The following is an 81,130-nucleotide window of genomic DNA, read 5'->3' on the forward strand; positions in this document are numbered from 1 at the left end:
TACTTTGGAAGTACTGAAGGTGTCACCAATTCCAGCAGATATCATAACGCTTGGAGCAGAAGGTTTAAGAAATATCTGGCATGATGCGAAACTAAGAGGACGCGGTTATAGCAGAGCCAATGATATCGTAAGTTATGCAAAAACAAGTGTGGGATTGACAGATGGAACAGCTGCCGGAAAGGAAGCCGTGAGGTGGTTTGCAGAGCAGATCATAAAACTGAATGAACAGCTTGCAGTGATTGAAACTGAGCTGCATAAGAAATGCATGGAAATACCATATGCAGAGAACATACTGGAAATCAATGGTGTGGGTGAGAATATCCTTGCAGGAATTCTCGCAGAAATGGGTGATATCAGCAGATTTGACGATGTGAAGGAAATTCAGAAATTAAGTGGAATGGGACTTGTAGCATGCAGTTCGGGCAAGCACAAGGGAAAGACCAAAATCAGTCACAGAGGACGAAAACGGCTGAGATACTGGTTGTTTCAGGCGGCAAAGTCGGCAGTGTCGCATGCACATGAATTTAAACAATTGCATGTGTATTATACAACCCGAGTCAATAATCCGCTAAAAAAGATGCAGTCGCTGATTGTAATAGCATGCAAGATACTGAGGGTGATTTATACGATTCTAAAGACAGGGACAACATATGATCCGAAAAAAATGTTGAAGGATATCAAACATCCGGTAAATGTAACATCAAAGGCAGCTGCATAGACATTGAATATAAGCAATAGATTCCAGAGCTCTGCCGAGGTTCTGATGATAGACAGCGGAGGCTGGGCAGGGTTCTGGAGCAGAAACCCGTAAACGATGGAGTATGAAACGGACTGCATCATTAAAAAGACCAACTGAAAAATATGGTGGTATAGCGTCCACTGAGTAAATCAGTACCATTGTAGATGAAAGCAGGTCGGTAACAATCAAATAAAAACAAGAGCTGTAGCTGGCATCGGTTTTTTTCGTGGGGCATGACCCCGTTTAGGAGCTTGGCTGGCACTCAGTGTATGGTAGATGGTACGAAGGAAGTTGGGACACGATCCCCTTAGACACGGAAGGTTCATCATCATAGTTGATCAGAGGGAAAATAGCCTTTATAAAGCAAACAAAAAGGGATGCTTTATAAACTATACCCATTTATCAGCTATTCGGTACTTGATACTACGACATCCATCACGATCGGCTCTGTTTTAGAGGTAAATAAAAAACGTCAAAGCCAGTAAAATCAATAGATTTAGGCTTGACAGAATAGGAAGGAACAAAATTATGGAAACGTTAAAAATCGGTATAATAGGTATAGGAGTAATCGCAACAACAAAGCATATCCCCAATTTACTGAAAAGAGAAGATGTAGAAGTCGCAGCATTATGCGATGTTGATACTGCAAAAGCAGAAAAAGCAAATACTGATTTCAACTTAAATGCACAGATCTATTCTGATTACAAAGAGTTGTGTGCAAGAGAGGATATCAAGGTTATTCATGTATGTACACCAAACCCATTACATTTTGAAATGACACTGGAAGCCCTGAATCATGGAAAACATGTCCATTGTGAGAAACCCATTGCCTGCAAATACGCAGAAGCTCAGAAGATGATTGAGACTGCAAAGAAAGTCGGTAAAAAACTGACTTCTGGTCTGCAGTGGAGATATAATGCTGCTCCGCTGAAAATGAAAGAAATGATAGAAAACGGAGAGCTTGGTGATATTTATTATATAAAATCCTCACAGCTTCGCCCAAGAAGACTTCCGGCATATGGCGCATATATGAGCAAAGAGCTTAATGGCGGCGGCGTTTTGATGGATGGAGGCCCTCATTCTATCGACCTTCCAATGTGGCTGACAAATAACTATGAAGTGGAAAGCGTACGTGGTGTTACGTTTGATAAGATGAAAAATTTTCCTGAAGGAAATGCTCTTGGATCATGGGATCCGGAAAACTTTGATGTAGAAGATACAGCAATGGCTATGATTACCATGAAAAATGGTATGATGATCTATATGGAAACAGCCTGGATTACGAATATGCAGCAGGAAGCTCCTGGCGTTATCGCATCCATTGCAGGAACAAAAGCGGGCGTAGATATGGTAGGACCGACTTTTGAGTGTTCTGTCCGCACTACGAAGATGGTAGACGGAGAATTGAAGACAGAGATTAATAATATTGATAAGCCGGTTGATATGAATGCATACGATATTAATCATTGGATTGATGCAATTCAGAATGATGGAGAACCTGCAATTCTTCCAGAACAGGCGGCTACTGTAACACGTGTTATTGAGGCTATTTATGAATCTGCAAAAACAGGTAAAACTATTTATTTTGACTAATGCGAGGCATCCATTGGTACCTCTTATTGGTACCTGACACCATAAACACCTCTTTATGGTACCTGACACCATAAACATCTCTTTATGGTACCTGACACCATAAAATAGAAGAGGCTGGTGGAAGGTCCGAATTCTTAAAATTATATAAAATCAGCACTCTCTTGTTGACATTGCTAACAATAGGTGTTATATAATAGATATAACAGTTGAAATGTGCAGTGCAGGGGGTGGCGTTATGTTATTTTTTAGAATTGATGGACACACTGTAAGGTGTGCGGTGCCCGAGGTGGAAATCAGCAAGATGGGATATGATCTGCAGGAACTTTTGGTGAATCAGAATACCGCATCCGGCTTTTTGAAAGAGGTTGTGGCCAGAGGGAAAGAAGCAGGCTTTTTCATGGATGAGAAGCTGCAGGTTGTCCAGACCGCCTTTTTTTCAAACCATTATCTTGTTCTGCATTTTTCAGATCTGAATCCTGATGAGCAAATCGACAGTACGATTCAGCGTATGCCGGGAAGGACCGAAGAAGTGGCGGAATCAGCAGCGGGAGAAGGAGCTGAACTGACAGCAGACGAAGCGGAACGTTCGCAGAAAAAATACCTTCTGTGGTTCAGGAACCTGTCGCTGACGGAGAATTTCTGCAAGACAGCAGTTCCGGTTCCTGGAAAGCTTTACAGGGAGAGAACGCGTTACTGCCTGCTTGCGGATTTGAGCGGACTGGAGCGGAATGCGGCTCAGGGATTCGTTTTCCGGGCACAGGAATTTGTAGAAGAGATCAGGGAAGACAGTTTATATACTGCATTTCTGGATGAGCATGCGGATGTTATCATTAAAGAGAACCCGATAGAGGTACTGAAGAATTTATAGATACCAAAAGAAAAAGGCAATTAATAGGAAAAAGGCGTCTGCCGTAGAGATTATTGATCTTTGCGGAAGAGGCCTTTTTTGCTGTAAAGAAAGCAGTTTTTTTGTAAAAGCCGTACAAAAACTGAACAGGAAAATTCCATTCGCCCCTATACTTGGCTGGTCGCGGATGATACAATTTATCTAAATCAGAAATATACATAATTGTATCAATCATTCATACTCATCATAGAAAGGAACCGTCATGTCATACAAAATCCTGATCCCTAAAGACATCAACCCATCGGGCAAGGACTACCTTCTTGCCAGAGGCTACGAAATCAAACTATTGACCGATTCATCACCTGAAAATATCTGCGCCAACATTGCAGACTGCGATGCTATCCTGGGCAGACTCGGGCAGTACCCGCGTTCCATCTTCGAAGCAGGGAAAAAACTGAAGATTTTGGCCAAGCACGGCGTAGGAGTTGACGATGTCGACCTGGATGCGGCCAGAGAACACGGCGTCATGGTGACCAATACGCCTGAAGCGAATGCCAATTCAGTGGCAGAGCATACAATCTGCATGATGCTTACCTGTGCGCAGAATCTGGTGCAGCAGGACAGGCGCACCCGCGGGGGTGAATTCCAGTCGGTGCGTATGGAACCTACGATGGAGGTGGCTGGGATGACGATGGGGCTGATCGGATTTGGCGCCATCGGCCGTGCGGTGGCGAAGAAGGCGGCTCTGGGACTGGATATGAAGGTCCTGGTCTATAACCACCGCATCATGACGGATTTGCCGGAATATGTGCAGCAGGTATCCTTTGAAACGCTGCTTGGCAGCAGCGACGTGGTGAGCCTGCACTGCCCCTGCAATGAGGAGACTCGCGACATGATTGATGAGAAGGCTCTGGCCATGATGAAGCCGACTGCAATCCTGCTGAATTTTGCCAGAGGCGGCATTGTGGATGAGGAGGCTCTTTACAAGGCTCTGGCTGAACATCGGATTTTCATGGCCGGCCTTGACTGCTTCCGCCAGGAACCGACAACCTCAGCAGAGCCACTGTTTGGGCTGGAGAATACCATCGTGCTGCCCCATTCCGGCGGAATGAGCGGAATTGCAACAGATAACATGAGCATGCATGCCGCAATGTGCATTGATGATTTCTTTTCAGGGCGCGAGCCGAGATGGATTATAAAATAACGGTACCAGGTACCAGTTACCCTGGTAACTGGTACCTGGTACCGAAAGATAGGAAGAATCCAATGAATATGCAAATAAAAAACTTAAGCGATAAGCTGACCCAGCGGAAAATCCACCATGTCCTGGTCAATGGAGCGGACGCAGGCAGCAAAACGGCAGACGCCGGTATCAGGGCAGCCAAGCTGCTGACTCCTGACCAGACCGGATTTGAATCTGGAATCATCTATATCGGCCGTGTCTCGGACCTGCCGGAAAAAACGGACGGCATCCAGGAGGCAGGCCTGATCTGCATCGACGATGTACCTTTGCCCCAGGCAGTACGCGAGAATCCGTCGCTGAATCTCATGCTGGTAGATGCAGAGGTCCCGCTGTATGACCTGTTTAACATGGTGCAGGACATCCTGCTGGACAGCTCCTATTTCATACAAAGCTCCGCGGCCCTTCTGAATTCCATTATCCGGGGAAAAGGCCTCCAGTACATCATTGAAATCGGCAGCGAACTACTGGGTAATCCGGTCATGCTCGGGGACAGCAACCACCGTGTCCTGGCCTATTCAAAATGCGATGACGTGACGGATGGCGCCTGGACAGAACTGAGGGATACCGGGTACAGCACCTATGAATATACGGTCAAGTATGATTTCAAGCGGTATATCGAAAATTCCGTGAAAAGCCGGAAGCCGGTAATCGGGGATCTTGGGAAAGTAAGCAGGATCAGGAGAATTTTTTCCACTGTGGTTGTGGACGGAGCTGTCGTGGGGCATCTTGCAGTTCTTGAGCACAACAAACCATTCACTGAGAAAGATCTTGAAATCACTACATTTATCTGCGATGTCCTGGCTTCGGAGATGCAGAAAAACAGCAACTACCGAAATTCGAGAAAAGTGATTCTGGAAAATCTGGTGAAAGGCCTACTGGACGGCAGCATAAAAAATGAGGAAGCGGTCACGGAACGGATCAAATATCTGAAGTGGAAGCCGAAGGACAAGCAGTATGTCCTGGCAGTCAGGTACGACCGGTATGAGGATTCCTTCGGTCTGATTTCCTACATGCGGGATACCCTTCGGGATCTGCTGGAGGAACAGGAGGCAGTCTTTTATGATAACCACATCATATTCATCATTGGCTGCAGCAGGGATACATATTTGCGGCGGGAGGATTTCGGGGATTTTATCCGGTTCATGGAAAAAAATCGTTTATGCGCCGGAATCAGCCAGGAATTCACCAGGATTACGGAACTGAAGAAATATTATGGGCAGGCCCTGGCAGGAATGGCGCAGGGACAGAAAATTGGAAAAGAAGACGTCTTTTTCATGTATGAGGAATATGCGGTCCACCATATTATCGATATCTGCTGCAGGCAGGAGGACATCACGGATTTCTGCCACCCTGCATTGCTGAAGCTGATCGCGTATGATGACAGGCATCATACGGATTATGCGAAAAGCCTTTTTGCCTATATCGTGAATATGAGAAATATGGGTTCAACGGCGGATGCCCTCCACATCCACAGGAACACCATGAGCTACCGGATGGGGAAAATCCAGGAGATCATCGGACTGGATCTGGATAACAATGACCTTAGCATGAACCTCTTTGTTTCCTATAAAATACTTGAATATGGTGGAAAGCTTTAACCAGATATTACCATTGTGCATAAATTACAAAGGTGCAGGGAATTTTCTAATTCCCTGCACGATGAACTATTCCGGGGATTATGATATGATGAGTATGTTAAAAAATAATCAATCAAACATTCCCCGCTTCCAACGGCCGTGGAACCGGAAAACTAAAAACAAATAGCAGAAAACCAAAAACTAAAAACAAATAGCAGAAAACCAAAAACTAAAAACAAATAGCAAAAAACCAAAAACAAATACAGGAAGCAAAAAAACGAATAACACGGAGGAATAGTCATGAACTACGAAAAACTTTTTACCCCTTTTCAAATCAAATCAATGACAATTAAAAACAGAATCGTAATGGCACCTATGGGCCTGAATTCAGGCCGTCCGGACGGAACCATCGACGATGACGAGATAGAATATTTTGAAGAACGTGCAAAAGGCGGCACTGGAATGATTATCATGGGATGCCAGTTCCTTACAAAAGATCTGGCTCAGGGATCCATGGAAGGCTACCTGGACAACGTTTATCCGATTCCACAGCTCACGAACCTCTGCGAATCCGTTCAGCGCCATGGAACAAAATTATGCGCCCAGCTGAGCTGTGGAACTGGAAAGAACGCCTTTGCAAATATGTACGGTGAGCCACCGGTTTCTGCTTCTGCAATCCCATCCATGTTCAATCCTGACCTGATCTGCCGCGCACTTACCGTGGAAGAAATCAAGACCATCATGAAACAGTTTGAATTTTCAGCAAAAATACTGAAGGATGCAGGCTTCGATGCCATTGAAGTCCATGCCCATGCGGGGTATTTGATCGATCAGTTCATGTCCGAAGTATGGAATAAGAGAGAAGATGAGTACGGCGGAAGCCCTGAAAACCGCATGCGTTTTGCAGTAGAAATCGTTCAGGCAATCCGTAAGGCAGTTGGACCGGACATGCCGATCCTGTTCAGAATCGCCTGCAAGCATCATTTTGAAGGCGGACGTACCCTGGAAGAGACCATGCCTCTGCTGAAAATCCTGGAAGATGCAGGAGTAGATGCCTTTGATGTCGACAGCGGCAGCTATGAAAGCATCGATTACATTTTCCCGCCTGCTTATTTAGGAGACGCATGCATGGAAGATGTCTGCGAAGCGGCAAGAAAAGCAGTCACTGTTCCAATCATGAATGCCGGAAACCACACGCCTGAGACCGGACTGAAACTGATCGAATCCGGAAATGCTGATTTTGTCATGATGGGAAGACCTCTCATCGCAGAACCTTATATGGCGAAAAAGCTTCTGGAAGAAAAGCGTGATGAAGTACGTCCTTGTATCCGCTGCAATGAAGACTGTATAGGAAGAATCCTTACAAGACTGACCAAAATCAGCTGTTCCGTAAATCCCTTAGCAGGATTTGAAAAGCGTTTTCCAGTCCAGAAGACAGACAGTCCGAAGAATGTTGTTGTAATCGGCGGCGGTCCTGGCGGAATGGAAGCGGCAAGAACTGCAGCCCTGAGAGGCCATAAAGTAGATCTGTATGAAATGGGAGACGGCCTTGGCGGACAGCTGAAAAGCGCTGCCACACCGGACTTCAAGAGCCAGCTTCGTGAACTGGTCACCTGGTATAAACGCCAGTTAGAGATTTACGGAGTGAATGTGCATCTGAATACGAAGATTACAGAAGATGCACCTGAGCTTGTGGCGGCGGATGCAATCATCGTGGCAGCCGGTGCGGTGCCTGTTACACCGAACATCAAAGGCATCGAGAACACAGTTGATATCTTATCCGCTCATTTGGATGAGACAAAGCTCAAGGGTGATCGAATCATCTACTGCGGCGGTGGTCTGTCCGCATGCGACAGCGCTCTGGAAACAGCAATGAAAGGCAAAAAAGTTGCCATCATCGAAATGCTGGACGAAGTAGCCGTGAACGACCACTTCATAAACAAAGCTTCCTTGATCCCGATGCTGGTGAAAAACGGCGTTGAGCTCTGTACCGGCCACAAAGTACTGGAAATCCAGGCAAATGGCGTGAAGGCGCAGAAGAAGGACGGAACGGAAGTCTTCATAGAAGGAGATACAGTAGTCGCTTCCTTCGGTATGATGAAGAACAATAAAATGGCTCAGGCAATCGACGCAAAATACCACAACAAGACCCAGATTATCGGGGATTGCTCCAAGGTTGGAAAAGTCGGCGGTGCCGTCAGAACAGGCATGTACGCAGCTATGAATATTTAGATAAAAAGGGTACCAGGTACCAGTTACCACAGTAACTGGTACCTGGTACCCTTTTATCTTGCAAGATGTATAACCGATTGGTATAATGTTTTTATAATCGAAATATGGTTGTTAGAAAAAGAAAATATCAGACAATAGCCAACTGCAGAGTTCGGATTCATGCAAAAAGGAGGTTCTATTTATGGGTAAAGCAATTCAGGATTTAAGAAAAGAGCATGATGCTATTCTTCATGTCTTGGAAATAGTGGATAAGATGCTAAAAGACAACACAAAAGATGATTCCGCCAAGCTTCCATCTTACAATGAGGTTGTTTACTTTTTGAAAATATTTGCTGATAAATGCCACCATGGAAAAGAAGAGAAATATCTGTTTAGGGAAATGGCCGACAGAGGCGTTTATGACGAAGACGGGTTGATGGAGGTGCTGCAGCAGGAGCATAACCAGGGCAGGGAGTTGATAGCGCAGATGGATAAGGCGCTTTCGGCGGGCGATTTTGCAGACTTTAAAACCAGCATGACCGGATACGGCTATCTGATCAGGAGCCACATAAGAAAAGAGAACGAAGCACTGTTTGCAAGGGCGGACGATTTTTTTGATTTTGCCGAGCAGGACAGGATGTTTGAGGCGTTTGAAAAATATGAGGAAAATGTCATCGGGCATGGGGTTCATGAAGAACTGCATGGGCTGATCCATAAATGGGATGAGGAATTCTAAAAAAGGTACCAGGTACTGTGAACGCGTGTTCACAGTACCTGGTACCTTTCTATCCCAAAGCTGATCATCAGATGTTCCAGTGTATTCACGTCCTTCAAATCAAGCCCGAACAGCTCTTCCATCCGGTTCAGCCTGTAGAGGAGGGTATTCCTGTGTACATGAAGCTGCTCAGAAGCCTCGTTCTTTTGGAACAGACACTGGCAGTAGCATTTCAGGGTCGGGAGAAATTCGGTTTCGTTGTCCCGGTCGTAAGCGCTGATCATTTTCAGGGCGGGATGGATGAAGCCAACGCATTCCGGCAGCTCGGAGAGGTACAGATACAGGGGCTCCGGCATTACCTTCTCATAGTAGGCCATTCCCTGCGGCATCAGCTTTGCGGTTAGCCGTCCCTGCAGATAATGGTCAGGCAGGAGATACAGGTTTTCAACAGGATAGACGGCGCCGCAGCGAACTTCATATTGGGATAGGAAGACAGCAATCTCTTCGGCAATTTTTTTGACGGAAGAGGTATGCTGCTTTTTTTTGTCGGTAATCAGGATTACCAGGTCATTGTTATAGATGGTCGGGATGGCGCTTGGGAATTTATGGAGGCAATAGTTGAGGGCTACATTGGCAAAAGCCTGCTGAGCCTTGTTCTGGTCGAGCAGGGCCACCAGCAGAATCCCGGGGAATTTCCTGGTCTGGGAGATGTTAGCCATGGATTTGTCCTTCAGCAGATTCGGGCTGTCCCTGTTCAGGAGGTCGTTCAGGTTTCTGGAGAGGGTGGGGGTAAAATGTCTGGTGAGGTTCAGCTTGATGCGAAGGGCGCTTGTGAGGGCTGCCGCTGCCTCGAGCTGCCAGGATTTTACTTTTGGTGAGTTGATGAAAATCGCTATATGGCCGAGGATTTTTTTGTCGTCATATACTTCAGCAAAGATGCGGGGCCGTTCTTTTACCAGGCCATCTTTTGCAAAGAAGGGCTCGTAACGGATTCCTGGATCTTTCAGATAAGCTTCCTGGAAGGCAGTGATGGTTTCGATCGGGAGGGAGCCGGTTTCAAAGAGCGTGTCATAGACCGGGTCGCCAATTTTGCTTGCAGGATACAGGGAGACCAGGCTGTAGTGCTCGTCCGTAAACAGGACCGGTGCATTGAATATTTTGTATGCACACTGTAGGAGCGGCAGAAATCCAGGTTTGTCCATGACTTCATGAAAGTCCTTGTATATAGTCAGCATATCCGGTGTCTGTGAGTTTTTTTGCATGTTTTTAATCTCCTTTTTTCAGTATTCGGTCAGGATGGGTTCTGTACTGGTGGTGATGGCGGCAAATTCTGCATGGGAAAAACAGCAGATGCAGGAATCAGGAGGATCCGAATCGTTCTGAAACCAACATAACATGGATTGTCAAAATGCACAATAGAACCCGGATTTTTAGTTATAACAAATATGGTAAAAAAATAACAATCAACTTATAATCCGATGTATAAGGTCTTTTGAAGCAGTGCGCATTCTGTATGCATATTGTCATAATGTATATAAGGGTTCCCCATGCGTGCCGACCGGCGCAGTTACTTTGAAACAGCTACAAGAAAAAGGAGAGAATGAATTATGAATTTTGAATCAACCTTCAAACCCATGTATATTGGAAAAATGTTAGTAAAGAACCGTCTGGTGGTTCCAGCTATGGATTCAGCTATGTGCGAGATGGACGGAAAGATTGAAAAAATGGCCTGCGATTATTACGGAGCAAGAGCTAAGGGCGGCTTCGGAATAGTAATCACAGAAATTGCAGCTGTAGACGATAAGGCAACTGGAATGCCGGGTGAGCCAAGGCTGTATTCTGACGAATATCTTCCGGGACTTACCAGACTGGCAAATGCCATCCATACAGGAGGCGCAAAAGCCATTGTCCAGCTTCATCATGCAGGACGTGAAACGGCATCAGCAATGATCGGGCAGACTGCAGTCGGACCATCCTCAATTCCATCGGTTGTTTACCGTGAGCCGGTAAATGAATATACGACAGAACAGGTATATGAACTGATCGATTCCTATATCGATTCCTCGGTCAGATGCAAAAAAGCTGGATTTGACGGCATTGAGTTCCATAGCGCCCACGGGTACATGGGACTTCAGTTTATGAGCCCGCGTACCAACAAGAGGATTGATGAATTTGGTGGCGGAGTTGAAGGCAGATCCTATTTCCATAAATTAATCATTGAAGGCATCAGAAAAGCATGCGGCGAAGAGTTTGCCATCATTGTAAGAATGGATTCGATTGAAGCCAGGGTCGGTGGAATTGAAGAAAATGAAGCAGTGGTGTTTGCAAGGTTGTTGGAAAGCTACGGAGCAGATGCCCTGAATATATCAGCAGGTACTTATGCTGCCTGGGATACCATCGTGCCGACGCCGGATATGCCGCAGGGATGGAACTGGCATGGAACAAGAAGAATACGCGAAGCCGTTAAAGTTCCGGTAATGGCAGCAGGAAGATATTCAGATCCTTTTGTAATTGAGCAGTCGATTGAACGCGGAGATACGGATTTTGTATGCCTGGGACGCCAGTCTATCGCAGATCCTGAATTTCCGAACAAGATGGCAGGAGGAGACCTTGCAGATATCGTTCCATGCATCGGATGTACCCAGAGGTGCATGAGCTTTAATGACCATGACTCCTTACAGGAAGGTGACTGGGGAGTTTCTTGCATGCTGAATCCTATGAGCAACAACCGTAAGGATGTCCAGTATGATATGGCGGAAGAATCCAAAAAAGTCATGATCATTGGCGCCGGCGTTGCAGGTATGGAAGCTGCATGGATCGCCGCAGAACGCGGTCATGACGTGACGATTTACGAAAAGAATGACGAGAGCAAAGTAGGAGGACAGTTCCTGATTGCAGCATATCCGCCTTTCAAGCAGGATCTGACACGCCCGATCCGTTACTATAAACATATGTGCAAGAAAAACGGCGTTAAGATGGTCTTTAATACGAATGTCGATACGGAATTCATCAAATCAGTAAAGCCGGATGTCCTTGTAGTGGCTACAGGCGCAACACCGTTCAAGCTTAACATTCCAGGAAGCGATGCTCCGAATGTATACCAGGCAAATGACGTACTGGTCGGAAAATCCATACTTGGAAACAGCGCCCTTGTAATCGGCGGCGGTATGGTTGGCGTTGAAACTGCGGAATTCTGCCAGGATTACTGCGCAAGAGTTGCGGTAGTCGAGATGAGAGACGATATTGCAATGGATCTGTACATGACTGTAAGGGACAGCCTTCTCAGAAGATTCAAACAGGAAGGAATTGAAATCTACAGGAAGACCTGCGTAAGCAGAATTGAAGGAAATACAGTTTATGCTGAACAGGATGGAAAGGAAATCGTGCTGGATGGCTTCGATAACATTATCTTTGCAGTGGGATCGAAACCGGAGGTGCAGTTTGAAGACGTGGAAAGCCTGGCTGATCAGGTATTCGTGATTGGCGATGCCAAGAAAGCAAGAAGTGCGGTAGAGGCCATTTACGAAGGCGCAAGAGTAGGTATGTCTATCTAGGGCATGTGTCAATTCAGCACTAAATCCTGACACAGAAGAAGTGAATAGTTAGATAATGAAGCAAGGCAGCCGGTTTGGATAACTGGCTGCCTTGCTTCGTTATACAACCGGATATGATTCATTCTAAGTTATTATCCTGGAGAGTGTATATTTGGATAGTTAACAGTTACCAGGGTGAAGAGCATTCACAGAGTCGGCAGGGATTGTAATGAGTTATGGAAGAAGCTATAATTATTGGTACCGGTCATATGTATGAAGAATGGAAAAGAACTATGTTTCTATATTAGGAATAGAGGGCTGTTAGAAGAGCTGATAAGATAAAATGAACAGAAAAATAGGAGGAAAAAATGGCAAAAATATGCGTAATAACAGGAGGAGCCTCTGGAATCGGAAGATGCCTCGTTGAGAAATTTGCAGAATCCGGCATGACGGTGATATTCGTGGACAAGGACAAAGAAGCCGTCGGGAAAACACAGAAAGCCATGAGGGAAAAAGTACTGCCTGTGGAAGGTTTTTGCGGGGATATTGCGGAGGAGGCGGTTCTGAAGGCCTTTTCTGACCATGTGATATCGGAATATGGAAAGGTAGACGTCCTGATCAACAATGCCTGCCTGAGCAGAAGAGGAATCCTGTCCGGCTGCTCTTACGAGGACTTCAATTATGTGCTGAAGGTGGGGGTCACGGCTCCCTACATGCTTGCAAGCCTGTTTCTGAATGCCTTCAGCGAGGGCGCATCCATCATCAACATTACCTCCACAAGGGCATTTATGTCCCAGCAGGATACGGAAAGCTATACAGCCGCAAAAGGCGGCATCACGGCACTGACTCATGCACTGGCGGTCAGCCTTGCAGGAAAGGTGCGTGTAAATTCCATAGCGCCGGGCTGGATCGATACATGGGAATACCATGACGATGTGGAAAAAACGGAGTATTCCAGAGGGGATCAGGAACAGCATCTGTCGAAGAGGGTTGGAACTCCCGAAGATATTGCAAATGCTGCTCTTTTTCTGTGCGATGAAAGGAATTCCTTCATCGATGGCCAGAATATAACAGTGGACGGCGGGATGACAAAGCAGATGATCTATCATGACGACCTGGGATGGAGTTATGGAGAGTAATAGAATGGCAGAATGACGGATAACGTACCGAGAATGCATCATATAGTATAAAAACTATAAGTTAATAGAAAATCATGTATTTTAAATTATAAAAAAGAAGGAATATAATCATACGTAAAGAGTGTTCAGAGGAGTCTGTCTGAATGCGGAAAATGAGGATTATTTTGTATGGATATGATGTTTCTTCTATTTAAACAGAACATGATTATGTTCGTCTACCTTCTCCTGGGATATTTTTTGTATCGGAAAAAGCTGGTAGGGAAACAGGGGAGCGGCGACATCGGGCGGATGCTTTTGTATGTGATCATGCCCGTTGCGATTGTGAAATCCTATTTGGCGGAGTTCTCTATGGAGATGCTTGAGGGACTTGTGGTTTCTTTTCTGGCGGCACTGAGTTCACTGGTGCTGTCGATTATCGTGAGCCGAATCGCATTCAAAAAAGAAGAAGCGGTGGAGCGGTTCGGGGCAGCATTCTCGAATGCCGGTTTTATCGGAATTCCTCTGGTACAGATGACATTGGGAGCAGAGGCGGTATTCTATGTATCTTCGTTTGTCGCACTTTTGAATATTCTGCAATGGACCTATGGGGTGCTCACAATTACCGGTGATCCCTCAGTAGTTTCTTTTCGGAAAATCAGGACGAATCCAATTGTTATCAGTTTTGTGGCTGGCTTATGTCTATTCTTTCTGCCGGTTTCCCTGCCGGATATGCTGCAAAGCATGATTGGAACAGTCGCTTCCATGAATGGCCCCTTAGCAATGATCGTGCTTGGAACCTATCTGGCACAGATTCCTTTGAAAACGATATTTACAGAAAAGATTGTATACCGGTGCACGGTGGTCCGCCTCATTGTGATACCGGTACTCACAATTCCGTTGCTGATGCTATTCCCGGCAAAATATCATTTGATTCAACTGACGGTTCTGATTGCGGCATCGGCTCCGGTCGGGTCAAATGTCGCGATTTTTGCCCAGCTGTATGATAAGGATTATACGAGAGCTGTAAAGGAAGTCTGTATGAGTACGCTGTTTTGCGTTGTTACCCTGCCGATTATACTTGGAATTGCGAATTATATTCTTTGAAATACCGGACCATGACCTCCTTGCATAACTGCATGGAAGGAGTCTGGTATCGTGCGGCATCCCAGGATAGCAGAATGTACCGTTCCATTGGAAGATCAGCAACTTTTCGCAAAGTAATGGTTTCAGATGCAAATCCCTGCCATGTGCGTTCTGGAATAAAGGCAATTCCCAGATTCAGCCGCAGCAGGTCGCGCATGATTGCGGGAGTGTCTACATAGGTTGTGATCGTTGGGTCAAAATTGCTTTTTTCGCAATAGAACTGAAGTATGCGGGCCAGGTCGCTGGACAGACTGAGACTTAGAAAGGATTCCTGCCTGAGGTCTTCCATCAGGAGTTCGGATTTTTCAGCAAGGGGATGACTTTTTGGCAGGGCAACAACCAGCGATTCCTTCATCAGTGCAATGCTATGCAGGGAATCCGGACATGTATGGGAAGAGGTCAGATATAGCGATGAAGTTTCAGCGCCTTGTGGTATCGGCTGCTGGAAGATCTGCAGGTGGATGTCTGGATCGGCCTTTTGAATCTGTTTGACCAGTCCGGGAAGCAGCATGGAAGCGGAGTGTATATGCAGGGAAACGGTTTTGCTTTCTGCATGGCGAACCGTCTCAAGTTCCAGGGCTGCATTGCTCAGAGAAGTGAAGATTTCATCCACGTATTTGAGAAAGATTTTTCCGGAAGCGTTCAGAACGATCCGCTTTCCGACCCGGTCAAACAGCGGGGTATGCAGTTCGGATTCCAGACGCTTCAGCGTCTGGCTGAGAGAAGGCTGGGCAATGTGCAGCTTTTCAGCGGTTTTGGATAAGTGCTCGGTTCTGGCAAGTTCCTGGAAATATTTTAATTGCAGAAGTTCCATATTGATACCTCTCAGTCTATTGAAAAATATGAATTAGTAGTGTTAATGGTATATAGTATATAGCATTTTATGTAAGCATGTAAAGAAAAGGAGATTAGAAAATGGATCAGATCATGGCGTTTATGAAAATGGATCAGCAGCAGAAAATTGATAAGTATCGCATTCTGAATGAAATGGCGATAAAAGGCCAGATTCTGTTTACAGGTTCATCATTGATGGAGCAGTTCCCGATCAATGAGCTGCTGGTGGATTTCGATATGGACTATGTCATCTACAACCGGGGCGTAGGAGGATTTAAGACAGACGACATGCTCGAACATATGGAAGAGCAGATATTTGGCACAGAGCCCTCCAGGATTTTTATCAATATAGGTACGAATGATATCAGTATGCCGGATTATACCCTGGAAAAACTGATGGAAAATTATAAAGCGATATTGACCAGGATTCAAGTGTGTCTGCCAGAGGCAGAGGTATATCTGATGGCGTACTATCCGGTAAATGAAGTGGATAAGGTGCCGGAGGGAGAATGGGGAAAGACCATGTTTACGACCCGGAACAATCAGAACATACAGATTGCCAATGCCGCAGTGGAACAGCTTGCGAAGGAGATGGGATATCGCTATATTGATGTAAATAAAGGGCTGAGTGATGAGCGCGGCATGCTGAAGAAGGAATATACCATTGAAGGCGTGCATATGTATGCCAATGGATACCGGGTGATATTGCAGAATTTGAAACAGTATTTGTAAAAAAGAAAGATTCAGAGCGGATGTCCTGCGAGGTGTTTCTATACGGATTTTCTATAAAAAAGAATACTGACGAGGTTTTCAACGGATACACATGCTGATATAATGGTAAAAGCATTGCCCGCATCTGTAAGGCGGGCATCCAAAGGAGGCGCTTATTATTTCTACTCGAAGGAACAACATCATTCTAATTGTTTTTTTATCCATTTTATCAGCTGGTATCTATTACACCCAGTATATGCTTTTCCATGATTCGGAAACCACGGCATTCTACTTCCTTCAGGATCTGGCCTTTGTTCCGGTTCAGATCGTGACGGTGACGATTATATTGAACAGATTCCTAAACATGATTGAGGACAAAAAGAAGGCGAAGAAGATCAATGTCATTATCAGCACCTTTTTCGTTGACGCGGGCATTTCCATACTGGCTGCGCTGGCAGCCTTCAATGAAAATAATGAGGAGCTGAGCCGGCTTTTTTCCCAGGACGGATTTGACAGGAGAAAGGCAGCCCATCTGAAGAAGCAGGTCAGGGAATTCGATTATGATATCCGGGTCACTTCCGAAAAGCTGATGCAGCTGGCGGAGACCATGGACCGGTACAGGGACTACACCCTGAATATGCTGGGCAACGACAACCTGCTGGAGCATGATTCCTTCACGGATATGCTCTGGGCGGCCTTCCACGTTGCGGATGAGCTGAAGACCAGGAGAAACACGGGCAGCCAGGAAGCCGAAGGGGTAAGTGCCAGAAGGAAGCTGGATAATCTGGGCGAGGACGATCTGGCACATCTGCAAAACGACATTCTGAGGGCCTATACAGCCATGACCGTAGAGTGGGTCAACTACATGGTTTATCTGCGGGAGGGATATCCATTCCTGTATGCGCTGGCGGTCGAGAAAAATCCCTACAAGAGTGGAGTGTCAAAAGCCCATTTACAAAATAGTACTCGTCAATTTGCACAAGTTTCGAGAATGAGGACGTGATGCAAAACATGTTCATTCGCAGCGCGCTCTCGCTTAGATGAAGACGTAGTGGTACGTAAGGCCGCAAAGTACGCGGCCTAAGTACCAACGTCTTCATAAAGCTGCTCATTGAATCATGTTTTGCATCACTGTGCAGCAGCGGATAACTGTGCAAATTGACGAGGCTGAACTTTACTAGAGGGCTTTTAACCCTCAAATCTATACAAATAAAAATAAGGAGTTATTGCTCTATGACTGACTCAGTCATTCTGCAATAGCTCCTTATAAGTTTGTATGAAGTTTCATGTGCCCACCAGTGAGATTAACGAGGATAATAACTATTTCCCATTAATACCAGTCCTTCTTTTGCATTTTCAATCATAATCTTCACAAGTTTCTTTAATAAATTTTTCATGATACGTCCTCCTTTTGGAATGTTTTCGTTTTGTGTTTCTTACTACAGTTGTAATGATAGCATCGAAACGAAAGCCCAATAAGGTGACAAACTTACGGAGTAAAAATGACCACACTGCAAGAGCTGTAAATGGCCACCCGGTGATCTCACATAAATGGCGCATGCCAATAGCCACTCAGCAATCGCACATAAATGGCCGATCTCCAAGGTCATATGGATTGTTAAAAATGCTCCTATCTGTTAGAATGAATGAAGTTTAACTGGGAGGAAAGTACTATGAAAAACGGAAAGCTGTCTGTGCTGCTGATTGGAAATTCGGACAAGGTCCATTCTTTGCTGCAGTCCATGCAGGACAAAAAGTCATACCAAATAGAGCTCGCATGTATGCCCATGAAGTCATCAGCGCTGTGGTGATGCCGTATGGAATCAGCGGAATCATTAATTTTTCCCATGAATTTCTGGGGGAAATCAATGAGCGGGATATCAGCAACCTGTATGAAAACATTCTTTCCTTACAGAAGGAATTTGGGGATTTCGATCTTGCCATCGGTGTCGGAACGGTCGTCCATTCCATGAAGGAGGTGAATCTTTCCCTGCAGGAATCTCTGCGGGCGGTGCAGTATAAAATGATCAGCCCCCAAAAGGAGATTTTCCGCGCCGCTGACCTTCCGGTAATAGCAACTGGTATGGATCAGATGATGTCAGAAGCCCAAAAGAAAAATCTGATGAGACTTCTGAAAAACATGGATTGTGAAGAACTGGATAGATGGTTCCAGGAGATGATTCGGAAAGCAGAGAACAATCTGGAAAATTATCCAGAGGGATATGGACAGATCAAAGAGGGGATTCTCGCATCAGCGAAAGAAGCATGGGGTGATGAAATGACGGCGGGGTACTTTGAAGATGCGAACTTTTCACTGCTTCAGCTTGCTCATATCTTCAACGGAAGAGAAATGCTGGAGCATCTGGCGGGAATCATCCTTTCCATATGCAGAAGACGGCAGCAGATCCAGATTTCTGCCATCACTGCACCGGTGCAGGAGGCCCTGGACTACATTAAGCTTCATTATGCAGAAGCTGTCACCCTGGAGGAGCTTGCGGACGTATGCGGATTGAGCCCGAATTATTTCAGCAGGATGTTCCGGGAACAGATTGGAGAAACCTATATTGACTATCTGACAGAATTCCGGCTGGAACAGGCAAAACAGCTTCTTTCTAATACAACGAAAACCATAAAGGATATCGCGAATGAGATTGGATATCTGGACGACAAGTATTTCCGGAAATTGTTTAAGAACAGATTCGGGGGGACTCCTTCTGCATATCGGAAGGGGATTGAATTGGCCTGAATTATTGTATTTTTTGTGTTTTCTGAATTGTCATTTCACGGACTCCGTGGTATGGTGAATTGTATGCACAAAAGGAGTGTCACCTCAAAAGCTCACAGATATATCTGATTAAAATCAATTTTTATATACTACAGCCGTTTTACATTTCTGGTTTGTTGTGTAAAAACATTCCGCTTACGGCTTGTAAAAAAAATAACAAACATGTAGAATGGTAAACAAAATAAGAAACAATTCAATAGTTGGAAATTGATCAAGGGGGATCAGCATGAATAATGTATTGGAATATCTGGAACATTCCGCAGCTCTTTATCCTGACAAGATGGCTTTTGCGGACGAGACCACCCGCTGCACTTACAGGGAGCTTCTGGAGCAGGCGAGAATAACGGGAAGCGGACTGGCAGGCCGGGTACAGCCCGGAAAGCCGGTGCCGGTGCTGATGGAAAAAAGCGTATCGGCAGTGACCCTGTTCATGGGCATCGTATATGCAGGATGCTTTTATGCCATGCTGGATGCAAAACAGCCGGCTGCAAGGCTGCAGCAGATTCTGAAAACGCTGGAATGCGATCTCATAGTCAGCAGCAGAAGCTACCTGGCGGAACTGGGGAAGCTGGATTTTCAGGGAGAGGCGGTCTTTTATGAGGATCTTGTCCAGGGAGTGGCAGATGAAACTCTGCTGGAGGGCATAAGGAGGCAGGCCCTCGATATCGATCCGCTATATGGCATCTTTACGTCAGGATCCACGGGTATTCCCAAGGGAGTGGTGGTGAGCCACAGGTCCGTCATCGATTTTATGGAACATTTTACGGACCTTTTCGGAATCACTGGGGAGGATGTGATCGGAAACCAGGCGCCTTTTGATTTTGATGTGTCTGTCAAGGATATCTATTCCACCCTGAAGACCGGGGCGACCATGCAGATCATACCGCGACGGATGTTCTCTTTTCCGACGCAGCTCCTGGACTATCTGTGCGAACGGGAAGTCACGACCCTGATATGGGCGGTATCGGCGCTGTGCATCATCACCACCCTGAACGGGTTTGACTACAAAATTCCGCCGAAGATCAGCAAAGTGCTTTTCAGCGGCGAAGTGATGCCCATCAGGCATCTCAACAAATGGCGGGAAATCTATCCGGAGGCCCTGTTCGTGAACCTTTACGGACCAACGGAGATTACCTGCAACTGCACCTATTATAAGGTGGACAGGGAGCTTCAGCCGGGCGGGATCCTGCCAATCGGACAGGCCTTTCCAAATGAGAAGGTCTTCCTCCTGGGAGAGGACAACCGCCTGATTACGGAACCGGGCGAAAAAGGGGAGCTGTGCGTATCGGGAACCTGCCTGTCCCTGGGATATTTCAACAACCGGGAGCAGACTGCAAAAGCCTTCGTACAGAATCCACTGAACCCGTACTACCAGGAGACCATCTATCTGACAGGCGACCTGGCATACTATAATGAAGACAGGGAACTCTGCTTTGCATCCAGGAAGGATTTCCAGATCAAGCATATGGGCCAGCGTATCGAGCTGGGCGAGGTGGAAGCCGGCATAGAAGCCCTGCAGGAAATCAGGAGAGTGTGCTGCATCTTCGACGAAGCAGCGGGTAAAATCACCGCCTTTTACGAAGGGGATATCGAAAAAAAGGAGATTGTAAGGCAGCTGAGGAAAACACTTCCGGCTTACATGATACCGGGAGCGTTCTTCAGGGTGGATGCCATGCCGCTGACGAAAAACGGGAAGATCGACAGAGCATGCCTGAAAAGCAGCATTGAAGGAGAACAGAATGGACGATAAGATATTAGAAAAAATAGCGGAAACCCAGGGGACGCCGGCCTATGTATTCAATCTGGACGAGCTGAGTGACAGGCTGGAAATGATCAGGAAGCACCTGAACGGCGCAGCAGAACTGTGCTATGCCATGAAGGCGAATCCGTTTCTGATCGGACATATGGGAGGTCTGGTCGAACGGTTCGAGGTGTGCTCACCTGGCGAATATGCGATCTGCGAGAGGGCAGGAATTCCTGCCTCGAAGATCGTGCTGTCCGGCGTCAACAAGGAGTACGGGGAAATCGAGGGCGTGGTCGAGACTGCCGGCGGCAGCACGGTCTACACCATCGAGTCGGAGCAGCATCTGCAGATACTGGCGGAGTGTTCCGGGAAAAAGAAGGAGATGCTCCCTGTCCTGATCCGCCTGACCAGCGGCAACCAGTTCGGTATAGATGAAAAGGCAGTCTGCAGCATGCTTGAACGTTGGGATACCTACCCTTATCTGGAATTCAGGGGCATACAGTTCTATTCAGGCACCCAGAAGAAAAATGCAGCGCTCATGGAAAAGGAGCTGAAGCATCTGGATGCATTCTGCGCTGAACTGAAGGAGCGGTTCCAGATTGAAATTCCGGAGCTGGAATACGGTCCCGGACTCTGCGTTTCTTATTTTGAAAAGGAAGAGGAGGATGCGGACCGGGAAATCCTGGAATCACTGGCCGGGATGCTGAAAGCCATGGAGTTCGCTGGAAAAATCACCCTGGAAATAGGGCGGTACATGGCGGCCCACTGCGGATATTATCTGACCAGCATCGTCGACACCAAGAGGAACCAGGACAGGAACTACTGCATCATAGACGGTGGCATCAACCATATCAGCTATCACGGGCAGATCATGGCTATGAAGGTGCCGCCGCACAGTCATATCCCACAGAAACCGGAGGGCGGAACCGAAAAATGGAATGTCTGCGGATCCCTGTGCACGGTGGCTGATGTGCTGGTAAAGGAATTGCCTCTAAGCGGGGCCGGGACAGGCGATCTGCTGATTTTTAAGAGGATCGGCGCCTATTCCGTGACAGAGGGTATCTATTTATTTTTAAGCAGGAATCTTCCGAAAGTGTTGTTTTACAGTAGGGAAGGCGGCGTCCTTGTTGCAAGGGATACGCAGCCTACTTATACGATAAATTCGAAGTCCTGACAGTTACAGTCAATCAAATAGTAACTGTTCAGCCCCCCGTCTCGCGAGGCGTTTTTATGCTGAATTTGCATAAAAATCCGAGACCTGCCTGCGCCAAATTGCTGATTTTGCAATTTGTGTGCATCATCTGTGACTATGAAGGACGTAATCCTGAATAGTTACATCAAATATAATATATGGGAAAAATAAGGGAGAAGAAAAATGGAAAAATTAATCGCAATATTAGAGGATATCAACCCGGATGTAGACTACGCAAACTGTACGACTTTAATTGATGACGGAATACTGGATTCATTTGCAATTTTATCGATTGTAAGCGAGCTGCATGATGAATTCGGCGTGTACGTGACGCCTGTCGACATCACCCCGGATAATTTCAATTCAGCACAGGCCTTATGGGATATGGTTCAGCGCCTGCAGGGCTGATCCGGGAGGTAGGGTATGTCTTTAACATCATTTGAATTTGTGATCTTTGTGGGGGCAGCAGTGGCAGGGTATTATCTGATCCCGAAACGGTTCCAGTGGGTCTGGCTGCTGGCCTTCAGCTATATATATTACGCAGCTGCCAGTCTGAAGATTTTATTCTTCCTTCTGTTTTCAACAGCCACCACCTACCTGGCGGGGCTGCTGATGGACAGAATAAAGGAAAAGCAGGCAGACAGGGAACAGCGTATAAAGCAGAAGCGCAGGGTCGTAGCAGCGGCCCTCGTGCTGAACTTTGGGATGCTGGCGGTTGTCAAATATACGAATTTTGCAATAGAAAACATAAATGCGCTCCTGGGGAGCCATCTATCCTTCCAGACGATTATCCTGCCACTGGGTATTTCATTCTATACCTTCCAGTCCATGGGATATCTTCTGGACGTCTACTGGGAAAAGGTCGAGGCGGAAAGGAATCCATTCCGGTTCGCTCTTTTTGTATCCTTTTTCCCGCAGATCCTTCAGGGGCCCATCGGCCGGTTCAACAGGCTGGCACACCAGCTTTATGAAAGCCACGATTTCGACTGGGGAAGGATGGAGAGGGCTTTTATCCTCATCCTCTGGGGCTTTTTCAAGAAGATGGTCATTGCAGACAATGCGGCCGGATTTGTGGATGAGGTATTTGGAAACTACGGCAGCTACGGTGGCGCCGCCATTGTGGTGGCAGTGCTTGGCTATTCGGTCCAGCTGTACGGAGATTTTTCCGGGGGCATGGACGTGGTCCGGGGAATTGCGGAGCTGTTTGGAATCAGCCTGGATGAGAACTTCAGGAGGCCGTATTTCGCCGTTTCCATCACGGATTTCTGGCATCGCTGGCACATTACACTGGGGACCTGGATGAAGGATTACGTATTCTATCCCCTGTCCCTTTCGAAAATGATGGGCCGGTTTTCAAAGGCTGCCAAGAAGCGGTTCGGCAAGAGTATCGGCCGTACGCTGCCCATCTGCCTGGCCAACATCATCGTATTCCTGCTGGTCGGCGTGTGGCACGGGGCAGACTGGAAATTCATCCTGTACGGCCTTTACAACGGCCTGATCATCGCTTTCAGCGGCCTGATGATGCAGAACTACAGAAAATGGAAGAACCTGTGCCATATCAACGAAAAAGCTCCCTTGTGGAAAGGCTTTCAGATTGCCAGAACCTTCCTGCTGGTCAACATCAGCTGGTATTTCGACCGTGCTGCCGGCGTGGGGGAGGCCTTTGATATGATGAGGATTACCCTGACAAGTTTCCGCCTGTCGGACTTCTGGAATGGAAGTCTGATGCTGGAGAGCGTGGATTTGGTGGCGCTTCGTTTCGTTATTGTCGGTTTTGGCTGCATCCTTCTGTTCCTGGTAAGTCTTCTGCAGGAAAGAGGCGTAAAGATCCGGGAAGCGATTACAGGCAGGCATGTACTTATAAAATATGCGGTATACCTGTTTCTGATTTTTGTACTGCCGGCACTGGGACAGCCGCCGTCAGCGGGAGGAGGGTTCATTTATGCGCAGTTTTAAGCGAATCATGAAAATCGTACTTTTCCTGAGCATATGCCTTGCAATCAACGGCGTCTTTGTATATATGCTGGTGCCAAACAGCTTTATCAGGATCAAGGTGCACAACATCGAGAATGAAAAGTATGACGATATTTTTGTCGGTTCATCTCATGGATTTGCGGCTGTGAATCCTGTCGTGGTGGACGGCGAAACTGGAAGAAAAAGCATTAATCTCTGCTACGGAGGCGAATACCTGAGGGATTCCTACTATCTGCTGAAGGATGCCTGCAGAACCCACATACCGGAACGTGTGATTTACGAGCTCGATCCCGGATACTGGGTAAACCCCGATACGGAAAATCCCACCTATGCAATGGCGTACAGCAACATGTCGCCATCCCTGGTGAAAGCGGAATACTGCTTCGCGAAGATAACGGATGCGGATTTCAGGTCGGCCCTGTTCCCCTGGTTCCATTACCGGAAGCAATATGGCATGATTCCACAGAACCTGAAGGACAAAAGGGAGGAGAGCTATCGGAATTTCGACGCGGCGCCTCTGGAAGAGCCGACCCAGGTCATGAGCGACGAGGGCTTCATGTACATTAAAAACAGCGAGGGCGAAAAGACGAAGGCGAACATGGTGCTGTGGGACGAGTCGAAAGTCCTTGAGGAAGTGCCCATGTATTTTCATAAATTGGTCAGATTCTGCAGGGAGAAGGAGATTGAGCTTGTAGTGATGACGACTCCTGTTCCGGAGGAGACCCTGGAGGAGCATTCCGGGAATTACAAGGAAGCAGACCGGTATTTTGCCGAACTGATGGAGGAGTACGGAATCCGGTATCTCAATTTCAATACGATGGAGACAGATGGATTCCAGCGGGGAGTTGAAGGGTTTTCCGATTATGAGGGGCATATGTTCGGAGGTAATGCCGAGAATTTCAGCAGGGTTCTGGCAGAATATCTGCGATAGGTCACTTAAACGGGTACCAGGTACTGTGAACGTGTGTTCACAGTACCTGGTACCTTTTTTTAATAGACAACCAGACCAGTGGACGATACAATGGATATAGGAAAGGTCATAGCTGCATGTTTTCTAACGCAATTTTTGGAAAGGGGTGGGCTGCCGTTTGAATATCATTGTTTCAAAATTGAAAGAAGTTGCATTTTCGGTACTGCCAATTACGCTGATGGTAATCGGATTGAACCTGACACTGACTCCGCTGGAAGGGACACTGATCGCGAGATTCCTTATCGGGACCGCGGTAATTATTCTGGGACTTTCACTTTTCCTGTTTGGTGTGGAAATCAGTATCACCCAGATTGGAAATGAAATGGGTTCCGCAATTGCGAAATCCAACCAGCTGCCGATTGTGGTCGGGGCGGGCCTTGTGTTAGGATTCTTTATCTCGGTCGCGGAACCGGATCTGCATATCCTGGCCGGGCAGGTAGAGGCAATCACGTCTGGAACAGTTGCAAAGTTCGGTCTTGTGGCAGTGGTATCGGTTGGGATTGCTCTCCTGATTGCAGGTGGTCTTGTCAGGATCGTGTATAATATCCCACTCTATAAGGTGCTTACAGTGCTGTATGGCATTATTTTTATTCTGGGTGTCTTCACGTCCCGCGAATTTCTGGCTATATCCTTTGATGCATCGGGAGCAACGACGGGAGCATTGACGGTCCCCTTTATTCTGGCGCTGGCAGCGGGTGCAGCCGAACTTAAGAAAGACAGCAAGGCTTCAGAAAAGGACAGTTTCGGACTGGTGGGCATTGCTTCGGTTGGAGCCATCATGGCTGTTATGGTCATGAGCCTTGCGTTTCGAAATGAAGAAATAACAGGAAAGCTGGAGTATGAGGAAGTTGTTACTAACTCTATTGCAGGGCATTACCTGCAAAAACTGCCGGTAATAGCTGGCGAGGTTTTGATCGCCCTGCTGCCAATACTGCTCATTTTTGCGGTATTTCAGATTGCTTCCCTCAAGCTTCCGGGCAAAATAATAAAAAGGATACTTTTTGGGATTCTTTTAACGTATGCGGGGCTTGTTCTCTTTCTGACCGGAGTCAATGCAGGCTTCATGGATGTGGGCACCATGGTCGGATACAGACTCGCATCCCTGGAAAATAAGGCTTATCTGGTGGTGGCAGGATTTCTGATGGGTTTCGTCACGATACTGGCAGAGCCGGCAGTGCATATACTGACGCGCCAGATCGAGGACGTCACCAGTGGATATATCCGTAAAAAAGCAGTTCTGTCAGCCCTTTCCATCGGAATCGGAAGTGCAATCGCGCTTTCCATGGTAAGGATTCTGATTCCGGGAGTACAGCTGGCCCATTTCCTTGTTCCGGGCTATATACTGGCAATTACATTGACGTTTCTGGCACCAAAGATTTTTGTGGGAATCGCCTTTGATGCAGGAGGAGTCGCCTCTGGTCCAATGACAGCTACATTCATCCTGGCCTTTGCACACGGGGCCGCCGATGCGACAGAAGGTGCGGATATTGTGGCAGATGGATTCGGACTGATTGCGATGGTTGCTCTGATGCCGCTGATAACCCTTCAGGTTCTGGGGCTGATTTTTAAAATGAAGTCGAAAAAAAGGGGGAATGGAAGATCATGAAGAATAATCCGGGAAAACCCGCATTTGAAATGATATACATCATAGCCGAAGACGGAAAGGCAAGCGAGATACTCCATAGCGCAAAAAGGCATGGAATTAAAGGGGGAACTGTCTTTTTGGGGCAGGGAACGGTTGACAGCCCGTTTTTAAGGCTGTTTTCGATATGCAGCATCAGGAAGGAAGTTATTTTGATGGGGACCGATGCGGAAACTGCCGGAAGTGCTTTAGAAGCGCTGAACAAGGAGTTTGGATTCGAACGGTCGGGAAAAGGAATTGCATTTACCATACCCGTGGGCAGCATATGGGGAGCCAGATGCTACAAATGTGAAGGAATAGGAAGAAGCGGAGGTGCGGATCAGACTATGTATCAGGCGATAACGGTGATTGTGGATAAGGGTAAGGCGGAGCAGGTAATTGAGGCCGCCGAAAAAGCTGGTTCTAATGGAGGGCTGATCTTAAATGCAAGAGGATCAGGAATTCATGAGACAAGCAGGATTTTCGCTATGGATATAGAGCCGGAGAAGGAGGTCGTGATGCTGCTTTCAGAGAATGAAAAAGCAGAAGCGATTGTGGAAAGCATCAGGAAGGACCTGAAACTGGATGAGCCCGGAACAGGAATCATATTTACCCAGAACGTGAACCGGATGTATGGGGTGTAAAAAAAGGAAAAAAGGTACCAGGTACTGTGAACTTGTGTTCACAGTACCTGGTACCTTTTTGGCGGTCGTTGGATGATATTTGCATAAATGAATTATGTAAATCAAAAAACCATACGAAACCCACAAACAGGACATATCAATTTTGATACAGACATTAAAAAATGAAACAAAAATGATAAAAAAAGCGTCAAATACGTTTGGGTTTTATGCAGAATGTGAAAAGAATGGAACCAGAATAGAATTGTGAAACATTATGGAAATCTGTAAAACACAGTAAAATCAACGGTTCATAGCCAGTATCATTTCTGATAACGTATATCAATTGTAATGATATACAATAAAATGGTTAAGAAATATAATTATTCCATACTAAATTATTTTAGTAATAACTAAACTAGTTATGGAGGAGAAGTAAAATGAAAAAGGGATCTAAAAAAAGAGCTTTTGCATGGCTTCTTGCTTTATCTTTATCAGCAGGAAATCTCACAGGTTATTCAATGCCGGTTTATGCGGAAGCTGGCGGTACGATCAATGATTATGCTGCATATGTATCTGATGAAACGGTAGCGGACTTCAGGTTCGGTACGGACATTACAAAAGCTTCTGTTTATGACAGTGCGAAAGGCTACGGATTCAGCGATGTTTCTTATCCGAATGCGGCTGAAGGCTGGATCAGCAACGTGTACAATCCAAGAAAAGCGGTGGTTACAGAATCTTCTTCAGGATTCGTATCTGATGCGGCCGGGGCGCTCGCAATCGGAAGCAAGGTGTGGACAGAAACCGAAAGCACCGGCTATGGCGTTTATACCTATGAAAATACATCGACTTTTGACATGGGTCTGAGCAATGCAGACTATGAGGTGACGGTTACGTTTGTAAATCCTACAAGCGCTGCCTATACAGCATATGTTGAGACAGAAGACATTACCAAGGCATCAGGAATCGTAGTGGCTCCGGGAGCATCGGTGGAATCCAAGGTGACGGCATGTCTGTTGGACGGAAAGCTGAATGTGAAATTCCTTGCAGCAGGATCCGCAACCTCAGAGAGCGCAGCAGCCATGGGGACCGTCTATGTAAGCGGTCTGAAGGTAGTGCGCAAGGCAACCAATGCAGCAGGCACAAAACCGACTGTATTTATTGCATCCGACTCGACGGTGCAGACCTATGATGCGTCCTATTATCCGCAGACAGGCTGGGGACAGACGCTTTACAACTTCTTCGGTGCGTTTACAGGCGAATCGGAATGTGAAGACTGCACCTACTCACAGGCACAGACCTATGAGACGGAAAATGTGATCATAGAAAACAGGGCTATCGGAGGAAGAAGCTCAAAATCGTTTATAGAGGAAGGAAAGCTGGATGACCTTTTAGAGGATGTGAAGCCGGGAGACTATCTTCTTGTTCAGTGGGGACATAACGATGCCACCTATTCAAGGCCTAACAGATATGTATCCTCTGCAGATTTTGCAACCTACATCCAGTACTATATAGACGGATGCAGGCAGAGAGGAGCAACCTGCGTGCTGGTGACTCCTGTTGCCAGATACAGCTATAATGCGGACGGCACCTTCAACAGCAATTTTGAAGCGTACCGCCAGGTCATGCTTTCCATGGGCGCTGCCCAGAATGTTCCTGTTCTGGATCTGACAGCAGCTTCCATAGAGCTTTGCGAATCTTTCGGCATAGAGGGAAGCAAGTCGCTGTTCCTTCAGCTGGCAGCCGGGGATTACACAGGATACTATGAAAAAGGCGTTGCGGATGCGACCCATCTCCAGTACTACGGCGCCTATAAATTTGCCCAGTGCGTTGCGCAGCTCATTAAGGATTATGCAGTGGATGCGCAGCTTGACGGGTTAAGGACAATGGTCGAGCTGAATGCACCGGCTTCTGCTCCGGCAAAAATCGCAGGACTGAATACGACAACGGTGGGAGCATCCAGCGTTTCCTTAAACTGGAACCCATCGGAAGGTGCGGAACTCTACTATATCTACAGGGCAGAGCTTGCAGCAGGCCAGACGGCTGCTGATGTTGATTTTTCGGCGGCAAATAAATATTCCGTCAGCTCCCTGGCAAAATATACGGATTCCAAATGTGAAAGCGGAAAAACGTACGTATATGCCATAAAGGGATTCAATGAATTCGGGCTTTCCGAGGAATCGGACAAGCTTGCAGTTACAACAAAATCATCCAAGTACAAATATGATTTCTGCCAGACGGCTTCCAATCCGACAATGCCAGGATGGAACCAGGTTACCTGCACACAGGCATATACGGCAGAGGCAGGTTACGGATGGCTGAAAGCGCCGGGAAACGGCAGGAGCCGTGCAGGCAATACAAATGCGGCATCCAGCTTAATGGCAGATGACTTCTGTTTGGGAGCGGGAACCTTTGCGGTAGACCTTCCTAACGGAGATTATGAAATTAAAATCTATGCGGGAGACCTGCTTGCGGGAACCAGCACGATCAAACCGTCCTATACGGCGGAAGGTGTTGCAATAGGAACCCTTTCCGTGAAGCAGTCCATAGCGACACTGACTGCCAAGGTGCGCGTAACGGACGGACAGCTTACCTTAGGTGTGGGCGGAACAAATGCCTATATCAATGGTATGGAAATCACGCCGTTGCTTCTGGCACCGTCAAACCTTTCCTATTCGGAGCTTGATTTTACGGATACGAATGCCACATTCCTGATTAATTTCAACGGAATTGACGAAGCGGTATCCTACAAGGTCTACCAGAAGGGAAGCACGGATACGGCCTATACGGCAGTCAAGACAATCGAAGCTGCAAAGGCTGACGAACTTGATTCCCGTGCCATGATCGCTGACATTGGCGAGACTTTCGAATATTATGTTACAGCAGTCACAGGAGACGGAACCGAATCTGCGAGCAGCAACATCGTCAAGGTGACGACCCTGGATGAAAATGCAGCGCCTCCTGCAGCGCCGGAAAACCTGCACTGCATCAGCGCGGCAGAAGCAGACATCCAGATCGGGTGGGATGCAGTAGACGGCGGAGCATACTACAACATCTACCGTTCTGCAAAGGCGGAAGGCGATAAGGCATTTACAGGTTTTGTAAAGGCAGGAACTGCAAAGGGTACTTCCTTTACGGACACTTACTGGGACCTTGACACCAATATCCATTACTATTACAAGGTGGAAGCGGTAGGCAAAGGCGGACCGGGAGAAAAAACGGCAGCTCTTGAGACGCCGGTAACAGAGACACTTTCAGCACAGAAAGCAGAAAGTCTTTCAGACAGGGCACTGGTAGCAGTCGACCTTGCAGGAGACAAAGGCGCTGAAATCAATGTAACAACAAAGGATGCAGAAGACAACGAGCTTACGAAAGGCGTTTATTTAAGCTGGAGGCTTTTTGAAAATGATCCTGAGGATGTTACATTCACCGTTTACAGGAATGACCAGGTAATCGCTTCAGATATGACTGTCACAAACTGCGTCGATGAAGGCGGAGCGGCAGGAGATGTCTATAAAGTGGTCGGAAGTTCCGATGCAGGCCTTGGCCTTTCGGTAACGGCTACAGAAACCTGGGAAAACTACTATGCAGAATTCCAGCTTGTAAAACCGGAAGATCAGACAATGCCGGATGCAAGCATCTGCACCTATACTGCAAACGACATGTCTGTGGGAGATCTGGACGGAGATGGAAAATACGAGCTTCTTGTAAAATGGATGCCGTCCAATTCACAGGACAATTCCAAGGGCGGATATACAGGAACAACCATAATTGACGCTTATGACATCAATGGGGCGACAGGAGCGGCAGAACTGCTGTGGAGAATCGACCTGGGAGTCAATATCCGTTCAGGCGCTCATTACACACAGTTCCAGGTATGGGATTTTGACGGCGACGGAAAAGCAGAACTGATGTGCAAGACTGCAGACGGCAGCACGACCTACCAGAACGCAGGAGGAAGCCTGACTGAAACAGGACATGTGGGAGCATGCAGCGCTTCGGCACTTCCGGTAAACGTGGTAAGTACTGCAAACGACTACAGGATTTCAACAGGATATGTATTATCGGGACCTGAATACCTGACGGTATTTGACGGCGAAACAGGAAAAATACTGGATACAGCAGCATATGTTCCAGAGCGCGGATCAGTTTCCGCATGGGGAGACGCATACGGAAACCGTGTGGACAGATTCCTTTCAGCAGTCGCTTATACGGACGGCGAAACGCCAAGCGCAGTATTCTGCAGAGGATACTACTCAAGAATGTGCCTGACTTCCTATAAATTCGTTGACACAAATGCCGACGGAAAAGGAGACAAGCTTCAGGTTGAATGGAAGTTTGATACAAACGACTATCCGGAAGAAGAATACGGACTGACAGAGGAACAGGGAAACCACGCAATCAACGTCCAGGATCTTGACGGGGATGGCAAGGATGAAATCATCTACGGCGGTGTCGTGGTTGACCATGACGGAGTCCTGAAATATACGACTGAACTCGGACACGGGGATGCGATGCATGTGTCAGACTGGATTCCATCAAATGACGGACTGGAAATCTTTTCAGTGCATGAGCATTCCAATGCGGCATACCAGGTAGAAGTCCATGATGCGGAAACCGGAAAGATCCTCGCAGGATACTTTACAGGCATAGATACAGGACGCGGTGTGATGGCGGACGTAAATCCATACTATGAAGGCGGAGAATTCTGGTCAAATGCAGCATGGAACGGAACTGACGGAGGCATGTACACGGGCCTTTCGACTCTGGACAATATGATGAAAATTTCCGACAGCACGCCAAGCATAAACTTCAGCCTTTTCTGGGACGGAGACCTGCTGAGCGAACTGCAGGATCATACATTTAACCAGGCAGCCTATGTGCCGGTCAGCACCAATATCACAAACTGGAACTTCGAGACAGGAGAATCAGAAATCCTGCTGGAGAGCACTGAAATCTTTACGAGCAACGGAACAAAAGGAAACATGGGACTTGTAGCAGATGTTTTAGGCGACTGGAGAGAAGAAATCATCGCAAGAACATCAGCAGATGCCAGCAAGATCAGAATCTATACTTCAACAATTGAAACAGACTACAGCATTCCGTGCCTGATGGAAGATCATGCATACAGATTAGGCGTGGCATGGCAGAATGTCGGATACAACCAGCCGACAAACTTAAGCTATCTCCTGTCGGAAGGACTTGTGACTGCAAAACTGTCTGTTGCAGCAACAGAAGGAAACCTTGTGGAACTCAGCTTCACCAAGGCATCGGACGGAACATACGGCAACGAAATCGAAGCATATGAGATCTACCGCGCGGAAGGCGACGGAGACTACAGCCTGATTGATAGTGTGGCAGTGGATGAACTGACGGAAGCGGAGGCCGGATATGTATACAGAGATATTACGGCAGAGCCTCTCACGGATTATTCTTACATGGTGGCGCCAGTAGTAGCCGGAAAGACCTCTTATGTGTCAAATGCAGTAAACGCATCAACAACGGAAGGAATCAAATCCGTGGGCGAAGCGGCAGATGCAGAAGATATTATTGAAGACACAGTGCTTGCGGAAGGAAAATCACTTGCAGACCTGTTCCAGAAGACTGTGGACATCGTGAATTCAGCAGATGAAACAGTGGCCATGGAGATCGACTGGAATACGGATACGATCAATTTGTCTGAACCAGGAACCTATGAAGTATGCGGATACATCGCCGGATATTATATCCCGGTAAAAGCATCCATAACCGTAAAGGCAAACGAGATTACGGGATACGAATTTGATGGATATGCGAAAGCAGACGGAGAAGGCGCAGAGTATACGGTAATCGTCGAGAAACCTTCGAAACTCCTTACACTTCCTGAAAAAGCGGTATTCAGCTTCCTGAACGGAAACAAAGAAGAAACTCAGGTTGTCTGGGATGCTTCGGCATTGAAGATCACGAAAAAAGGAACCTACACGATTACAGGCCAGACGGCAGCCCTTGCTGAGTCGGATGGAAAATTCGGCACACAGGCAGTCAGCATCCAGGTCATCGTCCAGAATGATGAACCAGGTAGTGCGGATGGCGGCAACAATAACAATAATAACAACAACGGTAGTGTAACCAGGGATGCTGTGCTTCAGATACTGGAAACAGCGAAGAAGGATGGGACGGCAGTGATTTCTACCGGCAACGCAGTCAAAATGACAGTGGAAGCCCTGAAAACTGCAGCTGCGAAAAACCTGGCAGTCATCATCGACACACCAGACTACACCTGGAAGTTCAGCAGCATCAAAAACACTGCTGATGAACTCACGACGACAGCCCTTGAGGTGTTCGGGGGTGAGGGAGACATCATCTCAAAACACCTTGGAAAAACATACAAGGGAATCCAGGTGAACTTCGCCTACTCGGGTAACCTTCCGGGAACTGCAGAGGTGACAATCAAGAATGCTGCAGGAAAACTTCCGGCTGGAACAAAATCCGTGTTTGTATACTACTACAATCCGGCTACGAAGCTGTTTGAACTTCTTGACACAAAAGGAACGGTAAATCAGAACGGAAGCGTTACCTTTCAGATTACCCACTGTTCAGAATACGTATTGTCTGCAGTACAGCTTGATGACTCGCTGGTTGCAGGAGCAGCAAACCCGGCAACGGGAGACCATGCGCCTATAGCTCCGTTTGCCGGAGCTGGAATCGCAGCACTGTGTGCGGCGGCCTTGATGGCGGTAAGAAAGAAATAGAACAAGAAATGGTACCAGGTACTGTGAACGAAGTTCACAGTACCTGGTACCATTTTTGTTACAAATTATCTTTTCTGTAATCCCTGGGCGACATCTCAAATACTTTTTTGAAAGCATCGCCGAAATAATTGCTGTTATTGAAGCCGCACCGGCTTGCAATGGCTGAAATGGACTCATCCGTCTCCAGCAGCAGGGTGCAGGCTTCCTTCAACCTCACATGATTCAGATATTCCTTGAATCCGAGTCCCGTAATTGCCTTGAATTTTTTGGAAAAATAGGTGGGTGTCAGATTCGCGATTCTGGCGGCATCTTCAAGTGATAAATCCTGATGTGAGTTTCGGGTAATATATTGTGCGGCAGCCTGAACTGCATTCTCTGTAGAACCGATGGGGATCGTATCTTCCGTAACGGCTGTGGAGTCACGGAATAAGGTCAGCAGGAGTTCCTGAAAATAAAAATGGATAAGCAATTCGGAAGTTTCGGTTTTTATCTTTGACTCGGTCAACATTCTGGACAGGATGTCTTCAAAAGAGTTCCGGCAATCGGGATGGATGGAAAACTTTTGGGATTTTGGAAACTTATTTCCGGAGCGGGAAATTGTATGAAGCACAGAGGGTTCGATGTTATCCGGTTTGAAATATACAATGGAACGCATATGAAACCCTTTCTTTTCATAAGTGCTTTTATGATAATCCATTGCAGCAATCAGCAATGCTTCACCCTGGGTAAGATGCATGATGATATCATTCAGGAAAAAACTGCATTCGCCTTCCTGCATATAGTACAATTCAAAGCAAGGATGAAAATGGTGGCAGACCTGTACATGAGATGAAGACCTCCTGCAACGGTCAATACTAAATGAATCATGAATCACGTCTCGCATAAAATACCTCCAATGGCTGAAGCTGATTACTTCTGATTACTATTTACCCATATAGTAACACAAAAAAACTGTAATTTGAATCATAAATAGACATATAATTGGTGGAAAGAACGGAATCGGACATGCTAAAATCAGTTCATAAGTTACAGAACAAATAAAAGAAACGCAAAGAAGATGGCAATAGTGCACAAATGATTTCATGAAAAAGGGAGAAGAAAATTATGAAAAAAATGAAACGATTCCTGGCGCTGGCATTATCCTGTACGATGATTTTTTCGTTAGCAGGCTGCGGCGGTACTGAAAAAGAAACAAAAACAGAAACAGAAGCAACAACAGAAGAAACGGAAGCAGACGACAAGCTGGTGAATGACGGAGAGTATGAGGAATGTACAATCAGACTTTCCTGGTGGGGAGGAGAAGCAAGACATGAAGTGACACAGGCTGCAGTTAACGCATTTATGGAAGCATACCCGGGAATCAAGGTGGAGACTGAATTTGCAGCATGGACAGGTTGGGAAGACAAGATGTCTACGGCTTTTTATGCAGGAACTGAACCGGATGTCAACCAGATTAACTGGAACTGGATTACTGCATACAGTTCAGACGGAAGCGTATTCTATGATTTGAACAAGGCGTCAGAAATAATCGACTTATCACAGTTCAGCGATGAATCACTGACTGAATGTACGGTGGCGGATAAACTGCAGGGCATTCCGGTAGCGATGACAGGAAGGATTTTCTACTGGAATCAGACTACTTTTGAAAAAGCAGGAATCAGTGTACCGACTACTATGGAAGAATTACTCAATGCAGGTCAGATTTTTAAGGAAAAATTAGGCGAGGATTATTATCCGCTGGTACTTAATGAGTATGACAGGATGATACTTATGGTTTACTATCTGGAAAGCGTTTATGGAAAGAACTGGGTTGAAGACGGCGAAGTGAATTATACGCAGGAAGAAATCGAAAAAGGACTTGAGTTCATAAAATTATTAGAAGAGAAGCATGTAACACCAACAGTGATGCAGATTATCGGAGATGGTGCTGAATCCCTGGATAAGAACCAGAAATGGATGAGCGGAAAGTATGCAGGCATCTTTGAGTGGGATTCTTCAGCAAATAAATTCAAAGGCGCATTAGAAGCAGGACAGACGTTTACAGTAGGCGATTATTTCAAGGATATGGGAGATTATCAGGGCGGCTTTGCAAAAGTATCGTTGGCATTTGCAATCTCTGAAAAAACAGAGCATCCAAAAGAAGCAGCTATGCTGATCAACTTTTTGATGAACGAAGAAGCAGGCGTAAAAGCAATGGGTTCGGAACGAGGAGTTCCTCTCAGCAAAAAGGCATTAGAATTATGTGAGACAAATGGTTTGCTGGATGCAACTGTTGCAGAGGCAAATGGGAAAGTGCTCGACTGGGCTTCCTTCACACTGGATCCTATGTTCGAAGATGCAGGATTAAAAGGCAATCCGGACGGTGTTTACTTTGATGTAATGAGCGGCCTGAGCTACGGCGATTATACGGTTGAAGATGCAGCAGCCGAACTCCTGGACGGAATCAACGGCGTATTATCAAAATAATGGTGACTATTCAGGAATGAGGAAGTTCTGAACAGTTACCAGATACTAAGAGTTTAGATAAGGCAGGCTTACAGTGTATTAAGGTTGTGATGCCTGCCTTATTTTCGCTCTAAAATCGGAAACATTCAAAATCAAGCAGAAAAGAAGGGAAAAAGATGTCAGCTATTACGAAATTTATTAATGAGTTTCTTTTTTCTTATGAAAGATATCAGACATATTGGAATTATGAAGACGGCTGCGTTCTCATGGGCTGTAAACAGCTCTATGAAGCAACGGGCGACAGGAAATATTATGAGTATATTTTAGATTATCTGAAAGAAGAAATTACAGACGATGGAACGATCGTGAATTTTAAAACAGATAAGTTCAATATTGACAGTATGAATTGCGGAAAAATATTATTTCTCGTATATGAAACGGAAAAGCAGGAAAAGTATAAAAAGGCAATTGATTTTCATATGGAAATTCTAAAGAAGCATCCGCGCTGCAGATGCGGCAGCTTCTGGCACAAAGAGATTTATCCGAATCAGATTTGGTTAGACGGACTATATATGGCGCAGCCATTTTACATGGAATATGAGACAAAGTACAACAACAGGCAGAATTACGATGACATATTGAATCAGTTTGAAAATGTTCAGAAATTTTTGTATGACAAAGAGAAAGGGCTGTATTATCACGGTTTTGATGAAGCCCGGATTCAGCCATGGGCCAATAAGGAAACCGGATGTTCACCCAATTTCTGGATCAGGGCCATGGGATGGTGGCTGATGTCGCTTGTTGATGTTATGGACGTCATGTCGATAGAAATGTTCGAATATTATAAACGGCTTGAAGAAATCTTCAGAGGAGCCGTCAAGGGGATTCTGCAGTATCAGGATCCGGATACGAAGCTTTTCTACCAGGTGATTGACCATCCTGAAGCACAAGGAAACTATATTGAAACATCCGGCAGTGCAATGGCTGCATATGCCATTATGAAGGCCTGCCGCATGGGGATCCTTTCAAAAGAAAAATATGGCACAACAGGTCTTGAAATGTTAGAATCATTAGCAGAACAGAAACTGGAAAAAACGGATGACAACTATCATCTGACGGGGATCTGCCATGTTGCCGGACTTGGTCCTGGAACTGACAGAGACGGAAGCATTGAATATTATCTGTCTGAGCCTGTCGTATCGGACGATGCAAAAGGCGTTGGACCATTCATGATGGCTTATGCACAGTATCTGATGCTGAAAAAGGAAGTAAACGAATAACATAGAAACCGGAAGGGAGAATTGGAAATGAAAAAATGGGTAAAGAGAAATACCGGACTGCTTTTTATTCTGCCATGGTTGTTTGGCTTTTGCGTATTTAAAGCATATCCGTTTTTGTCATCTTTGTATTACAGCTTCACTGATTTCAATCTATTCAAAGGGATCAGCGAATATGGATTTATGAATTACAAAGAGATTTTTACAGATAAAGATACCATATCCTCGCTGATTGTAACCTTTAAGTATGCATTTCTTACGGTGCCTTTAAAACTGGCAGCAGCTTTGTTTATTGCATATATTTTGAACTTCAAAATAAAAGGTGTCAATTTTTTCCGTACTGCATACTATATCCCCTCGATTTTAGGAGGTTCGGTAGCGATTGCAGTATTATGGAAGGCATTGTTCAGGGATGATGGAGTAATCAATTCCATGCTGGGCATGTTTGGGGTTGCGGGTCCGCAATGGCTGAGCGATCCTGATTATGCGCTGTTCATTATCTGCTTTTTAAGAGTATGGCAGTTCGGGGCGGCAATGGTCATTTTCCTTGCAGCATTGAAGGGAGTTCCGACAGAACTTTATGAATCGGCTTCCGTAGAAGGTGCCAGCAAGTGGAAACAGTTCTTTTCAATCACAATTCCGATGATTTCTCCGGTTATTTTTTACAATCTGGTCACACAGCTGTGCCAGGCTTTCCAGGAATTCAACGGCCCTTATATTATCACACAGGGCGGACCGAGAAAATCAACGATGTTAATTTCTCTTATGGTATATCGGAGCGCATTCCAGCAGAATGAAATGGGAATGGCAAGTGCACTGGCATGGGTTATGTTTATAGTGGTCATGGTACTTACGGTAATCTCTTTCCTGAGCCAGAAATACTGGGTATATTATTCGGATGAAGATGGAGGTAGATAAAATGTCATTAGGAAAGAAAAAAATAATATCTACAGTTCTTCGATATGCGGTACTGATTCTGGTAGGGCTGCCTATGGTCTATCCGCTGCTGTGGATGGTAAGTGCGACATTCAAATCCAATACGGAAATCTTTTCCGGAATGGGATTGATTCCAAAAACTTTTAATTTTGACGGATACAAAAATGCATTCAATGATTTCGGAGGCAATATCAACCTGTTAAAGGCAATGATCAACACGTATTCCTATGTAATCCCGAAGGTTGTCTTTACCATCATTTCAGCTACGGTGACTGCATATGGCTTCAGCAGATTCAAATTCAAAGGAAGAGACGTATTATTTGCTATCTTAATGTCGACTCTGTTTCTGCCACAGGTAGTGTTAAACGTACCTCAGTTCCTTTTGTTCAACAAATTGGGATGGGTCGATTCGGGGTTATACCTGCCGCTGATCGTGCCGACGCTGTTTGCGATTGATACCTATTTTGTATTTATGCTGATCCAGTTCCTGCGCGGGATTCCGGTGGAATTGGAGGAGGCAGCCCAGATTGACGGATGCAATGTAGTGCAGATCCTGGTGAAGATTATTGTCCCGATGTTAAAGCCGGCTCTGGTTTCCTGTGCCTTATTCCAGTTCATGTGGTCTTCCAATGACTTTATGGGACCGTTGCTGTATGTCAGCACCCCGGCAAATTATCCGGCAGCCATTTTCGTCAAGCTGTCAATGGATGCGGATACGGGATTTGAATGGAACAGAGTGCTGGCCGTATCGTTAATCTCTATAATACCATCCCTGGTCGTGTTTTTCCTGGCGCAGGACACATTTGTTGAAGGAATCACGGCAGGCGGAGTGAAAGGCTAAATTACGATGAAAGTATCATTACTAATGCATACAGGCAGAAGCGCAACAATAGAATTGAATGATGGCGGAATCTATTACACGAGGGAGAAATATGAAGTCTGGATAAACGGAAAATTTGTCATGACGTCAGGGACAGTCATTACGAATCTTTTCGGATTAAAGCCGGATACGGAATACAATCTGAGAGTAATCGGTTCCGAAAGCAGAATAGAAGCGGGACAGCTCTGGTTTCGTACAAAAAAGGAAAGCTTCACTCTGAATGTCAGGGAATTCGGCGCAAAGGGTGACGGGATATGGAATGATACCAGCTACATACAGGCGGCGATTCTGGCCTGCCCGGAAGATGGAAGAGTTCTGATCCCGAAAGGAACCTATCGGATTACAAGTCTGTTTTTGAAAAGCAGAATCAATCTTGAACTTGCAAAGGACGCAGTTTTATCGGCAGTAACAGAGAGGGAGCAATATCCCGTATTTCCGGGGATTGTGGAAAGCTATGACGAGCAGAGCGAGCTTTGCCTGGGGACCTGGGAAGGAAATCCGCTGAAGATGTTTGCCGGAATCCTGAATGGTATCGGTGTAAAAAATATAGTGGTTTACGGCGAAGGCGTCATAGACGGAAATGCATCCTTCGAGAACTGGTGGAAAGATGCGAAAGTCATGAAGACAGCCTTCCGCCCAAGACTGCTGTTTCTGTCGGGCTGCTCTGATGTCAGAGTACAGGGGCTGCTGTTTACGAACAGTCCATCCTGGACAATCCACCCGTATTTCAGCAAAAGGCTGACTTTTCTGGGCAGTCAGATTATAAATCCGCAGGACTCGCCGAATACGGACGGCATCGACCCGGAATCCTGCGAGAATGTTACGATTGCCGGCGTTCATTTTTCATTGGGAGACGACTGTATTGCTTTGAAATCCGGAAAAATATATATGGGATCAAAGTACAAAACACCTTCCAGCAAAATTCTGATCAGGCAGTGTCTGATGGAAAACGGTCATGGCGCAGTAACGGTCGGAAGCGAAATGGCTGCAGGCGTTAAAAATGTAAAAGTAAAGGAATGCATGTTTTTAAATACGGACCGCGGACTCAGGGTAAAGACAAGAAGAGGCAGAGGAAAAGATGCTGTTCTGGACAAGATCGTGTTTGAAGATATCAAAATGGATCATGTGAAGACACCGTTTGTCGTAAACGCCTTCTATTTCTGCGATCCTGACGGAAAGTCCTTTTATGTCCAGTCGAGGGAGGTACTGCCGGTCGATGAGAGGACTCCTCAGATTAAAAAGCTTGTTTTTTCGAATATCAGCTGCGATAATTGCCATATAGCAGGTGCACATATCCAGGGACTGCCTGAAAGGAAAATCGAGCACCTGGAAATGAGAAATATCCGCATGCGCTATGCCCCACAGGCGGTCAGCGGAATGCCGGCTATGGCAGACGGCATTGAGGCGGTCAGCAAAAAAGGAATTGTGATTAGCAATGTCGACAGGCTGATCTTGAAGAATATCGATATAGAAGGACAGGAAGGAGAACCATTTGAACTTGCGAATGTTCTCAATCTGGAAGGAGATATAAAGGAATGCAGATAGGAATCAGGGTGCATGACACAAAGGAACTTCCGCTGGAAGAAAGGCTGCAGGTTATAAAAGAACAGGGATTTACCTGTGGGCATCTGGCGCTGTCAAAAGTGATCAGCGGCCATTCAGTAAAGAATGCGGCATTGACGCCGGGGTTTGCAATGTATATAAAGCGGGCTTTCGCAAAAAACGAGCTGGATATCGCTGTGCTTGGCTGTTATCTGAATCTGGCAAATCCGAACAAAGAGCAGCTTGCAGAAATAATCGAAACCTACAAAGTGCACATCCGTTTTGCATCGATCCTTGGATGCGGCGTGGTCGGCACCGAGACCGGAGCACCGAACGAGGAATACCGGTTTGAAGCGGCATGCCATACGCAGGAAGCCCTGGATACCTTTATTGAAAATTTAAGGCCGATTGTTGCATATGCCGAAAACATGGGAGTGATCGTGGCGATCGAGCCGGTGTTCAGACATATCGTTTCGAATCCGGAACGGGCAAGAGAAGTACTGGACCGGATTCAGTCCCCCAATCTGCAGATCATTCTGGATCCTGTCAATTTACTGGATGTTTCAAACTATCAGGACCGCGAAAGCATTATCGCGGAAGCGGTTGCGCTTTTGGGAGATGCGGCAGCAGTGATCCATATTAAGGATTTTGTGGTAGAAAATGGGCAGCTGAAATCGCTTGCTGCCGGAAGCGGAATGATGAACTATGAAAGGATACTTTCATTTGTGAAAAAAGAAAAACCTTTTGTTCATGTGACGCTGGAGGACACGGTTCCGGAAAATGCGGTCCGTGCGAGGGAACTTATTCAGTCTGTATATAATGAGGTGAAATAATATGCTTGCTCGTTTGTTTGATTATGATAATCCGGTAATCCGTTTTTTGGGAAAGCTTGCAGATATTTGGATTCTGCATATTTTATGGCTGGTTTGCTGTGTTCCAATTGTTACAATCGGAGCATCCACAACGGCGGCATTTTATGCCGCAATGAAAATGGAAAGCAACCAGGGGTATGTGGCAAAGAATTTTTTTGAATCTTTCCGGACAAATTTCAGGCAGGCGACACGTATGTGGGGGATCCTGTCGGTGACAGGCATCCTCATACTATTTGATATCTATTTCTGGTATGTCATTCAGGAAAAGTCAAGTGTCGTGATGCTTGCCTTCAGCATCGGCCTGTTTGCAGCATACATGATTGAATTCGTATATGCGTTTGCAGGACTGGCCCGTTTTGAAAATACTACGAAAAATCTGATGAAAAATGGATTCTTGATGGCGATGCTTCACTTTCCCCAGACATTCGCTATTTTGATCGTACTCGGAGTGGCAGGATATTTAACGACGACTATTTTTCTGGCAACGTTTATACTGATCACGTTTGGATGCGGTTTTGTCATCTATCTTATATCCGTGCAGCTGAACAGGGTGTTTGCGGATTATATGCCAAAAGAGGAATAGGAAAAATGGTACCAGGTACTGTGAACGAAGTTCACAGTACCTGGTACCATTTTTGTGCGTCAAGCAAGGCACAATCTTAAGGGTTAAAGTGCTGTATTCTGAAAGTCTCCTAATCGATTCTGGTGTTTTTATAAAGCTTTCGACTCTGAGACGGCGTCATTCCGGTAATGGATTTATATACACGGTTAAAGTGGGTGATGTTGGAAAAACCAGTATCTTTGCTGATTTCAGTCACGTTTTTATCGGTTTCCATAAACATTCTCTGGGCATTCATCACACGGGTAATCTGAATGTACTGAATGATAGTGCTGTTCGTGGATTTCTTGAATTCTCTGCAAAGGTAGTACGGACTAATATAAAAATGCCGTGCAAGCCTTTCAAGGGTAATCTCCTCATTATAGTTCTGGTGAATGTAGCTTATGATATCGACGATCCGGTTCCTTTTCTCGGGGAGTGCCGGAAAATTTATTTCTCTCACAATCTTAACCAGCAGAAGATTTAGAATAGAGTGCATATAGCTTGCGCAGTAACGGCCAGGAGAATCCTGCTCCTCCTGCAGCTGCAGCAGCATTTGATGAATCGTTCTTTTTGCAGCTGAATCTGGTTTGTAAACGCCAGTTCCGTTTTCTAAGGATTCTAATAGTTCAGGAGAATCAATCTCTTCTTTTTTAAAATACAGCAGAAGTCTTTTGAATGGCACGTTTTCTTCGCCATAGGAATGATGCATTTTATAAGGGGAAAAGATAATAAATTCGCCTGGAGTAATGCTGTACAGTTCATCCTGAATCATATGGAAGCGAGTTCCTTTTTCAAGATAATACAATTCGAAATAATCGTGAAAATGAGATTTCGCCATATTGTCATTTACGCTCTGAATGCACTCGCAGGCAATTTTGCTGCCTTGAGCCATCATAATCCCTGCCTGGTCTATCAAAATAGTCCCTCCTGTTAAAGAATAATCAAAGTGCATGATGAAAATGCTTAAAAAAAGAAAAATATATAAGTGCATCTTAGCATTTTTTTAGAAGAAGTGCAAGATATGTATGAAATAAGGGGAATTACCGCAAGTTCTGTCTAGTTTGATGCAGCGTGTTTTGATAAAGTTGTGTATGAAAATCAAAACAATCAAGGAGGTAACATTCATGAAATTGTGTATGAATGTGAGTGCTGTAAAACAGCAGGATAATTATTATGCTGTTCTTACCAACAGCATTAAAATCAGAATTTATTTTCTGACAGATTCCATCATACGTATCCGTGCAGGCTTTGATGGAGATTTTGCGGAAGAATCCTATAGCCTGGTTATGACAGCATGGGAAGACCGTATGGACAGTTTTCTGAAGAATTGCAGAAAACGTACCCATACAGCGGATGCAGTGCTTACAGATAACGAACAGGAGGCAGTGATTCAGGGGAGGCTGCTGAAAGTGGTGGTTGAAAAAGATCCGTTCCGTGTCTGTGTTTATGATTCGGAAGGAACATTGCTTCATGCTGATGTCGTTGATCTTACTTACATGGAGGACAGCAACCACCGCCGCATTCATACTAGTGAGATTACCCCGGATGACTGTTTTTACGGGTTCGGCGAAAAAAGCGGTGAATTTAATAAGGCTCAGAAATTTATGAACATGAGCCCAAAGGATGCCATGGGGTATAATCCAAAAGAGACCGACTCCCTATACAAACATATTCCTTTTTATATTAAACTGAACCGCAGTAATCAAAAAGCAGTTGGATATTTTTACCATAATACCTACGAATGCGATTTTGATATGGGACGGGAAAAGAGCAATTACTGGAAAATGCACAGCCGTTACCGTACAGATGGAGGAGATATCGATTTATTTCTGATAACGGGACCGAAGGTTCGTGATGTGGTAGAGCGTTATACAGATCTGACCGGAAAATCGGCTATGCTCCCAAGGTATGCGTTGGGATATCTGGGATCTTCCATGTATTATCCAGAGCTGGAAGCAGACTGTGATGATGCAATCTGCGAGTTTATCGACACAACAAAGGAAGAACGGATTCCTGTCGATGGTTTCCAGCTTTCATCTGGATACTGTGCCATTGAGACAGAAGAAGGAATTAAGCGTTGCGTGTTTACCTGGAACCATAAGAGGTTCAAGAATCCAAAGGATTTCTTTGCCCAGATGAAAAAAAGAGGAATCGTCGTTTCTCCAAACGTAAAACCGGGTATGCTTTTAGTTCATCCAAAACTGGAAGAAATGAAAAAGAAAGGCATGTTCGTAAGAGCGAGTGATAGCGATCAGCCAGGAGTTGGAACCTGGTGGGGCGGAAAGGGACACTTTGTAGATTATACGAAGCCGTCAACCAGAGAGTACTGGAAAGAATATTTGAAAGAAAATGTTTTGGACTATGGGACCAGCTCTGTGTGGAATGATAACTGTGAATACGACAGCATGGTGGATAAAGACTGTGTCTGCGATTTTGAAGGTAAAGGCGGAACCATTGGCCAGCTGAAATCAGTTATGTCTAATATCATGTGCCAGATTACTGATGAAGCGATCCGCGATACTTTCGGCAATACCCGTCCGTACATCGTCTGCCGTTCCGGACACTCCGGAATTCAGCGTTATGCTCAGACATGGGCAGGAGACAATCTGACATGCTGGGATTCCCTGAAGTATAATATAGCTACGATACTGGGCATGAGCCTGTCGGGCGTGGCAAACCAGGGATGCGATATTGGAGGCTTTTTTGGACCTTCTCCAGAGGCGGAATTGCTGGTGCGCTGGATTCAGAACGGAATTTTCCAGCCCCGTTTTTCAATCCATTCCACAAACACGGACAATACTGTAACAGAACCATGGATGTACAGCGGCTGTACGGGCTTTATCAGAAAAGCAATTGAATTCCGATATCAGTTAAGTCCATACCTGTATTCTCTGTTAGCACGGGCACATGAAACAGGACTTCCGATTATGGAGCCGATGTGCAGTGCATTCCAGGAGGATACTAAGTGCTACGATGAGGGTATTGATTTTATGGTGGGCGATTCGCTTATGGTTGCCAATGTGGTTGAAAAGGGAGCAAAGACAAGAAGGGTGTATCTGCCGGAAGGACATGTTTTCTATGATTTCTATACAAGAGAAGCTTACCAGGGCGGACAGACTATCGAAATACCGGTAGATTTAGACAGTATCCCGATATTCATAAAAGATGGCGGAATCATTTCTCTGGCATCAAATCCGATTGATAATCTGAGCACGCAGAAGGCTATAGGAATAAAGCTGATCTGTGCAGCAGATAAAGACAGCCGGTTTGAACTGTACGAAGACGACGGCGAAAGTATGGATTATGAAAACGGCGGATATCTAAAGACCAGAATCATGATGAAAAGCGGCGAGCGCACTACATTGGATTTTGTTAAGGAAGGAAATTTCAAGACATCGGTAGAAACGATGTACCTGGATGTGATCAGAAGAGATAAAGCTCCTTACTGGGTATCTATAGACGGACAGGAAGTGCCTCATCTCCTGCACAGAAGAAAGTTTGAGGAAGCCGGTTATGGATGGTACTACAGCCAGAGCATGAAATCGGTTCAGATAAAATATAAAAATCCGGATAAGGATTATCAGGTGTTAATCTCATTTGAGCAGTTTGATATGATTGGAATGTAGGATAACAGAAGGAAGGGGTAACAGAATATGAAAAAATTAATTGCGGTAATATTGTCTCTTAGTCTTGCGGTTATGAGTCTTGCAGGCTGTGGTGCGGAAAGTGCAGAATCAAGTGCAGAGGCGACAAAGGAAAATCCAATGGTATTGACACTGGCCCATGGGTTAAGTGAAACCCATACGGTTCATATCGCTATGCTGGAGTTTGCTGAAAAAGTGGAGGAACGCACAGAAGGAAGAATCCAGGTAAAAATTTATCCGAATGGCCAGCTGGGATCTGAAACAGAAGCAATGGAACAGCTGATGGCTGGAGTTGTAGCTATGACAAAAGTTTCGGCACCTGGTCTTGCCACCTATAATGAGGCTTATCATAGCTTTGGTCTTCCGTATATTTTTGATGATACGAAAGATTTCTATCGTATCATGGATTCCAGTCAGATGCGTGACTTTTTCCTGTCGACAGGAGAGGACGGTTTTGTGACTTTAACCTACTATACGTCCGGAGCAAGATCATTTTATACTGTAGATAAGCCAATCAGAACACCGGAAGATCTGAAAGGATTAAAAATCCGCGTGCAGGATATGAAATCCCAGACAGATATGATTAAGGCAATGGGAGGGACGCCGGTAGCGATGTCCTATGGTGATGTCTATACTTCCCTTCAGACAGGGATTATAGATGGAACAGAGAATAATGAGACTGCACTGACGACAGGAAAGCATGGTGAAATCTGTAAGGTATACTCTACAGATCAGCATGCAATGATTCCTGATGTTATGGTCATGAGTGCAAAAGTGTGGAATGGAATCGCACCGGAAGACCAGAAGATTATTCTGGAGGCTGCCTATGAATCGACAGATAGCCATAAGATTGCATGGGACAGCGCAATCCAGGCGGCTGTAGAAGAAGCAAAAACACAAATGGGCGTAACGTTTGTAGATGACATTGATAAAGAGGCATTCAGGGAAGCGACGAGCGGTATGATCAGTGAATATTCATCAACGTATCCGAAAGTGGCTGAGCTGCTGGATATTATTGATTCTGTAGAATAGGGGGAAAAACAATGCAGGGAACTTTAACAACCATTAAGAAGGGCATGAATTTCATTTTATCCCGTATTGCAGCATTTTTGCTGCTGACTATGACTTTTTTGGTTTTGTATCAGGTCTTTACAAGATATGTCTTAAATGATCCGGCGGGCTTTACAGAGGAAATTGTACGTTATCTGCTCATGTGGACAGGATTCATAGGCGCAGCATATGCGTTCAGTACCAGGCAGCACATGGCCCTTGTCTTTTTAAGAGATAAACTGGAACCGGCGAAGAAAAAGGTTCTGGTGATTTTTATTGACGCCGTGATTCTGGCATTTGCACTTTTTATCATGACAGTTGGCGGCACCAGTCTTGCAGCAAGTGCATCCAAAGAATATTCTGCACTTTTAGGAATCCCGCGAACCCTGGTTTACAGCATGGCTCCGATTTCCGGCGTCTTTATTATAATTGCCCAGATTATCAATATCTGGGAAGATGTAACCGGAATTGCTATTGCTGATGAAGCTACAGATAAAGGAGGAAACGAATAATGAATATTGTCCTGACAACCGTAGTTCTTTTTGCAGTATTTGGCATCCTGCTGTTTTTGGGCTGCCCAATCTCTGTCAGCATCCTGATTTCTTCTATTGCAACTGCGTTATCTTCTCTTACCTGGGAGCAGGTATCGTTTATCACAATGCAGAAGATGAACAGTGGCGTTGAAAGCTTCTCTTTACTGGCAGTACCATTATTTATTCTGGCAGGAAACATCATGAATAATGGAGGGATTGCCCGCCGTCTGATTAATTTTGCAAACCTGTTCTGCGGCCGCATTCCAGGTTCCCTGGCACAGGCAAATGCGCTTGGAAATATGCTTTTTGGCGCATTATCAGGTTCTTCTGTTGCTGCAGCATCTGCCATGGGAAGTGCGATTTATCCAATCCAGAAGGAAGAGGGATATGATCCGGCATTTGCAACCTGTGTCAACATTGCATCTGCACCAACAGGGCTTCTTATACCGCCGACCAGTGCATTTATCGTATACTCGACAGTTGCAGGTGGCGTTTCCATCTCAGCATTATTTATGGCAGGCTATATACCGGGTCTTTTAATGGGGCTTGGAACTATGATTGTTGCATTCCTTTACGCAAAGAAGCACAAATATCCGGTATCAGGCAAAACGAACCTAAAAGAAGCAGTTAAGGTTACCCTTCAGGCAATTCCAAGTTTATTGCTGATTATCATTGTTATTGGCGGTATTGTAGGGGGAATCTTCACTGCAACGGAAGGCGCGGGAGTATGTGTCCTTTACTGCCTCATCTTATCAATCTGTTACAAAAGCATGGATATGAAGTCATTTATGGATATCTTATTGAAGAGTGCATGTACAAGCGGTATTATCTTATTCCTGATTTCAGCATCCTCAGCCATGTCGTGGGTAATGGCATATTCAGGAATCCCGGCAGCAATCAGCGATGGAATTCTGTCTGTATCAACGAATAAGTATGTGATTTTCTTCCTGATGAACATCATTCTTCTGGTTATCGGTACTTTCATGGATATAACACCGGCAATTTTAATTTTTACGCCAATATTCCTTCCTATTGCACAAAGCTTTGGAATGTCATCGGTTCAGTTCGGAGCGGTACTGATTTTCAATATGTGTATGGGCAATATGACGCCACCGGTTGGATCTGTACTGTTTGTCGCATGCGGCATCACGAATACGACAATCGAGCAGGTTGCTAAAATGCTGGTTCCATATCTGATTGTATTGCTGCTGCTGTTGTTGGCAGTTACCTATATTCCGGTCCTTTCTCTTGGACTGCCAGGTTTGATGGGATTAATTTGATAGGGGCCTGGAATCTGTATAGAAAAGATTAAAGGATTATAAAAAACGGAGTGAGATAGCAAATGCTATCACACTCCGTTTTTTTACATAATTCAGAACTCTTATCAGAATTGTTACATCACCTGACGATCAGCTTCGGCATCAGGCAGATATCCTGGACCTCGGCTTTATCCCCCGATTTCATGGAACTGCGCAGTACCTCCCAGGAACGGATCCCTAATTCATGGATGTCCTGGTCGATGCTGGATATCCGGATGCCGAACAGGAAGTCGGACAGGAGGTTGTCGTAGCTGACAATCATGTAATCTTCGGGAACGCGGATTCCGCATTCCATGAATTTCTTCAAAACGCCAATTGTCATCATGTCGTTGCTGACGAATATGGCGGTGCAGTCGGTCTTCAGGATCTGCTCTGCGGCCTCGTAGCCGCCTTCGATCCTGTAGTTTGCAGGAATGATGTATTCTTTCGGTATCTTGAAACCGTGCTCATCCATTGCTTTTTTATAGCCGTTGATACGGGAAAGGGAATTGTTCGAGATATAGGTATTGCAGATGCAGGATATCCTGCTGTGGCCCTGTTCAATCAGATATTTCGTTGCCAGATAGGCGCCCGTCACGTTGTCAAAATATACTTTGCTGCAGGGAACATCCATTACCCTGTCGATCATGACAAAGGGGATGCTCAGATGTGAAAGCTTTTCCTGCATTTCTGTCTGATGCTGATATGCCTCATTGGACATGACCAGAAAAAGCCCATCTACGCCTCTGGATACGAGGAGATCCATAAGGAGGAGGTCATCCCGGAAACTGTCGTTCGAATTTACGATAATTAACGTATATCCTTTCTTTCTTGCTTCCATCTCCAGTACTTTGGCAAGCTTGGAAAAAAAGAAGTTCTCGATATCGGGAATGATGAGCCCCAGTGTTTTTGTCCGCTTCGTCACAAGGCTGCGGGCCATCACATTGGGCGTATAATGCTCTTCCTCTGCTATTTTTTTAATTAAAGCCTTTGTCTGTTCTGATATACGGTTCGGCCTGTCATTCAGAACAAGGGATACACTGCTGGTTGAAACACCAGCCAGTCTTGCAATTTCTTTTAAGGTTATCGACATAACTGACTCCAATCCACTGATGATGTCCATACAGCTGGTTATTCTACGATTTATTAGTACTTGTTCAGAAGCTTTGTCCCGCAAGCTGTTTTTGTGCTGATGTTGCATAAAAATCCGAGATTGGTATGTGCCAAACTGCAGGTTATTCAACTTGTGTACATCATCTGTGAATATGAAGGACGGATTCCTTCATATTCATGTTCATTATAAATGATAGTCCGAGAGTAAGGCAATGTGCAATTTTAACAAGATAAACCGTTTTACCTTTGGTAAAAATGACAGATTGACAAAATGATAAATGGGTACTAAAATAGAATCATAAAGTTGATAAACCGTTTTACCTACTCTTGCAGGAGGTTTCTGATTGTGAAAAGGGAGAGATGAAAATGAAAATTGGAATTTTAGGCAGCATCAATATGGATATGACCGTCACGGCGGATAGGATACCACAAAAAGGGGAAACGATAAAGGGCAATGACATTTCCTATATTCCCGGGGGGAAAGGCGCAAACCAGGCGGTCGCAGCCGCAAGGCTCGGAGGCAGCGTCGAGATGTTCGGCTGTGTCGGAAATGACGACGCCGGAAAGACTCTGGTCGAAAACCTCAGGAACGAAGGCATACAGACTGGAAACATCAAGGTAGTGGACGGCGTGCCGACCGGAATCGCAGTCATAACGGTTGCGGAAAATGACAACTGCATCGTTGTGGTCGCTGGCGCGAATAATGCCGTAGACAAAGCGTATGTAGACAGCGTTGCAGATGACCTGCTCGCCTGCGATATCGTTCTTCTCCAGCATGAGATCCCGCAGGAAACGGTGGAATATGCGGTTCAGCTCTGCCATAAGAAAGGAATCAAAGTCATCCTAAACCCGGCGCCGGCAAGACCGGTTCCTAAAAAAATCCTTGAACAGATCGATTACCTGACACCAAATGAGCATGAGGCAGTCATTCTGTTTGGACAGGACACCAGCACGGAAGACCTGCTGAAAACATATCCGGAGAAGTTGGTCATCACCCAGGGCTCCTTGGGAGTCAGCGTGTGTACAGGAGCCGGAGATGTAGTGCTCGTTCCTGCACGGAAAGCGAAAGTGGTTGATACCACCGGCGCCGGCGATACGCTAAATGGCGCTTTTGCCGTAGCACTGGCAGACGGAAAGGATATCGTCGGGGCATTGAAGTTTGCAAATGTGGCAGCAAGCCTTTCGACTGAGAAGTTCGGAGCACAGGGCGGAATGCCGGTTTATGAAGAAGTGATCCAGGAAATGGAATGAGGTGCTTATAAATGAAGAAACATGGAATCTTAAACAGCGATATATCAAGAGTCCTCTCTTATATGGGCCATACGGATACCATCTGCATCGGGGACTGCGGCCTTCCGATACCAGATGAGACGGAACGGATCGATCTTGCAGTGCGCTTCGGGAGCCCCTCTTTTATGGAGGTTCTGGAAGCGGTCGCAGAGGATATGGTAATTGAAAAGATCGTTCTTGCAGAGGAAATCAAGATCCATAACCCAGAGGTACTGTCACGGATCCAGGAACTGATCAGTAACAGGAACGCAGAGACAGAGGTAGAATTCGTTTCCCATGCACAGCTGAAGGAACGAACAGGAAGATGCAGGGCTGTTCTTCGAACAGGCGAAACGACTCCTTATGCAAATATCATTTTACAGTCTGGCTGTGTCTTTGCATAGGAATAACGGGAGGAAAGCAGAATGAAAATAGAAATGCAGAAGATTTGCAAGTCATTTGGGCAGAACCAGGTGCTTAAGGATGCCGGTTTTCAGCTGGGGGATGGCGAAGTACATGCCCTCATGGGTGAGAATGGTGCCGGTAAATCCACATTAATGAAGATACTGACCGGCGTGTATACCAGAGATTCCGGAACCGTCATCGTTGACGGAAAGGAAGTTGTCTATAAGAATCCACAGGAAGCGGAGAAGGCAGGAATCGTATTTATCCACCAGGAACTGAATGTGCTTTTTGACCTGACAGTGGAAGAAAATCTGTTTCTTGGAAAGGAACTGACCATGTTCCCTGGAATCTGCAACCGTAAAGCCATGCGGAAGAAGGCAGAAGAGACCCTTCAGATGCTGGGCGTAAAGATACCGGCCAACAAGGTGATGTCGGAGCTTTCAGTCGGCCAGCAGCAGATGATAGAAATCTGCAAGGCGCTCATGGTCGAGGCGAAGGTAATCATCATGGATGAACCGACCGCGGCCCTGACCCAGAGCGAGACGAAAGTACTATTTGAAGTAATCCACAATCTCCGCAAGCGGGGCGTGTCTATCGTGTACATTTCCCACCGTATGGAAGAAATCTTCGAATTGTGCGACCGCATTACCGTTCTCAGGGATGGCAGCTACGTCGGAACGAAGGACATTGCGAAAACGGATATGAATGAAATCGTCAAAATGATGATTGGCCGCGAAATAGGAGAGCGCTATCCGACTCGTGATTTTGCTATCGGAAAAGAAATCTTTCGGGTGGAAGGCCTTACGAAGAAAGGCGTATTTGAAAATGTCAGCTTCTCCGTGCATGCAGGCGAGGTGCTTGGCGTCTCGGGCCTGATGGGAGCGGGGCGTACCGAAATCATGCAGGCGATCTTCGGAAACCTGCCATACGAGGAAGGCAGCCTCTATATAGAAGATCAGAAATGCCAGATCCGCAATCCGGAGCAGGCAATCGATCTTGGAATCGGATTCATTACCGAGGACCGCAAGAGCGAGGGACTCATGCTGGAGGAGACCATCCAGAAGAACATCGCACTTGCTAACCTTGACAGCATATCCAACGGGTTCGGCGTGCTGAATGGCAAGGCGGAAGATGATCTGATTGCAAAAGCAATCCAGGAGCTTCACATCCGGTGTACCGGCCCGCAGCACGAATGCAATAACCTGAGCGGCGGCAACCAGCAGAAGGTCGTCATCGCAAAATGGATCTATACGAGCCCAAAAATCCTGATTTTTGATGAACCGACAAGGGGCGTCGATATCGGGGCCAAGAAAGAGATCTACAACATCATCAACGAGCTGGCGGAAAAGGGAGTTGCCATTATCATGGTTTCCTCCGAACTGCCGGAAGTGTTGGGCATGAGCGACCGGATTATGGTAGTCCGCGAGGGAAAGGTTCGTGGAATCATTTCCAGGGAAGAAGCAGATCAGGAAAAAACGATGACTTTAGCAACAGGGGGAAATATATGATGAATGAAAAGAAAAATAAATTAGTATATTATGCACAGGATTTTGGGGCACTGATTGCCCTTGCCCTGCTGATCATCGGAATCAGCATTGTGAGTCCGGAATTCAGAACGGTAGACAACTTCTTCTCGCTTCTGCGCCAGTCCTCCATCAATGGGCTTATTGCCTTCGGAATGACCTTTGTCATCCTGACCGATGCCATCGACCTGTCAGTAGGTTCAGTGCTGGCACTGTCGACCGCTCTCTGCGCAGGAATGATTACTGCAGGAGTTCCTGTCGGCCTGGCAATGCTGCTTTCACTGGTTATCGGCGCACTCCTCGGTCTTGTGAGCGGCCTTCTTGTAACGAAGGGAAGACTGCAGCCAGAGCTTATGGGACAGACTGCTATCGAAGTAGCGAAGAAACTTCTTGCCGGTGAGACTGTAGAAAAATCTATCCCGGTTGAAGTTGAACTGATTACAAAATAATAGCCGGACGGATTGGAAGATAGCAATGGTTGGATTGCGATTGTGAAAATCATCGGTTAATCAAGAATCCCCTCCCTATTGAGAGTTTTCATACTCTCAACAGGGAGGGGATTCTTCTTTTTTATGTTCACTGTCTCTGGAGTGCGGACAGTACCTGGTACCGTTTTCACTGCTTATTCCGGAACATCACATATTCATGTCCGTAATTCCCCCACATGGTGCAGGGGGGATCCTTTGTAAAATAGAAGGTGGAAAACAGCATCTCCGTATAGTTGAGCTTGATGATGATGCCGAGCAGCATCTCGTCAAGGTGGAAGATGAACTGGCTTTTGTCTGTCGGCGCGTTGACGTTCAGATATTGCACCTCCCGGCTGAAGAGGATCGAGTCGGCCTTTTTCTTTCCTTCCGAATCCAGCTGGTAGTAGTAGAAATCGACGAACGTGTTCTCGTCCCCGTTGTACATCCACAAGCCCTTCAGAGTCTCGTAGGCCTCTTCCTCGTTTAGTTTTACGACATGGAAGTCGTACTCATCAAGTCCTGTCTGTATCTTTTCGAAATAAATTGCGCCTGCTTCCTTAAGCTGATCAACCGTAATCATAAATCCACCTCCGATAATCCAAAGCCTGTGCTGTGCCGGGCCTGTTTCCATTGTGAATGTGCATGAAGCGATGGTAACTATTCAGGACTACGTCCTTCATAGTCATGATATTCTTCTGCAGAAAGAATGCAGCATTCAGCCGGCAGGGCTCAATGGCCGCAAAAAAATATCCGTTAGGTCAATTATACGCTCAATCATCAGATTTGTCATTTTTTGTTCCAATTCGATAATAAAATTTTGGGAATAAAATTCGAAAAGGCTTGGAATTGAAGGGGTTTTTGGATACAATCTTAAGTAGAAAAAATTTAATTATTTAAAAAAGTTAAAATCATAAATCCAGAACACATAGAAAGAAGGTGCACCATGCCAAAAGAATTCCCGGTTTCCCGGAAAAGAATAACCCTGGAAGAGATCAAGGCTCACTATAAAATCGGGGAATACAGAGATCTCGTTGCATGCGTCATGGAGCTCATTGAGGGAAACAGGATAAAGCCGGTGCAGGCCTCGAAAACAAATGGGAAAAGTCCGGCGCTTTACAATGCCTATCATATCATCAGGGAACAGAAGGACTACAGCCAGTATGAGGAAGAACTGAAGTTCCAGCTGTCGCCTATGCTTGACAACGAATACTATCTGAAGAACCTGGAAAAGTACCTGGCAGACAGGGAAAAAGTGCTGCAGCTGAGCAGATATCTGACTGAACATAAGGACAGGATGGAAAAGCAGATTTCCATGAATGAAAGAAGCTGCGAGATATGGGGCAGGGAAAAGTATCTGACGAAAGAAGGAGGCATTTCCCTCTTGAAGAACCTGAAGTTTGAGCTGGAGAAGCTGGGCGTATACGAGACGATTGAACCCATTGCCTACTATTCCCGCCATAAGGACTGTCCCCAGAACATCCTCATAATCGAGAACAAGGATACTTTCTACAGCATGAGGCGGCATCTTCTGGAAGGACATGAACGGATACTGGGAACGGAAATAGGAACCCTGATCTACGGGGGAGGAAAAGGCATCAGCAGGGCAATGAAGGATCTGGATAAATGCGTGGAACCTTATATCTATAATCCCCAAAACAGGATGCTGTATTTCGGCGACCTGGATTATGAGGGGATTATCATATATGAGACCCTGTTCAGGGAATTCGGAAGCACATACAGGCTGGAGCCTTTTAAAAGAGCCTACGAGGCGATGATGGAAAAGGCTGGAAGGCTTTCGTCACTTCCGGACACGAAAAAAGGGCAGAACAGGAATATCGGCAGGATTTTTCTGGGCTGCTTCGGCGCAGATATGGGCAGAAGGATGGAAACCCTTCTGCAGGGCGGAACATATATAGCCCAGGAAATATTGAATATTATGGACTTTGATCAGGCAGGAGAAGAAGATGGACTTTGAATTTTTAAATCATTTTTCCAGGAGGATGAAAAGTGTCGGCATGTATGCGGTGCTGATGAAGAACAGCATGCAGAAGACCACCTGGAAGACCTACGGAATCGATAAGGCAGACAGTCAGATCAATCTGATATTTGCCGTGCTTTTGTATATCATGGAGCAGTCCCTGAAGGATGAGCCATGCACCATGGATGATATCGGCAGCTATATAGACAGCCTGAATACCAGGTTTTTCAAGCTGGGATTGTCCTATGAAATGAGCAGGAAGCTGGGAGAGTTCATCGTCAATGTCATACTCTGCGATGAAGGCCGGGCCATGTATTTTGACTGCTACGATTTTGACGAAAAGGCATACAGGATCCAGAATATCAGCTATGTGGCGAATAAGGTCATCTATCTGGAATCTGAGGTCAGGAGGACCTCCTATTACCTTACCGATGACGGCTACAATCTTCTGCTGGGGACCCTGGAGATTGAAAACAACATGAAGATCACCATTCACGAGATGATATTCAAGATGCATCTTGAGAGGGCGGCCTATGACAAGGCTGTTGACGACATTAAGAACATATTCAATCTGCTCAGGATCCAGTTTCAGAAGATGCAGGAGGCCATGCGGAAAATCAGAAAGAATGCGCTGAGCTATTCCGTCAATGATTACAGGGAAATTATGGAGGAGAATCTGGAAATCATCGCAGACACCAAGAAGAAGTTCGATTATTACAGGGAGCTTGTCAAAGTCAGGGTAAAGGAACTTGAGGAAGAGAATATCAATGTGAAGAAGCTGGATCAGAAGGGCGAGGAGAGCCTGAAGAATCTGAAGATCATTGAAGCCTACCTGACACGGACCATAGAGGAGCATCAGAAGATACTGAATGCCCATTTTGACCTGAAATCTCTTTATACGAAGGAACTTGAACAGCTTTCCCAGATGATATTAATCAAGCGGTTCAACATCAGAACGGATTTTTACGACAAGATCATGGAGGATGCGGAACATCTGAAAGAGCTTGACTGCTTTTTCAGGCCCCTCTTTAACAGGCCGCCGGAGAAGATGTACAACGTGAACAAGTCATTTGAAATCCAGAGGCCTGTCAGGCGGAAAGAAGATGCGGAAGCAGATGTGGTCATGGAAATAGATGACGATCTCTGGCAGGAAGAGCAGGAGCGCATCTATCAGGAACGGATGAAGAAGTACAATGGCTGCCTGAAGGTGATACTCAGATATGCCTCGGGAAAAGACGGGATTTCCCTGTCTGAACTGAAGGAGGCGGCTTCTGAGGAACTGGATGAGCTGATCCCCACTGTGGAAATATTCCGGGAAGTCGTCGTGGAGCTTCTGAAAAGCAGGACGATCAATCTGGACGAGCTCAGAAAGGAAAGAAGCGAATACCTGGCCCAGACAGGGCTTGAATTCCAGATCAATGAAGCGGTCTTAAGCCTTGTGGAGGAGAATGAGGAATTTCAGGATATCCATGGGCTTGAGACAACGAGAATAGAAAACGGAAAAGCAGTCATATTCGAGAATCTGGAAAGTGAATCTGGCAGGGTGAGACGGGTGAAATGTTCCGACATCCTGTTTTTGACAGTGAAAAAATTTTTTTAACAGCGAAAGGAGAGCCTCATGGGCTATGAAATAGAAGAGATCAGGCAGAGCCAGAATATATTCTACTATCTGCTGAAAAACAGGGAACTGAAGGAAGACGACGAAAGGCTTCTGTATAAGGCCTACGTGGAAAATGAGAAGGTCATGAACCTTGTAAAAAGCCAGGCTGAGGCTGCGGAATGCGATATCGAGCGTTACGGAAGCGTCATATATATCATGCCGAAGGAGGAGAATAGCTTTCTCGGCTATTCGAAATACCAGCTGAAGGCGGTCCTCTGCAAATCGAATGCTACGGATAAGGACTATTACCTGTCCCAGTTCGTGATTCTGACATTGCTGGTAGAATTTTATGACGGTCAGGGAAGCAGCAGCAAATCCAGGGATTATATCAAGACCGGGGAGCTGCAGAACATCATATCGGAACGCCTGCGGGAAGGCAGCGAATCGGCAGGTGAAGAGGGGGAGAAGAGCGGGCTTGCATTTTCAAACATGCTGGAAGCCTACGAGGCCCTCAGAAGCGACGAAGGCTCAAAGGCCAAGACCACGAAGGAGGGATTCCTGTATACGATACTAAATTTCCTGCAGAAGGAAGGGCTGATCGTATTCATAGAAGAGGATGAGATGATCCAGACCACACCGAAACTGGACAGCTTCATGGACTGGAATCTTCTCAACAGAAGCAATTACGACCGCGTAAGAAAGGTACTGGGGGTGGAAAATAATGAGCAGGATTAATTCGTTGAGAATCATCAACCTCAATTACAACAACAATTCGATGCATATTGACGATGAGACATTCCGGTTTGACGGGCAAAGCACCCTCATGTCCCTGAGAAACGGCGGCGGGAAATCTGTCCTTGTACAGATGATGATTGCCCCTTTCGTCCATAAAAGCTACCGGAATACGAAAGACAGGCCATTTGCGACTTTTTTCACGACAAACAGGCCGACTTTTATCATGGTGGAGTGGGAGCTTGACGGGAAAGCGGGATATGTCCTTACCGGCATGATGGTCAGAAAAAGCCAGGGAGGCAGCGAGGCGGAGGAGAAGGAAGACCTGGAAATGATCAACTTTGTCAGCGAATACAGGGAAAAATCCAGGTGTGATATCAACAATCTGGCTGTGATCGAAAAAACGGAAGGAGAGAAGAAGCTGAAGGGCTTCGGATACTGCAGACAGCTTTTTGAAACCCTGAAGAAGGATCCAGGGGTGGATTTCAATTATTTCGACATGAACAACTCCCAGCAGTCAAAACGGTATTTTGAGAAGCTGAAGGAATTCCAGATCGACAGCAGGGAATGGGAGACCATCATCAAGAAGGTAAATTTGAAGGAATCCGGCCTGTCCGATCTTTTCTCCGAGGCGAAGGATGAAAAAGGCCTGATCGAGAAATGGTTCATGGAAGCCGTCGAAAATAAACTGAACAGGGAGAAACGCCCGATCAAAGAATTTGAAAAGCTGCTGATCAATTATATCAGGCAGTACCGGGAGAACCAGTCGAAAATCCAGAGGAAGGCCATCATCGCCAGATTCAGCGAGGAAGCGGCCGGCATCAGCAGAAAGGTGGATGATTACAAGGCGGCCTCAGATAAACAGGCATCCTATGAAAACACAATCGCAAACCTGATTCCTTCTTATGAGGAACTGAAAATCCGGGCAGAACTGGAACATACAGAGATAGAAGCCCGAATTGCAGAAATCGATAAAGCCATCGCCAGAACAGAATATGAGGAGATTTCACTGGGAATCTATAAGCTCCGGGATGAAAAGCACCTTTTCAGCGAAGACAGGGAAAACGTAAACATCCTGTGGAAAAAGGCGGAAGAAGATGCTGCCTCTGTTGAAAAGAAAATACATGTCATGGAATGTGCCGGATACTACAGGGATTACCAGGAGGCTTCAAGAGAGCTCCAGCTCCTGGAAAACCGTCTGGAGATTGCAAAGGAGGAAGAGACCGAACTGGAGCCGGAGCGCCGCATGATCGGATACAACCTGAGATGCCGGTACGAGGCCCAAAGGGACGAACTGTCACAGAAGATAGAGGACCTGGGTAAACAGATCGACAGGGATCGTGAAGAACATACAAGAATAAAAGCTGAAAAAGACGGGCTGGAGCAGGAAAACAACCGCCGCAACAGGGAAACGGGTACTTTGGAAGCCAGGATTCAGGAATATGACGCTGCAGAGCAGGCCTATAACCAGAGATTTGGAGAAACACTTCAGAGGAATATTCTGGGAAATTATGAACCGGCCGCGCTGGAGCTGAAAAAGAAATCCTATGCGGAAGGGCTGAAGCAGGAAGAACGGAAGGCGGCAGAATCCAGGAGACAGAAGGAAGTCCTGAATGAACAGGCAAAGAGGCTGGGACGGCAGCTGGAAGAGCTGAACGGGCAGTATATTCTGTGCGGCGAGGATGAAAAAAATCTTGAAAAAGAGATTTTGGAATTTGAATGCGAACTGGATGAAAGAAGAAACATCGTCAAATATGTGAATCTCACAGAGGATGATATTTTTGACAGGGTAAAAATAACCGAAGCCTGCAACAGGAAGCTCCATGAAATAGGAGATGCCAAGAGGGTCCTGGAGAGGGAACACGACAGGCTGGAAAAGGAATTAAACAGGCTCAGGCAGGGAACTGTCATGGAACTTCCGAAGGATTTCAAGGAGTTTCTGGAAGCAGCAGGCATCCATTATGTCTACGGCATGGAGTGGCTTAGAAAAAACGGGAAAACGGCAGCAGAGAACGAGGCCCTCGTGGACAACAATCCGTTTATTCCCTATGCAATCATAATTGGAAGCGGAGATCTGGAAAAGCTTCAAAAAGAAAATACGGATATCTATACTTCATTTCCGATTCCCATAATCAGACGGGAAGATCTTGGAAAACTATACGACAGGAGCCAGGATTTTCTCGAAGGAACAGAGAAGGTCAGCTTCTTTGTCCTGTTCAATAAGAACCTGTTGGATCCTGAAAAACTGGCAGATCTCCTTGCCTCAGGGGAGGCAGGACTGCTCCGGAAGGCAGAGCAGATAGAGGTAAAGAGAACAGAACAGGATCTTTACCTTGAAAAAAGGGAACGGACAAAGAATCACAGGGTGGAAGCGGGCCTTTATGAAGCTGCCCGAAGAAATCTGGAGAAAGCATCTGCGCTAAAAAAAGAGCTGGAAGGAAAGATTGACAGGACAAAGGACGAGCAGGGAAAAAACAGTTCAGAATTAACCAGGTTTGCAGATGAAATTCCGAAACTGGACAGCCTGATTTCAAAGATAAAGGATCAAACAGGGGAATTCGAAAAACTCTGCAGCAGATATGAGGATTATCTGGTTCACAGAAAGGACCTGCAGAAGAACAAGGAACGGCTGCAGGAGATAAAAGGGCTGATGCTGGAAGCAGATCAGCAGATGACTGCCATCAGCACCCGGATCAGCGACAGCGGCCAGGAGCGGTTCAAAAAGAATGAAGCAATGACAGCTGTATCCACAAAGCTGGCTGCCTATTCTGCCTATCAGGAAGGTGAAACCAGCACGAGGGATACGGAGGATCTGGAAGCCAGGTATAAGGCAGTCACAGAGCAGATGTCCGGCAGCATCCAGTCCCTTGAGGAGCAACTGAAGGGAGCCCGGAAAAGATACGGCAAGTCGGAAAAACAGCTGATCGACAAAGCGAATAAATATGGCATCGGGCAGCAGGAATATGACAGCATCACCTATGATGAATTCCAGGAGGATAGCCTGGAGGCTGATTTGCGGAAGCGGAAAAAGGAAACAGGGGAACTGGACAAAAAGCTTCAGGAGCTGGTGACGAAGATTGCAGTTGTTGAAAATTCCATTGGCAACGAACTGAAAAAAATGCTGGAAAAGTGCGGCTTCCCAGAACCTGCAGACAGGGAAGACATAGTCGGAGTCGATTTCAAGGCTGTCATCAATGAGAAGCAGGCAGACAGGAAACGTGTACGGGCGGAAGCCGAAAAAGCTGTCACCAGGATCAGGAACTATGAGGGAAGTCTTGCGGTCTTTGCAGAATACTCGGATTTTCCTGTAAAAGAAAAACTGGAATTTGCAGAGGAGTTCGACGCAATGACGGCAGAGGAGTTAAGCCGCTACAACGGGGAAATCAGAAGAGATTACCGGGAATCGGTCAAGGAAAGGACAGACTGTCAGGGAAAATTGCGGGATACCCTGAACCGCATAGCGAGAATGCATGAGTTTGAAGAGGAATTCTATAAGAAGCCCCTTGAAATGCTGGTGGAGGTAATAGGCGATGCAGATGCGGTAAGGCTGCAGCTGGACACCACTCTGCAATCCTATGAAAGTCTAATGGAAAAACTTGCAATCGATATCGCCCTGATCGACAGGGAAAAGGAGAAGGTCTGCGAGCTTCTGCTGGATTATATTCTCGAGGTGCATAACAACCTTGGGAAAATTGATAAAAACTCAACAATCAATGTCCGGGGCAGATCCATTAAGATGCTCCGCCTGCTCCTGCCTGACTGGGAGGAGAATGCGCAGCTATTTGTGCAGAGGCTGAAGGATTTCGTGGAGGACCTTACCACAAAGGCGCTAGTTGCCATGGAAAACAACGAAAATATCGAGGAACTGGTGGGAAAACGTATCACCACAAGGAACCTTTATGATTCAGTCGTGGGAATCAGCAGGATCGAAATCAAACTCTATAAAATCGAGGAGCAGAGAGAGTACCCCATAACCTGGGCAGACGTTTCGAAAAATTCCGGTGGTGAAGGCTTCCTGTCGGCTTTCGTCATTCTGACCAGTCTCCTGTACTATATGCGCCGTGACGAAATGGACATATTCGCCGAAAAGGAAGAGGGAAAAGTGCTTGTGATGGACAATCCTTTTGCCCAGACAAATGCTTCCCATCTGCTGAAGCCTCTGATGGATATCGCAAAGAAGACAAACACCCAGCTCATATGCCTTTCAGGCCTTGGCGGCGATTCAATCTACAACCGGTTCGACAATATCTACGTGCTGAACCTCGTATCCTCAAACCTGAGAAAGGGCATGCAGTATATGAAGCCTGAGCACATCAAGGGAGCCGGAGAAGAAACGGAGGAGATGATATTATCGAGGGTCATGATAGCGGACGGGGCTGAGGAAGTTTACGAGCAGGAGAGCTTGTTTTAAAAGGTACCTGACACCATAAACTGCAGTTTATGGTGTCAGGTACCAATAGGGTTTGGATAACCTGTTTCCCAAAGATAACCACCGACAGCTGCTAAAACAGGATCTATACTTTCTATTCCAGGAAGTGGTAATTGTTCAAGTTCTTTGATGCGGTCGATTTCAGGTAAAGCTTTCATTGTTTGTTCGCTGTCAGAAAGTTGTGATTGACTTGAAACAGCTACAGGAATTTGCTTCTCAAAAAAATCATAACCTGAGTTGGTGATATTACCAGCAGATATAGATTCTAATAAAATGGAACAGGCTACAATTGTAATTATGTTTTTCATAGATACCCCCATTGATTTGTAATGATTATGTTATAAAGACTAAAAAGTTTGACAAGGAATAAACGTTCTGCAAATAATAGTCTATCATATAAAATTAGTACTTGAAAGAAATATTTTGTAAAATCATGATGGTATGATTTTCTCATAACTGTTCAGAACCCCTGTCTCGCGAGGTGTTTTTATGCTGATTTTGCATAAAAACCTGAGACATTCGTGCGCCAAATTGCTGGTTTTGCAATTTGTGTGCCTCATATGTGACTATGAAGGACTTAGTCCTGAATAGTTACATTTTCTCTTTGTATAGACCATGACCGTGAAGATATGCTAATATGATATATATGATGTAAAAGAATGAAGGTATTGTACCCATGATACCTAAGGATTGCAAATTAGTATAATCGTAAAAATAAAAGGAGGAATATCAATGGCAGATCCAAGTTTTGCAGTGCTCCAGAAAGTGCGGAACGGTAAACGGACTTTTGGGATAACCCCAAGAATTCCAGGCGGTTTCATTACTCCGGGAGATTTGATCAGGATAGCCCAGGTGGCTGAAAAATATAAGGGACAGATAAAGATAACATCAGGACAGCGCATCACGATTTTAGGCATACAGCCGGAGGATGTTGAACTTGCATGGAAAGACCTGGGTATGGAACCGGGAGTCAGATCTTCCTATTCCGTAAAGAATGTTGAAATATGCCCGGCTTCCTTCTGTAAAAGGGCAAAACAAAATTCCATGAAGCTCGGGCTGAGACTTGAGAAGAAGTTTTATGGCAGGCCGGCGCCAAACAGAACGAAGATTGGCGTGACTGGCTGTCTGAATGCCTGCACCAGCGCCAACAGTAAAGATATTGCAGTGCTTGCCGATCCGGAAGGATATATCATCCGGGCAGGCGGCAGCGCAGGGTTTTATCCGAGACTGCCGGATGAAATAGCGAGGGGACTCACAGAGAGCGAGGCAGAGCGCATGGTGGAAGCAGTGTTCGACTATTATGCCACTAACGCGGAACTTGGAGATAAGCTGGGTCCCTTTATCGACAGAATCGGGCTGGAGCAGTTTATAAAAGGAACCATGGAACTATATGGTACCTGACACCATTAAAAAAGTATAAACAATGCACACAAATTGCGAAAGGAGCTTACAATGAAAGTATTATTAGTGAACGGAAGTCCCCGTAAATCGGGATGCACCTATACAGCCTTAAAAGAGGTGGCTGACACCCTGGAAAAGAACGGCCTTGAGACCGAGATTTTCTGGATTGGGAATAAGCCAGTGGCAGGCTGCATTGCCTGTGGGGCATGTGCAAAAACAGGCAGATGTTTCAGGGATGACTGTGTAAATGAATTCCTTGATAAGGCGGAGCAGGCAGATGGATTTCTGTTTGGTACGCCGGTTCATTATGCGTCTGCGTCCGGAATGATATCCTCATTTATGGACAGGGCATTTTATGCAGGTTCATCCAAATTCCGCGGAAAGCCGGGAGCAGCGGTCGTAAGCTGCAGGAGGGGCGGAGCGAGTGCGGCCTTTGACCAGATCAACAAGTATTTTACCATAAGCAGCATGCCGGTCGTATCTTCCCAGTACTGGAATTCGGTTCATGGAAATACTCCAGATGAGGTAAGGCAGGATGGAGAGGGAATGCAGATCATGCGTACCCTTGGAAATAATATGGCATGGCTGATGAAGTCTATTGAAGCTGGCAGGAAAGCAGGGATCGAACTTCCGCCTCTGGAAGAAAAGATAAGGACGAATTTTATCAGATAATTTGATAAAAATTAGAACTAGTAATATATTGAGGGGAGTTCAGTGTGGCGGAAATACCGCCATACTGAAAAGTAAAAATATGGACTATGAGTTGCTGAATTGTGAAACAGCGGATGGGAATAACAGAATGGCACTTTTTTCAATCAACCAGGTAAACTACAAGGATATCATCAAATACCAGGATACGGATATTTTTCAGGATCAGACGACTTTTCTCTGCGGAGAAAGCGGATGCGGGAAAAGTACGCTTTTGAAGCTGCTGAATGGGGTCGTATCCGCGGGGAGCGGAACCATCACCTATAAGGGAAAGCCGGTGGAAGAGTATGATCCTACCAAATTGAGACGTGAGGTTCTCCTGGTCGGCCAGTCGGTATATCTGTTTGATGGCACGATCAGGGAAAACTTTCAGGAATATTATGCCTACCGGGATCTTAGTCTAATCAGCGATGAAAAGATAAGGGAATACCTGAAGCTCTGCGCTGCGGATTTTCCCCTGACGGAACCCTGTAAAAACATGTCGGGAGGGGAACGGCAGAGGATTTATATCGCCATTTGCATGTCTCTCATGCCTAAGGTGCTAATGATGGATGAACCTACAAGCGCATTAGACGAAAAGAATTCCTGGATTGTAATGGAGAATATCAAAGAATTCTGCACCAGAAAAGGAATCACCCTGATTGTGGTATCCCATAATACCAGGCTGGCTGAGGCGTTTGCCGACAGGACCATTACGTTTTGCGGAGGTGGATGCCGATGAATGGAATTATCACTCTGAACCTCTGGCAGTTTGCCCTGATCTATCTGCTGTTGCTTGTGGTACTGGCAATTATGAAAAAATGCAGGATCGACCAGACCAGGCTCCTGATCGTGGCAAGCTTCAGGATGACCGTGCAGCTTGTGCTGGCAGGGCTTATCCTGACCGCTATTTTTAAAAATCCGCATCCGGCATTCACCCTGCTTTATCTGGTTGTCATGACCGGATTTGCCATTTATATGGTTCTGTCGAAGAACAAGGGAATCAACAGGCGGTTTAAGGCTGTGGTTGCCGTATCCCTGGCCGTGACGGGACTTTCAATCGTCGTTTTCTTCATCGTGGCGGTTGTGGGTGCAGACATATTCAATCCCCGGTATACGATACCTGTCAGCGGAATGATCATTGGAAATGCAATGAACGGGGTAAGCCTGGGGCTCAGGAATTTCAATGAAAACATCAGGACCCAGCGCAATAAAATCGATACCCTGATCAATATAGGAGTGACGCCTCAGAAAATACTGGAACCGTTTGTAAACCAGTCCCTTGAAACGGCAATGCTCCCTACGCTGAATTCCATGCTGGGGATGGGCATCATTTCGCTTCCGGGCATGATGACAGGACAGATCCTTTCGGGAACGATGCCAATGACAGCCATACTCTATCAGATCGCGATCCTCATTGCAATCTGCACGGTCACCTGTCTTGCGGTGTTCTGTTCTTTGCATTTTGGATACCGGACGCTGTATAATAAGAGGAACCAGATGGTTATATAGAAGGACAACTACTCAACGACTGCTTTTTAGTCATTGAGTAGTTGTTTTTTTGTTTCTTGGAGATATGCAGTTTAATATAGGATTTATGGCATAGGAATTAGAGTGGTTGTTTCGTCTCTATGTGGTTGCATCAGTTTTGCGGGTACATCAATACATTAAGGTTAAAAGATTGAAGTGGTTCGTTTATAGGTTTTATGTTGAATAAAGAGGATAAGAAAGTGTACAGTGCAATATGTACAAAAAGAAAAAGAAAAAAAGAGAAAAATATAACTATTGACACTAACATGTTAACATGTTAGTATGTTAATAACAAAAACACACAGGAGGTTGTTATGATGAAAAAGAAAGTATTATCAATTTTATTAGCTTTAACTATGACATGTTCGCTAGTAGCATGTGCAGGGAGTTCAAATGCTACAACAGCAGATGAAAACGGAAAGACAGCAGCAGAAGGGGAAAAATACACCTTAAAAGTGGGTACGGTATTAACAGAAACAGATCCTGTTTTTCTGGCACTAGAAGGATTCAAAGCAACCGTGGAAGAGAAAACAGAAGGAAATGTAACCGTGGAATTGTACTCAGGTGCGCAGTTGGGTTCAGATGAAGACGTATTAGAGCAGGCTAAAGTGGGTGCTGGTGTCGGAATTATTACAGACCCAGGTCGAATGAGCAACTATATCAGCGATTTTGGTATTTTGGGAGGACCATATTTAGCGGATGACTATGAAGGCGCTTTAGAATTAATGGAGACATCAGTATATAAAGATTTAGCTGATCAATTTTCTGAATCTGGATTTAAGATTTTATCATTTAATTACTACCAAGGAAGTAGAAACTTATATACAAAATCACCTGTCGCAACACCCGAAGATTTAAAAGGACTGCGAATCAGAAGTTCAGGATCTGATGTTGTTACGAAATCATTAGAAGCTATGGGGGCGAATACAACCGTTCTGCCTTGGTCAGAAGCATATCAAGGTCTGCAACAGAAAGTAATAGAGGGTGTGGAAGTGCATAACTCTGCGGCTGTAGGTTCTAGTATTTATGAAGTGACGGAATATGTATCGTTGACAGGACATTTTCAGCTGCTGACAGGATTGGTTATTTCAGATAGCTGGTTTCAAAAATTACCAGATCAATATAGGACGATTTTGATTGAGGCTTCTTACGAGGCTGGTAAAAATGCTTCTAATGAAGTTATTGGAAAAGATGAAGAATTTCTGCAGAAATGTATTGATGGTGGGGTAGAAGTTGTAGAAATTGATAAAGATGCGTTTAAGGAAGCAGCAGAGTCAGCGTACGATGTTTTGGGATACAGGGAATTAAAGGATAAAATTGATAAGGAGTTAGGAAGATAATAGAAAATTATTGAAAAAGAGGGATAATAAAATGTTAGTAAAGCGAATCGAAGAAGTATTTGAGTGTATCGGCCTCGCCTCGTTGATTGTTTTGGTTTTTTTGGCAGCAGTATTACGGTTCTTTGGCTTAGATATGTCATGGTCTACAGATATGGCACAGTTGGTATTTGCTTGGGTCTGCTTTATAGGAGCAGACCTGGCAATGCGCCAAGATAGACATATGGGTGTGAATATGCTAGTAGATAGGTTTTCATTAAAAACACAGAATGGAGTTTTACTATTTAATAACGTATTTATTATAGGTTTTTTAATTTTGGTTGCTGTATATGGCACCAACTTGTGTATAGTAAATTATCAGAGAACATTTAATACATTACCAATCAGCTATTCCTATGCAACAGCAAGTGCACCGGTTGGATGTGCGTTGATGATAATTACGACTATTATAAAAATCAAAACTAATATTATGAATATTGTGAAAAGTGATTACTCGAGTTTAGAGAAAAAAGTCGAAGGAGGAGATGTATTATGATATTTTTGGCAATTACCTTTGTCATACTCTTAGCAATAGGTATGCCCGTTGCTTTTGCAGTAGGCATCTCCAGTATTGTGTTTTTCTTAACGAATGATGTACCGATACAGATTGCAGTTCAGAAGATGGTTAGCAGTACCCAATCGTTTTCGTTACTAGCAGTACCGTTTTTTGTATTAGCAGGAAATCTGATGAATGAAACGGGCATAACAAAAAGATTGATTAAATTTGCAAGTGTGTTAACGGGTCATATGCGTGGCGGTTTGGCCCAAGTATCGGTCGTGCTTAGTTGTTTGATGGGCGGTATTTCAGGATCGGCGACAGCAGATGCAGCGATGGAAAGCCGCATTTTTGGCCCGGATATGGAAAAGAAAGGCTTTTCAGTTGGATTTACTGCGGCAATCTTAGCAATGGGTGGTTTGATTACTGCAACTATCCCTCCAAGCATAGGACTGATTCTTTATGGTGTTACAGGTGAAGTTTCAATTGGAAGATTGTTCCTGGCAGGTATTGTTCCAGGAGCACTAATGACAGTTGCACTAATGGTTGCAGTTGGGCTTATTTCAAAAAAAAGAAATTATGCCAAAGAACATGAAACAAGACCTACGATTAAAGATGTATTCAGAGGACTTATTGAGAATATATGGGCCTTATTATTTCCAGTTATATTGATAGTTGGTATTCGATTTGGTATTTTTACACCGTCTGAAGCAGGAGCATTTGCGGTTGTATATGCATTTGTAATTGGAGTGTTTGTATACAAAGAATTAACAATGAAAAAATTGATCGAAGTTTTAAAACAGACTGGTATAGATTTAGCAACTATAATGTTAATTATTATTTGTTCTAATGCTTTTGGTTATGCACTGGTAACTGGTCAGCTTCCACAGTCTCTGGCAGGCGTTATCTCAAATGTTTCTTCTAATCCATACGTGGTATTAACAATTGTTATGCTGTTTGTGTTTATAGTAGGTATGTTTATGGAAGCAACTGCTAATGTATTGATATTAACACCGATATTCTTACCGATTATAACGAATTTAGGGTTTGATCCTGTACACTTTGGCGTTATATATATGATTTTGATTACGATGGGCGGCATGACACCTCCTATTGGTGTAACCATGTATACTACGTGTTCCATTCTGGATTGCCCGATAGAAACATATACAAAAGAATCAGTGCCATTTATTGTAGCAGTTGTTGCATTATTAATAATTCTGGCTGCCTTTCCACAATTAGTGCTATTTTTGCCTAATATGGTATATGGTGGATAATATTCAGATTTTTTATACGTAATTAATACTAGACGTTAAATTAAGAGGAGATTTTGTATGAGATTATCATTTGATGAGATTCAAAATGAAATAAAAAGAGTATTTATGGATTATGGTATGAGTGAAAAAAAGGCAGATACTTGTGCCAGAATTCATACGGAATCAACATACGATGGGATTTATTCGCATGGAACGAACCGTGTAGCGAGATTTGTAGATTATATAAAAAAAGGCTGGGTAGACGTTGAAGCAGAACCGACAGTAGAGAAATCATTTGGAGCAATAGAAGTGATTAATGGCAACATGGGCCCTGGAATATTGAATGCATTATACGGAACTGACCGCGCCATTGAGTTGGCAGAAAAGTATGGAATAGGCATGGTTGGACTTAAGAATACCACCCACTGGATGAGGGGAGGTACATATGGATTGCATGCGGCTAACAAAGGCTATATTGCCATCATGTGGACAAATACAGAATCATGTATGCCACCTTGGGGTGGAAAAGAGTGTAAATTAGGCAACAATCCATTTGTTATGGCAATGCCAGGACCGGATGGTGGAGATGCAATTCAGATGGATATGGCTATATCACAGTATGCATATGGAAAATTACAGGTTACGAGGTTGGCGGGAAAAAAACTGCCTTTTCCAGGAGGATTCGATAAAGAAGGAAATGTGACGGATGATCCGGGGGCAATTGAAGAGTCAATGAGAATTATGCCGATTGGTTATTGGAAAGGTTCTAGTTTTTCTTTCATGCTCGATATCTTAGGGTCAGTTCTAACCGACGGTATTGGTGCAGTTGATTTGGATCAGAAAGGGATGGGAAGTTGTGGCGGTGCATCTCAGGTTATTATTATTATTGATCCAAAGAAAACTACTTCAATGGACAATATGTCTGAAACTATTAAGAAAGCAATTGCACATATTAAGAGTTCAGAACCATCGGAACACTCAACAGGAATTATTGCACCTGGTGAAGATTATATTCAATTCAGAAAAGACCATGATCTTAATGGAATATTTGTAGATGACAGCGTTTGGGAAGAAATCAAATCTTTATAACATTTTGAAAGGGGTACGATATGATATTTGATCAAATTAAAAATTATGCAAGGTATACAAAAACTGATGAAAACATAAAGGCTGCACTTGAGTTTATAGATTTGCATAAAGATAATAAAGAAATATTGGATGGCAAATACGAAATTATACCCGATCAGGTTACTGCTTATGTGGTGTCGAAAGACACCATATTGGCAGAAGACGCAGAAATGGAGATTCATAAAAAATTTATGGATATCCATTACATGCTAAAAGGACAGGAAAGCTGTGGGTTAACAGAACTTTCGATGGATGTACAGGAGGCAGCATACGATGATGCCGGGGATATTTCTCTCTTTTCTGCGGAGGATACCAATGTGGTTGTAGTAAGTGAAGGTGAATTTTATGCTGTCTGGCCATATGAACCACACAGACCTCTATGTAATGTGCAGGGAACTTCAAGGAAAATCAGAAAAATTATTTGTAAAGTAAAGGTATAAATGAAAAATCGATAGAAGACATATTTTCATTTAATAATACAGAAATGGTTATCAAAATTAAGATAGTAACATTCTTGAAAAAATAGCGGATTAGTATTGAAATATAAAAATGGTGACGTCTGGTTTCTCGATAAAAGATGTAGTAAAATGGATTGAATAGAGGTTTTGAAAATAGATTAAACACAGATTAAGGATGAGCGAATATGCAGATAACTGACCGTAATTTAAATGAAACAGCAAGAGAATATGCTTTGAGGATGTTGAGAACAAATATTATTTCCTTGGAATTAAAACCTGGAAGTTCTGTAAGTGTGTATGAATTGTCAGATGAATTGGGAATTAGTAGAACACCTGTAAGAGAAGCTTTGCTGGAACTTAGCAGAGCCAAAATCATAGAGGTATTTCCACAAAAAGGAAGTGTAATTGCATATATTGATTCTGATATGGTTGAGGAAGCGAGATTTTTAAGAGCTGTATTGGAAGAAGCTATCGTAGAATTGGCGTGTGATGTAGCAACAGAAGAAGATATTTCGGAATTAGAGATGAATATCAATATGCAGGAAGTTTGTCTGAATAATCCATTGCAGGGGAAGTTGTTGCAGCTAGATGACGAATTTCATCAGAAACTGTATCGGATGTGTAAGAAAGAGGATATATTTACAATCAAAGATATGATGTCAATTCATTATGACCGTGTACGTAATATAAGTTTGGTTGCAGTTAAAGATTTAAAAGTAGTGAATGATCATAAAGAGATATTAAAAGCGATTAAAAATAGAGATAAAGAGGCTGCAAAAGCAGCAATGAAAAAGCATCTAGGGCGTTATTCTATAGATGATGAGAGACAGATGAGAGAGAAATATCCAGAGTATTTCAAAGACGGTAATAGATGGTTTGTTGATATCAAATAACAGACGAACAATCATATAAGGAGAAGGTTTGGTAATTGTAGATTTTGGATAGCCCCCTTATAAGCAAGAAAGGACAGATATAAATGAAAGTATTACGTGTAACAACGCCTGGAGTAATAGAAGTTCAAGATGATGAAAAACCAGTTATCGAATTGAATGATGATGTTATTATAAAAGTAAAAACAGCAGGAATCTGTGGCTCAGATATCAGTATCTATAAAGGGACTTCTCCAGTAGCAACTTATCCCAGAGTTATAGGACATGAGTTCGCAGGGGAGGTAGTAGAAGTAGGGGCAGGTGTTGAGCATCTAAAACCAGGTGACCATGTTGTGGTTAACCCTGTGTGCAACTGTGGAATTTGTCGGATATGCGAAAAAGGACGTGGCAATGTATGTGCTAATCTTGAGGTTATGGGCGTTCATAGAGATGGTGGGTTTAGAGAATATGTAAAAATATCTTCAAAGAATGTATTTGCAATCAATAAAAATATTCCTTGGAATAAGGCTGCGATTGTCGAGCCATATACGGTAGCAGCGCAAGTTACATCTCGTGGAGGAATAGAAAAGGGTGATACGGTATTGATTTGCGGCAGTGGCCAAATTGCGTTGACGATTCTTCAAGTCTGCAATATCCTTGGCGCGAAGTGTATCATGACAGACCTGGTTCCTGACCGCTTGTCAAGGGCCGTCGAATTTGGTGCATATAAGACTATAAATTCAGGGATAGAAGATGTGGTATCACGTGTGAAGGAATTAACTGACGGAATTGGAGCGGATGTATCAATTGACGCGGCTTGTGTTGGAAAGACGTTAGAACAGGCGGCACTTGCGACTAGACCGGGTGGCGTGGTTGTTACGATGGGATTTCATGATACAGTAGCTCCAATAACTGAATTCATTATAACCAGTCGTGAATTAGATATCCGTGGCTCACGTTTAAACAATAATAAATTCCCACAGGTAATCAAATGGTTCGAAAGTGGAGAATTAGATCCAACCAAAATTATTACAGATGAATTTTATTTTACAAAAATAGAAGATGCATTTGAAAAGTTAAAAACTGATCCGGAAAATACTATGAAAGTAGTGTTGATGTTTGATGAATAATGTGAAAATTATGAGTATATTGTCACGATTGATAATTTTTTAGATAGTACCTGAATGTTAAAAATATTCAAATTGCATGGTTTTGACATATCAATCCTAATTATATGAAAGGAAGATAAATAAATGGATATGACATTAAGATGGTTTGGAACAGGATTTGATTCCATAACCCTTGAACAGATCAGACAGATTCCCGGAGTTACGGGAGTCGTCACAACTTTGTATGACAAGGCACCAGGCGAGATCTGGGAAGTCGAACGAATCAGGGCAATCAAAGAAGAGATTGAAAATGCCGGATTGAAGCTGAAAGGCATAGAAAGCGTCAACATACATGACTCGATCAAGGTGGGAACACCTGAAAGGGAGCAGTATATCGACAATTACATTACGACCTTAGAGAGATTGGGCGAAGAGGGAATCGACCTGGTATGCTACAACTTCATGCCTGTATTTGACTGGACCCGTTCTGATCTGGCGAAAGTAAGACCTGATGGTTCCACTGTATTATCCTATGACCAGGAGCTGATCAATCAGATCGATCCTGAAAACATGATGGATGTCATGGACGAAAAGGCGAACGGCTTCCTGCTTCCAGGATGGGAACCGGAAAGAATGGCAAAAATCAAGGAATTATTTGAAATGTACAAGGATGTGGATGAGGAAAAATTATTTGCAAACCTGAAGTATTTCCTTGAACGGATTATGCCGACCTGTGAAAAATACGGGATAAAGATGGCGATACATCCAGATGATCCTGCATGGTCAGTGTTCGGATTAAGCAGAATCATGACCACAAAAGAAAAGCTGCTCCGCCTTGTGAACCTGGTTGACAGTCCATGCAACGGCGTTACCCTTTGCACAGGTTCGTTGGGTTCTAATCCGGCCAATGATATTCCGGATATTATAAGATCCCTCAAAGGAAAGGTTTTCTTTGGACACATCAGAAACGTCATCCATCTTGGACCAGGCAAATTTGATGAAGCAGCACACCTTTCATCTGACGGATCCCTGGATATGTTTGAAATCATGAAGGCTCTTTATGATATCGGATTTGACGGCGTTGTACGTCCGGATCATGGCCGCGCAATTTGGGGTGAAGTATCCCTGCCGGGTTATGGACTGTATGACAGGGCACTGGGTGCAGCTTACCTGAACGGATTATGGGAAAGTATCCTTAAAATGTCGAAAAAATAACCCGCAGCTATTTTTATCATGTTAGGAGAATTATCGTGAAATTAAATGACAGTGAATTGAAAGATAAGGCCTTATGGGAAAATGCCGGCTTCCGGCTTCCGGGGTTTGACAGAGAAGAAGTAAGAAAAAACACGAAAACACGTCCTGTATGGATACATTTTGGCGTCGGCAATATTTTCAGAGCATTTCCAGCAGCGGTGCAGCAACAGCTGCTGGAAGAGGGAAAAGCGGATACGGGTATCATAGCAGCAGAAGGCTATGATTATGAAATCATCGAAAAGATGAACAAACCCCATGATGACCTGAGCCTCCTTGTTACGTTGAAAGCGGACGGCACCATCGAAAAGACTGTAGTCGGAAGCATCGTGGAGTCCCTGACTGTTGATAGCAAAAATGAAGAAGATTTTGCAAGGCTGAAGGAAATCTTCAGGAGCCAATCCCTTCAGATGGTAAGCTTCACGATTACCGAAAAAGGCTACAGCCTTGTGAATGCAAAAGGAGAACTGCTTCCGGATGTGGCTGCTGATTTTGAGGCAGGTCCAATAGCTCCTTTAAGCTATATCGGAAAGCTGGCATCTCTTTGCTACGAAAGATATAAGAATGGAGCACTGCCTGTTGCCCTTGTCAGCATGGACAACTGCTCCCACAATGGAACAAAGCTGTTTATGGCAGTGAACGAGTTTGCAAAACAGTGGGAACAGAAAAAGCTGGTTGATGCTGGGTTTGAAGCCTACATCAATTCGGATAAAGTCGCATTCCCGTGGAGCATGATTGACAAGATCACGCCAAGACCGGATGAAAGCGTGAAGAAAATGCTGAGTGATGCCGGTTTTGAAGATACAGAACCTGTCATAACAGCTAAAAATACCTACGTTGCTCCTTTCGTCAATGCGGAACAACCCCAGTACCTTGTTATTGAAGATGCTTTTCCAAATGGAAGGCCTCAACTTGATGCGGCGGGCGTAATTTTTACTGACCGTGAAACCGTAGATAAAGTGGAAAAAATGAAGGTGTGCACCTGTCTGAACCCACTGCATACAGCCCTGGCCATATTCGGGTGCCTGCTTTCCTATACAGCAATCTATAAGGAAATGAACGATCCCCAGCTTAGAAGCCTGGTAGAAAAAATCGGCTATCAGGAAGGGCTTCCAGTGGTAGTGAATCCGGGAATCATCAAGCCGGAGGATTTTATCGATGAGGTACTGAACGTAAGAGTGCCGAATCCGTTTATGCCGGATACGCCTCAGAGAATTGCGACTGATACATCCCAGAAGCTTTCAATCAGATTTGGCGAAACCATAAAAGCCTATATCAACAGTCCGGATCTGAGCATAAGTGATCTGAAACTGATCCCGCTGGTGCTTGCCGGCTGGTGCCGTTACCTGATGGGCATAGCAGATGATGGCGAGGTCTTTGAACTCAGTTCAGATCCTATGCTGGAGACGGTCTGCCCTTATGTAAAAGATATCAGGTTAGGACAGGAGGGCCCGTTTGGCGAAATGCTGAAGCCTATTCTTTCTAACAAGGATATTTTTGGAGTGGATCTTTACGAAGCGGGACTCGGTGAACTGGTTGAAAACTATTTTGCCGAGATGGTAAAAGGAAAAGGTGCCGTCAGGGCAGCTTTGGTCAAGTATGTTTAGGTAACTGTTTATAACCCTTGTTTAGTTTGTAAAAATGGTATTCGAAGCTGCCAACTCAGCTTTTGAGTATATATATGAAAGCTGCAGTCTACTGATCTCTCCTTGTAGACTGCAGCTTTTTTGTCTCATCCCCTTCATTTGTCAGTCGTCTCGCTTGAGTGCGTCTCCCTAGGAAACCTTTTTATCAAATAAGACGTAATTGATTGTTGTATAAAAATATGTCAACCGGTTGACATATGGATAATATCATGATACTATCAGCGTATAGGAAGACACAACACAGGGGCTAGCACAAACGGGAAAAAAATTAAAAAGGGAAAGGATATGCCGGTATTCCAGAGCGATAGAGACAGGAATCGCCGAAGTGGATACATGGAAACATACTTCGAATTGCCGGCAGGTGAAAAAATGAAAAAGATTGAAAACAAGGTTATGCTGATTACCTATTCGGATTCCATGGGGAACAACCTGAAAGACCTGGACAATGTTCTGAATAAGCATTTTTCAAAGGCAATAGGAGGTGTCCACCTCCTTCCGTTTTTTCCATCCTCAGGCGACAGGGGATTTGCGCCGGTGGACTACCACAAGGTGGATGAGGCCTTCGGGGACTGGACCGATGTGGAAAAGCTGGCTGAGAACTATTACCTCATGTTCGACTACATGATTAACCATATTTCAGCCCAGAGTGAATATTATCAGGATTTTCTGAAAAACAAAGACAATTCGAAATACAGGGATCTGTTCATCCGCTACAAGGATTTCTGGGAAAACGGGGAGCCGACAGAGGCTGAAGTGGATGCCATCTATAAGAGAAAGCCTCGCGCCCCATATGTGGACGCCCATTTTGCGGACGGAACCACTGAAAAGGTGTGGTGCACTTTTGACGAGGAACAGATCGACATCAACTGCAAGAGCGAGACTGCCAAGGAGTTCATCAGGGACAATCTGACCTGGCTCTGCAGCCACGGAGCAGCCCTGATCAGGCTGGATGCCTTTGCTTATGCGACAAAAAAAGCCGGCACAAGCTGTTTCTTTATCGAGCCTGACGTATGGGAATTCCTTCAGGAGTGCACAGATATTATTGATGAATACGGGGTGGAGCTCCTGCCGGAAATCCACGAGCACTACACGATCCAGAACAAGATTGCAGAGAAGGACTATTATGTATATGATTTCGCACTCCCAATGCTCCTGATCAATGCCCTGTATTACGGACAGACCGCATATCTCAAAAACTGGCTGGAAATATGTCCGAGAAAGCAGTTCACAACCCTGGATACCCACGACGGAATCGGCGTGGTGGATGTAAAGGATCTGCTGCCGGATGCGGAGATCGAACGCACCAAAGAGGACATTTTCAAATACGGAGCCAACGTGAAAAAAATCTACAACACGGCGGCATACAACAATCTGGACATCTACCAGGTGAACTGCTCCTATTATTCAGCCCTTGGGGACGATGACGATGCCTACCTGATGGCGAGGGCGGTACAGTTTTTTGCACCTGGCATCCCGCAGGTATATTATGTAGGACTCCTGGCTGGAAGGAACGACCTGGAGCTCCTGGAGGAGACGAAGGTCGGCAGGAATATCAACAGGCATTACTACAAGCTGAATGAGATAGACGAAGAGGTGAAAAGGCCGGTGGTACAGAAGCTGCTCAGGCTGATGGAATTCAGGAATACCCATCCTGCATTCGACGGCGAATTCGAGATGGTGACCGCAGGGGAATCGGAACTTGTAATTGTAAGGAAGAACGGGAGCCATACGGCGAAGCTGACAGCGGATTTCATGACTAAAAAAATGACGATCTCCTATACGGATATGGAAGACGGAGAAAATAAGATATTGGAGCTGTAGACGGAACCGTGGTATAATGAGCCTTATTGGAAACAATGAAGGACATTGCCTTTGATAACGGTCCTTATGAAACAGAATGGCGGCTGCCTGGATCAGGAATTCAGGCAGCCTTTTTAGCAACGGAGGAATGCGATTGTGGCGACACTAAAGGATGTAGCAAAGGAAACGGGGCTTACCGTGACCACGGTTTCGAGAGTACTGAACAACAGGGGGTATATCGGCGAGGAGACCAGGCAGAAGGTATATGACGCCATGAAGAAGCTGAACTACCAGCCAAACGAGGTAGCACGGTCCCTGTCAAAGCAGACGACCAATACCATCGGGGTCATCGTTCCTCATATCAGGCATCCCTATTTTGCAGAACTGATCAGCTGCATCGAGGCGGCTGCAAACGAAAGGAAGTACAAGATCCTGCTTTTCAATTCCGGGGACAGGGATGAGAAGGAACTGGAATTCCTGGAGATGTGCAGCAGCAACAGGGTGGCCGGAGTCATTCTTTGCAGCGGCACAGTGGAAGTGAACCAGTTCGAGGTGCTCAGCGTGCCGGTCATTACCATAGAGCGGAATCCGGAACATGCGACAGCCTCTGTAGAGTGCGACAACCTGGAGGGAGGACGTCTTGCTGCAAGGCATCTGATAGAGAGCGGCTGCAGGAATCTGATCCATATCAGCGGCGTGTACGGAACCTCCATGCCTGCCGACCAGAGGGAGACAGGCTTCGTGGAGGTATGTGAAGAACATGGCATCCGGCATTGTGAGCTGAAAACCAATGAAATGCAGTACAAGGAAGGCGACTACCGCGGGTTTATCGAAGAGGCCCTGAGGGACCATCCTGAAGCCGACGGCATATTCGCAAGCAGCGACCTGATAGCTGCCCAGGCTATCCAGGTCTGCGCCAGAATGGGGATTGCGGTGCCGGAGCGGCTGAAGATCGTGGGCTTTGATGATGTCATGATTGCGTCGCTGACGACGCCGGCGATTACCACCATACACCAGCCGATCAGGGAGATGGCCGAACTGGCATTGTCGCTTCTGATGGAGGCTGGCGCGGGCAGGAGTGTGCCTGTCAGGACGGTGCTTCCGGTCAGAATTGTGAAAAGGGAGTCGTAGCTATCTGGGTGAGTTTGCTTTTTGAGCAGGAAAAGAGGTCAGAAAAGGGTTTTCCTTTTGGGCCTCTTTTTTGGACATAAAATTGCCCAGGCCTCATTGTTTTATCTGGTTCACAATATTGAAAGAAGTTGACGTATTGGAAAACATATAATATAATACAAAACATGGGGAAAAATAAAAAAGTTGGTAAATAAAATCGTATGTTTTTTACATGATATTGTGGGAATTACTTATTAAGAGTGTTATGCTCAATGCTAAAAATAAATATTTTATAGGGGGATTTTAAAATGGGGAAAAAAAAAACTTAGAACAATGATAATAACTTTTTGTGCTTCAATGGTGATTTTTTCACAATTTGTGTATGCTTACACATACTCCGATTATGGAACAAGTGGTTACAATTATTACGCTTCAGTTAAGCCATCTTTATTACAAGCCGGGACAGATTCGGTTAGATTAACGTTTTCAGCTGAATAATAGCAACGTATTAATTTTCACAAATTAAGTACTGTCATTGTGCATAACATGAATATAAGCTGTATATATAGAAGGATGTGTATTTATGTTGAAGAATGAATTCAAAAGAATTTTAAGATCTAGAAGTACAATTGTTATTGTTTTTATATTAGTAGCTGTAGCGGTCATAAGTTTTTTTATATCGTATAATGACAAATCGGCATTTGTAGTACAACTAACAAGTGATAGTCCCGATTTAAATAAGCAGGCATTAATAAATTTGATAGATAGTTATAAAGGAAATACGTTTATTTTTGATTTTTGGTATACATCTGATTTTTCGACGTTATTTATAATGATTTTGTTTATGTGGATGGGAATTTCCTTTTCTTCTGTTCCCATGCTACAAAAAGATAGTGGATTTGGCAATTTTATTATTACCAGATATGATTACAAAAAATATATAAGAGATATCATAATAGCGCAATCATTATGTATAATTTCGGTTGTTTTTATAGTAATGGTTCTAATGTTTGTTATTGCTACCGTTATGGGTGGCGGGATAAGTTCATTAACATATGGTATATATAAACTTAGTGCAGCTGGATCCATTGTAATTATTTTACTTCAATTTTTAGAGTTGATCATGTGCGCAATTTTAATAAATGGAATAAGCCTATTAATTAGTGTTTGGATAAAAAACAAGTATATTATACAAATATTTCCGATTGTTGGATTTTTTTTATTGCCCATTCTGATTGGATCAGTAATACCCAATTTCATACCTTCTGTAACCAAAATCATTTTATTATTAATCCCTTTAGATACATTAAAAGGTATATATATGATTTTACAGGATAAAATGGATTTTGGTGTGATTCTGTATTCACTAATACCATTTTTTATATATGGTTTTCTGTTTGTTTTTATCTATATAGTAAATAGAAATCAATTTACGGAGAATTATTTATGAAACCAAATAGGACGAAACCATTAATTGTCAGTATCATAATGTTCTTTTTAATAATATATTTTGGTTGGGAATCGAGAGGATTAGCTGCATTCAAAAATACCTTTGATGATTTTACAAATGTATATTTAGACAATGTACAAAAATATCTATATATTATTTCCCTGTTCGCAGCGACGATGTTCTATTTTGTACGGATACCTTTTTTAAGACCTGAGTATCGTATCAGAATAAATGTAAGCTTATATGATTTTTTGATTGAAAAGAATATTGTGAATAGCCTGTTTATAACGCTGGCAATTTATATGCTTTATATTTTCGCATCTGTTTTTTGTGATTTTTCATTTGTATTTTCTATAACATACATATTTTTGTTTATGCGATTATATGGATTTGTTTATTTGTGTGGGGTAATCTATTTACTATCTTATCTGAGTTCGGAGAATGAAATTTTTGGTTTTGTGTGTATAATAGCGATAAATTTATTTGTTTTGATGATTTATTTGTCGGTAAATTTTATTTTTAATAACTGTATAAGTGATAAATTCGAAATGCTTATTTTTAGTTTCTATATAACTTTTTTCGATATTTTTTGCAGCTTATATTTAATGCTTAAATCAGATAAAAAGGAGAGCTTAAAATAATTTACTACATAATTTTATTCGGATTTTTTATACTTATAGATTACTCGAGAATTGGATTGAATGGGAGTTTAGCTCCGTTTCATGCGTTAGAATCCATATTAATTCCAATCGACATGCAATCGGAAAAAATAATTTTGAGCAGCTTTATTATTAATATTTGCATGTATTTAGTTTTGTTAAGTGTTATATTGAAAATAATAGATGGATTTTTTGATTTGAATAATTATATGTTAATACGAACAACAAAATTTAAAATATATACATTTCAAATAGTTTATATGATTAAAAAAATTCTGCTAATAGTTTTAATAAAATTATTAGCAGATATATTAATCCTAAATACCCAAGAAATTATAACGTGTTCGGCGGTGTAACACCCATTGCCTTATATAATTCTGACTGTTTCTTTGTAACCTCACCAACTCGC

The 81,130-nt window shown here is 44.7% G+C and carries 64 protein-coding genes; 57 read left to right on the plus strand and 7 right to left on the minus strand.

What is annotated here, in order from left to right; genetic code table 11:
• From BJR36_RS13035 to BJR36_RS13065, 7 genes are all read left to right on the plus strand, one after another.
• The coding region (locus BJR36_RS13035; RefSeq protein WP_139133555.1) for a transposase at window positions 1–718 on the plus strand (718 nt) is incomplete at its 5' end.
• 549 nt (window positions 719–1,267) lie between these two features.
• Window positions 1,268–2,332 carry a Gfo/Idh/MocA family protein gene (locus tag BJR36_RS13040; protein ID WP_091235101.1) on the plus strand — a complete coding sequence of 355 codons (1,065 nt, stop codon included), beginning with the start codon at window positions 1,268–1,270 and terminating at the stop codon, window positions 2,330–2,332.
• A gap of 235 nt (window positions 2,333–2,567) precedes the next feature.
• The gene (locus BJR36_RS13045; RefSeq protein ID WP_169823694.1) at window positions 2,568–3,200 is read left to right on the plus strand and encodes an adaptor protein MecA; all 633 of its coding nucleotides are present in this window, start codon (window positions 2,568–2,570) and stop codon (window positions 3,198–3,200) included.
• Between the two features lie 241 nt (window positions 3,201–3,441).
• The gene (locus BJR36_RS13050; protein WP_091235104.1) at window positions 3,442–4,383 is read left to right on the plus strand and encodes a hydroxyacid dehydrogenase; all 942 of its coding nucleotides are present in this window, start codon (window positions 3,442–3,444) and stop codon (window positions 4,381–4,383) included.
• A gap of 62 nt (window positions 4,384–4,445) precedes the next feature.
• The gene (locus BJR36_RS13055) at window positions 4,446–6,020 is read left to right on the plus strand and encodes a PucR family transcriptional regulator (protein ID WP_169823695.1); all 1,575 of its coding nucleotides are present in this window, start codon (window positions 4,446–4,448) and stop codon (window positions 6,018–6,020) included.
• Window positions 6,021–6,299: 279 nt separating this feature from the next.
• Window positions 6,300–8,231 (plus strand): oxidoreductase, encoded by a 1,932-nt coding sequence (locus BJR36_RS13060; RefSeq protein WP_091235108.1) that lies wholly within the window; start codon window positions 6,300–6,302, stop codon window positions 8,229–8,231.
• A gap of 181 nt (window positions 8,232–8,412) precedes the next feature.
• Complete coding sequence (locus BJR36_RS13065; RefSeq protein WP_091235110.1) at window positions 8,413–8,946, plus strand: hemerythrin domain-containing protein; 534 nt, start codon at window positions 8,413–8,415, stop codon at window positions 8,944–8,946.
• 29 nt (window positions 8,947–8,975) lie between these two features.
• On the opposite strand, the gene BJR36_RS13070 is transcribed toward BJR36_RS13065, so the two are convergent.
• A complete protein-coding gene (locus tag BJR36_RS13070) occupies window positions 8,976–10,187 on the minus strand; it encodes a PucR family transcriptional regulator (RefSeq protein WP_091235111.1) in 1,212 nt (403 codons plus the stop codon).
• A 345-nt stretch (window positions 10,188–10,532) separates the two neighbouring features.
• On the opposite strand from BJR36_RS13070, the gene BJR36_RS13075 reads away from it, so the two are divergent.
• The 3 genes from BJR36_RS13075 to BJR36_RS13085 all read left to right on the plus strand — a co-directional run bounded on the left by BJR36_RS13075 (window position 10,533) and on the right by BJR36_RS13085 (window position 14,680).
• On the plus strand, window positions 10,533–12,479 hold the full coding sequence (locus tag BJR36_RS13075; RefSeq protein ID WP_091235113.1) for an NAD(P)/FAD-dependent oxidoreductase: 1,947 nt from the start codon (window positions 10,533–10,535) through the stop codon (window positions 12,477–12,479).
• Between the two features lie 347 nt (window positions 12,480–12,826).
• Window positions 12,827–13,597, plus strand: coding sequence for an SDR family oxidoreductase (locus BJR36_RS13080; protein ID WP_091235114.1), 771 nt, complete (start codon window positions 12,827–12,829; stop codon window positions 13,595–13,597).
• A 168-nt stretch (window positions 13,598–13,765) separates the two neighbouring features.
• Window positions 13,766–14,680 carry an AEC family transporter gene (locus tag BJR36_RS13085; protein ID WP_091235116.1) on the plus strand — a complete coding sequence of 305 codons (915 nt, stop codon included), beginning with the start codon at window positions 13,766–13,768 and terminating at the stop codon, window positions 14,678–14,680.
• Here the strand turns inward: BJR36_RS13085 and BJR36_RS13090 are convergent.
• Complete coding sequence (locus BJR36_RS13090) at window positions 14,649–15,533, minus strand: LysR family transcriptional regulator (protein WP_091235118.1); 885 nt, start codon at window positions 15,531–15,533, stop codon at window positions 14,649–14,651. The genes BJR36_RS13085 and BJR36_RS13090 overlap by 32 nt on opposite strands.
• Before the next feature lie 101 nt (window positions 15,534–15,634).
• Between BJR36_RS13090 and BJR36_RS13095 the strand changes: the two genes are divergently transcribed.
• The 12 genes from BJR36_RS13095 to BJR36_RS13145 all read left to right on the plus strand — a co-directional run bounded on the left by BJR36_RS13095 (window position 15,635) and on the right by BJR36_RS13145 (window position 33,901).
• Complete coding sequence (locus BJR36_RS13095; protein ID WP_091235119.1) at window positions 15,635–16,285, plus strand: GDSL-type esterase/lipase family protein; 651 nt, start codon at window positions 15,635–15,637, stop codon at window positions 16,283–16,285.
• 235 nt (window positions 16,286–16,520) lie between these two features.
• A complete protein-coding gene (locus tag BJR36_RS13100; RefSeq protein ID WP_091235121.1) occupies window positions 16,521–17,267 on the plus strand; it encodes a hypothetical protein in 747 nt (248 codons plus the stop codon).
• Between the two features lie 670 nt (window positions 17,268–17,937).
• A complete protein-coding gene (locus BJR36_RS20345; RefSeq protein ID WP_169823696.1) occupies window positions 17,938–18,075 on the plus strand; it encodes a hypothetical protein in 138 nt (45 codons plus the stop codon).
• Window positions 18,042–19,010 carry an AraC family transcriptional regulator gene (locus BJR36_RS13105; protein WP_091235123.1) on the plus strand — a complete coding sequence of 323 codons (969 nt, stop codon included), beginning with the start codon at window positions 18,042–18,044 and terminating at the stop codon, window positions 19,008–19,010. Before BJR36_RS20345 ends, BJR36_RS13105 begins: the two co-directional genes overlap by 34 nt.
• A gap of 265 nt (window positions 19,011–19,275) precedes the next feature.
• Window positions 19,276–20,799 carry an amino acid adenylation domain-containing protein gene (locus tag BJR36_RS13110; RefSeq protein WP_091235124.1) on the plus strand — a complete coding sequence of 508 codons (1,524 nt, stop codon included), beginning with the start codon at window positions 19,276–19,278 and terminating at the stop codon, window positions 20,797–20,799.
• Window positions 20,789–21,967 (plus strand): alanine racemase, encoded by a 1,179-nt coding sequence (locus BJR36_RS13115; RefSeq protein ID WP_091235126.1) that lies wholly within the window; start codon window positions 20,789–20,791, stop codon window positions 21,965–21,967. Before BJR36_RS13110 ends, BJR36_RS13115 begins: the two co-directional genes overlap by 11 nt.
• 201 nt (window positions 21,968–22,168) lie before the next feature.
• On the plus strand, window positions 22,169–22,393 hold the full coding sequence (locus tag BJR36_RS13120) for an acyl carrier protein (protein ID WP_091235127.1): 225 nt from the start codon (window positions 22,169–22,171) through the stop codon (window positions 22,391–22,393).
• A 15-nt stretch (window positions 22,394–22,408) separates the two neighbouring features.
• Window positions 22,409–23,941 carry an MBOAT family O-acyltransferase gene (locus BJR36_RS13125; protein WP_091235129.1) on the plus strand — a complete coding sequence of 511 codons (1,533 nt, stop codon included), beginning with the start codon at window positions 22,409–22,411 and terminating at the stop codon, window positions 23,939–23,941.
• The gene (locus BJR36_RS13130; protein ID WP_091235131.1) at window positions 23,928–24,890 is read left to right on the plus strand and encodes a hypothetical protein; all 963 of its coding nucleotides are present in this window, start codon (window positions 23,928–23,930) and stop codon (window positions 24,888–24,890) included. Before BJR36_RS13125 ends, BJR36_RS13130 begins: the two co-directional genes overlap by 14 nt.
• A 157-nt stretch (window positions 24,891–25,047) precedes the next feature.
• Entirely contained in the window at window positions 25,048–26,535 is a 1,488-nt protein-coding gene (locus BJR36_RS13135) for a DUF1538 domain-containing protein (protein ID WP_091235132.1), read from the plus strand.
• Window positions 26,532–27,194: a P-II family nitrogen regulator gene (locus BJR36_RS13140; protein WP_091235134.1), complete on the plus strand. Its 663-nt coding sequence runs from the start codon at window positions 26,532–26,534 to the stop codon at window positions 27,192–27,194. Before BJR36_RS13135 ends, BJR36_RS13140 begins: the two co-directional genes overlap by 4 nt.
• A 416-nt stretch (window positions 27,195–27,610) precedes the next feature.
• A complete protein-coding gene (locus tag BJR36_RS13145) occupies window positions 27,611–33,901 on the plus strand; it encodes a rhamnogalacturonan lyase family protein (RefSeq protein ID WP_091235135.1) in 6,291 nt (2,096 codons plus the stop codon).
• Window positions 33,902–33,959: 58 nt separating this feature from the next.
• Here BJR36_RS13145 and BJR36_RS13150 read toward each other — a convergent pair whose 3' ends face one another.
• Window positions 33,960–34,784, minus strand: a complete 825-nt coding sequence (locus BJR36_RS13150) for an AraC family transcriptional regulator (protein WP_091235137.1) — start codon at window positions 34,782–34,784, stop codon at window positions 33,960–33,962.
• 218 nt (window positions 34,785–35,002) lie between these two features.
• On the opposite strand from BJR36_RS13150, the gene BJR36_RS13155 reads away from it, so the two are divergent.
• From BJR36_RS13155 to BJR36_RS13185, 7 genes are all read left to right on the plus strand, one after another.
• Window positions 35,003–36,367 carry an ABC transporter substrate-binding protein gene (locus BJR36_RS13155; RefSeq protein WP_207648871.1) on the plus strand — a complete coding sequence of 455 codons (1,365 nt, stop codon included), beginning with the start codon at window positions 35,003–35,005 and terminating at the stop codon, window positions 36,365–36,367.
• A 155-nt stretch (window positions 36,368–36,522) separates the two neighbouring features.
• A complete protein-coding gene (locus BJR36_RS13160) occupies window positions 36,523–37,626 on the plus strand; it encodes a glycoside hydrolase family 88/105 protein (protein WP_091235142.1) in 1,104 nt (367 codons plus the stop codon).
• A gap of 27 nt (window positions 37,627–37,653) precedes the next feature.
• Window positions 37,654–38,541 (plus strand): carbohydrate ABC transporter permease, encoded by an 888-nt coding sequence (locus tag BJR36_RS13165; RefSeq protein WP_091235144.1) that lies wholly within the window; start codon window positions 37,654–37,656, stop codon window positions 38,539–38,541.
• Between the two features lies 1 nt (window position 38,542).
• Complete coding sequence (locus BJR36_RS13170; protein ID WP_091235146.1) at window positions 38,543–39,400, plus strand: carbohydrate ABC transporter permease; 858 nt, start codon at window positions 38,543–38,545, stop codon at window positions 39,398–39,400.
• Window positions 39,401–39,406: 6 nt separating this feature from the next.
• Window positions 39,407–40,984 (plus strand): glycoside hydrolase family 28 protein, encoded by a 1,578-nt coding sequence (locus BJR36_RS13175; protein WP_091235149.1) that lies wholly within the window; start codon window positions 39,407–39,409, stop codon window positions 40,982–40,984.
• Window positions 40,975–41,814 carry a sugar phosphate isomerase/epimerase family protein gene (locus tag BJR36_RS13180; protein WP_091235151.1) on the plus strand — a complete coding sequence of 280 codons (840 nt, stop codon included), beginning with the start codon at window positions 40,975–40,977 and terminating at the stop codon, window positions 41,812–41,814. The genes BJR36_RS13175 and BJR36_RS13180 overlap by 10 nt, the downstream gene beginning before the upstream one ends.
• Before the next feature lies 1 nt (window position 41,815).
• Window positions 41,816–42,436, plus strand: a complete 621-nt coding sequence (locus BJR36_RS13185; RefSeq protein WP_091235153.1) for a YesL family protein — start codon at window positions 41,816–41,818, stop codon at window positions 42,434–42,436.
• A 109-nt stretch (window positions 42,437–42,545) separates the two neighbouring features.
• Here the strand turns inward: BJR36_RS13185 and BJR36_RS13190 are convergent, their stop codons facing one another.
• The gene (locus tag BJR36_RS13190) at window positions 42,546–43,370 is read right to left on the minus strand and encodes a helix-turn-helix transcriptional regulator (protein WP_091235156.1); all 825 of its coding nucleotides are present in this window, start codon (window positions 43,368–43,370) and stop codon (window positions 42,546–42,548) included.
• A 208-nt stretch (window positions 43,371–43,578) separates the two neighbouring features.
• Between BJR36_RS13190 and BJR36_RS13195 the strand changes: the two genes are divergently transcribed.
• The 4 genes from BJR36_RS13195 to BJR36_RS13210 are packed head-to-tail and all read left to right on the plus strand — an operon-like array spanning window position 43,579 to window position 48,961.
• Window positions 43,579–46,080, plus strand: a complete 2,502-nt coding sequence (locus BJR36_RS13195; protein ID WP_091235158.1) for a glycoside hydrolase family 31 protein — start codon at window positions 43,579–43,581, stop codon at window positions 46,078–46,080.
• 27 nt (window positions 46,081–46,107) lie between these two features.
• On the plus strand, window positions 46,108–47,130 hold the full coding sequence (locus BJR36_RS13200; RefSeq protein WP_091235160.1) for a TRAP transporter substrate-binding protein: 1,023 nt from the start codon (window positions 46,108–46,110) through the stop codon (window positions 47,128–47,130).
• A gap of 11 nt (window positions 47,131–47,141) precedes the next feature.
• Complete coding sequence (locus BJR36_RS13205) at window positions 47,142–47,660, plus strand: TRAP transporter small permease (RefSeq protein WP_091235162.1); 519 nt, start codon at window positions 47,142–47,144, stop codon at window positions 47,658–47,660.
• Complete coding sequence (locus tag BJR36_RS13210) at window positions 47,660–48,961, plus strand: TRAP transporter large permease (RefSeq protein ID WP_091235164.1); 1,302 nt, start codon at window positions 47,660–47,662, stop codon at window positions 48,959–48,961. Before BJR36_RS13205 ends, BJR36_RS13210 begins: the two co-directional genes overlap by 1 nt.
• Before the next feature lie 118 nt (window positions 48,962–49,079).
• On the opposite strand, the gene BJR36_RS13215 is transcribed toward BJR36_RS13210, so the two are convergent.
• Window positions 49,080–50,072 carry a LacI family DNA-binding transcriptional regulator gene (locus BJR36_RS13215; protein ID WP_091235166.1) on the minus strand — a complete coding sequence of 331 codons (993 nt, stop codon included), beginning with the start codon at window positions 50,070–50,072 and terminating at the stop codon, window positions 49,080–49,082.
• Window positions 50,073–50,458: 386 nt separating this feature from the next.
• Here BJR36_RS13215 and rbsK point away from each other — a divergent pair, with 386 nt between their 5' ends.
• Genes rbsK through BJR36_RS13235 form a run of 4 tightly spaced genes read left to right on the plus strand, consistent with a single transcriptional unit; the run spans window position 50,459 to window position 53,738 of the window.
• Window positions 50,459–51,343 carry a ribokinase gene (gene rbsK / locus BJR36_RS13220; RefSeq protein ID WP_091235212.1) on the plus strand — a complete coding sequence of 295 codons (885 nt, stop codon included), beginning with the start codon at window positions 50,459–50,461 and terminating at the stop codon, window positions 51,341–51,343.
• 11 nt (window positions 51,344–51,354) lie between these two features.
• Complete coding sequence (rbsD, locus tag BJR36_RS13225; RefSeq protein WP_091235168.1) at window positions 51,355–51,765, plus strand: D-ribose pyranase; 411 nt, start codon at window positions 51,355–51,357, stop codon at window positions 51,763–51,765.
• Window positions 51,766–51,786: 21 nt separating this feature from the next.
• Entirely contained in the window at window positions 51,787–53,274 is a 1,488-nt protein-coding gene (locus BJR36_RS13230; protein WP_091235170.1) for a sugar ABC transporter ATP-binding protein, read from the plus strand.
• Complete coding sequence (locus tag BJR36_RS13235) at window positions 53,274–53,738, plus strand: ABC transporter permease (RefSeq protein ID WP_242875573.1); 465 nt, start codon at window positions 53,274–53,276, stop codon at window positions 53,736–53,738. The genes BJR36_RS13230 and BJR36_RS13235 overlap by 1 nt, the downstream gene beginning before the upstream one ends.
• A 166-nt stretch (window positions 53,739–53,904) precedes the next feature.
• On the opposite strand, the gene BJR36_RS13240 is transcribed toward BJR36_RS13235, so the two are convergent.
• Complete coding sequence (locus BJR36_RS13240) at window positions 53,905–54,336, minus strand: hypothetical protein (protein ID WP_091235171.1); 432 nt, start codon at window positions 54,334–54,336, stop codon at window positions 53,905–53,907.
• Window positions 54,337–54,699: 363 nt separating this feature from the next.
• Between BJR36_RS13240 and BJR36_RS13245 the strand changes: the two genes are divergently transcribed.
• From BJR36_RS13245 to BJR36_RS13260, 4 genes are read left to right on the plus strand one after another with little or no spacing between them, the layout of a single operon-like run.
• Window positions 54,700–55,731: a Wadjet anti-phage system protein JetD domain-containing protein gene (locus BJR36_RS13245; protein ID WP_091235173.1), complete on the plus strand. Its 1,032-nt coding sequence runs from the start codon at window positions 54,700–54,702 to the stop codon at window positions 55,729–55,731.
• Window positions 55,721–57,334 (plus strand): hypothetical protein, encoded by a 1,614-nt coding sequence (locus tag BJR36_RS13250; protein ID WP_091235175.1) that lies wholly within the window; start codon window positions 55,721–55,723, stop codon window positions 57,332–57,334. The genes BJR36_RS13245 and BJR36_RS13250 overlap by 11 nt, the downstream gene beginning before the upstream one ends.
• An 18-nt stretch (window positions 57,335–57,352) precedes the next feature.
• The gene (locus BJR36_RS13255; protein WP_091235177.1) at window positions 57,353–58,069 is read left to right on the plus strand and encodes a DUF6063 family protein; all 717 of its coding nucleotides are present in this window, start codon (window positions 57,353–57,355) and stop codon (window positions 58,067–58,069) included.
• Complete coding sequence (locus BJR36_RS13260; RefSeq protein WP_091235179.1) at window positions 58,056–62,477, plus strand: coiled-coil domain-containing protein; 4,422 nt, start codon at window positions 58,056–58,058, stop codon at window positions 62,475–62,477. Before BJR36_RS13255 ends, BJR36_RS13260 begins: the two co-directional genes overlap by 14 nt.
• A 35-nt stretch (window positions 62,478–62,512) precedes the next feature.
• Here BJR36_RS13260 and BJR36_RS13265 read toward each other — a convergent pair whose 3' ends face one another.
• On the minus strand, window positions 62,513–62,803 hold the full coding sequence (locus tag BJR36_RS13265) for a hypothetical protein (RefSeq protein ID WP_091235184.1): 291 nt from the start codon (window positions 62,801–62,803) through the stop codon (window positions 62,513–62,515).
• Window positions 62,804–63,227: 424 nt separating this feature from the next.
• Here BJR36_RS13265 and BJR36_RS13270 point away from each other — a divergent pair, with 424 nt between their 5' ends.
• From BJR36_RS13270 to BJR36_RS13345, 16 genes are all read left to right on the plus strand, one after another.
• Window positions 63,228–63,896 carry a nitrite/sulfite reductase domain-containing protein gene (locus tag BJR36_RS13270; RefSeq protein ID WP_091235186.1) on the plus strand — a complete coding sequence of 223 codons (669 nt, stop codon included), beginning with the start codon at window positions 63,228–63,230 and terminating at the stop codon, window positions 63,894–63,896.
• A 51-nt stretch (window positions 63,897–63,947) separates the two neighbouring features.
• On the plus strand, window positions 63,948–64,568 hold the full coding sequence (locus BJR36_RS13275; RefSeq protein ID WP_091235188.1) for a flavodoxin family protein: 621 nt from the start codon (window positions 63,948–63,950) through the stop codon (window positions 64,566–64,568).
• 79 nt (window positions 64,569–64,647) lie between these two features.
• Complete coding sequence (locus BJR36_RS13280) at window positions 64,648–65,325, plus strand: ABC transporter ATP-binding protein (protein WP_242875575.1); 678 nt, start codon at window positions 64,648–64,650, stop codon at window positions 65,323–65,325.
• Complete coding sequence (locus BJR36_RS13285; protein ID WP_091235190.1) at window positions 65,322–66,095, plus strand: ABC transporter permease; 774 nt, start codon at window positions 65,322–65,324, stop codon at window positions 66,093–66,095. The genes BJR36_RS13280 and BJR36_RS13285 overlap by 4 nt, the downstream gene beginning before the upstream one ends.
• A 335-nt stretch (window positions 66,096–66,430) precedes the next feature.
• Complete coding sequence (locus tag BJR36_RS13290) at window positions 66,431–67,453, plus strand: C4-dicarboxylate TRAP transporter substrate-binding protein (RefSeq protein WP_169823699.1); 1,023 nt, start codon at window positions 66,431–66,433, stop codon at window positions 67,451–67,453.
• Between the two features lie 31 nt (window positions 67,454–67,484).
• Window positions 67,485–67,985 (plus strand): TRAP transporter small permease, encoded by a 501-nt coding sequence (locus tag BJR36_RS13295; RefSeq protein ID WP_091235194.1) that lies wholly within the window; start codon window positions 67,485–67,487, stop codon window positions 67,983–67,985.
• Window positions 67,982–69,262, plus strand: a complete 1,281-nt coding sequence (locus tag BJR36_RS13300) for a TRAP transporter large permease (protein ID WP_091235195.1) — start codon at window positions 67,982–67,984, stop codon at window positions 69,260–69,262. Before BJR36_RS13295 ends, BJR36_RS13300 begins: the two co-directional genes overlap by 4 nt.
• 57 nt (window positions 69,263–69,319) lie before the next feature.
• Window positions 69,320–70,330, plus strand: coding sequence for a 3-dehydro-L-gulonate 2-dehydrogenase (yiaK, locus tag BJR36_RS13305; RefSeq protein WP_091235197.1), 1,011 nt, complete (start codon window positions 69,320–69,322; stop codon window positions 70,328–70,330).
• Window positions 70,331–70,350: 20 nt separating this feature from the next.
• Window positions 70,351–70,809: a NanQ anomerase/TabA/YiaL family protein gene (locus BJR36_RS13310; RefSeq protein ID WP_091235198.1), complete on the plus strand. Its 459-nt coding sequence runs from the start codon at window positions 70,351–70,353 to the stop codon at window positions 70,807–70,809.
• 203 nt (window positions 70,810–71,012) lie between these two features.
• Entirely contained in the window at window positions 71,013–71,720 is a 708-nt protein-coding gene (locus tag BJR36_RS13315; protein WP_091235200.1) for a GntR family transcriptional regulator, read from the plus strand.
• Between the two features lie 83 nt (window positions 71,721–71,803).
• Window positions 71,804–72,826: a zinc-binding alcohol dehydrogenase family protein gene (locus tag BJR36_RS13320; RefSeq protein ID WP_091235202.1), complete on the plus strand. Its 1,023-nt coding sequence runs from the start codon at window positions 71,804–71,806 to the stop codon at window positions 72,824–72,826.
• Window positions 72,827–72,949: 123 nt separating this feature from the next.
• Window positions 72,950–74,020 (plus strand): mannonate dehydratase, encoded by a 1,071-nt coding sequence (gene uxuA / locus BJR36_RS13325; protein WP_091235204.1) that lies wholly within the window; start codon window positions 72,950–72,952, stop codon window positions 74,018–74,020.
• 35 nt (window positions 74,021–74,055) lie between these two features.
• Window positions 74,056–75,663, plus strand: a complete 1,608-nt coding sequence (locus BJR36_RS13330; RefSeq protein WP_091235205.1) for a mannitol dehydrogenase family protein — start codon at window positions 74,056–74,058, stop codon at window positions 75,661–75,663.
• Window positions 75,664–76,071: 408 nt separating this feature from the next.
• Complete coding sequence (gene gtfA / locus BJR36_RS13335) at window positions 76,072–77,523, plus strand: sucrose phosphorylase (protein WP_091235215.1); 1,452 nt, start codon at window positions 76,072–76,074, stop codon at window positions 77,521–77,523.
• A 135-nt stretch (window positions 77,524–77,658) separates the two neighbouring features.
• Complete coding sequence (locus BJR36_RS13340) at window positions 77,659–78,633, plus strand: LacI family DNA-binding transcriptional regulator (protein ID WP_091235207.1); 975 nt, start codon at window positions 77,659–77,661, stop codon at window positions 78,631–78,633.
• Window positions 78,634–79,195: 562 nt separating this feature from the next.
• Entirely contained in the window at window positions 79,196–80,062 is an 867-nt protein-coding gene (locus BJR36_RS13345; RefSeq protein WP_091235209.1) for a hypothetical protein, read from the plus strand.
• The last annotated feature ends 1,068 nt before the right edge of the window (window positions 80,063–81,130 follow it).

Origin of the sequence: Anaerobium acetethylicum, assembly GCF_900096945.1 — a bacterium.
Taxonomy (GTDB): Bacteria; Bacillota; Clostridia; order Lachnospirales; family Lachnospiraceae; genus Anaerobium; species Anaerobium acetethylicum.

Coding starts and splice junctions, on each gene's coding strand:
- BJR36_RS13290 (WP_169823699.1), top strand. CDS start 66,431: ATGAAAAAGAAAGTATTATCAATTTTATTAGCTTTAACTATGACATGT.
- BJR36_RS13215 (WP_091235166.1), bottom strand. CDS start 50,072: ATGTCGATAACCTTAAAAGAAATTGCAAGACTGGCTGGTGTTTCAACC.
- BJR36_RS13150 (WP_091235137.1), bottom strand. CDS start 34,784: ATGCGAGACGTGATTCATGATTCATTTAGTATTGACCGTTGCAGGAGG.
- BJR36_RS13110 (WP_091235124.1), top strand. CDS start 19,276: ATGAATAATGTATTGGAATATCTGGAACATTCCGCAGCTCTTTATCCT.
- BJR36_RS13120 (WP_091235127.1), top strand. CDS start 22,169: ATGGAAAAATTAATCGCAATATTAGAGGATATCAACCCGGATGTAGAC.
- BJR36_RS13080 (WP_091235114.1), top strand. CDS start 12,827: ATGGCAAAAATATGCGTAATAACAGGAGGAGCCTCTGGAATCGGAAGA.
- BJR36_RS13310 (WP_091235198.1), top strand. CDS start 70,351: ATGATATTTGATCAAATTAAAAATTATGCAAGGTATACAAAAACTGAT.
- BJR36_RS13100 (WP_091235121.1), top strand. CDS start 16,521: ATGCTTTTCCATGATTCGGAAACCACGGCATTCTACTTCCTTCAGGAT.
- BJR36_RS13245 (WP_091235173.1), top strand. CDS start 54,700: ATGCCAAAAGAATTCCCGGTTTCCCGGAAAAGAATAACCCTGGAAGAG.
- BJR36_RS13115 (WP_091235126.1), top strand. CDS start 20,789: ATGGACGATAAGATATTAGAAAAAATAGCGGAAACCCAGGGGACGCCG.
- BJR36_RS13180 (WP_091235151.1), top strand. CDS start 40,975: ATGCAGATAGGAATCAGGGTGCATGACACAAAGGAACTTCCGCTGGAA.
- BJR36_RS13230 (WP_091235170.1), top strand. CDS start 51,787: ATGAAAATAGAAATGCAGAAGATTTGCAAGTCATTTGGGCAGAACCAG.
- BJR36_RS13090 (WP_091235118.1), bottom strand. CDS start 15,533: ATGGAACTTCTGCAATTAAAATATTTCCAGGAACTTGCCAGAACCGAG.
- BJR36_RS13280 (WP_242875575.1), top strand. CDS start 64,648: ATGGACTATGAGTTGCTGAATTGTGAAACAGCGGATGGGAATAACAGA.
- BJR36_RS13055 (WP_169823695.1), top strand. CDS start 4,446: ATGAATATGCAAATAAAAAACTTAAGCGATAAGCTGACCCAGCGGAAA.
- uxuA (WP_091235204.1), top strand. CDS start 72,950: ATGGATATGACATTAAGATGGTTTGGAACAGGATTTGATTCCATAACC.
- BJR36_RS13185 (WP_091235153.1), top strand. CDS start 41,816: ATGCTTGCTCGTTTGTTTGATTATGATAATCCGGTAATCCGTTTTTTG.
- BJR36_RS13205 (WP_091235162.1), top strand. CDS start 47,142: ATGCAGGGAACTTTAACAACCATTAAGAAGGGCATGAATTTCATTTTA.
- BJR36_RS13250 (WP_091235175.1), top strand. CDS start 55,721: ATGGACTTTGAATTTTTAAATCATTTTTCCAGGAGGATGAAAAGTGTC.
- BJR36_RS13045 (WP_169823694.1), top strand. CDS start 2,568: ATGTTATTTTTTAGAATTGATGGACACACTGTAAGGTGTGCGGTGCCC.
- BJR36_RS13145 (WP_091235135.1), top strand. CDS start 27,611: ATGAAAAAGGGATCTAAAAAAAGAGCTTTTGCATGGCTTCTTGCTTTA.
- BJR36_RS13125 (WP_091235129.1), top strand. CDS start 22,409: ATGTCTTTAACATCATTTGAATTTGTGATCTTTGTGGGGGCAGCAGTG.
- BJR36_RS13255 (WP_091235177.1), top strand. CDS start 57,353: ATGGGCTATGAAATAGAAGAGATCAGGCAGAGCCAGAATATATTCTAC.
- BJR36_RS13260 (WP_091235179.1), top strand. CDS start 58,056: ATGAGCAGGATTAATTCGTTGAGAATCATCAACCTCAATTACAACAAC.
- BJR36_RS13270 (WP_091235186.1), top strand. CDS start 63,228: ATGGCAGATCCAAGTTTTGCAGTGCTCCAGAAAGTGCGGAACGGTAAA.
- BJR36_RS13315 (WP_091235200.1), top strand. CDS start 71,013: ATGCAGATAACTGACCGTAATTTAAATGAAACAGCAAGAGAATATGCT.
- BJR36_RS13060 (WP_091235108.1), top strand. CDS start 6,300: ATGAACTACGAAAAACTTTTTACCCCTTTTCAAATCAAATCAATGACA.
- BJR36_RS13285 (WP_091235190.1), top strand. CDS start 65,322: ATGAATGGAATTATCACTCTGAACCTCTGGCAGTTTGCCCTGATCTAT.
- BJR36_RS13105 (WP_091235123.1), top strand. CDS start 18,042: ATGTATGCCCATGAAGTCATCAGCGCTGTGGTGATGCCGTATGGAATC.
- BJR36_RS13065 (WP_091235110.1), top strand. CDS start 8,413: ATGGGTAAAGCAATTCAGGATTTAAGAAAAGAGCATGATGCTATTCTT.
- BJR36_RS13300 (WP_091235195.1), top strand. CDS start 67,982: ATGATATTTTTGGCAATTACCTTTGTCATACTCTTAGCAATAGGTATG.
- BJR36_RS13210 (WP_091235164.1), top strand. CDS start 47,660: ATGAATATTGTCCTGACAACCGTAGTTCTTTTTGCAGTATTTGGCATC.
- BJR36_RS13295 (WP_091235194.1), top strand. CDS start 67,485: ATGTTAGTAAAGCGAATCGAAGAAGTATTTGAGTGTATCGGCCTCGCC.
- gtfA (WP_091235215.1), top strand. CDS start 76,072: ATGAAAAAGATTGAAAACAAGGTTATGCTGATTACCTATTCGGATTCC.
- BJR36_RS13195 (WP_091235158.1), top strand. CDS start 43,579: ATGAAATTGTGTATGAATGTGAGTGCTGTAAAACAGCAGGATAATTAT.
- BJR36_RS13140 (WP_091235134.1), top strand. CDS start 26,532: ATGAAGAATAATCCGGGAAAACCCGCATTTGAAATGATATACATCATA.
- BJR36_RS13095 (WP_091235119.1), top strand. CDS start 15,635: ATGGATCAGATCATGGCGTTTATGAAAATGGATCAGCAGCAGAAAATT.
- BJR36_RS13235 (WP_242875573.1), top strand. CDS start 53,274: ATGAATGAAAAGAAAAATAAATTAGTATATTATGCACAGGATTTTGGG.
- yiaK (WP_091235197.1), top strand. CDS start 69,320: ATGAGATTATCATTTGATGAGATTCAAAATGAAATAAAAAGAGTATTT.
- BJR36_RS13265 (WP_091235184.1), bottom strand. CDS start 62,803: ATGAAAAACATAATTACAATTGTAGCCTGTTCCATTTTATTAGAATCT.
- BJR36_RS13240 (WP_091235171.1), bottom strand. CDS start 54,336: ATGATTACGGTTGATCAGCTTAAGGAAGCAGGCGCAATTTATTTCGAA.
- BJR36_RS13130 (WP_091235131.1), top strand. CDS start 23,928: ATGCGCAGTTTTAAGCGAATCATGAAAATCGTACTTTTCCTGAGCATA.
- rbsK (WP_091235212.1), top strand. CDS start 50,459: ATGAAAATTGGAATTTTAGGCAGCATCAATATGGATATGACCGTCACG.
- BJR36_RS13345 (WP_091235209.1), top strand. CDS start 79,196: ATGTTGAAGAATGAATTCAAAAGAATTTTAAGATCTAGAAGTACAATT.
- BJR36_RS13170 (WP_091235146.1), top strand. CDS start 38,543: ATGTCATTAGGAAAGAAAAAAATAATATCTACAGTTCTTCGATATGCG.
- BJR36_RS13275 (WP_091235188.1), top strand. CDS start 63,948: ATGAAAGTATTATTAGTGAACGGAAGTCCCCGTAAATCGGGATGCACC.
- BJR36_RS13200 (WP_091235160.1), top strand. CDS start 46,108: ATGAAAAAATTAATTGCGGTAATATTGTCTCTTAGTCTTGCGGTTATG.
- BJR36_RS13160 (WP_091235142.1), top strand. CDS start 36,523: ATGTCAGCTATTACGAAATTTATTAATGAGTTTCTTTTTTCTTATGAA.
- BJR36_RS13085 (WP_091235116.1), top strand. CDS start 13,766: ATGGATATGATGTTTCTTCTATTTAAACAGAACATGATTATGTTCGTC.
- rbsD (WP_091235168.1), top strand. CDS start 51,355: ATGAAGAAACATGGAATCTTAAACAGCGATATATCAAGAGTCCTCTCT.
- BJR36_RS13070 (WP_091235111.1), bottom strand. CDS start 10,187: ATGCAAAAAAACTCACAGACACCGGATATGCTGACTATATACAAGGAC.
- BJR36_RS20345 (WP_169823696.1), top strand. CDS start 17,938: ATGAAAAACGGAAAGCTGTCTGTGCTGCTGATTGGAAATTCGGACAAG.
- BJR36_RS13040 (WP_091235101.1), top strand. CDS start 1,268: ATGGAAACGTTAAAAATCGGTATAATAGGTATAGGAGTAATCGCAACA.
- BJR36_RS13165 (WP_091235144.1), top strand. CDS start 37,654: ATGAAAAAATGGGTAAAGAGAAATACCGGACTGCTTTTTATTCTGCCA.
- BJR36_RS13075 (WP_091235113.1), top strand. CDS start 10,533: ATGAATTTTGAATCAACCTTCAAACCCATGTATATTGGAAAAATGTTA.
- BJR36_RS13050 (WP_091235104.1), top strand. CDS start 3,442: ATGTCATACAAAATCCTGATCCCTAAAGACATCAACCCATCGGGCAAG.
- BJR36_RS13175 (WP_091235149.1), top strand. CDS start 39,407: ATGAAAGTATCATTACTAATGCATACAGGCAGAAGCGCAACAATAGAA.
- BJR36_RS13320 (WP_091235202.1), top strand. CDS start 71,804: ATGAAAGTATTACGTGTAACAACGCCTGGAGTAATAGAAGTTCAAGAT.